The organism is Streptomyces zingiberis (genome assembly GCF_012034935.1).
In the GTDB taxonomy this organism is placed as follows: domain Bacteria; phylum Actinomycetota; class Actinomycetes; order Streptomycetales; family Streptomycetaceae; genus Streptomyces; species Streptomyces zingiberis.
In genome coordinates, this window is sequence record NZ_JAATEN010000013.1 from 1 (window position 1) to 114664 (window position 114664).

The 114664-nt window shown below is 74.1% G+C and carries 96 protein-coding genes, 2 pseudogenes and 1 riboswitch (1 of these 99 cut by a window edge); of the genes and pseudogenes, 27 read left to right on the forward strand and 71 right to left on the reverse strand.

Annotated features, from left to right (window positions below; translation table 11 throughout):
• Nucleotides 1-153 precede the first annotated feature (153 nt).
• The 3 genes from HCK00_RS17095 to thyX form a co-directional block, all read right to left on the reverse strand.
• Nucleotides 154-1839, reverse strand: a complete 1686-nt coding sequence (locus tag HCK00_RS17095) for a ribonuclease J (RefSeq protein WP_168102846.1) — start codon at nt 1837-1839, stop codon at nt 154-156.
• A gap of 191 nt (nt 1840-2030) precedes the next feature.
• On the reverse strand, nt 2031-2930 hold the full coding sequence (gene dapA / locus HCK00_RS17100) for a 4-hydroxy-tetrahydrodipicolinate synthase (protein WP_168102847.1): 900 nt from the start codon (nt 2928-2930) through the stop codon (nt 2031-2033).
• A 353-nt stretch (nt 2931-3283) separates the two neighbouring features.
• The gene (gene thyX, locus HCK00_RS17105) at nt 3284-4024 is read right to left on the reverse strand and encodes an FAD-dependent thymidylate synthase (protein WP_168102848.1); all 741 of its coding nucleotides are present in this window, start codon (nt 4022-4024) and stop codon (nt 3284-3286) included.
• Between the two features lie 260 nt (nt 4025-4284).
• Here thyX and HCK00_RS17110 point away from each other — a divergent pair, with 260 nt between their 5' ends.
• A complete protein-coding gene (locus HCK00_RS17110) occupies nt 4285-4527 on the forward strand; it encodes a hypothetical protein (RefSeq protein WP_168102849.1) in 243 nt (80 codons plus the stop codon).
• A gap of 98 nt (nt 4528-4625) precedes the next feature.
• Complete coding sequence (locus tag HCK00_RS17115) at nt 4626-5189, forward strand: SCO5741 family PH domain-containing membrane protein (RefSeq protein ID WP_168102850.1); 564 nt, start codon at nt 4626-4628, stop codon at nt 5187-5189.
• 120 nt (nt 5190-5309) lie between these two features.
• On the opposite strand, the gene HCK00_RS17120 is transcribed toward HCK00_RS17115, so the two are convergent.
• The 6 genes from HCK00_RS17120 to eccD form a co-directional block, all read right to left on the reverse strand.
• Nucleotides 5310-5762 (reverse strand): tetratricopeptide repeat protein, encoded by a 453-nt coding sequence (locus tag HCK00_RS17120; protein WP_168102851.1) that lies wholly within the window; start codon nt 5760-5762, stop codon nt 5310-5312.
• A 4-nt stretch (nt 5763-5766) separates the two neighbouring features.
• Entirely contained in the window at nt 5767-6522 is a 756-nt protein-coding gene (gene dapB / locus HCK00_RS17125; RefSeq protein ID WP_168102852.1) for a 4-hydroxy-tetrahydrodipicolinate reductase, read from the reverse strand.
• A 142-nt stretch (nt 6523-6664) separates the two neighbouring features.
• A complete protein-coding gene (locus HCK00_RS17130) occupies nt 6665-8050 on the reverse strand; it encodes a M16 family metallopeptidase (protein ID WP_168102965.1) in 1386 nt (461 codons plus the stop codon).
• Nucleotides 8051-8055: 5 nt separating this feature from the next.
• A complete protein-coding gene (locus HCK00_RS17135; protein WP_168102853.1) occupies nt 8056-10299 on the reverse strand; it encodes a polyribonucleotide nucleotidyltransferase in 2244 nt (747 codons plus the stop codon).
• A 371-nt stretch (nt 10300-10670) separates the two neighbouring features.
• Entirely contained in the window at nt 10671-10961 is a 291-nt protein-coding gene (rpsO, locus tag HCK00_RS17140; RefSeq protein ID WP_168102854.1) for a 30S ribosomal protein S15, read from the reverse strand.
• 170 nt (nt 10962-11131) lie between these two features.
• On the reverse strand, nt 11132-12631 hold the full coding sequence (gene eccD / locus HCK00_RS17145) for a type VII secretion integral membrane protein EccD (RefSeq protein ID WP_168102855.1): 1500 nt from the start codon (nt 12629-12631) through the stop codon (nt 11132-11134).
• Between the two features lie 254 nt (nt 12632-12885).
• On the opposite strand from eccD, the gene eccCa reads away from it, so the two are divergent.
• Nucleotides 12886-16860 carry a type VII secretion protein EccCa gene (gene eccCa / locus HCK00_RS17150; protein ID WP_168102856.1) on the forward strand — a complete coding sequence of 1325 codons (3975 nt, stop codon included), beginning with the start codon at nt 12886-12888 and terminating at the stop codon, nt 16858-16860.
• 721 nt (nt 16861-17581) lie between these two features.
• Here the strand turns inward: eccCa and HCK00_RS17155 are convergent.
• The 7 genes from HCK00_RS17155 to eccB all read right to left on the reverse strand — a co-directional run bounded on the left by HCK00_RS17155 (nt 17582) and on the right by eccB (nt 25275).
• Nucleotides 17582-17872, reverse strand: coding sequence for a WXG100 family type VII secretion target (locus HCK00_RS17155; protein WP_168102857.1), 291 nt, complete (start codon nt 17870-17872; stop codon nt 17582-17584).
• Between the two features lie 71 nt (nt 17873-17943).
• A complete protein-coding gene (locus tag HCK00_RS17160) occupies nt 17944-18306 on the reverse strand; it encodes a WXG100 family type VII secretion target (protein WP_168102858.1) in 363 nt (120 codons plus the stop codon).
• 102 nt (nt 18307-18408) lie between these two features.
• Nucleotides 18409-19677 (reverse strand): S8 family serine peptidase, encoded by a 1269-nt coding sequence (locus HCK00_RS17165; RefSeq protein WP_240965644.1) that lies wholly within the window; start codon nt 19675-19677, stop codon nt 18409-18411.
• A gap of 36 nt (nt 19678-19713) precedes the next feature.
• Nucleotides 19714-21624, reverse strand: coding sequence for a hypothetical protein (locus HCK00_RS17170; protein WP_168102860.1), 1911 nt, complete (start codon nt 21622-21624; stop codon nt 19714-19716).
• Between the two features lie 7 nt (nt 21625-21631).
• On the reverse strand, nt 21632-22051 hold the full coding sequence (locus HCK00_RS17175) for a DUF2563 family protein (protein ID WP_168102861.1): 420 nt from the start codon (nt 22049-22051) through the stop codon (nt 21632-21634).
• 389 nt (nt 22052-22440) lie between these two features.
• Nucleotides 22441-23718 (reverse strand): type VII secretion-associated serine protease mycosin, encoded by a 1278-nt coding sequence (gene mycP, locus HCK00_RS17180; protein ID WP_240965645.1) that lies wholly within the window; start codon nt 23716-23718, stop codon nt 22441-22443.
• A gap of 24 nt (nt 23719-23742) precedes the next feature.
• Entirely contained in the window at nt 23743-25275 is a 1533-nt protein-coding gene (gene eccB, locus HCK00_RS17185) for a type VII secretion protein EccB (protein ID WP_168102863.1), read from the reverse strand.
• Nucleotides 25276-25605: 330 nt separating this feature from the next.
• On the opposite strand from eccB, the gene eccE reads away from it, so the two are divergent.
• The 4 genes from eccE to HCK00_RS17205 all read left to right on the forward strand — a co-directional run bounded on the left by eccE (nt 25606) and on the right by HCK00_RS17205 (nt 31379).
• On the forward strand, nt 25606-26937 hold the full coding sequence (gene eccE, locus HCK00_RS17190) for a type VII secretion protein EccE (RefSeq protein WP_206320490.1): 1332 nt from the start codon (nt 25606-25608) through the stop codon (nt 26935-26937).
• A complete protein-coding gene (locus tag HCK00_RS17195) occupies nt 26934-27653 on the forward strand; it encodes a hypothetical protein (RefSeq protein ID WP_168102864.1) in 720 nt (239 codons plus the stop codon). The genes eccE and HCK00_RS17195 overlap by 4 nt, the downstream gene beginning before the upstream one ends.
• A 163-nt stretch (nt 27654-27816) precedes the next feature.
• Complete coding sequence (locus tag HCK00_RS17200) at nt 27817-28050, forward strand: DUF397 domain-containing protein (RefSeq protein ID WP_168102865.1); 234 nt, start codon at nt 27817-27819, stop codon at nt 28048-28050.
• Nucleotides 28051-28736: 686 nt separating this feature from the next.
• A complete protein-coding gene (locus tag HCK00_RS17205) occupies nt 28737-31379 on the forward strand; it encodes an SCO5717 family growth-regulating ATPase (protein ID WP_168102866.1) in 2643 nt (880 codons plus the stop codon).
• 249 nt (nt 31380-31628) lie between these two features.
• On the opposite strand, the gene HCK00_RS17210 is transcribed toward HCK00_RS17205, so the two are convergent.
• The 8 genes from HCK00_RS17210 to rimP all read right to left on the reverse strand — a co-directional run bounded on the left by HCK00_RS17210 (nt 31629) and on the right by rimP (nt 40626).
• Nucleotides 31629-32588 (reverse strand): bifunctional riboflavin kinase/FAD synthetase, encoded by a 960-nt coding sequence (locus HCK00_RS17210; RefSeq protein ID WP_168102867.1) that lies wholly within the window; start codon nt 32586-32588, stop codon nt 31629-31631.
• Between the two features lie 482 nt (nt 32589-33070).
• Nucleotides 33071-34066, reverse strand: coding sequence for a tRNA pseudouridine(55) synthase TruB (gene truB, locus HCK00_RS17215; protein WP_168102868.1), 996 nt, complete (start codon nt 34064-34066; stop codon nt 33071-33073).
• Nucleotides 34063-34569: a 30S ribosome-binding factor RbfA gene (rbfA, locus tag HCK00_RS17220; RefSeq protein WP_168102869.1), complete on the reverse strand. Its 507-nt coding sequence runs from the start codon at nt 34567-34569 to the stop codon at nt 34063-34065. Before rbfA ends, truB begins: the two co-directional genes overlap by 4 nt.
• A 98-nt stretch (nt 34570-34667) precedes the next feature.
• Nucleotides 34668-34970 carry a DUF503 domain-containing protein gene (locus HCK00_RS17225; RefSeq protein WP_168102870.1) on the reverse strand — a complete coding sequence of 101 codons (303 nt, stop codon included), beginning with the start codon at nt 34968-34970 and terminating at the stop codon, nt 34668-34670.
• A gap of 149 nt (nt 34971-35119) precedes the next feature.
• Complete coding sequence (gene infB / locus HCK00_RS17230; RefSeq protein ID WP_168102871.1) at nt 35120-38182, reverse strand: translation initiation factor IF-2; 3063 nt, start codon at nt 38180-38182, stop codon at nt 35120-35122.
• A gap of 145 nt (nt 38183-38327) precedes the next feature.
• On the reverse strand, nt 38328-38654 hold the full coding sequence (locus tag HCK00_RS17235; RefSeq protein ID WP_240965646.1) for a YlxR family protein: 327 nt from the start codon (nt 38652-38654) through the stop codon (nt 38328-38330).
• A gap of 380 nt (nt 38655-39034) precedes the next feature.
• Nucleotides 39035-40096, reverse strand: a complete 1062-nt coding sequence (gene nusA, locus HCK00_RS17240; RefSeq protein WP_168102873.1) for a transcription termination factor NusA — start codon at nt 40094-40096, stop codon at nt 39035-39037.
• 2 nt (nt 40097-40098) lie between these two features.
• Nucleotides 40099-40626 carry a ribosome maturation factor RimP gene (rimP, locus tag HCK00_RS17245; RefSeq protein WP_168102874.1) on the reverse strand — a complete coding sequence of 176 codons (528 nt, stop codon included), beginning with the start codon at nt 40624-40626 and terminating at the stop codon, nt 40099-40101.
• Between the two features lie 271 nt (nt 40627-40897).
• On the opposite strand from rimP, the gene HCK00_RS17250 reads away from it, so the two are divergent.
• From HCK00_RS17250 to HCK00_RS17260, 3 genes are all read left to right on the forward strand, one after another.
• The gene (locus HCK00_RS17250) at nt 40898-41518 is read left to right on the forward strand and encodes a hypothetical protein (RefSeq protein ID WP_168102875.1); all 621 of its coding nucleotides are present in this window, start codon (nt 40898-40900) and stop codon (nt 41516-41518) included.
• A gap of 133 nt (nt 41519-41651) precedes the next feature.
• Nucleotides 41652-42173, forward strand: a complete 522-nt coding sequence (locus tag HCK00_RS17255) for a ferritin-like domain-containing protein (protein ID WP_168102876.1) — start codon at nt 41652-41654, stop codon at nt 42171-42173.
• 65 nt (nt 42174-42238) lie between these two features.
• On the forward strand, nt 42239-43264 hold the full coding sequence (locus HCK00_RS17260; protein ID WP_168102877.1) for an aminoglycoside phosphotransferase family protein: 1026 nt from the start codon (nt 42239-42241) through the stop codon (nt 43262-43264).
• A 125-nt stretch (nt 43265-43389) separates the two neighbouring features.
• On the opposite strand, the gene HCK00_RS17265 is transcribed toward HCK00_RS17260, so the two are convergent.
• The 6 genes from HCK00_RS17265 to dxr all read right to left on the reverse strand — a co-directional run bounded on the left by HCK00_RS17265 (nt 43390) and on the right by dxr (nt 50918).
• Entirely contained in the window at nt 43390-45084 is a 1695-nt protein-coding gene (locus HCK00_RS17265) for a proline--tRNA ligase (RefSeq protein WP_168102878.1), read from the reverse strand.
• Nucleotides 45085-45190: 106 nt separating this feature from the next.
• Nucleotides 45191-45739 (reverse strand): GNAT family N-acetyltransferase, encoded by a 549-nt coding sequence (locus HCK00_RS17270; RefSeq protein ID WP_168102879.1) that lies wholly within the window; start codon nt 45737-45739, stop codon nt 45191-45193.
• A 14-nt stretch (nt 45740-45753) separates the two neighbouring features.
• Entirely contained in the window at nt 45754-46599 is an 846-nt protein-coding gene (locus HCK00_RS17275; RefSeq protein ID WP_168102880.1) for a GNAT family N-acetyltransferase, read from the reverse strand.
• Between the two features lie 418 nt (nt 46600-47017).
• Nucleotides 47018-48175: a flavodoxin-dependent (E)-4-hydroxy-3-methylbut-2-enyl-diphosphate synthase gene (ispG, locus tag HCK00_RS17280; protein ID WP_168102881.1), complete on the reverse strand. Its 1158-nt coding sequence runs from the start codon at nt 48173-48175 to the stop codon at nt 47018-47020.
• 200 nt (nt 48176-48375) lie between these two features.
• Nucleotides 48376-49677, reverse strand: a complete 1302-nt coding sequence (locus tag HCK00_RS17285; protein WP_168102882.1) for a M50 family metallopeptidase — start codon at nt 49675-49677, stop codon at nt 48376-48378.
• Nucleotides 49674-50918, reverse strand: coding sequence for a 1-deoxy-D-xylulose-5-phosphate reductoisomerase (gene dxr, locus HCK00_RS17290; RefSeq protein WP_168102883.1), 1245 nt, complete (start codon nt 50916-50918; stop codon nt 49674-49676). Before dxr ends, HCK00_RS17285 begins: the two co-directional genes overlap by 4 nt.
• Before the next feature lie 450 nt (nt 50919-51368).
• Between dxr and HCK00_RS17295 the strand changes: the two genes are divergently transcribed.
• From HCK00_RS17295 to HCK00_RS17315, 5 genes are all read left to right on the forward strand, one after another.
• Nucleotides 51369-53828 carry a sensor histidine kinase gene (locus HCK00_RS17295; protein WP_168102884.1) on the forward strand — a complete coding sequence of 820 codons (2460 nt, stop codon included), beginning with the start codon at nt 51369-51371 and terminating at the stop codon, nt 53826-53828.
• Nucleotides 53825-54256, forward strand: coding sequence for a roadblock/LC7 domain-containing protein (locus HCK00_RS17300; RefSeq protein WP_168102885.1), 432 nt, complete (start codon nt 53825-53827; stop codon nt 54254-54256). Before HCK00_RS17295 ends, HCK00_RS17300 begins: the two co-directional genes overlap by 4 nt.
• A complete protein-coding gene (locus HCK00_RS17305) occupies nt 54253-54639 on the forward strand; it encodes a DUF742 domain-containing protein (RefSeq protein WP_168102886.1) in 387 nt (128 codons plus the stop codon). The genes HCK00_RS17300 and HCK00_RS17305 overlap by 4 nt, the downstream gene beginning before the upstream one ends.
• Nucleotides 54620-55240: a GTP-binding protein gene (locus HCK00_RS17310; RefSeq protein WP_168102887.1), complete on the forward strand. Its 621-nt coding sequence runs from the start codon at nt 54620-54622 to the stop codon at nt 55238-55240. Before HCK00_RS17305 ends, HCK00_RS17310 begins: the two co-directional genes overlap by 20 nt.
• An 821-nt stretch (nt 55241-56061) precedes the next feature.
• A complete protein-coding gene (locus HCK00_RS17315; protein WP_168102888.1) occupies nt 56062-57075 on the forward strand; it encodes a LacI family DNA-binding transcriptional regulator in 1014 nt (337 codons plus the stop codon).
• Nucleotides 57076-57204: 129 nt separating this feature from the next.
• Here the strand turns inward: HCK00_RS17315 and HCK00_RS17320 are convergent, their stop codons facing one another.
• From HCK00_RS17320 to HCK00_RS17335, 4 genes are all read right to left on the reverse strand, one after another.
• Nucleotides 57205-57903, reverse strand: coding sequence for a glycoside hydrolase family 12 protein (locus tag HCK00_RS17320; protein ID WP_168102889.1), 699 nt, complete (start codon nt 57901-57903; stop codon nt 57205-57207).
• Between the two features lie 227 nt (nt 57904-58130).
• Nucleotides 58131-59108, reverse strand: a complete 978-nt coding sequence (locus tag HCK00_RS17325) for a carbohydrate ABC transporter permease (protein ID WP_168102890.1) — start codon at nt 59106-59108, stop codon at nt 58131-58133.
• Entirely contained in the window at nt 59105-60124 is a 1020-nt protein-coding gene (locus HCK00_RS17330) for an ABC transporter permease (RefSeq protein WP_311765363.1), read from the reverse strand. Before HCK00_RS17330 ends, HCK00_RS17325 begins: the two co-directional genes overlap by 4 nt.
• Nucleotides 60121-61815, reverse strand: coding sequence for an extracellular solute-binding protein (locus HCK00_RS17335; RefSeq protein WP_168102891.1), 1695 nt, complete (start codon nt 61813-61815; stop codon nt 60121-60123). The genes HCK00_RS17330 and HCK00_RS17335 overlap by 4 nt, the downstream gene beginning before the upstream one ends.
• 632 nt (nt 61816-62447) lie before the next feature.
• Between HCK00_RS17335 and HCK00_RS17340 the strand changes: the two genes are divergently transcribed.
• Nucleotides 62448-65504: a glycoside hydrolase family 3 C-terminal domain-containing protein gene (locus tag HCK00_RS17340; protein WP_311765364.1), complete on the forward strand. Its 3057-nt coding sequence runs from the start codon at nt 62448-62450 to the stop codon at nt 65502-65504.
• Nucleotides 65505-65797: 293 nt separating this feature from the next.
• Here the strand turns inward: HCK00_RS17340 and HCK00_RS17345 are convergent, their stop codons facing one another.
• The 3 genes from HCK00_RS17345 to HCK00_RS17355 form a co-directional block, all read right to left on the reverse strand.
• The gene (locus tag HCK00_RS17345; RefSeq protein ID WP_168102892.1) at nt 65798-67243 is read right to left on the reverse strand and encodes an aldehyde dehydrogenase family protein; all 1446 of its coding nucleotides are present in this window, start codon (nt 67241-67243) and stop codon (nt 65798-65800) included.
• A gap of 446 nt (nt 67244-67689) precedes the next feature.
• A complete protein-coding gene (locus tag HCK00_RS17350) occupies nt 67690-69342 on the reverse strand; it encodes a PucR family transcriptional regulator (protein ID WP_168102893.1) in 1653 nt (550 codons plus the stop codon).
• Between the two features lie 247 nt (nt 69343-69589).
• The gene (locus HCK00_RS17355; protein WP_168102894.1) at nt 69590-71854 is read right to left on the reverse strand and encodes an ATP-binding protein; all 2265 of its coding nucleotides are present in this window, start codon (nt 71852-71854) and stop codon (nt 69590-69592) included.
• Between the two features lie 363 nt (nt 71855-72217).
• Between HCK00_RS17355 and gabT the strand changes: the two genes are divergently transcribed.
• The 3 genes and pseudogenes from gabT to HCK00_RS28740 form a co-directional block, all read left to right on the forward strand.
• On the forward strand, nt 72218-73567 hold the full coding sequence (gene gabT, locus HCK00_RS17360) for a 4-aminobutyrate--2-oxoglutarate transaminase (protein WP_168102895.1): 1350 nt from the start codon (nt 72218-72220) through the stop codon (nt 73565-73567).
• Between the two features lie 254 nt (nt 73568-73821).
• Nucleotides 73822-74145, forward strand: a pseudogene (locus HCK00_RS28840) (hypothetical protein); the annotation flags it as partial.
• Between the two features lie 291 nt (nt 74146-74436).
• Nucleotides 74437-75045: pseudogene (locus tag HCK00_RS28740) on the forward strand (phosphatase PAP2 family protein); the annotation flags it as partial.
• Between the two features lie 13 nt (nt 75046-75058).
• Here HCK00_RS28740 and HCK00_RS17370 read toward each other — a convergent pair.
• The gene (locus HCK00_RS17370) at nt 75059-75598 is read right to left on the reverse strand and encodes a hypothetical protein (RefSeq protein ID WP_240965649.1); all 540 of its coding nucleotides are present in this window, start codon (nt 75596-75598) and stop codon (nt 75059-75061) included.
• Between the two features lie 383 nt (nt 75599-75981).
• Here HCK00_RS17370 and HCK00_RS17375 point away from each other — a divergent pair, with 383 nt between their 5' ends.
• Nucleotides 75982-77007, forward strand: a complete 1026-nt coding sequence (locus HCK00_RS17375) for an adenosine deaminase (RefSeq protein ID WP_168102896.1) — start codon at nt 75982-75984, stop codon at nt 77005-77007.
• A 121-nt stretch (nt 77008-77128) separates the two neighbouring features.
• Here the strand turns inward: HCK00_RS17375 and HCK00_RS17380 are convergent, their stop codons facing one another.
• Nucleotides 77129-77719, reverse strand: coding sequence for a Uma2 family endonuclease (locus HCK00_RS17380; protein ID WP_168102897.1), 591 nt, complete (start codon nt 77717-77719; stop codon nt 77129-77131).
• A 106-nt stretch (nt 77720-77825) separates the two neighbouring features.
• Nucleotides 77826-78212 carry an ArsR/SmtB family transcription factor gene (locus tag HCK00_RS17385; RefSeq protein WP_168102898.1) on the reverse strand — a complete coding sequence of 129 codons (387 nt, stop codon included), beginning with the start codon at nt 78210-78212 and terminating at the stop codon, nt 77826-77828.
• 96 nt (nt 78213-78308) lie between these two features.
• Here HCK00_RS17385 and HCK00_RS17390 point away from each other — a divergent pair, with 96 nt between their 5' ends.
• The 3 genes from HCK00_RS17390 (at nt 78309) to HCK00_RS17400 (ending at nt 82087) form a co-directional block, all read left to right on the forward strand.
• Complete coding sequence (locus tag HCK00_RS17390; protein WP_168102899.1) at nt 78309-80291, forward strand: heavy metal translocating P-type ATPase; 1983 nt, start codon at nt 78309-78311, stop codon at nt 80289-80291.
• Between the two features lie 225 nt (nt 80292-80516).
• Complete coding sequence (locus HCK00_RS17395; protein ID WP_168102900.1) at nt 80517-81251, forward strand: MerR family transcriptional regulator; 735 nt, start codon at nt 80517-80519, stop codon at nt 81249-81251.
• Nucleotides 81248-82087, forward strand: coding sequence for a hypothetical protein (locus tag HCK00_RS17400; RefSeq protein WP_168102901.1), 840 nt, complete (start codon nt 81248-81250; stop codon nt 82085-82087). The genes HCK00_RS17395 and HCK00_RS17400 overlap by 4 nt, the downstream gene beginning before the upstream one ends.
• 32 nt (nt 82088-82119) lie before the next feature.
• Here the strand turns inward: HCK00_RS17400 and HCK00_RS17405 are convergent, their stop codons facing one another.
• Nucleotides 82120-82332, reverse strand: a complete 213-nt coding sequence (locus HCK00_RS17405) for a DUF397 domain-containing protein (protein WP_168102902.1) — start codon at nt 82330-82332, stop codon at nt 82120-82122.
• An 18-nt stretch (nt 82333-82350) separates the two neighbouring features.
• On the reverse strand, nt 82351-83202 hold the full coding sequence (locus HCK00_RS17410) for a helix-turn-helix domain-containing protein (RefSeq protein WP_168102903.1): 852 nt from the start codon (nt 83200-83202) through the stop codon (nt 82351-82353).
• 194 nt (nt 83203-83396) lie between these two features.
• On the opposite strand from HCK00_RS17410, the gene HCK00_RS17415 reads away from it, so the two are divergent.
• Nucleotides 83397-83801, forward strand: coding sequence for an ATP-binding protein (locus HCK00_RS17415; protein WP_168102904.1), 405 nt, complete (start codon nt 83397-83399; stop codon nt 83799-83801).
• Here the strand turns inward: HCK00_RS17415 and HCK00_RS17420 are convergent.
• From HCK00_RS17420 to HCK00_RS17430, 3 genes are all read right to left on the reverse strand, one after another.
• Complete coding sequence (locus tag HCK00_RS17420) at nt 83782-84546, reverse strand: SAM-dependent methyltransferase (protein ID WP_168102905.1); 765 nt, start codon at nt 84544-84546, stop codon at nt 83782-83784. The genes HCK00_RS17415 and HCK00_RS17420 overlap by 20 nt on opposite strands.
• Nucleotides 84547-84633: 87 nt before the next feature.
• Nucleotides 84634-85248 (reverse strand): Uma2 family endonuclease, encoded by a 615-nt coding sequence (locus HCK00_RS17425; protein WP_168102906.1) that lies wholly within the window; start codon nt 85246-85248, stop codon nt 84634-84636.
• Nucleotides 85249-85423: 175 nt separating this feature from the next.
• A complete protein-coding gene (locus HCK00_RS17430) occupies nt 85424-86863 on the reverse strand; it encodes a gamma-aminobutyraldehyde dehydrogenase (protein ID WP_168102907.1) in 1440 nt (479 codons plus the stop codon).
• 581 nt (nt 86864-87444) lie between these two features.
• On the opposite strand from HCK00_RS17430, the gene HCK00_RS17435 reads away from it, so the two are divergent.
• The gene (locus tag HCK00_RS17435; RefSeq protein WP_168102908.1) at nt 87445-88353 is read left to right on the forward strand and encodes an ABC transporter ATP-binding protein; all 909 of its coding nucleotides are present in this window, start codon (nt 87445-87447) and stop codon (nt 88351-88353) included.
• Nucleotides 88335-89537 (forward strand): hypothetical protein, encoded by a 1203-nt coding sequence (locus HCK00_RS17440; RefSeq protein ID WP_168102909.1) that lies wholly within the window; start codon nt 88335-88337, stop codon nt 89535-89537. Before HCK00_RS17435 ends, HCK00_RS17440 begins: the two co-directional genes overlap by 19 nt.
• A 78-nt stretch (nt 89538-89615) precedes the next feature.
• Here HCK00_RS17440 and HCK00_RS17445 read toward each other — a convergent pair whose 3' ends face one another.
• The 9 genes from HCK00_RS17445 to rpsB form a co-directional block, all read right to left on the reverse strand.
• Nucleotides 89616-90779: an ABC transporter ATP-binding protein gene (locus HCK00_RS17445; RefSeq protein WP_168102910.1), complete on the reverse strand. Its 1164-nt coding sequence runs from the start codon at nt 90777-90779 to the stop codon at nt 89616-89618.
• Between the two features lies 1 nt (nt 90780).
• Nucleotides 90781-92394, reverse strand: coding sequence for an ABC transporter permease (locus tag HCK00_RS17450; RefSeq protein ID WP_168102911.1), 1614 nt, complete (start codon nt 92392-92394; stop codon nt 90781-90783).
• A 164-nt stretch (nt 92395-92558) separates the two neighbouring features.
• On the reverse strand, nt 92559-93656 hold the full coding sequence (locus HCK00_RS17455) for a thiamine ABC transporter substrate-binding protein (RefSeq protein WP_168102912.1): 1098 nt from the start codon (nt 93654-93656) through the stop codon (nt 92559-92561).
• 39 nt (nt 93657-93695) lie between these two features.
• Nucleotides 93696-93800: riboswitch (TPP riboswitch) on the reverse strand.
• A gap of 18 nt (nt 93801-93818) precedes the next feature.
• Nucleotides 93819-94925, reverse strand: a complete 1107-nt coding sequence (rlmN, locus tag HCK00_RS17460) for a dual-specificity RNA methyltransferase RlmN (protein ID WP_168102913.1) — start codon at nt 94923-94925, stop codon at nt 93819-93821.
• A 140-nt stretch (nt 94926-95065) separates the two neighbouring features.
• Nucleotides 95066-96205 carry a phosphatidate cytidylyltransferase gene (locus HCK00_RS17465; RefSeq protein ID WP_168102914.1) on the reverse strand — a complete coding sequence of 380 codons (1140 nt, stop codon included), beginning with the start codon at nt 96203-96205 and terminating at the stop codon, nt 95066-95068.
• Entirely contained in the window at nt 96205-96762 is a 558-nt protein-coding gene (gene frr / locus HCK00_RS17470) for a ribosome recycling factor (RefSeq protein ID WP_168102915.1), read from the reverse strand. Before frr ends, HCK00_RS17465 begins: the two co-directional genes overlap by 1 nt.
• 110 nt (nt 96763-96872) lie before the next feature.
• Nucleotides 96873-97640 (reverse strand): UMP kinase, encoded by a 768-nt coding sequence (gene pyrH, locus HCK00_RS17475; RefSeq protein ID WP_206320492.1) that lies wholly within the window; start codon nt 97638-97640, stop codon nt 96873-96875.
• Between the two features lie 165 nt (nt 97641-97805).
• Nucleotides 97806-98642, reverse strand: coding sequence for a translation elongation factor Ts (gene tsf / locus HCK00_RS17480; RefSeq protein WP_168102917.1), 837 nt, complete (start codon nt 98640-98642; stop codon nt 97806-97808).
• 91 nt (nt 98643-98733) lie between these two features.
• Complete coding sequence (gene rpsB / locus HCK00_RS17485; protein ID WP_168102918.1) at nt 98734-99663, reverse strand: 30S ribosomal protein S2; 930 nt, start codon at nt 99661-99663, stop codon at nt 98734-98736.
• A 1348-nt stretch (nt 99664-101011) separates the two neighbouring features.
• On the opposite strand from rpsB, the gene HCK00_RS28745 reads away from it, so the two are divergent.
• Nucleotides 101012-101347: a hypothetical protein gene (locus tag HCK00_RS28745; protein ID WP_375781973.1), complete on the forward strand. Its 336-nt coding sequence runs from the start codon at nt 101012-101014 to the stop codon at nt 101345-101347.
• Nucleotides 101348-101488: 141 nt separating this feature from the next.
• On the opposite strand, the gene HCK00_RS17495 is transcribed toward HCK00_RS28745, so the two are convergent.
• The 17 genes from HCK00_RS17495 to HCK00_RS17575 form a co-directional block, all read right to left on the reverse strand.
• Entirely contained in the window at nt 101489-102031 is a 543-nt protein-coding gene (locus tag HCK00_RS17495) for a TetR/AcrR family transcriptional regulator (RefSeq protein ID WP_168102970.1), read from the reverse strand.
• A 131-nt stretch (nt 102032-102162) separates the two neighbouring features.
• Nucleotides 102163-102999: an RNA polymerase sigma factor WhiG gene (whiG, locus tag HCK00_RS17500; RefSeq protein WP_168102920.1), complete on the reverse strand. Its 837-nt coding sequence runs from the start codon at nt 102997-102999 to the stop codon at nt 102163-102165.
• A 272-nt stretch (nt 103000-103271) separates the two neighbouring features.
• On the reverse strand, nt 103272-104429 hold the full coding sequence (gene dprA, locus HCK00_RS17505) for a DNA-processing protein DprA (protein ID WP_311765365.1): 1158 nt from the start codon (nt 104427-104429) through the stop codon (nt 103272-103274).
• On the reverse strand, nt 104426-106045 hold the full coding sequence (locus HCK00_RS17510) for a YifB family Mg chelatase-like AAA ATPase (RefSeq protein WP_168102921.1): 1620 nt from the start codon (nt 106043-106045) through the stop codon (nt 104426-104428). The genes dprA and HCK00_RS17510 overlap by 4 nt, the downstream gene beginning before the upstream one ends.
• Complete coding sequence (locus HCK00_RS17515) at nt 106045-106413, reverse strand: YraN family protein (RefSeq protein WP_168102922.1); 369 nt, start codon at nt 106411-106413, stop codon at nt 106045-106047. Before HCK00_RS17515 ends, HCK00_RS17510 begins: the two co-directional genes overlap by 1 nt.
• Before the next feature lie 297 nt (nt 106414-106710).
• Nucleotides 106711-107034: a DUF2469 domain-containing protein gene (locus HCK00_RS17520; RefSeq protein ID WP_168102923.1), complete on the reverse strand. Its 324-nt coding sequence runs from the start codon at nt 107032-107034 to the stop codon at nt 106711-106713.
• 39 nt (nt 107035-107073) lie between these two features.
• Nucleotides 107074-107586, reverse strand: coding sequence for an NUDIX hydrolase (locus HCK00_RS17525; protein WP_311765366.1), 513 nt, complete (start codon nt 107584-107586; stop codon nt 107074-107076).
• On the reverse strand, nt 107579-108358 hold the full coding sequence (gene lepB, locus HCK00_RS17530; RefSeq protein WP_168102924.1) for a signal peptidase I: 780 nt from the start codon (nt 108356-108358) through the stop codon (nt 107579-107581). Before lepB (HCK00_RS17530) ends, HCK00_RS17525 begins: the two co-directional genes overlap by 8 nt.
• Nucleotides 108359-108418: 60 nt before the next feature.
• Complete coding sequence (lepB, locus tag HCK00_RS17535; protein ID WP_168102973.1) at nt 108419-109360, reverse strand: signal peptidase I; 942 nt, start codon at nt 109358-109360, stop codon at nt 108419-108421.
• On the reverse strand, nt 109261-110334 hold the full coding sequence (gene lepB, locus HCK00_RS27730; RefSeq protein WP_311765369.1) for a signal peptidase I: 1074 nt from the start codon (nt 110332-110334) through the stop codon (nt 109261-109263). Before lepB (HCK00_RS27730) ends, lepB (HCK00_RS17535) begins: the two co-directional genes overlap by 100 nt.
• A 34-nt stretch (nt 110335-110368) precedes the next feature.
• The gene (gene lepB, locus HCK00_RS17545; protein ID WP_168102925.1) at nt 110369-111205 is read right to left on the reverse strand and encodes a signal peptidase I; all 837 of its coding nucleotides are present in this window, start codon (nt 111203-111205) and stop codon (nt 110369-110371) included.
• Between the two features lie 46 nt (nt 111206-111251).
• The gene (gene rplS, locus HCK00_RS17550; protein ID WP_168102974.1) at nt 111252-111596 is read right to left on the reverse strand and encodes a 50S ribosomal protein L19; all 345 of its coding nucleotides are present in this window, start codon (nt 111594-111596) and stop codon (nt 111252-111254) included.
• Nucleotides 111597-111737: 141 nt separating this feature from the next.
• Entirely contained in the window at nt 111738-112553 is an 816-nt protein-coding gene (trmD, locus tag HCK00_RS17555; protein ID WP_168102926.1) for a tRNA (guanosine(37)-N1)-methyltransferase TrmD, read from the reverse strand.
• Nucleotides 112550-113161 (reverse strand): ribosome maturation factor RimM, encoded by a 612-nt coding sequence (gene rimM, locus HCK00_RS17560; protein ID WP_168102927.1) that lies wholly within the window; start codon nt 113159-113161, stop codon nt 112550-112552. The genes trmD and rimM overlap by 4 nt, the downstream gene beginning before the upstream one ends.
• 363 nt (nt 113162-113524) lie before the next feature.
• Nucleotides 113525-113764, reverse strand: coding sequence for an RNA-binding protein (locus tag HCK00_RS17565; protein WP_168102975.1), 240 nt, complete (start codon nt 113762-113764; stop codon nt 113525-113527).
• Between the two features lie 2 nt (nt 113765-113766).
• The gene (gene rpsP, locus HCK00_RS17570) at nt 113767-114210 is read right to left on the reverse strand and encodes a 30S ribosomal protein S16 (RefSeq protein ID WP_168102928.1); all 444 of its coding nucleotides are present in this window, start codon (nt 114208-114210) and stop codon (nt 113767-113769) included.
• Nucleotides 114211-114478: 268 nt separating this feature from the next.
• Nucleotides 114479-114664: the 3' portion of a hypothetical protein gene (locus tag HCK00_RS17575; RefSeq protein WP_168102929.1), read on the reverse strand. 432 nt of this gene lie beyond the right edge of the window; only the last 186 of its 618 coding nucleotides appear in the window; its start codon lies beyond the right edge, outside the window; it ends in the stop codon at nt 114479-114481.

Sequence of the window (114664 nt, forward strand, 5' to 3'; positions counted from 1 at the left end):
CACTCTGTGCGGGATTTCCCACCCAAAGGAGACGTTCACGGGACGCGCACGGCATCCTGGTGTCCTCGTTCAGGGGGAGATGCCAACGTACTGGACGGCCGTGCCCCGAGGCAAATCGAGCGGGGCACGGCCGTCACGCGAGCCGACGAGGCGTCAGACGTCCACGACGACAGGCAGGATCATCGGCCGCCGGCGGTAGTTGTCCGAGACCCACTTGCCCACCGCTCGCCGGATGAGCTGCTGGAGCTGGTGTGTCTCGGCGATGCCGTCGGACGCCGAGCGGGCGAGCGCCTCTTCGATCTTCGGTACCACCCCGGACAGCGCCGAGTCCTCGATGCCCGAGCCCCGGGCCTGGAGGTGCGGACCGCCCACGATCTTCCCCGTGGTGCTGTCCACCACCACGAAGACCGAGATGATGCCCTCCTCGCCGAGGATGCGGCGGTCCTTGAGGGCCGGCTCCTTGACGTCACCGACCGAGAGCCCGTCGACGTAGACGTAACCGGCCTGGACCTTGCCGGCGATCTTGGCGGCTCCGTCGATCAGGTCGACCACGACGCCGTCCTCGGCGATGACGATGCGGTCCTGGGGGACGCCGGTCAGCGCGCCCAGCTCCGCGTTGGCCCGCAGATGGCGCCACTCGCCGTGCACCGGCATCAGGTTGCGCGGCTTGCAGATGTTGTAGAAGTACAGCAGTTCACCGGCCGAGGCGTGACCGGAGACATGGACCTTGGCGTTGCCCTTGTGGACGACGTTGGCACCCCAGCGGGTGAGCCCGTTGATCACCCGGTAGACGGCGTTCTCGTTCCCCGGGATCAGCGAGGAGGCGAGGATGACCGTGTCGCCCTGGACGATCCGGATCTGATGGTCACGGTTGGCCATCCGGGACAGCGCGGCCATCGGCTCGCCCTGCGAACCGGTGCAGACGAGCACCACCTCGTGGTCCGGCAGGTCGTCGAGGGTCTTGACGTCCACGACGAGGCCGGGGGGCACGCGCAGATAACCGAGGTCCCGGGCGATGCCCATGTTGCGGACCATGGAGCGGCCGACGAAGGCGACACGGCGCCCGTACTCGTGGGCGGCGTCGAGGATCTGCTGGATGCGGTGGACGTGGCTGGCGAAGCTGGCCACGATGATCCGCTTCCCCGCGCTCCCGAACACCTGGCGGAGCACACCGGAGATGTCCCGCTCCGGCGGGACGAACCCTGGGACCTCGGAGTTGGTCGAGTCGGAGAGGAGCAGGTCGATGCCCTCCTCGCCGAGGCGCGCGAACGCGGGGAGGTCGGTCAGGCGCCGGTCGAGCGGGAGCTGGTCCATCTTGAAGTCGCCGGTGTGGACGACCAGGCCGGCCGGGGTGCGGATCGCGACGGCGAGAGCGTCCGGGATGGAGTGGTTGACCGCGACGAACTCGCATTCGAAGGGGCCGACCCGCTCGCGGTGCCCCTCCGCCACCTCCAGGGTGTAGGGCCGGATGCGGTGCTCCTGCAGCTTCGCCTCGATGAGGGCGAGCGTCAGCTTGGAGCCGATCACCGGGATGTCCGGCTTCTCGCGGAGCAGATAGGGGACGCCACCGATGTGGTCCTCGTGGCCGTGCGTGAGCACGATGCCGTCGATGTCGTCGAGGCGGTCCCGGATGGAACTGAAGTCGGGAAGGATCAGGTCGATTCCGGGCTGCTCCTCCTCGGGGAAGAGCACTCCGCAGTCGACGATGAGCAGGCGTCCGCCGTACTCGAAGACGGTCATGTTGCGGCCGATCTCACCGAGGCCGCCGAGCGGGGTGACACGCAGGCCGCCCTTGGGGAGCTTCGGCGGCGGGCCGAGCTCGGGGTGCGGATGACTCAAAGGACTCTCCTCACCACGCGCGATCGTCTGCCTCGTCGTGCCCCGCCGCTCGACTGCAGCGGCGGGGCACGACGGGACGGACGGGGCGCGCGTGACAGTTGGTGCACGTGCGTGATGTGTTGGTCAGCACGTTCGTTTGCTGTTGTGCCGTTGTGGAGTTGTGGAGGTACGGAACGAGCCCCGGGGGCTCGTCAGAGCTGTACCCCGCCGGCCGCCAGATCGCGCTGGAGCTGCTCGGTCTCCTCCACGGAGAGCTCGACCAGCGGCAGGCGCAGCGGTCCGCCGGGCAGCCCGAGCCGGCTCAGGACGGCCTTGGTCGTGATGACGCCCTGGGTCCGGAACATGCCGGTGAAGACGGGGAGCAGCTTCTGGTGGATCTCGGTCGCCTTCTGCACGTCTCCCGAGAGGTGCGCCTCCAGCAGGGCGCGCAGCTCCGGGGTGACGACGTGGCCGACGACGGAGACGAAGCCCACCGCGCCCACGGACAGCAGCGGCAGGTTGAGCATGTCGTCCCCGGAGTACCAGGCCAGGCCGGAGCGGGCGAGCGCCCAGCTGGCGCGGCCGAGGTCGCCCTTGGCGTCCTTGTTGGCGACGATCCGCGGATGCTCGGCCAGCCGGACGATCGTCTCCGTGTTGATCGGCACACCGCTGCGGCCGGGGATGTCGTAGAGCATCACCGGGAGGTCCGTCGCCTCGGTGATCGCCAGGAAGTGCCGGTACAGCCCTTCCTGCGGCGGCTTGCTGTAGTAGGGCGTCACGGCGAGCAGGCCGTGCGCCCCGGCGCGCTCCGCGGCCCGCGCGAGCTCGACGCTGTGGCGGGTGTCGTTGGTGCTGGCTCCGGCGACGACATGGGCCCGGTCGCCCACGGCCTCGACCACGGCGCGCACGAGATCGGCTTTCTCGGCGTCCCCGGTGGTCGGGGACTCACCGGTGGTGCCGTTGACGACGATGCCGTCGTTGCCGGCGTCCACGAGGTGGGCGGCGAGCCGCTGCGCGCCGTCGAGGTCGAGCGCGCCGTCCGCGGTGAACGGGGTGACCATGGCGGTCAGGACCCGCCCGAACGGGGTCTGAGGTGTGGAGGTCGGAGCCATGGGTCCCACGCTACTCGTAGCGGACCGGCGAGCGCTCCCTCGGGGAGCCGGGAAGTGGAACCCGGCACTGCCTGCTCGGGGGTTCAGGCAGTGCCGGGCCCGCTCTCTCACCCTAGAGGAAGCCCCCAAAACGCCGCAATGCGGGCGCATCGCACGGCGTATCGAGAGGTACCGGCGCCCGTCGGGCCCACCTCACCGGCCCGGGCGGGCGGTACGGCGCGGGCCCGCGGCGAGGGCACGGGCGCAGGAGCGGAATCACGGCGGCGCCCGGCCGGGAGCGCCGCGGTGTGCCGGTGCCGCACCCGGGCCGGGGCCCGCGGCCCGCGCCACCCGCCGCGTGGGGCAGCACCCGCCTACGGGGCGACCCGGCCGTTCGCGTTGAAGGCGGCGTGGGTGAGCGGCATCAGCCGGGCCCACTCCGCCTCCATCCGCTCGGCCACCATCTCGATCTCCCGCTGCGGGAACGAGGGCACGGTGGCCTGTTCGTGCCGGGTGCGCAAGCCGAGGAAGTGCATCAGTGAGCGGGCGTTGCAGGTGGCGTACATCGACGAGAAGAGGCCGACGGGGAGCGCCGCGCGGGCGACCTCGCGGGCGACACCGGCGGCGAGCAGCTCCTGGTAGGCCTCGTAGGACTGGCGGTAGCTCTCCTCCAGCACCCGGCCGGTCAGCGCGCGCTGCTCCGCGGAGCCCTCGGTGAACCGGTACTGCCCCGGACGTCCTTCCTGGACGAGTTTGCGGTCGTCGCCGGGGACGTAGAAGACCGGCCGCAGCTCGCGGTAGCGGCCGGACTCCTCGTTGTAGGACCAGCCAACCCGGTGCCGGTGGAACTCACGGAAGACGAAGATCGGGGCGGTGACGAGGAACGTCATGGAGTTGTGCTCGAACGGGCTGCCGTGCCGGTCGCGCATCAGGAAGTTGATCAGACCGCGGGAGCGCTCCGGGTCCTTCGTGAGCTCTTCCAGGGACTGCTCGCCGGCCGTCGAGACCCGGGCGGCCCACAGCACGTCGGAGTCGGCGGCGGCGGCCCTCACCAGCTCGACGGTCACATCGCTGCGGTAGCTCGGCTTGGTGCTCTCGTCCGGTGTATCGGTCACGGTCGGTCCTTCCTGGGGTTCCGGGCGCCGCCCAGCTTACGGCCCGGGCCCGGCCGCCCCTTGCCGCCATGAGGAACCGCCCCGAGCTGCTCCGAGCTGCTCCGGACGGCTCCGGACGGCGGCATGGCCGGCGGGGCCGCCGGGAAGCCGAGGGGAACGGGAACACCGCCGTCAACGTGGTCGTTTCACCCGGTGGCGGAGGAATCCGCAGAGAACGTGACCGTCCTACCCGCGCTTCGGCGCCCGAGGAGTACACCCTCATGTCCCGCCGGCGAGACTCCGTGCCCTTTGCCTTCATCGCCGAGGCTGAACGTTTCCGCAGCAATGTGACACCACCGCCCCGTTCCGGGCGCTCCCCCGCCGAGCTGGCCCGGGGCGCGCTGCTCTCCCTGCTGGCCGTGGGCGGCCTGGCGGGTGCGCTGCTGCTCGGGGTGCCCGCGCTGGACGCCGGGAACCAGGGCACCACCGGGACCTCCGTGACCGAGGTCGCGGGAGGCCGCTGAGGGCCGCCGGGCGCCGGACGAGGTGGAAGCGGAAGGATCGGGTCGATAATCTCACCGGGCAGAGGTTGTTCGAGCGTGCACACGAGTGAGGACCAGTCGTGCCCCTGACCTTCCTGACGGCCGACCGCGCTTTCGACGAGTCCGTGGACGCCGACGACATCGACCTGCGGCGCCACGACGAGAACCGCTGGCGCCGCCCCTACCGCGTCGGCCCCTGGCGCGTGGGGATCGCCGCGGTGCTGCTGCTGCTCGCCTCGTATCTGCTCTTCGCGGCGGTGCTGGTGGGCCTGGCCGGCGCCGTGGCCGGGACGGTGACGGCGGCGGTCACCGCGGCGGCCGTCATCGCGCTGGCCCTGCGGTCGCTGCGCATGGGGGCCTGGGTCAGCGCGCACGGGCTCCGGCACGTCTCGCTGCTCACCACACGCACGCTGCCCTGGCACCGGCTGACCCTGGTGCGGACCGTGCAGCAGCCGGTGCGCTGGCTCGGGTTGCCGCGGACCGTGCAGGGGCAGGCGCTGGTGGTCTCCTCCGACGCCGGGAAGCAGCTGGGCCCGCTGCTCACCGACCACAACGCCGACTTCCTGGGCCGGCCGGGCTCGTTCAACCGGGCGGCGGACGCCGTCGAGGGATGGGCCGCCCGGCACGGCGCCGAACACGGGTAGCACGGCGGGGCGGGCGGCGCGACCCGGAGGGTGCCTGCGCCGACCGCAGCGAGGCCACCCGGGACACCGGGGACACCGGGGACACTGTCGGCGCAGGCCGGAGCCGGGCGGCCGAGCGGGTCAGCCGCAGACCGGGCGGCCGTGCCGCAGGGCGATGGCCCGCTGCATCGCGCGGCGGGCGCGGGGGGTGTCCCGGGCGTCGCGGTAGGCGACGGCCAGCCGGAACCAGACCCGCCAGTCGTCCGGCGCCGCCTCGGCCTCGGTCTTCCGCCGGGCGAAGGCGGCATCGGCCGCCGCACGGTCGATCCGCCCGCTCGCGGTGCGCTCCAGGTCGTCCACCGGCAGGCCGCCCTCGGCGGCCAGCTCCGCCGCCAGCCGGTCGGCGTCCCGGGCGAACCGGGTGGTCTGCCAGAGGAACCAGGCACCGATCACCGGCATCACCAGCACGGAGAGCCCGAGAGCGACGGTGACGGCGGTGCCCTGCCCGATCAGGGCCAGGCCCCGGCCGCCGGCCAGCACGAAGTAGACGCAGAGGACCGCGGCCAGCACCCCGTAGGTGATCTTGTCACGCATGCCGTCACCCCAGGTCGAGGAAGTTCTCCAGGCCGACGGTGAGGCCCGGGGCGGAAGCCACGCGCCGCACGCCGAGCAGGACGCCGGGCATGAAAGAACTGTGGTGCAGGGAGTCGTGGCGGATGGTGAGCGTCTCCCCCACGTCCCCGAACAGCACCTCCTGGTGGGCCAGCAGTCCGCGCAACCGGACGGAGTGCACCGGCACCCCGTCCACGTCGGCGCCGCGGGCCCCGTCGAGTGCCGTGCTCGTGGCGTCCGGCTGCGGGCCGAGGCCGGCGTCCCCGCGGGCCCCGGCGATCAGCTGCGCGGTGCGGGTGGCCGTGCCGGAGGGCGCGTCGGCCTTCGCCGGGTGGTGCAACTCGACCACCTCGGCGGACTCGAAGAACCGGGCGGCCTTGCGGGCGAACTCCATGGTCAGCACGGCGCCGATGGAGAAGTTCGGCGCGATGAGCACCCCGGTGCCCGGGGAGCGTGCGAGCAGGCCGCGCACCGTCTCCAGGCGCTCGGGGGTCCAGCCGGTGGTGCCCACGACGGCGTGGATGCCCTCACCGATGAGGTGGGTGAGGTTGCCCAGCACCGCGTCGGGGTGGGTGAGGTCGACCGCCACGTCGGCCCGGGCGCCGGTCAGGGCCGCCAGGTCGTCGTCGCGGTCGAGCGCGGCGACGAGGTCCAGGTCCTCGGCGGCCTCCACCGCGCGGACCGCCTCGGAGCCGATGCGTCCCTGGGCGCCCAGGACCGCCACTCGGAGCTTGCTGCTCATGCCGGTTCGTTCCTCACTTCACTTCGTCGTGGTTCGTTCGGGCCGCGGGGCCGGCGGGCCGGTCCGTGGACGCGCGCGCCGCCGGCGGGGCGGGGAGCCGGGTCCCCCACCGCCCGGCCGGGACCCGGCCGGGCGGCGGCGGTCAGGCCACCACCTCGTGCAGCCGCTCCGCCTGCCGGTCGCCGAGCGGGCCGATGACGGAGAGGGAGGGCCGCTGTCCCAGCAGATCACGGGCCACCGCGCGGACCTCGTCCGGGGTGACCGCCGCGATCCGGGCCAGCAGGTCGTCCACCGAGAGCTGGTCGCCCCAGACCAGTTCCCCCTTGCCGATGCGGTGCATCAGCGCCCCGGTGTCCTCCAGGCCGAGGACGGTGGAACCGGAGAGCTGGCCCTTGGCGCGGCGGATCTCCTCGTCGGTGAGCCCGTGCCGGGCGGTCTGCTCCAGCTCGCCCCGGCAGAGCTTGAGGACCTCGTGCACCCGGTCGGCGCGGCAGCCGGCGTAGACGCCGAAGAGCCCGCAGTCGGCGTGGCCCGCGGCGAACGAGTAGACGGAGTAGGCGAGGCCGCGCTTCTCCCGGACCTCCTGGAAGAGACGGGAACTCATCCCCCCGCCCAGGGCGGAGTTCAGGACGCCCAGGGCCCAGCGCCGGTCGTCACCGCGGCGCAGCCCGGGCATGCCGAGCACCACGTGCGCCTGCTCGGTGCTCCGGCGCACCACGTCCACCCGTCCGGCGGTGTGGACGGGATGGCTGCCGGAGCGGGGGCCGACCGGTTCGGCGTCCGCGCGCGACAGCGCGCCGGCGCGGTCGAAGGCGGCGTGCACCAGCGAGGTGAGCTGGTCGTGATCGACGTTGCCGGCGGCGGTGACGACGAGGTGCGTCGGGTCGTAGTGCTCGCGGTAGAAGCGGGCGATCCGGTCCCGGGTGAGGCCCTCGACGGTCTCCACGGTGCCCAGGACGGGGCGGCCGAGCGGGGAGTCGCCGAACATCGTGCGGGCGAAGAGGTCGTGGACGCAGTCGTCCGGGTCGTCCTCCGTCATGGCGATCTCTTCGAGGATCACCCCGCGTTCGGCCTCGACCTCGTCCGCGTCGATGACCGAGCCGGTGAGCATGTCGCACAGGACGTCCACGGCCAGCGGGACGTCCCGGTCGAGCACCCGCGCGTAGTAGCAGGTGTACTCCTTGGCGGTGAAGGCGTTCATCTCGCCGCCGACCGCGTCGAGGGCGGCGGAGATGTCCAGGGCGCTGCGCCGCTCCGTGCCCTTGAAGAGCAGATGCTCCAGGTAGTGGGTGGCGCCGTTCAGCGACGGGGTCTCGTCCCGGGAACCCACGCGCGCCCAGATGCCGAAGGTCACCGAGCGGACGGTCGGCAGGGTCTCGGTCACGACCCGCAGGCCGCCGGGGAGAGTGGTGCGACGGACCGTTCCGGTGCCGTTCCCGCCCGCGAGGAGCGTTTCGGTACGGCCGACGGCCCGCCCCTCCGAGGAGGTGCGGGCCGTCGGGCGGAAGGGTCCGCCCGCAGGGGGCAGCGGTGTCACTTGGCGGCTTCGTCCTTCGTCTGCGGCTTGGCCTCGGCCTTGGCGGAGTCCTCGGCCTGCTCGCCCTCGATGACGGGGATCAGGGAGAGCTTGCCGCGCTGGTCGATCTCGGCGATCTCGACCTGCACCTTGGCGCCGACCGCGAGGACGTCCTCGACGTTCTCCACGCGCTTGCCGCCGGCGAGCTTGCGGATCTGCGAGATGTGCAGCAGACCGTCCTTGCCGGGCATCAGTGAGACGAAGGCGCCGAAGGTGGTGGTCTTCACCACCGTGCCGAGGTAGCGCTCGCCGACCTCGGGCATCGTCGGGTTGGCGATGCCGTTGATGGTGGCGCGGGCGGCCTCGGCGGCCGGGCCGTCGGCGGCACCGATGTAGATCGTGCCGTCGTCCTCGATGGTGATGTCGGCGCCGGTGTCCTCCTGGATCTGGTTGATCATCTTGCCCTTGGGGCCGATGACCTCACCGATCTTGTCCACCGGGATCTTGACGGTGATGATCCGCGGCGCGTTGGGGGACATCTCGTCCGGGACGTCGATGGCCTCGTTCATCACGTCCAGGATGTGCAGGCGGGCGTCGCGGGCCTGCTTGAGGGCCGCGGCCAGCACGGACGCCGGGATGCCGTCCAGCTTGGTGTCGAGCTGGAGGGCGGTGATGAACTGCCGGGTGCCGGCGACCTTGAAGTCCATGTCGCCGTAGGCGTCCTCGGCACCGAGGATGTCGGTGAGGGTGACGTAGTGCGTCTCCCCCTCGATCTCCTGGGAGATCAGGCCCATCGCGATGCCCGCGACCGGCGCCTTCAGCGGCACGCCGGCGTTCAGCAGCGACATCGTCGAGGCGCAGACCGAGCCCATGGAGGTGGAGCCGTTGGAGCCGAGCGCCTCGGAGACCTGGCGGATCGCGTAGGGGAACTCCTCGCGGGTCGGCAGGACCGGCAGGATCGCCCGCTCCGCGAGCGCGCCGTGGCCGATCTCCCGGCGCTTCGGGGAACCGACACGGCCGGTCTCGCCCACGGAGAACGGCGGGAAGTTGTAGTTGTGCATGTAGCGCTTGCGCGTCTCGGGCGCCAGCGTGTCCAGCATCTGCTCCATGCGGAGCATGTTGAGCGTGGTGACACCGAGGATCTGGGTCTCACCGCGCTCGAACAGCGCCGAACCGTGGACCCGCGGGATGGCCTCGACCTCGGCGGCCAGGGTGCGGATGTCCGTGACACCGCGGCCGTCGATGCGGACCTTGTCCTTGATGACGCGCTCGCGGACCAGGCTCTTGGTCAGCGCGCGGTAGGCCCCGGAGATCTCCTTCTCGCGCCCCTCGAACTGCGGCAGCAGCTTCTCGGCGGCCAGCGACTTGACCCGGTCCAGCTCGGCCTCGCGGTCCTGCTTGCCGGGGATGGTCAGCGCCTGGGACAGCTCGTCGCGGACGGCCTGGGTGAGCGCCTCCAGGACGTCGTCCTGGAACTCGAGGTAGACGGGGAACTCGCCGACCGGCTTGGCGGCCTTGGCGGCGAGGTCGGCCTGGGCCCGGCAGAGCGCCTTGATGAAGGGCTTCGCGGCCTCCAGACCGGCGGCGACGACCTCCTCGGTGGGTGCCTCGGCGCCGTCCTTGACGAGCTGGATCGTCTGGGTGGTGGCCTCCGCCTCGACCATCATGATCGCGACGTCGCCGTCCTCCAGGACGCGGCCGGCGACGACCATGTCGAAGACGGCGCGCTCCAGCTCGGTGTGGGTGGGGAAGGCCACCCACTGGCCGTCGATCAGGGCGACGCGGGTGCCGCCGATCGGGCCGGAGAAGGGCAGCCCGGCGAGCTGCGTCGAGCAGGAGGCGGCGTTGATCGCGACCACGTCGTAGAGGTGGTCGGGGTTGAGCGCCATGATCGTCTCAACGATCTGGATCTCGTTCCGCAGGCCCTTCTTGAAGGACGGGCGCAGCGGGCGGTCGATCAGGCGGCAGGTGAGGATCGCGTCCTCGGAGGGCCGGCCCTCCCGCCGGAAGAAGGAACCGGGGATACGCCCGGCCGCGTACATGCGCTCCTCGACATCCACCGTCAGGGGGAAGAAGTCGAGCTGGTCCTTGGGGTTCTTCGAGGCGGTGGTGGCCGACAGCACCATGGTGTCGTCGTCCAGGTAGGCCACGGCCGAGCCGGCGGCCTGGCGGGCCAGCCGGCCCGTCTCGAAGCGGATGGTGCGGGTACCGAAGGAACCGTTGTCGATCACGGCTTCGGCGTAGTGGGTCTCGTTCTCCACCAGGGAATTCTCCTCGTCTGCGTCCCGGCCCGGAGGGGGGACGGTGGCGGAGCGCCGCTCGTCTCCGCTCACCCCGCGTGGCCGGGCCGGTCTTCGATCGAAGCCTCCGGAGACGGTCTGCCTCCGGGGGCCACTACCGAGGACCGGCGCCTGTGGCTGCGGCGCGGCGGGCGCGGTGGGCGCTCCCCCTCGTACGGTCTTCTCTTGTCTGCTTGTTCTCTTGTCCCGACCAGACTACAAAGCTTCGGCATCCGTCACACAACGGAGCTGTCCGGCCGGGGTCCGGCACCGCGCGGGCGCACAGGCGCACGCTCGGCGCGCAACGGCGAAGGGAGCGGCCCCCGGGTGGGAACCGCCCCCTTCCGCACGACTTACTTCGCGCCCCCCGCCGCGCCGCGGCGGATGCCGAGGCGCTCCACGAGGGCACGGAAGCGCTCGATGTCCTTCTTCGCCAGGTACTGCAGCAGGCGGCGGCGCTGGCCGACCAGGAGCAGCAGACCCCGGCGGGAGTGGTGGTCGTGCTTGTGGGTCTTCAGGTGCTCGGTGAGGTCCTGGATGCGGCGGGTCAGCATCGCGACCTGGACCTCGGGGGAGCCGGTGTCACCCTCCTTGGTGGCGAACTCGGCCATGATCTGCTTCTTCGTGGCGGCGTCGAGCGACACGCGTACTCCTCTGAGATGTTCGATGCGCCCACGAGTGCCCCTGGTCCTGGTCTCAGGGGTACTTCCGTGACTCGGAGGCGTGGATCGATGAGCGCTGCGCCCAGAGCTCATCGATCACAGGCTCCGGGGTCGCGTACACAAACGTCCGCCGGACAGCGTACCAGCACCGGTCAGGAGGTCAGCGCCCGGATCGAGTGGTAGACGTCGAAGACCGCCAGGCACAGCGGGATCAGCGTCAGCAGCACGAAGGTCTCCGCGATCTCCAGGAACCGCCCCCAGAAGGGGGTGACGCCCTTGCGCGGGACGATCAGGCCGAGGGCGACGACCAGCGCGGCGGCCACGGCGGTCGCGGCGGTGAGCCAGACGGTGCGCAGGTCGAGCCCCGAGCTGTCGCCCCGCAGCGCCTCCGCCACCAGGTCGGACGGCGGGTTGAGGCAGAGCCCGAGCCCGAGCAGGAGGAGCGCGCCGAGCCCTGCCGCGAGGGAGAGGCCGACCTGGCTGGTGTAGCGGAAGAGACGGGCGCGCATCAGCAGCGCGATCCCGGTGGCGAGGGCGAGCAGCTGCGCCCACAGGCCGTCGGAGAAGCCGAGCACGGCCGAGGCGCCGACGGCCACCAGGGCGCTGCCGCCGACCAGGCCGACCAGCAGCTCGTGGCCGCGGCGGGCCTGGGCGGCGATGCGGTCGGCGTCGACCGGGCCGTGGGGCTCGGGGTCGTCACCGGTGGCGCCGAACGAGGTGCGGGGCGGCTCGAAACCGATGGGGAGGCGTGCCAGCCGGGTGGAGAGGCCGGGCAGGAAGGCCAGGGCCCCGACGGCGAGCGGGGAGCAGACGGCGGCGGTCTCGGCGGGCGTCATACCGGTGAGGATGGCGGCGAACGTCACCACCGCGCCGGTGGCCGAGGCGGCGAGGAACGCCACGAAGGGGCTGTCCCCGCCGGGGGCGACGAGCGTCAGGACGACCGCGACGAGGAGGACGGCAGCGCAGGCCACCAGGAACTGCAGCCGGCCGATCCCCTGGCCGGCGGCCGGCGCCAGCAGTCCGGAGCCGGCGACCGCGGCGTTCGCCATGGCCCCGATCCCCAGCGCGACGGCCGAGCCGCGGTCGTCGTAGACGCGGGCCCGCACACCCGCGAACGCGAGCAGGAGGACGGCGGCCACGGCGGCGAGGATGCCGGTCAGGCCGTGCGTGTCGTGGCGCGGGGCCGCGGACCAGAGCACGAAGGCGAGCAGGACGAGGAGCACCGAGCCGCCGGCGAGTCCGGCGCCGCGCAGCAGGTCGTCCGTCCACAGCCGGCGGTCGCGGACGACGGCGGAGGCGACGGCGTCCGACACGTCGTCGAAGACCGCCGGGGGCAGCGACTCCGCGAACGGGCGGAGCGACAGCAGCTCGCCGTCGAGGATGCGCTGCGCGGCCAGCGAACCGGTGCCGTCGAGCACCGTGCCGTCACGGCGGACCAGGTGGTAGCCGACCGGGGCGCCGGGCGGCGGGCTCTGTCCGGACAGACGCAGGATCTCCGGGCACAGGTCGGCGACCGGGACGTCGTCGGGCAGGGCCACGTCGACGCGGCCGTCGGGGGCGACGACCGTGACCCGGCAGAAGCCGGTTCCGCCTCCGGGCGGGGCCGCGGGGGCCGGCTGGCCGGCTCCGGTGGCCGTGGCTGGCGCCGTCATACTCACCTGCTGCATCCCCTCGTCAAGCTCATGACCGCGGGCGCCCGGCCGCGGGCCGCGGCCACGCCCCCCGCGGGACGGCTCGTCATCCGGCCGTTCCCCCGCGGCGGTTCGCACCCCGCGTGAGCGCGCCGCGCCACCCTACCGCCCCACCCTGACGGTGCGCGCCAGTAGGATCGCCACCCGCGGACGGGCCCGGCCGCCACGAAGACGCCGGTCTCCACCCGTCCGCCCGCTACGGGGATGGGTGAGTCGTGAGCCAGATTGTCGTCAAGCGCCCCCCTCGGGTCCTGCCACCCGAGGTGCCCGACGAGCACGTCCAGCTCCAGCCCGCGCCCGAGTTGCCCCGGGGGCAGCAGGAGGGCGCGCTGATGCAGTTGCTGCCGATGCTGGGCATGGGCGGTTCGGTCGTCTTCTTCTTCATGACGCCGAACCCGATCATGCGGATCATGGGCATGGTGATGATCGCCTCGACGCTGGCCATGGCCATCGCGATGCTGGTCCGCTACCGGCGCGGCACCCAGGGTCAACTGGCCGATCTCCGGCGCGACTACCTGAAGTACCTGCACCAGACCCGGCGCACCGTGCTGCGGACGGCGCGTCTCCAGCGGGACGCGCAGTTCTACCTCCACCCGGCCCCCGAGCAGTTGTGGGCCCTGGTGGCCGAGGGCAGCCGGGTCTGGGAACGGCGCGTCGCCGACGGCGACTTCGGGCAGGTGCGGGTCGGGCTCGGCAGCCAGCAGCTGGCCACCCCGCTGGTCGCGCCGGAGACGGCGCCGGTGGACGAGCTGGAACCGCTCACCGCGGGGGCGATGCGGGGGTTCCTGGCCACCCACTCCACGCTGGACGGCCTGCCGATCGCGCTCTCCCTGCGGGCCTTCTACCGGCTCACGGTCGGGGGCGACGAGGAGTCGATGCGCTCCGCGGCCCGGGCGATGATCGCCTCCCTCGCCGCCCTCCACTCCCCCGAGGACCTCGTCGTCGCCGTCGCCACGGGGCGGGAGCAGGCCGCGGAGTGGGAGTGGGCGAAGTGGCTGCCGCACGTCCAGCTGCCGGGCCCGGGTGACGGGGCGGGCAGCCGCCGGCTGATCACCCGTGACACCCAGGACCTGCAGGATCTGCTCGCCCCCCACCTGGAGGGCCGCCCCCGTTTCCAGGGCGGCGGGCAGCCGGTGCTGGACCGCCCCCATGTGGTCGTCGTCCTCGACGGCCGCTCGGTCCTCCCCGGGTCGGCGCTGGCGGCGGCCGAGGGAATGCAGGGCGTGACGCTCGTCGAGCTGGTGCCCGGCGAGCAGGGCGGGGTCCGCGGCGACCTGTCGGTCACCGTCCGGCCCGGCTCCCTGCGGCTGGAGTCGGCGCACGGGATGGTCTACGAGGGCGGCCCCGACCGGCTGAGCCGGGAGGCCGCCGAGGCGCTGGCCCGCCAGCTCGCGCCGCTGCGCGTGGCCACCGGCGGGGACGACGAGGAACCGCTCCTGGCCAACCTGGAGTTCACCGACCTGCTCAACCTGGGTGACGCCTCGTCCGTCGACGTCAGCCGCACCTGGCGGCCCCGGTCGCAGTCCGAGCGGCTGCGGGTGCCGATCGGCCTCGGCGAGGACGGCACCCCGGTGATGCTCGACCTCAAGGAGGCCGCGCAGGAGGGCATGGGACCGCACGGGCTGTGCGTGGGCGCCACCGGCTCCGGCAAGTCGGAGCTGCTGCGGACCCTCGTGCTCGGCCTGGCCGTCACGCACTCCTCGGAGACGCTCAACTTCGTCCTCGCGGACTTCAAGGGCGGCGCCACCTTCGCGGGCATGTCGCAGATGCCGCACGTGGCCGCCGTGATCACCAACCTGGCGGACGACCTCACGCTGGTCGACCGCATGGGCGACTCCATCCGCGGCGAGCTCAACCGCCGCCAGGAGATGCTGCGGGACGCCGGCAACTACGCCAACATCCACGACTACGAGAAGGCCCGGGCCGCGGGCGCGCCGTTGCAGCCCATACCGTCCCTGGTCCTGGTCATCGACGAGTTCAGCGAACTCCTCACCGCCAAGCCGGACTTCATCGAGATGTTCGTGCAGATCGGCCGGATCGGCCGCTCCCTCGGCGTGCATCTGCTGCTCGCCTCGCAGCGGCTGGAGGAGGGGAGGCTGCGCGGCCTGGAGACGTACCTGTCCTACCGGGTCGGCCTGCGCACCTTCTCCGCCGCGGAGTCCCGGGCCGCGCTCGGCGTTCCCGACGCCTACCACCTGCCGAACGTGCCCGGCTCGGGGTATCTGAAGTACGGCACGGACGAGATGGTCCGGTTCAAGGCGGCCTACGTCTCCGGGGTGTACCGCGCGCCGTCCCAGCGGAGCACCCTCGCGTCCGGCCCGCGTCCGGTGGACCGCCGGCCGGCGCTGTTCACCGCCGCGCCCGTCCCCGTCCGGTATGTCGAACCCGCCGAGCGGGCGCAGGTCCCGGAGCAGCGGAGCGCGGAGGACGACGCCCTGGCCGACACCGTGCTGGACGTGATCGTCCGCCGGCTGGAAGGGCGCGGCGCCGAGGCGCACCAGGTGTGGCTGCCGCCGCTGGACAACCCGCCGGCGCTGGACGAACTGCTGCCGGGCCTGGCGCCGGTGCCCGGCCGGGGCCTGACGCAGCCCGGGTTCGAGGGCGGGCGGCTCGTGGTGCCGGTGGGCGTCGTCGACAAGCCGTTCGAACAGCGGCGGGACACCCTCTTCCGGGACTTCTCCGGGGCGCAGGGCCACATGCAGATCGTGGGCGGACCGCAGTCGGGCAAGTCGACCCTGCTCCGCGCCCTCATCTCCGGCTTCGCGCTCACCCACACCCCGCAGGAGGTGCAGTTCTACGGGCTGGACTTCGGCGGTGGCGGTCTGTCCTCGGTGGCCAAACTGCCCCACGTGGGAGGTGTGGCCTCGCGACTGGACCCGGAGCGGGTCCGGCGGACGGTGGCGGAGGTGTACGGCATCCTCGCCCGGCGCGAGGAGTACTTCCGCAGCGCGGGCATCGACTCCGTGGCCACGTTCCGCCGCATGCGCGCCCGCGGCCAGATCTCGGTGACGGACCAGCCGTGGGGGGACGTCTTCCTCGTCATCGACGGCTGGGGCAACTTCCGCAGCGACTACGAGGGCCTGGAACACGCGGTGGTGGACATCGCCGCGCGCGGCCTGGGATACGGCATCCACGTCGTGATCACGGCCTCACGGTCGATGGAGGTCCGCGCCAACCTCAAGGACCATCTGATGAACCGGCTCGAACTGCGCCTTGGTGACACGATGGACTCCGAGCTGGACCGCAAGGCCGCCGCCAACGTCCCCACCGGGGTGCCGGGCCGGGGCCTCACCCCGGAGAAGCTGCACTTCATGGCCGCGGTGCCGCGGATCGACGGCATCAGCTCCGACAGCGATCTCTCCGAGGCCACGGCCGCGATGGCGCAGGAGATCGGCCGCCACTGGACCGCCCCCGGCGCGCCCGGGGTGCGGCTCCTGCCGCGCGAGCTGCCGGCCGGGCAGCTCCCCCCGGGTTCGGCACAGCCGCGGCGCGGCGTGGCGATCGGCATCGACGAGAACAACCTGGAACCGGTCTTCGTCGACTTCGACCGCGATCCGTTCCTCCTGGTGTTCGGCGAGAGCGAGTCCGGCAAGTCCAACTTGCTGCGCCTGCTGATCAAGCAGCTCACCGAGCGGTACGACGGGAACTCCTGCAAGATCCTCGTCGTGGACAACCGGCGCGCCCTGCTGGACGTCACCCCCGCCACACACCTGGCGGAGTACGTCCCGATGTCCAACGCCATGGACCACCACGTGGACGCTCTCGTCGACCTGATGAACCGGCGCACGCCCTCCGCGGACGTCACGGCCCGGCAGCTGCGCGACCGGAGCTGGTGGAGCGGCCCCTCGGTCCACGTCGTCGTGGACGACTACGACCTGGTCTCGACCTCCGTCGGCAACCCGCTGGCGAAACTCACCGAACTCCTGCCCTTCGCCCGTGACGTGGGCGTCCGTTTCATCATCGCCCGCAGCTCGGCCGGCGCGAGCCGGGCCGCCTACGAGTCGTTCATGCAGCGGATGATGGAACTCGGCGCGCAGGGCGTGCTGCTCTCCGGTGACCCGCAGGAGGGTGACGTGCTGGGCGGCGTCCGGATGCGCCCGATGCCACCCGGGCGGGGCATCTTCGTCTCCCGCCAGCGCGGCAACCCGCTGGTGCAGACGGGTCTCGTGAGCGAGGAAACGGACCGCTGATGCGGTCTCGCGTGACCCGGCCCCGCGGTCACGCGGCCGCTTCGTCGTCCCCACCCTGAGGGACGGGGACGACGACCGGGCCGCGGCCCCCACCACCGGGTCCGGCGCCGAGAGCGCCGGCGGGGGCCGGAGTACGGGCCAGGGCGAGGACGGCGCCGACGGCGGCGGATGCCCGGAGGCAGGTACGCGGAGCGATACGAGATCCGTGCCCCGGGCCGCACGGCGCGGGCGGTCCGCCTTCCTGGCCCGTCCCTCTTCCCCCAACCGACTCAGGCGGCTCGGCTGGTCGGCCGGATCTGGTCCACCAGAGGGCCGACGCACGTTCACGCCTGGGCACGAGTGGGTTCACGCGACGGCTTCAGCGCAGCGGGGACGAATGTCGACAGGATGGGACCAGATCTGCAAACAGACATCTAGCAGAAGGCGGGCTGCGACCTGCCGTCCGAACTCCCGGGTGAGTAACGGGGTCAGCGGCTGGACCGGAAGCTCTGACGTCGACCCCGTCACCTTTTCCCGCAGTCTTGCGTGAGGGCCGCCGGGCATCCTGGCCGGCCACCGGGACGAGGGGCTACGAGAGGAACGGCTGCGGACGCGAGAGGGCGCGACTCACATGGGGCCGAACTCCGCTCCGCGGCAAGGACGGAAGGACGAGGACGGGGTGGGCGCCTCCCGTGCGCGTCCACCCCGTCACCGTTGGGTTCTGCTGGTGTGCCGCCCGCGCTCAGAAGTGGCCGGCGGCCTTCTTGTCGCCGGCCTGGTAAGCCGGTCCCGCCTGACGGACGGCCTTGGCGATGCCGTTGAGCGCGTCGAAGATCGCCCGCGTCTCACGGTCCCACTTGGCGTGCGCACCGTCGGCGGCTGTCTTGGCCTCACCTTCGAAGGTCGAGGAGACGCTCCGGATCTTCGCCTGGATGGCCTCCAGCGACTGGTCCAGCCGCTTGACCTGCTTCTCGATCGTGCCGGCCGCTTCCTCCAGCGAAGCGTAGGTGACGACCATGGTGCCGTCGTTCATGTTCCCCACGGATCCTCCAAGTTCTGTTTACTGCCTGGGCGTTGAGGTGGTGCGCGGGTGTGGCGCGGTGTTCAGTAGCCGGCGATGTTCGAGGTCTCGGCCCGGGTCGCGGCGGCGTCACCGGAGAAGCCGGGAGTGACGTCGACACCGCGGAGAGCCGCCTCGACCTCCAGGTCGGTGTTGCCCGCGGTGGTCCGGGTGACCTGGATGGCCTCCTGGAAGTTGAGCAGCAGCTTCGCGATGCGGACCATGCCCTGGTTGATCTCGGTCTGCTTGGCGTCGAACGCGCCGGCGCCGATGCCCTTCCAGCGGCCCTCCAGGCTGTCGATGACGCCCTGGAGGGTGTTGAGCTGGCCCTTGACGTCCTCGAACCTCCGGGTGATCTCGTCCTGGAAGTCCTTGAGACCCTGGTCCCCTACCTTCTGGACTGACATGTGTCCCTCTCCCTTGTGCTGTTCCTGGCTCGGCGTCCGCCCTCACGGGCGGGCGCCAGTCGGTGTGCCGCATCCCGGTACGGGAGCAAGGCGTCAACGTCGTCAGGCGGTGCGCCTGCGGCGGAGGATGAAGAAACCCGCGCCTCCCAGGGCGGCCACGGCGGCCGCCCCGGCGATGAGCAGTCCGGTTGAGCCCCCGTCATTCCCCGTCTTGTCGGAGCCTGCCACGGCGGTGTCATCATCGGACCCGTCCTGACCGGGTTGTGACGAAGCTGGTTCGGAAGATTCCGAGGTACTGGAGTCGGAGCCGCCCTTGTCGGAGGAGCCGGAGGTGTCGGAGGCGTTCCCGCCACCCGTCTTCTCGTTGGTGAGCGGGTCGATGTCGGGGGCGCCGGGCTTGCCGATACCGCGGTTGATGTGGGCGCCGGGACGGACGATGCCGTGCCCGAGATAGTTGCTGGGGCCCTCCGGCCAGTCCTCACCCCGTCCCGCTGATTCGATCATGACGCGGAGGACCTGGTTGGCCGTCCAGTCAGGGTTGGCGGACCAGATCAGCGCGGCGGAGGCAGAGGCGATGGCGGTGGCGGAGCTCGTACCACCATTCGAATCGCAATAGCTCTTGAAAGTCGCGTCGCACCACAGCGGGATCTCATTGGCTGGGGCAGCGAGGTCAATGACCTCGCCATGCTGAGAATAATCAGCGACTTTGCCGTCAGGCCCCGTAGCTGCTACACCCACTACCTCGGGGTACGCCGCCGGATACGACTTCCCATTACCCTCTTTAGCGTTATTCCCGGCGGCGGCCAGAAGAAGTTTCCCTTGACTGCGGGCATATTTGATCGCCTCTTCCTCCTGGGCTCCGAAATATTCCGAACCAATGGACATGCTGATGATCTGCGCGTCACTATCGCCAGCCGCCTTGATGGCATTAGGGATACTCCCGCGATTGATCGCACCCTTGGGAAGCCCAACCTGGATACGGAAAGGTATAATCTTCGCTCCTGGCGCCAGACCCTGGATACCTCCCCCCTTACCGGTACCAGCGATCAACTCCGCCATGTTGGTGCCATGGCCGTCATAGTCGCTCGTCTCGTCTCCGGACCGATCTGTCAAGTCCTTACCTTTAAGTACCTGCCCCTTCAAGGAAGGTGTGGCGGCGTTGACCCCCGAGTCGATGACGGCAACCTTGATGCCTTCACCCGTCGCTTTCTTCCAGATTTCTTCGGCGTGCATGGCATCCAGGTACCACTGCTTCGAGCGAACATCTTGAGCCGCAGCCGTGGGAGCCGCGCCTAGAGCCGTGGCTCCCAGCGTGCTCAACACCGCCACCGCACAGAAGCTACGCCGGAGCGTTTCCTGCACCCTGGTCATTCCTGCCGTCATCCTGGCTTCCGAACCTTCCCGTACCTACTCGATCACTGGTGGCACAGCTCCGCGCCGCCGTGGCATCCACTGCTGTTCTTCCGTCAGGTAGGGCCGGCGAGAAGACGCTGGGCCATCGTCGTCAGTCTCATCCGACCGGCGGTTGGTGCCACGGCGGTTGCCCGTGGCGTCCGCAGCACCGGATGAAGGCTTCGCCCTCCCGGGACGGCGATCGGCCGAGGTGGCATGAGGGGCGCCGACCACACCCTGCTGGGCAGGGGTGCCCCGTCCGGCCGGGCGATCGGGGGCGTTCGCCGGCGCCGCGCCGACGACTCCTGGTCGAGTGGGTGCTGGGCCGGGAATGCGGCCGCGGGACGCTTCCTGGCCGCCGATGACCGTGCCCCGAGGAATCCGCGAAGGGGATTGCTGGCCCGCCGGGCGCTGCGGTGTGCCGCCGACGATGCCCGGTGAGCCTCCGGACCGGCCCGGGGAAGGTGAGGTGCCGCCTCCTGCCTGGCCTGACGGAGAAAAAGTTCCCGGCACCGACCTTCTCGGCGACACGGCTGGGCCGCCGGCGGAACCTGGTCGGCCCGTCGCGCCCGGGCCGCTTCCAGGCGCGCCGGGTCTGCCCGCCACGGGTGAACGACCGGCAGCCGTGGTCCCTGCTTGCGCAGATCCGGGCATGCCAGGCCGCCCGACCTGCCCTTGGGCGCCTCCCGGTCGGCCAACAGCGTTCACGGGTCTGCCCGCTGAGGGGGTGCCACTGCCGCCTCCCACTCGTCCGGCGTTACTCGCGGACGGGCCGCTGACAGGTCGCGGCCCTCCACTTACCCCCTGAGCGCCCGACGCGCGAGGTGCCCCTACGGGCCCGTTCGTCCGTGGCGCGCCTCCGCCGCCGGTGGCGCGGGGCGGGCCGGGGTTTCCTGTGGCGCGTGCGACCGGCCCGCGTGTGAGCGGGCCAGGGCCCGCCGGCAACGGCGGGACCGGACCGTGGCCGCCTTGGCCAGGCCCGGTGTTCACCGGTGGAGTCGTCCCGGGGCTCGCCGCCTGGGGCGCGGCAGGAGCGGCGACGCTGTCGATCTCCGTCGAGACGCTCGGGGCGACAGAACGTCCACCACGCGGCTCACTTGACCGCTCGCCAGGCGACCCGATCTCCGCTTCCCGGGAAGCCGTGACGCTACCTGGGCCGCCCACTCCTTCAGAAGAAGAACGCGCAGTATGCGACGGGCCCCCATCATAGATCCCGGTGGGTTTCGGGACGTCCGCCTTCAGGGTGCCCGGCAGGGTCGGTGGTTCCTGGGAGGCCAGGGTCGACTCGGAGACCGAGTAGAAGGACGACAGGCGGTTCATCTGGTTGATGGCCTCCTGGCGGTCGCGTTCGACCTGGAGGGCCTTCTGGTAATCCGCGTTGTCCTCGGTGCGCTCAAAGACCGTGAAGTCCTCGGGCTTCTTGCGGATCAGGCGGCCGTCCCGGGGCGGACGGGCGCTGCGGACCGAGGCCAGGCCGTTGCTCGCCACCTCCATCTGCGCGCCGACCGAATTGGCGAACGTGCCCAGGCCCCAGGCGTAGTTGACGAGTTCCCGGCCGAAACGGCGGAACTCGTTCGCCGCCTCGCTGTCCCATTCCGTCGCCGTGACGTAGTCCTCGAGTTCCTTCGCCGCCGCGTTGATCGCCGTGGTGGCCTTTTTCATGGCCTCGCCGGCGTGCTCCAGATCTGCCGGGTTGGCGGTCTCCAGCAGGTCCAGCATCGCGTTGAGCTGGGCGTTCTCGAAACTGGTGGTGCCGAAGAAACCACGGCTCCGGCTGCCTCCGAACATGCCGGTGAGGCTGTTCGCCATCTGTTCGGCCACGTCCGTGGCGGCGAACCTGGCCTGGATCTCCTGGGAGTCCTCCTGCTGCTGCTGTTCCTGAGTGGTCAGATCGGGAGCATCGGGCGTCGGCTTCTCGTCGCTCATCGGAACGTCACCCCAGGTCCTTCGTGCCGCTCGTGCCGTCGTGGCGGGTCTCGTCCCGCTCGCGCTGCTCGGTCTCCCGGCGCTGCTCGGCCAGGCGGGTCTGGATGGCGTGGAAGCGGCGGCGGGTTTCCTCGTCCACGTTGTCGTAGCCGACGTCCGCCGCGTGCACGCCGATGCGGAGCAACTCGATCTGGTCGCCGAGGGACTTGGAGAGCGCGACGAGTTCCCTGTGGACGCGGTTGTACTGCTGGAAGAAGCCGTCCGCCTCGGCGAACGGCATGCCGCCGCCGCTGAAGGAGGCGCGGGTGACGCGCTCCAGCCCCACCTTGGCATTGCCGGCGTCGCCGCTCTCCAGCTCCTTGAGCAGGTCGTCGATCCGCCTGCGGAAGTTCACCAGCGCGTCCGCGCCGCGATTGAGGTCAGCCATGACCTCTCCCGCCGACCGCGCCCACGACACTCTCGACCACGATGCGCTCTCCTCCCCGTGTGCTGCGGCACGCCACCTGGCCTCCGGGCATCCCCTGCCGGAGGTGACGAGCCGTTCGCTGATTGCGCCGGAGCCACTGTAGTCACTGGGTCGGACAGCCCCAAGTGCGTTCCGCGTCCGCGGGCTACCTGAGGGTGACGCCGCCGCCCCGATCCACGGTTCCGGATTTACGTGTCCATCGCAACTTTAGCGGCGGAGACCTTCCGGGGGCCCGGCCGGGCCGCCCCGATCTCCCTGCCTCCGGCGCCGCCACGCCCCGGCTCCACGGCCGGGGCGGGGCGGCGCCGGAGGATGCCCCGCCACGCGCCGTCGTCCTCCTGCCGCCCGCGCTACCCGCGGCGACGGCGGCGCCAGTCGCGCAGCGCCACGGAGCCTCCGGTGAGGGCGGCGACGAGGACACCGCCGCCGATGAGGGCATAGGTCGCCAGGCGCGCGTCCCGTTCCTGGGGGGTCTCGCCGAGGTGGAGTTCGGCGGGTGTGGGGGCCTCGGCGCGCCGTACGCCCTCACGGGCCACCGGCTCCTTGATCGGCGCGTCGTCCTCCGTGAGAGCGCGCACCGGGTCGACGACGCCCCAGCCGACCAGCCGGTCGCGGCCGGCGACCGAGCGCTCGGCCGTCTGCTGGAGCTGGGCGACGATCTCCTCCTGCCCCCAGTCCTGGTGCTTGGCCTTGACCAGCGCGGCGACGCCCGCGACATACGGCGCGGAGAAGCTGGTGCCGTTGTCGGCGCAGTGGCCCCCGCCCGGCACGGTGGAGACCATGTCCACGCCCGGGGCGGCGATCCCGACGAAGTCGCCGGACTGGGAGAAGGCCGCGCGTTCGTTGTTCCGGTCGGAGGAGGCGACGGCCAGCACCCCGGGGAAGGACGCGGGGTACGTCTTCTTGACGTTGCCGCCGAGCCCGTCGTTGCCCGCGGAGGCGACGACCACGACGTCCGCGGCGAGCGCGGCGTCCACGGCCTGCTTCAGGACGGGCTCGGGCCGGGCCGCGCCGGCGGTGTCCTGGGAGATGTTGATGACGTCGGCGCCCTCGGCGACGGCGTGCCGGATGGCCCGCGCGAGCGTCGCGGCGTTGCCGTTGGCGTCGGCGTCGTTCTGCTGGATGGGGATGATCTCCGCCTCGGGCGCCAGCCCGACCACTCCGGTGTCCCTGGCGGGGCGTGCGGCGATGATGCCGGCGACCTTCGTGCCGTGCCCGACCGTGTCGGTGGTGCCGTCCTCCTTGCCTCGTTCGAGCTTGTTGCCGTTCTCGTCCTTCAGCCCTTTGGGCAGCAGGTTGACGCCGCTCTTCCGGTCGACGGCAGGGCGCAGCTGGGGATGGCGGGCGTCGACGCCGGTGTCGATGACGGCGACCCGGACGCCCTTGCCCGTGGACTGCTTCCACACCTCGTCCAGCAGGACGCGCTGCAACGCCCAGGGGCGGCCCTCGTAGGTCTTGCCGGGGAAGGTGCACTGGTCCGGGGTGTCCGCGGCGGCGGGCGCGGGCGCGAGCGGCACGGCGAACGCGGCGGCGGTGGCGGCGAACGCGGCGGCCGCGGCGCATACGCGGGGGGCGCGGCGGGTGCGGGCGGTGCGGGGCACGGCGGTCTCCGTCCTTGCGGGCCTCATCAGCCTCATCGGTCCCATCGGCCGTCAGGACCCCTGCGGCTGACGGGCGGCCGCCGTGGACAGCCGGGGGCCGGTGGGCAGGAACGTCGACCAGGCCGCCGGGATCGGCAGCGGCCGCACCTTCGCGTATCCGAGCCGGGTCTGGGCCTGCTGCGCCTCCTGCATCCGCGCCTCCCGCTCCTCCGCGGATCCGGAGGAGCCGATGCCGGAGTCGTCGGTGGCGCTGTCGCCGTTGGACTGCATCGCGTAGCGCAGGCCCGTGTCGGTGACGAGGAAGAGGAAGCCGGTGCCGGTGTCGGAGCCCTGGAACTGCCGGTACAGCTGGCCCGACCCGGGGGTGACGTACGCGCTGCTCGCGCCGGTGGGGAGCGGGGCGGGGAAGGCGGGTCCGGCCCAGGTGCCGAGGGTGGTGGACCCGTCGTCGGGGTCGACGTCACGGAGGACGTTGCAGACGGTGTTGCGGCTGCCCTCGCCGGTCCCCGTCTCGTTGACGGCGGAAGGCTCGAACTCGGGCCACTTCTTGTCCCGCGCGAACGGCTTCCCCGGCCGGAACGCGGCCGCGCTGACCGCCTCGGCCTCGATGGCCTGGCCGAGGCCGACCAGTTCCCTGCTGTTGAGGAGCAGCTTCGCGGTGAAGTCGGTGACGGGCGCGACGCGGCCGGGCAGGACGACGTAGTGCTGCTCGCGGGTGCCGTCGGTGGCCTTGAGCACCCGGCCCACCTGATTGGCCTTCTCGCTCAGCTCGCCGGGGACCCCGGCGGCGGCGCCGGGGGTCGCCCCGATGGTGGGGAAGTCGATGAGGTCGCCCCGGTGCAGAGTGGCCAGCCAGTCCGCGGAGACCCGCTGCGGCCGGCGCTCCTGGCCGACGAGCGTGCGCAGCAGCAGCTCGTCGCCGGCCACCGGATAGGCCGTGCCGGAGGCGTCGACGACGTGGCGCTCCCCGTCGGGCGCCTCCACGTACAGCAGGTCGCCGCCGCGCAGCCGGCCAGCCCCCTCGGTGCGGTGCCGTTCGCGCTCGGCCAGGACGAAGGCGGCCTTCTGGATGGACCGGCCGCCCTCGCCGGGGCGTTCGCAGACGGCCCAGCGCTTCGCGGTGCCCGCGTCCGCGGCCTCCGGCAGCCGGTCGGGGGCGTAGGGGATGCCGAGGGTGGCGCCGTGCGGGATCTTCCCGCTGTCGAGGACGGACTCGTCGACGTTGATGACCTTGTCCCTGTTCGGGTCGAGCAGCAGCTTGGCCGAGGACATGTTGAGCACCGGGTGCAGCTGCGCCTGCTTGCTCCTGCCGGTGCGCAGGACGACGTAACGGGTCGTGGACTTGGAGGCGATGATGACGTTCTGGTACGGCTGTTCCCACCCCTGGGGCGCCACGGGCTTGAACATCCCCCAGGCGCCGAAGATCGCGAGGATCACCACCCCGATGATCATTCCGGGGAGCACCGAGCGCAGCGGCCGGGGCGCGCCCTCCTCCGAGCCCGTCGGGTTGGGCTGCAGGAACTGCGCAACGAGCCTTCGCTTGGCGAAGGTGTAGGCGTTGAGTTCGTCGCGTCGTGATGCCATCTGTCCGTCGTTCCCTCTCCCCGTGCTCCCCGTGCTCCCCGCGTGAGCCGCGGTCCGGGAGCCCGCCGGCACACCGTGGCCGCCGCGGTCCCCCCGCACCCCGCCGGCCGCCTCCCGTCGGCGGCCCACCGGACGGGCAGGTTCCCACACCGCCCGGAGGGGTCCGGCGCGGCGCCCCCCTACTATGCCTGCCGACGGCGCTGTCGTACCGCTCCGGTAGGGTGACCGCCCGATGTGAACGCCCGCGCGGCGGACGGGTTACCGGGCGGGTTACCGGGCGGGATGCGGGCGGTTTGCGCAGGGGTTGCGGACAAGGGGGACGACGCGGCGATGGCTACGGCGACGCGTGCGCGTGACGGGCGGGCCGGCGGCGGGGCGGAACCGCCCGGGTGGCGGCCCGGGCCCGGGGCGTCCCCCACGCCCGGTTCCCCGGGGGGCGTGCCCTCCGCGACCCCGCGCCCGGCGGGGCGGGTCAGCCGGCTGGGGCCCTTCGAGCTGCGGCAGTTGGTACTGCTGGAAGCGGCGCTCGCCGTGGTCGTGGTGGGGATCGCCCTCGGCGGTGTCTGGCCCGCCGTGGCCGGTCCGGTCGCCCTGCTGCTGGTGGTCCCGGCGCTGGTCCGCCGCCGCGGCCAGGCCCTGCCGGACTGGCTGACGTCCGCCCGGTCGCTGCGGTCCCGCCGGCGGCGCACCCGGCCGGCGCCGCCGGACGCCGATCCGGCGCTGGCCCCGCTGGCGGAGGGCCTTCCGGGGTTCGGCCCCTTCCCGTACGTCGACCGGGACCACCGCACCGTCGGCATGGCCGGGGACGGCACCTTCCTCGGGGCCGTCGTCCGGGTCGAGGCCGGCGGTTCCGCGCTGCGGCCCGCTGCCGGTTCCCGCGCCCTGCCGTTGCCGCTGCTGGCGAGCGCGCTGGAGGTGGACGACATCGTGCTGGAGTCGGTGCAGGTGGTGCAGCAGATACGCCCGGCGCCGGCCCCGCATCTGCCCCCGCGGTCGGTGGCCCGGCTGTCCTACGCTCCGCTCCAGGAGCGGACGGGCGCCGCCGCCCTCGCGATGACCTGGGTGGCCGTGAAGCTCGATCCGGAGCTGTGCCGGGAGGCGGTGGCGGCGCGCGGCGGCGGGGCGGAGGGCGTCCAGCGCTGCCTGGTACGGGTGGCGGACCATCTCGCCAGCAGGCTGACCGGGGCCGGGTTCCGGGCCACCGTGCTGGACCAGGAGGAGCTCAACTCGGCGGTGGCGACGGCGGCGTGCGCCGGCCCGCGGCTGTCGGCACGGGCGGGGCGGCCGGACAGCGCTCCGGAACTCCGCACCGCCGAGACGGCCCGCGTCTGGCGCTGTGACGACCGCTGGCACACGAGTTACGCCGTCGGCCGCTGGCCCGGTCTGGGGCCCGCCGCGACCCCCCTTTCCCGGTTGGTGTCCCAGCTCACCGCGGTACCGGCGCTGGCGACGACCGTCGGGCTGACCCTGCGGCGCGGGCCGGGCCGCTCGGTCGCGCTGGGCGGGCACGTACGGGTCACCGGCGGCTCGGACACCGAACTGGTGAGCGCGCGCCGGGCCCTGGAACAGGCCGCGCGGTCGGCGGGCGCCGGTCTCGTCCGGCTGGACCGGGAACAGTTCCCCGGCCTGCTGGCCACGCTGCCCCTGGGAGGTGCGCGGTGAACGCGCGGAGCGGACGGTTCCGGGCTCCCCGGGGCCTGATCGGGCCCCGGCACGGCGGGCACACCGTGACCGCCGAGGAGCTGGGTGCGCTCTCCCTGGCCGTCGGTGGCGACGGCGTGATGATCGGCGACGATGTGGAGGGGCAGCCGCACCTGCTGGGCCTGCACCGTTCGACGCCGTACGACGTCCTGCTGATCGGCGGGTTGTGGACGGCGCAGGTGCTCGCGCTGCGCGCGGCCGGCACGGGTGCCCGGGTGGCCGTGGAGACAGGGCGCCCGCAGGAGTGGACGCGCCTGGCGCACGCGGCGGGCGCGGGCCTGGAGTGCATCACGCTGCACGAGGTGGGCCGGGTCCCCCCCATGGGCGCCACGGTGGGCAGCCCCGTGGTCGTGGTCCGGGACTGCGGCATGCGGCCACCGCGCGGGCGGGTGGTCTCCTCCGCCTGGCAGTCGGTGGTGACGCTGCTGCCCTATCTGAGCCCGGTGGGGCCGCGGTTGCTGCGGGACGCCACGCTGGTGGGCGTGCAGCGGGTCTCCCCGGAGGAGGCGCGTCAGATCGGCCGGATCCTCGGGCTGGAGCCGCCGGAGATGGAGGCGCTGCCCACCCTGGCGGACGGCGTCACCCTCTGGTGCTCGGGCCGGGAACGCACCTGGGTGCTGACCTCCGGCACGGACGCGGAGCTGGGACTCCTGGGCGTGGCGCGCCGCATGGAGTGACGGCCCCGGCTCGCCGCGTGGAGGGAACGCGTCCGGCCGCTCACCCCGCGGAGGTGCCCGGTCTAGGATGCCGGTGACGTTCCGTCCAACCTCCGGATACGCACCGTCCCTTGGGTGCCGTTGCGCATCCGGGGCCGGCACATACCGAAAGGAAGCGTGACTGATGGGGAGCGCGCAGGAGAAGGAAGAGCTGTACGCCCTCGACATCTCCGGGGTCGAGTGGCAGGGCGCGCCGGGCACCAGCCCCGACCAGGAGCGGGTCGAGATCGCCTATCTGCCCGGCGGCGCCGTGGCGATGCGGTCCTCCCTGGACCCGGACACGGTGCTGCGGTACACCGAGGCCGAGTGGCGGGCGTTCGTCCTCGGCGCGCGGGACGGCGAGTTCGATCTGCCCTGATCCGCCGCTCCCGGCCGCGGGACCGGACCCGGCCCTCTCCGCCCGGAGCCGCGGATCAACACGGATTCTCCACATCTCTCACCGTGTTCCCTCCGGGAGCCGGCCGGACCTCCGGGGTCCGTCCGGCGCTCGGGGCGTTCGCCGCGGCACCCGGCGAAGGCCGGCGCCACTTCGTTCCGGCGGGGCCGCTGCTGCCGGGCGGCGGTCCGCCCGGCAGCACCGGGCAGCCGGGGGCCGGCCCGCGGCGCCGCCGGGGCGGGTGGTGGCCGGACGGAAGCCGGGGCGCCGGCGCCCGTCGGCGGCGGGTTCACGCCACCGTGGGCGACCCTCCGCCGGGGTGGTGGACCTCCGGCGCCGTCGCTGCTCCGGCTGCTGCCGATTCCGCTCCTTCCACCCGTACTTGAGCGATCGTTTCCCTTTTGACGGCGTGATCGGCCGAGTCGTCCTTGACTTCACCCGGCGTTCTGGGCATCAAGTGACGTACAGGACACATGACGGTCCCGGCACGACCGGCGGACGGGCCTGCCGGACGGTCTCCCCCGGTGATTAGGCTGGACCGGAGGACGCCGGCTCGGAGCGCGGACGCCGGCGTCCCGCCACACCGGACACGGACCGGTCCGGCCGCGCCGGTGAACGGGCCGTCCCGTTACGGCCCATGAGGGTGCAACACCACACCAGGAGGCATTGTGAGCAGCGATCGGGACGAGATCCGCGCGGGCGGAACCACACCCGGCGAGGACCCGTCCGACGCGGAGCACGATCAGACGGGCGAGTTCACCATCGACTACACCCCGCCGGCCTGGTACACGCAGAATTCCCCCGGATCCTCCGGCGGGGCGGCCGGCCCCCCGCCCGCCCCGCCGGCCGGGGAACAGAGCGGTGCGCCGGCGCCCGGCCCGGCCGGGCCCGCGCCGTCCGTTCCTCCGCCGGGACCGGCCCCGGGCGTTCCGCAGGGCCCCCCGCCGCCGCACGCCTCGGTACCGCAGCAGGGCCCGTACCCGCCGCACGCGGTTCCCCCGCTGCCCCCGGCGCCGCCCGCCGCACCGCCGCCCCCTGCCGCCGCTCCGGCGGCGGACGGGCCGCAGGAGCCCGCGGCCGAGGCCGGGGGCGCGCCCGGTCCCGGCGCACACCCCGGGAACGCGGCCCCCGCCGGGCCGTCACCGGCCGAACCCGGTGAGGACGTGGAGCGGCCCGAGGCGACCATGCGTTTCTCCGCCGCCGCGCTGCGCCGCGAGATCGCCGAACGGAGCGCCGCCGAGTCTCCCGCGCCGGACGGCGCGCAGGACGCCCCGCAGGACACACCGCAGGCCGGCGCGGTGGAGCCGACCGCCGGCCCGGACGAGCCGGCCGCCCCGGCGACGGACCCGGCCGCCGAACCGGCCGCGGACACCGGCCCGGGCGGCACCGCCGCCTCCCCGGACCCCGCCGGCGCCGGGAGCGCGTCCGCGGCCGGCGGGCAGGAGACCGGGGAGGCCCGGTCCCCCGAGGGCACGGCACCGCCCGCCGGTCCCCTCGTCCCGCCCCAGAGCCCGGCCCCGCAGGACGCACCGCCCGCCACGCCGCCGGCCCCGGGCGTTCCGCAGGGCGCCCTGCCGCCGCTGCCGCCCTCGTTCCAGGCCGCGGACGCGCCTCCGGGCCCGCCGCCCGCCGCGGCCGGCTACGGCTATCCGCAGCAGCCTCCCGGCGCCCCGGCGCCACTGCCCCCGCAGCCCGGCGCGCCGTGGCCGCAGCCCGGCCCGGCCGCGGCGCCCTCCCCCGGGCAGCCGCAGCCGGGCCCGCTGCCGCCGCACGGGGCGCCCGCCACGGGCCCGGCGCCCGAGCCCGGGTACGGATACCCGCAGTCCGGATATCCGCCGGCCCCGCCCCCACCACCGGAGAGCGCCCCGCAACAGCCCGCCCCCGCCTGGCCGGGACAGCCGTACCCCCCGCATGACCCGGGCGCGCACCCCGCGGCGCACGGCGGTCCCGTGCCGCCGGCCGCCCCGGCGGAGCAGCAGGGCCCCGGCCCGCAGGGCGCGCCGCCCGCGCCGCAGGGACCGGCGGACCCCCGGACCGGAGGCTGGCCGGAGATCAGCCCGGAGGAGCGCCGTCAGGCGGCCGCCGGAGCGCCGCTCGGTTACACGGCCGCGGTGGAGCTCTCCTCGGACCGGCTGCTGCGCAACACCAAGCCGAAGCCCAAGAGCAAGGCGCCGAACTCCGGTTCGCGTTTCCGCATCGGCGGCAAGAAGGAGGAGGCGGAGCGCCAGCGCAAGCTGGACCTGATCCGGACGCCGGTGCTCTCCTGCTACCGCATCGCGGTGATCAGTCTCAAGGGCGGCGTCGGCAAGACGACGACCACCACCGCGCTCGGATCGACGCTCGCCACGGAGCGCCAGGACAAGATCCTGGCCATCGACGCCAACCCGGACGCGGGCACCCTCGGCCGCCGCGTCCGCCGGGAGACCGGGGCGACCATCCGGGACCTGGTGCAGGCGATCCCGCATCTCAACAGCTACATGGACATCCGCCGGTTCACCTCGCAGGCGCCCTCCGGTCTGGAGATCATCGCCAACGACGTGGATCCGGCCGTCTCGACGACCTTCAACGACGAGGACTACCGGCGCGCCATCGACGTGCTGGGGCGCCAGTACCCGGTGATCCTCACCGACTCGGGCACCGGCCTGCTCTACAGCGCGATGCGCGGCGTGCTCGACCTCGCCGACCAGCTCATCATCATCTCCACCCCGTCCGTCGACGGCGCGAGCAGCGCGAGCACCACCCTGGACTGGCTGGCCGCGCACGGCTACGGGGACCTGGTGCAGCGGAGCCTCACCGTGATCTCCGGGGTCCGCGAGACCGGCAAGATGATCAAGGTCGACGACATCGTGGCGCACTTCCGCACCCGCTGCCGCGGGGTCGTGGTGGTGCCCTTCGACGAGCATCTCGCGGCCGGGGCCGAGGTGGACCTCGACATGATGCGGCCCCGTACCCGGGAGGCGTACTTCAATCTCGCCGCGCTGGTCGCCGAGGACTTCGTCCGCGCCCAGCAGGAGCAGGGCCTGTGGACCCCGAACGGCGGTCCGCCGCCGCAGACGGCGCCCCCGCTCCCCGGCCAATACCCGCCGCAGCACCCCGGGGCCGGCGGCGCCGCACCGCATCCGGGGCAGCAGCCGCCGTATCCCCCGCCGGGCGGAGCGCAGCCGCCCGGCCCGCAGCCCCCGCCGCCTCCGGGCCCGCAGCAGCCGCCCGGCGGTTACGGCTGGCCGCAGCAGCCGCCCGGTGGCTACGGCTGGCCGCCCCAGCAGGCCGCCTACCCGGGCCGGCCACCGGGGCAGCCACCCCAGCACTGAGCCGCCCCGCGGTGGACGCGCCGGGCCCGGGCCGTACGTACCGGCCCGGGCCCGGCGCGTCCCAGGGCCACGGGTGAGCCGCGAGGACCGGGGGACGGCGGGCGGGGGCGGGGCGGCGGCACGGGTCCGGCGGCAACGGCCGCGCCGGACGGAGCCGTGCCCCGCGCCGGGGGCCGGACTCCGCCTGCCCGGAGAGCCGGACGGCCCGGCAGGGCGGACGGCCCGCACGGCCGGCGGAAGGGCCGCGCCTCAGACCGGTCCGGCCGCGTCCTCCGCGAGCAGGACGCGGCAGCGCCGGACATCCTCCGCGATGGCTTCCTTCAGGGCCTCGACGCTCTCGTACCGCCGCTGCTCGCGGAGGCGCGTGCGGAACTCCACCGCCACGTGCAGGCCGTAGAGGTCCAGTCCCACCCGGTCGACGGCGTAGGCCTCGACGGTCCGCTCCACACCGTCGAACTGCGGGTTGGTCCCGACGGAGATCGCCGCGGGCATCCGCTCCCCCGCGGCGTCCAGCCAGCCGGCGTAGACGCCGTCGGCCGGGACGGCCGTGTGCGGCAGCGTCTCCACGTTCGCGGTGGGGGTGCCCAGTTCGCGGCCGCGCTGGGCGCCCCGTACGACGATGCCCTCGACGCGGTGCGGGCGCCCCAGGATCTCCGCGGCTCCGTCCACGTCCCCCTCGGCGATCAGGCGCCGGGTCAGGGTGGAGGAGAACGGCTCACCGCCGCCGGCCTCCCCGCGTACGTGCAGGTCGACCACCTCGACGCCGAAGTCGTAGGCGCGGCCCAGGTCGGCGAGGACGGCGACGTTCCCGGCCGCCTTGTGGCCGAAGCGGAAGTTGGGGCCTTCCACGACCTCCGTGGCGTGCAACCGGTCGACCAGCACCTTGACGACGAAGTCGGCCGGCGAGAGCTGGGAGAACTCCTCGGTGAAGGAGAGGACGAGGACGGCGTCCACGCCCAGTCCGGCCATCAGTTCGGCCCGCCGGTGGTGGGGGGCGAGCAGCGGCGGGTGGCTCCCCGGGCGGACGACCTCGCTGGGATGCGGGTCGAAGGTGACGACGACGGCCGGGACGCCGAGTTCACGGGCGCGCGTCACCGTGCGGCCGATGATGAGCTGGTGTCCCCGGTGCACGCCGTCGTAGGAGCCGATGGTGACGACGCTGCGCCCCCAGTCCTCGGGGATCTCCTCCAGACCACGCCAGCGCTGCACTGTGACCGCTCCTCGCCCGAATGTGTGAACTCGTGTGCGGTACCCCTCGGTATCCGCAGGTCCAAGACTGCCATGCCGGAGGGAACGGACCGTCATCGGCACCGGTGCGCGCGGTGGACCGGCCCGCCACCTCCCGGCCCACGCCCCCGCGCCCCGCGCGCCCCGGCGTCCCTCTGTGCGCCTCCCCGGGGGCGGTGAGCCGAGGGCCGCGACGGGACAGGGATCAGCGGGAGTCACCAGGAGGGGAGCCGTGGGCCGGGTGGCCGCGCGTGCGGCGCGCGCACCCGCCCCACGGCACCGGCCGCGGAGCCGGACGGGCGCGCCGACGCTCCGGCGCCCGGGCCCCCGGCGCGCCCCGCGCCCGCGCCCCGCTGAGAACGACCGGGACGGGGGATTGCGCCGCGGACGGCGCCCACCCTTCAGGCCGCCGCCGGTCCCCCCTCCCCCGCCAGGGTCGCCCGTCGCCCGTCACCCGTCGCCCGTCAGGCGAAGACGGCCAGGCTCCTCGCCCTGCCGTCCGCCCCCTCCACCAGGGCCAGGAAGCGCCCGTCGGGCGCGAAGACCGCCGTAGGCCGGTCCGTGGGGAGGGCGGGGGCGTCCAGCCGGACGCCGTTCGACAGCAGGCGGGCCTGCTTCTCGTCCACGTCCCAGCGCGGGAACGCCGCCGCGGCGGCGTCCGCCAGCGGCAGCACGGGGAGACCGTTCGTCTCCTCCCCCGCGGCGTCCACCGCCTCCTGAAGTTCCTCCAGGGTGTGCGCGCCGTCCAGGCCGTAGGGGCCGACGCGGGTGCGCCGCAGCGCCGTGAGATGGCCCCCCGTGCCCAGCGCAGCGCCCAGGTCACGGGCGAGGGCGCGGATGTACGTACCGGAGGAGCAGACCACCGTCACGGACACGTCCAGCACCCCCGTGCCGTCCCCGGCGGTGGCCTCGCGGACGCCGTGCACCGCGAAGACCGGCACGCTGACGGGGCGCGCCGCCAGCTCGAACTCCTCGCCGGAACGGGCCCGTTGGTAGGACCGCTTGCCGTCGACCTTGACGGCGCTGACCTTCGACGGCACCTGCAGGATGTCCCCGGTCAGTTCCGCGACGGCCGACGCGATCGCCGCCCGGCCCGCGCCGCCCGGTTCCGCCGCGCCGGCCAGGCCCGCGGTGCCGGGAGAGACGGTGACCTCGCCCTCCGCGTCGTCCGTCACGGTGGACTGCCCGAGCCGGACGGTGGCGGTGTACTCCTTGTCGGTCAGCGCGAGATGGCCGAGGAGCCGGGTGGCCCGGCCGACGCCGGCGAGGAGCACCCCGGTGGCCATCGGGTCGAGGGTGCCGGCGTGCCCCACCCGGCGCGTGCGGGCCATGCCGCGCAGCCGCGCGACGACGTCGTGCGAGGTGTGCCCGGCCGGCTTGTCGACGACGACGAGGCCGTCGGGCGCCGCCACCCGGGGGGCGCGCCGCCCGGCCCGCCCCCGCTGCTGCTGATCCGTCATGCCCGCGGTGCGCCTTCGCCGCCGCCGGAGCCGTCGCCGGCCCCGCCGTCCCGGGCCTCGTCGTCCCCGGACCCGTCCTCCTCCTCGCCGGGCCTGCGGTACGGGTCGGCCCCGCCCGCGTAGTCGGCGCCGGTGGCGGACTCGCGCACCTGCTCGTCCTGCGCGCGCGCCTTGGCGAGCAGGTCGTCGATGGTGCGGGCGCTGTCGGGCAGCGCGTCCGGGACGAAGGTGAGGCTCGGGGTGAAGCGCACCCCGGTCTGCCGCCCGACCTCGGAGCGGAGCACGCCCTTGGCGCTCTCCAGGGCGGCGGCGGAGGCCGCGCGCTCCTCGTCGTCCCCGTAGACCGTGTAGAAGACCGTGGCCTCCCGCAGGTCGCCGGTGACCCGGGCGTCCGTGATCGTGACGAATCCCAGCCGCGGATCCTTGATCCGCCGGTCCAGGGTCTCCGCGACCACGACCTGGATGCGATCGGCCAGCTTGCGGGCCCGCGCGTTGTCGGCCATCGGTCCGTCTCCTCCGTGTTCCTGAGGGTCTTCCTGAGGATGTTGCTGAAGCTTTCCGCGGCGTTTCCGGCGCCGCACCGGTGTGCCCGGACGACGGCTCAGTCGTCCCAGTCGTCGCCGCCGTGGAACCGCCGCCGCACGGACAGCAGCTCCACCTCCGGCCGGGCCGCGACCATGCGCTCGCACCGGTCGAGCACGTCCGTGAGATGCCCCGTGTCCCCGGAGACCGCCGCCAAACCGATCCGGGCGCGGCGGTACAGATCCTGGTCGCCGGTCTCCGCGGCGCTCACGGCGTGGACACGGCGCAGCTCGGCGATGATCGGGCGGACGACGGAGCGCTTCTCCTTGAGCGACCGTACGTCGCCGAGAAGCAGATCGAAGGACAGCGTCCCTACATACATGGGGAACAGGTCACGCCACCTGTGGGGCCTCGGGATGGGCTCGCCGCCCCGGCCGCCGTGACGGCAGGGGCGGTGAGCACCGTACTCGCAGCGGCCGGGGCCGGCCAACGGGGTTTCCCCCGCCGGCCGGCCCCGGTCCCGCCGTGGGATCAGCCGCGCGGCTTCTCCCGCATCTCGTACGTGGCGATGACGTCGTCGACCTTGATGTCGTTGTAGCTGCCGAGGTTGATACCGCCCTCGAAGCCTTCCCGGATCTCGGTGACGTCGTCCTTGAAGCGGCGCAGGCCCGCGATGTTGAGGTTCTCCGCGATGACCTTGCCGTCCCGGATGAGCCGCGCCTTGGTGTTGCGGCGCACCTCGCCGGAGCGGATGAGGACACCCGCGATGTTGCCCAGCTTGGACGAGCGGAAGACCTCGCGGATCTCCGCCGTGCCGAGCTCGACCTCCTCGTACTCGGGCTTGAGCATGCCCTTCAGGGCCGCCTCGATCTCCTCGATGACCTGGTAGATCACCGAGTAGTAGCGGACGTCCACGCCCTCGCGCTCGGCCATCTGCGTGGCACGCCCCTCGGCGCGCACGTTGAAGCCGATGACGATGGCGTCGGAGCCGGTCGCCAGGTCGATGTCGGTCTCGGTGACCGCACCCACGCCGCGGTGCAGGACGCGCAGGTCGACCTCTTCGCCGACGTCGAGCTGGAGCAGGGAGGACTCGAGGGCCTCCACCGAACCGGACGCGTCGCCCTTGATGATGAGGTTGAGCTGCTGCACCTCGCCGGCCTTGAGCACCTTGTCCAGGTCCTCCAGGGAGACCCGGCGGGTGCGCTTGGCGAACGCCGCGTTCCGCTCGCGGGCGGCACGCTTCTCGGCGATCTGGCGCGCCGTGCGGTCCTCGTCGACGACGAGGAAGTTGTCGCCGGCGCCCGGGACGTTGGTGAGACCCAGGACCAGGACGGGGGTCGACGGACCCGCCTCGTCGATCGTCTTGCCGGTGTCGTCGTGCATCGCCCGGACACGGCCGTAGGCGTCGCCGACGACCATCGTGTCGCCGACCCGCAGCGTGCCGCGCTGGACGAGCACGGTGGCCACGGCGCCCCGCCCGCGGTCGAGGTGCGCCTCGATCGCGATGCCCTGCGCGGACTGCTCCGCGTTGGCCCGCAGGTCGAGCGCCGCGTCCGCGGTGAGGACGACGGCCTCCAGCAGGTCGTCGATGTGCAGGCCCTGCTTGGCGGAGATGTCGACGAACATCGTGTCGCCGCCGTACTCCTCGGCCACCAGCCCGTACTCGGTGAGCTGGCCGCGCACCTTGGACGGGTCCGCGCCCTCGACGTCGATCTTGTTGACCGCGACCACGATCGGCACCTCGGCCGCCTTGGCGTGGTTCAGCGCCTCGACCGTCTGGGGCATGACGCCGTCGTTCGCCGCCACCACGAGGATCGCGATGTCGGTGGACTTGGCACCACGGGCCCGCATGGCGGTGAACGCCTCGTGACCGGGGGTGTCGATGAAGGTGATCTTGCGCTCTTCACCGTTGACTTCCGTCGACGCCTGGTAGGCGCCGATATGCTGGGTGATGCCGCCGGCCTCGCCCGCGATGACGTTCGTCTTGCGGATCGCGTCGAGCAGGCGGGTCTTGCCGTGGTCGACGTGACCCATGACGGTCACCACCGGCGGACGCGCGACGAGCATGTCCTCGCCGCCCTCGTTCTCGCCGAACTCGATGTCGAAGGACTCCAGGAGCTCCCGGTCCTCCTCCTCCGGGCTGACGATCTCGACGGCGTAGTTCATCTCGTCACCGAGGAGGTGCAGCGTCTCGTCGGAGACGGACTGCGTCGCGGTGACCATCTCGCCGAGGTTGAGCATCACGGCGACGAGCGACGCCGGGTTGGCGTTGATCTTCTCCGCGAAGTCGGTGAGAGACGCGCCCCGCGACAGCCGGACGGTCTGCCCGTTGCCGCGCGGCAGCATCACACCGCCGACCGACGGGGCCTGCATGGCCTCGTACTCCTGGCGCCGCTGCCGCTTCGACTTGCGGCCACGCCGCGCGGGCCCGCCGGGACGGCCGAACGCGCCCTGCGTGCCACCGCGGCCACCCGGGCCACCGGGACGCCCGCCGAAGCCGGGACGGCCGCCGAAGCCGCCGCCACCGCCCGGACGGCCGCCACCGCCGCCGAAGCCGCCGCCACCACCCGGACGGCCGCCGCCACCGCCGCCGGGACGGCCGGCGAAGCCGCCACCGCCACCGGGACGGGCGCCGCCACCGGGACGGCCACCGCCGCCGGGACCGCCGGGACCGCGTCCGCCCGGACCCGGGCGGGGCCCGGCAGCCGGACGCTGCGGCATCATGCCGGGGTTCGGACGGGCGCCGCCACCGGGACGGGGACCGGCCGGGCCGCCCTGGCCGCCCTGCGGACGGGGCATGCTGCCCGGCGAGGGCCGGGGACCGCCCGGCGCCTGCGGACGCGGACCGCCGCCGGCGCCCTGCGGGCGGGGACCGCCACCGGGGCCGCCCTGGCCGCCGGGACGGGGACCGCCGCCGGGACGCGGGGCGGGACGGGACATGCCCGTGCTGCCGCCCGAGGTGAAGGGGTTGTTACCCGGGCGCGGACCACGGGCGCCACCACCGGGACGGCCGCCCTGGCCGCCGGGGCGGGGCGCACCCGGACGCGCTCCCTGGCCGCCCTGGTCACGTCCCTGGCCGGGAGCGGCCGGGCGGGCCGGACGCGGGCCGGGGGTGGCGCCGGGCTTGGGGCCGGGCGCCGACGGGGCGGCCGGGGCCGCCGGAGGCGCCGTGAACTCGGGGGCCGCCGGAGCGGCCGGACCGGGCTTCGGCGCGGCGGGGGGCTTGGGCCCCGGCGTGGGACGCGGTCCCGGAGCGGGCGCGGCGGCCGGCTTGGGGCCGGGGGCCGGGGGCCGCGGGCCGGGGGTGGGCGCGCCCTTGGGGCCCGGCTGCGGGGCAGCCGGACGGGCCGTGCCGCGGGGCGTGGGCGCGGACGGCTTGGACGGCGCCGCCTTGCGGGGCGCCGAGGGCTTCCCGGCGGGCCGGCCGGAGCCGTTGCCCTGCTGGAAAGCGTCGGTCAGTTTGCGTACGACGGGCGCCTCGATCGTCGAGGACGCCGAACGGACGAATTCACCAAGTTCTTGGAGCTTGGCCATGACGACCTTGCTCTCGACTCCGAACTCCTTGGCGAGCTCGTATACCCGGACCTTTGCCACTTCGCTCCATTCTGGGTCCGGGTTCCGCCGGACCGTCGCTACTTCATGGGCGTACTCATCGCGTACTCATCGAGTGCTCATCGCAATCTCGACCTACTTCCGACTCGCGAGGTACCTGACCGCACGGTTGACCCGTGCCGTTCTCTTACCGTTGTGCCTGTTCTCCCCGGCTCGCCCGCGGCGGCGCCTCCCCGGCCGGCCGGCCGAGGAACGCACGCACCGCGTCGGTGCCGAGCGGCCCCCGCTCCCGGAAGGCCCGGGGGAGGGCCCGGCGGCGGACCGCCAGGTCGAGACAGGCGGGGGCGGGGTGCAGATACGCGCCCCGACCGGGCAGCGTACCGCGTGGATCGGGGACGCACTCACCCTCGATCACCGCGATGCGCAGCAGATCGCCTTTGGCCGCACGCGTACGGCACCCCACGCAGGTGCGCTCGGGGAACGCCTGGGCATGCGTCCGGCCAGACGCCTTCAAGTCTACCTCCACGCACCGACGCGGCCCTTGGGGGGTAACGCCCGTGCAGTAGTGAGCCATTCCGTTGACATCCCCGCCCGTACCCCGACGGTGCCGCGTCCGTGCCCGGCCCGGACCCGGTCCGCCGCGCGGACGCCGGACGCGGGGCCGGACGGTACGGCTGTGCCCGCCCGGTCCTCCCGGGCCTGCCCGGACCGCCCGCGGCGATGCCCGGGCGGCCGCGGCCCCGCGGCGGCAACCGCCGTCACGACCGTGCCGATCTCCACCCCGCCGTCCGTACCACGGTGCCGTGCCGGGCGCCGGGCCGCGAGCCGGGCGGGCCCGCCGGGCGCGCGATCCGCCCGCCGGGCCCCGTGGCGGTGCCCCTCCGGACGGGCCGGTCAGGACTCCCGGGAGTCCTGCGGCTCGGTGTCCGGGCGGATGTCGATGCGCCAGCCGGTGAGCCGGGCGGCCAGCCGGGCGTTCTGGCCCTCCTTGCCGATGGCCAGTGAGAGCTGGTAGTCGGGGACGGTCACCCGGGCCGAGCGCGCCGCGGCGTCGACGACCTCGACCTTGCTGACCCGCGCGGGCGAGAGCGCGTGCCCCACCAGCTCCGCCGGGTCGTCCGACCAGTCGACGATGTCGATCTTCTCGCCCTGCAGTTCGGCCATGACCGCGCGCACCCGCCCGCCCATCGGGCCGATACAGGCCCCCTTGGCGTTGAGACCGGACCGGACGGACCGCACGGCGATCTTGGTGCGGTGGCCGGCCTCGCGGGCGATGGCGGCGATCTCCACCGAACCGTCCGCGATCTCCGGCACCTCCATGGCGAAGAGCTTCTTCACCAGGTTGGGGTGGGTCCGCGAGAGCGTCACGGAGGGTCCGCGCACGCCCTTGGCGACCCGGACGACGTAGCTGCGCAGCCGGGCCCCGTGCGAGTAGTCCTCGCCCGGCACCTGCTCCTGCGCCGGCAGGATGGCCTCCAGCCGGCCGATGTCGACCAGGACGTTCTTCGGGTCCTTGCCCTGCTGGACCACGCCGGCGACGACATCGCCCTCGCGTCCGGCGTACTCGCCGAAGGTCACCTCCTCCTCGGCGTCCCGGAGGCGCTGGAGGATGACCTGCTTGGCGGTGGTGGCGGCGATCCGGCCGAATCCCGAGGGGGTGTCGTCGAACTCCCGGGGGCCGGCGGCCCCGCCGCCGCTCGCACCGGTCCCACCGGTCGCGGCGCTCTCACCGGTCGCGGCGCTCTCACCGGTCGCGCCGTACTCGTCCGGGTCCTCCGTCGCCCAGACCGTCACATGCCCGGTCTCCCGGTCGAGTTGGACGCGCGCGCGGCGCCGGCTCCCCTCGGTGCGGTGGTAGGCGATGAGGAGGGCCGACTCGATCGCCTCGACCAGCAGGTCGAAGGAGATCTCCTTCTCCCGCACCAGCCCCCGCAGAGCGCTCATGTCGATGTCCACGGCTACGCCTCTTCCTGGCCTTCGTCCCCGGCGGCCGCGGTGGTGCGCCCGTCGTCCCTGCGATTGAACTCGATCTCCACCCGCGCCTTGGCGATCTCCGCGAAGGCGACCCGGCGCGAGGTGGGCCGGCGGCCCTTGACCCCGGGCACCTCCAGGTCGATGCCGTCCTCGTCCACGGAGACGATGCGCGCGGTGAGTTCGCCGCCGTCGGTGAGCCGGGCCTTGATCAGCCGGCCGGTGGCACGGCGGTAGTGGCGCGGCTGCGTCAGCGGGCGGTCGGCGCCCGGCGAGGTGACCTCCAGCCGGTAGGGCGTCTCCCCCATGGCGTCGGTCTCGTCCAGCCGCTCGGAGACCGCCCGGCTCAGATCCGCACAGGTGTCCAGGAGTACCCCGGAGTCGGAGTCCACGACGATCCGGAGGACCCGCATCCGCCCGACCGGGCTCACCTCGATCTCCTCCAGATCCAGGTCTCGCGCGGCGGCCAGTGGTTCGAGCAGACCGCGCAGCCGCTCGCTCTGGGTGGTGCTCATCCGGGTGACTCCTCGGCCGCGTGTGCTGTTGTCTCGGGATCGCGTGTCAGGTGAAAGGGTATCCGGTCGCGGAGCGTGCCGTGTCCGCCTCCCGGGGGCCGCTCGCCCGGCGGGCCCGCCCGGTCGGCGATTCGGGCGCCGAACGCGGGTACGCTCGGGACGGCCGATCACGGGTGCGGCGAACCGCCCCGTGCCGCCCGGCTCCCCCTCCCTCCCCGTCCCTGTCCGCCGCGGCCCACCGCGGCCGACCAGCGCGTCCCAGGATGTGACCGTGCCGCCCACCACGCCGCCGCGGGCCCCCGCCGGACCCCGCCGCAGGAGTCTGCTCGCCGGGGTGCCCGCCCTGTTCGCGGCGGCGCCCGCCGCCGCCCTGGCGACGGCCTGCTCGGACGGTGACGCCGCCGCGGAGGCCGCCCGCGCCCGGGCGGACCGGAGGTTGCGCGCGCGCTCCGCCCGGGACTCCCGCGCCCTGCTGGAGCGGTACGACGCCACCCTCGCCGCCCACCCCGGCCTGGCCGGCCTGCTGACCCCGCTCCGCGCCGAGACGGACCGGCACGTCCGGGCCTTCACCGAACGCGGCGAGGGCGGCGAGGGCGGCGCGTCCGGGGACACGGGCCGGGACGGGGAGCCGCGCGGGACCCGCGAGCCCCCGGGGTCGCCGGACGGACCACGGCCGGAGCCTTCGGCGGGCGGTCCCTCCGGCTCCCCCGGCACGGCCGGGGTGCCCGCCGAGCGGGACGCCGCGCTGGCGGCACTGGCCCGCGCGGAGCGCCGGGCCGCCGACGCCCGGACCCGTGCCCTCGTCACCGCGGATCCCGAACTCGCCCGCCTGCTGGCCTCGGTGGCCGCCGCCGGCGCCGCGCACGCCTATCTGCTGACGGAGGCGGCGTGAGGCCCCGGCCGCGACCCGTCCACCGGCCGCCGCGGGCGCCGGCCCTCGGCCGGCGGCCGCTCCCCGCCCCGTCCGCCCGCCCCCGGACCGGGGATCCCGGTCCCCGGGGGCGCCTCACGGAAGGCAGACCCCTGTGACCACCTCCGCGCGGCCCGCGCCGCACGCGGCCCCCGCGGCAGCCCCCGCGCCGGCGGACGTCCTCGACGCCACCCAGCGGGCCCTCCGCGCCGAGCACGCCGCCGTCTACGGCTACGGCGTCGTCGGCGGCAGGATCGGCGAGGACCGCCGCAAGGAGGCGCGCGAAGGGCATGACGCCCATCGCGCGCGCCGTGACGCGCTGCACCGCCGCGTGCGCGACCTGGGCGGCGAACCCGAGCCGTCGGCCGCCGCCTACGCCCTGCCGTTCCCGGTGCCCGACGCGGACGCCGCGGCGCGGCTCGCCGCCGAACTGGAGGACCGGGTGGCCGGCGTCTACGCCGATCTCGTCCGGGCCGCCACCGGCGACACCCGCCGGGAGGCCGCCGGGGCGCTGCGCGAGGCGGCGGTCCGGGCGGTGCGCTGGCGCGGCGGCAGCGTAGCCTTCCCTGGTCTCGCGGAACGCCCGGCGCCCGCCGGATCCCCCGGCCCGGCCACCGGCGGCGCGAGCGAACTCTGACGGGCCGCCGCGCTCCCCGCGGCACGGCCCGGGGGACGACAGCGACGGAAGGGGACGGACCGGGCATGACAGCACGGGCCGAGGGCGGCACTCCGCCCGAACCGCCGCGGCGTCTGGTACGGGCGCAGGAGGCGGACGAGACGGGCCGGGAGTGGCTGACGGCGCTGCCGGGCCTCACCGGGCAGGCCCTGCGCCGCTGGGGACTGACGCCGGAACGGGTGCCGATGCCCGGCGGCCGGAGGAGTTTGCTGGTGCTGGTGCGCCGCCCCGCCGGTGACGGCGGCGGCGGGAACACCCGTGACAACGGCGGCGCCGACGGCAGTGAGGGCGACGGCCACGGCGACACCGGGGCGGACGGAAACGGCGACCGGGCGGCCCTGAAGCTGGTGGCCCCCGGCGCGGACGCGGCGGCGCAGCGGGCCGCCCTGGAACGGTGGGACGGCTGGGGCGCCGTGCGGCTGCTGGCCGCCGAGACCGCTCCCGGCGCGGCGGGCGCGCTGCTGCTGGAGCGGCTGCACGGCGAGGTGTCGCTCCGGTCGCTGCCGGAGGACCGGGCGCTGCTGGAGGCGGCCGGCACCCTGCGGCGGCTGTGGACCGATCCGGGGGAGGGCCATCCGTTCCCCTCGGTGACGGAGCGCACGGCGGGCCCGGCGGCCCGGCTGCGCGCGGCGGCCGGTGATCCCGCGGCGGCCGACGTCCGGCCGCTGGTCTCCCAGGCACTGGCGGTGCGCGCGGAGCTGACGGCCGCGGAGCCCGAACAGGTGCTGCTGCACGGCCGGTTCCGGGAGGACAAGGTGGTCTCCGGGGACCGCGCCCCCTGGCTGGCCGTCGGCCCGGACCCGCTGGTCGGCGAGCGCGCGTACGACCTGGCACAGCCGGCCAGGACCCGGCTGGAGGACCTGGTCGCGACGGCGGGCGGGGCGGCCGTCACCCGCCGCCGCCTCGGCCGGCTGGCGGACTCCGTGGAGGTCGACCCGGAGCGGCTGCGCGGCTGGACCCTCTTCCGCGCGGTGGCGGACGGCGTCCCGGCCCTGCTCCGCGGGGACGCGCGCCGGGCGGAACCCCTGCTGGAGTTCGCGAGCTGGCTCTGACGGCGGGACGCGCACGGCCGGCGGAGACGGCACGGCCCGCACGGCCGGTACGGCTGGTACGTCCGGCGGAGACGGCGCGGCAGGCCGGGGGCGGGTGGCGGCCCGCCACCCGGTCCCGGCCCAGGTCAGCGGCTGAGCCGCGCCAGGGCCTCGTCCACCGTGAGTTCCTCCCGCTCGCCGGTGCGGCGGTCCTTGAGCTCGACCACGCCCTCGCCGGACCGCCGCCCCGCCACCAGGATGGTGGGCACGCCGATCAGCTCGGCGTCGGTGAACTTCACCCCCGGGGAGACGCCCGCGCGGTCGTCGACGAGCACCCGCACCCCCGCGGCGTGCAGCTTCCCGGCGACCTCCAGGGCGAGTTCGGTCTGCGCCGCCTTGCCCGCCGCGACGACGTGCACATCGGCCGGCGCGATCTCCGCGGGCCAGCACAGGCCCTTTCCGTCGGCGGTCTGCTCGGCGAGCGCGGCCACGGCCCGGGAGACCCCGATGCCGTAGGAGCCCATGGTGACCCGGACCGGCTTGCCCTCGCGGCCGAGCACGTCGAGTTCGAAGGCGTCGGCGTACTTCCGGCCGAGCTGGAAGATGTGGCCGATCTCGATGGCGCGGTCGATCCGCAGTCCGGTGCCGCACTTCGGGCAGGGGTCACCGGGCTCGACGACGACCACGTCGAGGTACTGGTCCACCGTGAAGTCGCGGCCGACGACCACGTTGCGGGCGTGCTTGCCCTCCTTGTTGGCCCCGGTGATCCAGGCGGTGTTCTCCGCCACCCGCGGGTCGGCGAGATAGCGGAAGGCCGTGCCGGCCAGGGTCTGCGGGCCCACGTAGCCGCGGACCAGCTCGGGGCGGTCCACGAAGTCCTCGGCCGTCACCAGCTCCACCACGGCCGGGGAGAGGTGCTCGGCCAGCTTGCCGAGGTCCACCTCGCGGTCCCCGGGCACGCCGACGGCCGTGATCTCGCCGTCCACCTTGACCAGCAGGTTCTTCAGAGTGGCGGAGGCGGGCACCCCCAGGTGCGCGGCGAGCGTCTCGATGGTCGGGGTGTCCGGGGTGTCCAGCTCCTCGACCGGGGCGTGGTCGGCGGCCGGCGCCGGGGCCACGACGGTGGTGACCGCCTCCGTGTTGGCCGCGTAGTCGCAGGCCGGGCAGTCGACGAAGGTGTCCTCACCGGCGGCGGCGGGAGCCAGGAACTCCTCGGAGGCGGAGCCGCCCATGGCGCCCGAGACGGCGGAGACGATGCGGTAGTCCAGGCCGAGCCGCTCGAAGATCCGGGTGTAGGCCTCGCGGTGCAGCCGGTAGGCCTCGGCCAGCCCCTCGTCGTCGGTGTCGAAGGAGTAGGAGTCCTTCATCAGGAACTCCCGGCCGCGGAGCACGCCGGAGCGGGGGCGGGCCTCGTCCCGGTACTTGGTCTGGATCTGGTAGAGCACCACCGGCAGGTCCTTGTAGGACGTGCACTGGTCCTTGACCGTGAGGGTGAAGATCTCCTCATGGGTGGGGCCGAGCAGGTAGTCGGCGCCCTTGCGGTCCTTCAGCCGGAACAGCAGCTCGCCGTACTCCTCCCAGCGTCCGCTGGTCTCGTACGGCTCCTTGGGCAGCAGCGCGGGGAGCAGGACCTCCTGCGCCCCGATCGCGTCCATCTCCTCGCGCACCACGCGCGAGACGTTCTCCAGGACCTTCTTGCCCAGCGGCAGCCAGGTCCAGATTCCGGCGGACGCACGGCGGACGTACCCGGCGCGGACCAGCAGCTTGTGGCTGGTCGTCTCGGCATCGGCCGGGTCGTCGCGCAGCGTCTTGAGCATCATCCGGGACATGCGCTGGACCATGGGGGCTCTCTCCTGCGTGAAATACGGTGATGCCCAGGAGGCTACCGAAAGACGGCGGGTGCCGATGACGCCGGGACCGGGCGGACCGGGCGGACCGGGCCCGCGGTCACCCCGGCCGCCGGGCCCCCCGCAGCGGCAGCGGGGCGCCCATCACGGCGTAGGGGCTCGCGGCGCTGGGGAAGTACACCGGCCGGGCCAGGTCGCGGTAGCCCAGGGAGCGGTAGAGGGCGCGGGCCGGGCTGTCGGTGTCGATCGCCGACAGCAGGCTGCGCGGCTCGGCGGCGGCGTCGGTGAGCTCGGTGATGAGCCGGCGCCCGATGCCCCGCTTCTGGTGGCTGGGGAGGACGTGCAGCTCGGTGACGACGAAGGCGTCGTCCAGCCAGGCGTCGCGGCCCTCGCGCCGCAGATACGGCTCGACGACCGTGGACCACCAGTGGGAGCGGTCGCCGGGCATCCCGTAGGTGAACCCGACCAGGCGGCCGTCCGGGGTGACCGCCCCGAGCGCGGTGGCCCCCGGGGAGGCCATGTGGCGCAGCACGATGTGGTGCCGCACCCCCACCTCCTCGTCGGAGAGACCGAAGGCCAGGGCCTGCACGGCGAGCGCGTCGTCCACCCGCGCCACCAGGTCGAGCGGGCCGACCGCGACATCATCCATGGCCGGGAGACTACTCAAAACAGCACGCTCATGAAGGCACCGGTCTCCTGGAAGCCGACGCGCCGGTACGCCGCGCGGGCGGCGGTGTTGAAGTCGTTGACGTAGAGGCTGGCGACGGGGGCGATCCCGGCCAGGGCGTACCGCAGCACGGCGGCCATGCCGGTCTCGGAGAGGCCGCGGCCGCGGAACTCGGGGGCGACCCAGACGCCCTGGATCTGACAGGCCCGCTCGGTGGCGGCGCCGACCTCGGCCTTGAAGACCACCCGGCCGCCCTCGATCCGCGCGAACGAGCGGCCCGTGGACACCAGTTCGGCTATACGGGCCTGGTAGAGCAGCCCGCCGTCGCCCGCGAGCGGCGAGACGCCGACCTCCTCGGTGAACATCGCCACACAGGCCGGCATCAGGATGTCGATCTCGTCCTTGCGCACCCGCCGCACCAGCGGGTCGGGCGCGACATCCGCCGGTACCGCGGAGGTCACCATCAGCGGCTGGTGGGGGCGGACCTCGCGGGCGGGGCCCCAGACCGGTTCGAGCAGGGACCACAGCAGCGCCGTGGCGTCGGCCGGGCCCACGATCGAGGAGCAGCGGCGGCCGGTCCGGCGGGCGCGCTCGGCGAAGGCGCGGACGGCCTCCGGCCCGGCGCACACGGGGACGAGATTGGCGCCGGCGTAACAGAGGGAATCCAGGCGGCCCTCGGCGAACCAGCCCCACATCTCCCCGCCGAGCCGCCACGGGTCGAGGCCGGCGGCCCGCACCCGGGCGGCGACGAAGGCGTTCGTCACCGGGTCGCGATCGAGCACCGCGAGAGCGGCGTCCAGATCGCCGGGGCCGAGAGCCCTGGTGGTCGTCTGCGTCAACACGTGTCGGGGCCTCACCGTCTGCTGCTGCGTCCTTCCGGGGCGACCCCGTGCGGCGGGCGGAGCGCCGTCCGGGGAACGGGCGCCCCGGTCCCCCGCCCCGGGGCGGGTCCGGCCCCAGCCGCACTGTACCGCTCCGTGGGCCCGCCACCGCCGCGCCGGGCGCGCGGGGGGGGCGCGACGGGGTCCGCGGGTGCCGGACCGCCGCCGGGAGAGGAGCGGGTCCGCCGCTCACCGGTCGGTGGGGTCATGTGCGGCGGCGCCGTCGGGCCCGCGGGGTTCGTCCCGGGGCCTCATCTGCCGTCTGGGCCGGGCGGCGCGGTCCGAAACCCCGTCGCCCCCGATCCGCCGGGCGGGCGGACCGGGGGCGGCGGGGCGAAACAGACGATTCCGGACGGTACCGGCGGGCGGCGGCCGGTGGTCAGCCCGCGGCGGTGACGACCGGTTCGCCGGAGGCCACGCCGTCCTTCTCCATCTGCTCGGCGATCTTCATCGCCTCGTCGATCAGCGTCTCGACGATCTTCGATTCGGGGACGGTCTTGATGACCTCCCCCTTGACGAAGATCTGTCCCTTGCCGTTGCCGGAGGCCACGCCCAGATCCGCCTCACGGGCCTCGCCGGGGCCGTTGACCACGCAGCCCATCACGGCGACCCGGAGCGGCACCTCCATGCCCTCCAGGCCCGCGGTGACCTCCTCCGCCAGCTTGTAGACGTCCACCTGGGCCCGCCCGCAGGAGGGGCAGGAGACGATCTCCAGCCCCCGCTGCCGCAGGCCGAGGGATTCCAGGATCTGGTTGCCGACCTTGATCTCCTCCACGGGCGGGGCGGAGAGGGAGACCCGGATGGTGTCGCCGATGCCCTCGGCGAGCAGCGCGCCGAAGGCGACGGAGGACTTGATGGTGCCCTGGAAGGCGGGGCCGGCCTCGGTGACGCCCAGGTGCAGCGGGTAGTCGCAGCGGGCGGCGAGCTGCCGGTAGGCGTTGATCATGACGACCGGGTCGTTGTGCTTCACGGAGATCTTGATGTCCCGGAAGCCGTGCTCCTCGAAGAGTGAGCACTCCCACAGCGCCGACTCCACCAGCGCCTCGGGGGTGGCCTTGCCGTACTTGGCGAGCAGCCGCTTGTCGAGGGAGCCCGCGTTGACGCCGATGCGGATGGGGACGCCCGCGTCCGAGGCGGCCTTGGCGATCTCCTTGACCTTGTCGTCGAACTGGCGGATGTTGCCCGGGTTGACCCGGACGGCCGCGCAGCCGGCGTCGATCGCGGCGAAGACGTACTTCGGCTGGAAGTGGATGTCGGCGATCACGGGGATGCCGGACTTCCGCGCGATGACCGGCAGCGCCTCGGCGTCGTCCGGGGAGGGGCAGGCGACCCGGACGATCTGGCAGCCGGCGGCCGTGAGCTCGGCGATCTGCTGCAGGGTGGCGCCGATGTCCGCGGTGACGGTCGTGGTCATCGACTGGACGGAGACGGGGGCGTCACCGCCGACCGCGACCGACCCCACCTGGATCTGTCGGCTCTTCCGGCGCTCCGCCAGCTTGATCGGGACGGACGGCATTCCCAGCGAAATCGCAGTCATCTGCGTGCAACCCCAACGTCGGTCTCGCGGCCCGGGGACAGGGCGGGCCCGGCTCCGAGATTACGGCACCCACGGGGGTGCCGCCGCCGCGGTCCGTTCGCACGCCGTGCGCGCCGGGGGCGGCCGGTGGCCCGGTGGCACGGCCCGTCGCGCCCCGCGCCGGGCCGCGCCACCAGGTGTTTCGTCTGTTGTTCAGGTCATCAGGAGATCCGTACGGGGTTGACGAGATCAGCCATGAGGACCAGCAGGGTGAAGCAGATGAAGATGCCGGCCACCACATAGGCGACGGGCATCAGCTTGGCCACGTCGAACGGCCCGGGGTCGGGGCGGCGGAACAGCCGGGCCGCGTGGCGCCGGACGGACTCCCACAGCGCGCCGGCGATGTGGCCGCCGTCCAGCGGCAGCAGCGGCAGCATGTTGAAGAGGAACAGCGACAGGTTGAACCCCGCGACCAGGAAGAGCATGGTCGCCACCTGCTGCTGCGGCGGGATGTCCAGGTTGAACACCTCGCCTCCCACCCGGGCGGCGCCGACCACGCCCATCGGGGAGTCCGGTTCGCGCTCGGCGTCCCCGAAGGTGGCGTCCCACAGGGCGGGGATCTTCGACGGCAGGGCGATCAGGGCCTGCACACCGGAGCTGATCATGTCACCCATGCGGTCGACCGACTGGCCGAAGCTCTGCTGGACCACCCCGGTGGCCGGGCTGAAGCCGAGGAAGCCCGCGGTGACGTACTCACCCTGCACCACCCGGCCCTGGTCGTCGTACTTGACCAGGCGGTTCTCCACCAGGTTCGCCCGCAGGGCCACCGTCTCCCCGCCGCGCTCGACGGTCAGGCCGGCCGGGCCCGTGGTGTCGCGGATGCGGTCCTGGAGGACGGCCCAGTCCGCGATGGGCTCGCCGTCGAAGGCCGTGATGCGGTCGCCCGGCTGGAGTCCGGCCGCCTTGGCGGGAGAGGCCGGGTCACCGGCGCGGCAGCTGTCACGGTTCTCGTTCTGCGAGATCACGCAGTCCGAGACGGTGGAGACGGTGGTGGTCTGGGTGTTGATGCCGAAGCCCATCAGCACGCCCATGAAGACCACGACGGCCAGCACCAGGTTCATGAACGGGCCGGCGAACATCACGATCACCCGCTGCCACGGTTTGCGGGTGTAGAACAGCCGCTTCTCGTCCCCGGGGCGCAGCTCCTCGAAGGCCGCCTCGCGGGCGTCCTCGATCATGGAGCGGAAGGGCGAGGTGGAACGGGCCCGCACGGCGCCGTCGTCCCCCGGCGGGAACATCCCGATCATGCGGATGTAGCCGCCGAACGGGATCGCCTTGATGCCGTACTCCGTCTCCCCCTTGCGCCGGGAGAAGAGGGTGGGGCCGAAACCGACCATGTACTGCGGCACCCGCACGCCGAACATCTTGGCGGTCGACAGGTGCCCCAGCTCGTGCCACGCGATCGAGAAGAGCAGGCCGAGCACGAAGACGACTATGCCGAGCACCGTCATGAGGAGCGTCATGCGCGGACCTCCGATACCGCCGCCATCTCCCGGGCGCGGGCGCGCGCCCACTCCTCCGCCGCCAGGACGTCCGCCACGGTGAGGGAGGTGTCCCGGCCGGTGGCGCCGTGCTCGGCCACCACCTCCGCGACGGTGTCCACGATGCCGTTGAACGGGAGGCGGCCGGCGCGGAACGCCTCCACGCACTCCTCGTTGGCGGCGTTGAACACGGCGGGCGCGGTACCGCCCAGCTCGCCCACGCGCCGGGCCAGCCCCACGGAGGGGAAGGCCTCCTGGTCCAGGGGGAAGAACTCCCAGGAGGAGGCCGTGGTCCAGTCGCACGCGGGCGCGGCGTCCGGCACCCGGTCCGGCCAGCCCAGCCCCAGCGCGATCGGCGTCCGCATGTCCGGAGGGCTCGCCTGGAGCAGCGTCGAGCCGTCGATGAATTCCACCATGGAGTGGACATACGACTGCGGGTGGACGACGACCTCAATCCGGTCGAACGGAACGTCGAAGAGGAGGTGCGCCTCGATCACCTCCAGGCCCTTGTTGACCAGGGTCGCGGAGTTGATGGTGACGACCGGGCCCATGTCCCAGGTGGGGTGGTCCAGCGCCTCGCCGGGGGTGACGGCGGCCAGCTCGGCCCGGGTCCGGCCGCGGAACGGGCCGCCGGAGGCGGTGACCACCAGCTTGCGCACCTCCGCGCGGCTGCCGCCCGCGAGGGCCTGGAAGAGCGCCGAGTGCTCGGAGTCCACCGGCACGATCTGCCCGGGCTTGGCGACCGCCCGGACCAGCGGGCCGCCGGCGATCAGCGACTCCTTGTTGGCCAGGGCGAGGACCCGCCCGGACTCGAGGGCGGCCAGGGTCGGGGCCAGTCCGATGGAGCCGGTGATGCCGTTGAGGACGGTGTGGCATTCGCGGGCGGCGAGTTCGGCGGCCGCGTCCGGGCCGGCCAGGATCTCCGGCAGCGGCTCCGCGCCGTACTCGGCGGACAGGGCCTCCCGCAGCGCCGGCACGGTGTCCTCCCGGGCCACGGCGACCGTGCCGGCGCGGACCTTGCGGGCCTGCTCGGCGAGGAGACCGACCCGGCCGCCGGCCGCCGACAGGCCCATGACCCGGAACCGTCCCGGGTTGCGGAGCACCACGTCGATGGCCTGGGTGCCGATCGAACCGGTGGAGCCGAGAATCACGATGTCCCGCGGACCACCGGTGGCGGCGGCCGCCGGGAAGACCAGATGCGGGTGGGCGAGAGAGTCCGTCATCCCCCCATTGTCACCGGACGGGGCGGCCCCGCCGCACAACGGCCGGCCCCGCGTGCCCGGCTCCTTGTCCGTCCCCTTTTGTCCGTCCCCTTGTCCGGGCACTTCCCGGTCCCTGTCCGGTCACCGCCAGGTCCCTCACCCGGCCACCGCCCGGTGTGTGGCCGGTCACGGGCCGCCCCGCGAAACCGTCCCGCCGGCATGGAACAGCGGCTCACCTGCGCTGCTTCCCGCCACCGTGACCGGTGGCACCGCCGGGGTCCCGCGGGGCGACGCAGTGGATCTTTATCCATCTGGTGCCTGCACCCGTGTTCCTTACGGCAGTGGTCACAACTAGCATCGGCCCCACCACTCGCCGCCTCCACCTGCGGCGATATTTCATGTGACTTCAGCTGGGGTGAAATGGCACTGCGCGCACGTACGCCTGAGAGACCGGGGCGGAGGGCGGGCCGTGTGCCCCAGCCGGGTTCGCTCCGGATGATTCTGCTGGTGCTGGCCGTCATCCCCAGCCTGGCACTGGCCGCCCTGTGGGGCGTCAGCACCGCTCAGCTCGTCACCGACTGGCGGTTGCAGGACCGCCACGCGGCGCTCGCCGAGCGCGGGATCGCGCTGGCCGCGGACCTGAACACCGCCTTCCAGGACGAGCGGCGGCTCACCAGCGCGGTGCTGACCGACGGCTCCGCCTCCCTGACCGCCCTGCGCGAGCAGCGCAACCGCACCGACGCGGCGGTACGCGCCTTCCGCGCGGGCACGGCCGACGACACCTCCGGATTCCACACCGAACTCCGCGAGGCGCTCCACACCACCCGGACGGAGCTGCGGCAGCTCGGTGACATCCGGGACGCCGTGGACGACCGGACCGCCACCGCCGTCGTGGGCTTCGACTCCTACACCGAGGCGATCGACCGCAACCTCCGGCTGGTGGAGGCGCTCGGCAACGTGGACGGCGGCGACGTGAGCGTCCAGGCCCGGCCGCTGACCGACCTGATGTGGGTCGACGAGATGATCTCCCGGGAGGACGCGGTCCTGGCCCACGCCTGGGGGTCGGACCACATCGACAACGCCGAGCGGTCCCGCGTCGCGGAGTGGATCGGGGTGCAGCAGTACCTCATCGCCGACCGGATCGAGGCGCATCTGCCATCGGCGGACATCGAGCGCTTCCAGCGCCTCACGGTGCAGGACTCCTGGCGTACCAAGATCGTGATGGAGCAGACGCTGCTCCAGGGCCCGGTCGCCGACATCTCCACGCTGCCCCGCGACGCCGCCCAGTGGCGGCTGGCCATGGACGGGCTGAAGCCCGAGCTGCGCGGGCTGATCGACTCCCGGGCGGCGGACTTCAACACCGCCGCCGCCGACTCCACCCGGTCGCTGCTGCTGCGGATGCTCGCGGCGAGCTTCATCGGGCTCGGCGCGGTCGCCGTCGTCGTGGCGCTCAGCCTGTGGCTCACCGGCGCCCTGCGCAAGCGGATCCTCGCGCTGCGCGACGAGGCGGCCCGGCTGGAGACGGAGCTGCCCGAGGTCGTGGCGCGGCTGCAACGCGGCGAGGACGTGGACGTGGACTCCGAGGTGCGCGAGGTACCGCACGGCAACGACGAACTGGGGCAGCTGGGGCAGGCGCTCAACCTCGCGCGCCGCAGCGCCGTCGAGACCGCCGTACGGGAGACCGAGCAGCACCGCGGCTTCGAACGGCTGCTCCAGCGCATCGCCCGCCGTACCCAGCTCCTCATCGGCCTCCAGCTGAAGAAGCTGGACGAGATGGAGCGGCGCCACGAGCAGCCGGACGTGCTGGAGGGCCTCTTCGACCTCGACCACCTCGCCGCCCGGCTCCGCCGCTACGAGGAGAACCTGGTGATCCTCGGCGGCGGCCAGCCGCAGCGCCGCTGGCGCAAGCCGGTGCCGCTGCTGGACGTGATGCGGTCCGCGCTGGGCGAGGTGCAGGACTACCGGCGCATCCAGATCGAGGTGCCGGGCTCGCCCTGGGTGTCCGGGCGCGCGGTCGGGCCGGTGACGCACATCGTGGCCGAGCTGATGGAGAACGCCACTGCCTTCTCCAAGCCGCCCAACCCCGTCGAGGCGCGGGCCGGCGTGGTCGGCAACGGGCTCGTGGTGGAGATCGAGGACCGCGGCCTGGGCATGGACCGGGACGAGTACGAGCGGCTCAACCGGATGATGGCCGACCCACCGCGGGTGGACATGCTCTCCCGCGCCGAGGACGCCCGGCTCGGCCTCTACGTCGTCGCCCGGCTCGCCACCGGGCTCGGCCTGACCGTGGAGTTCCGGCCCTCCGTCTTCGGTGGCACCCGGGTGATCGTGATGATCCCCGCCGAGCTGGTCGCGGACGGGCCCGGGCCCCAGGAGGCGGAGGCCCCGGCGCGGGCCGCCGCCCCGGAGCCGGCGGAGCGGATCGCCGGGCCCGCCGGGACGGCGGGACCGGGCGGGCCGGGCGAGCCGTCCGCCGGGGAGGCGCGGTCGGAACTGCCGCGCCGCTCCCCCGGCCGGGCCGCGGCGTCCGTCCCGGGCGCGGCCACACCCGCCGGTGAGGACGGCGCCCGGGTGAACGGCGCCGCCCCGCCCCGGAACGGAACGGCCGCCACGACCGTCACCGTGGAGGAGGACGGGACGGCGGGGGAGGGCGCCGGCGGCGCGGCCACCCCCCTCCCCCGGCGGGTCCGGCAGGCCAGCCTCACCCCCGAACTGCGCCGGGAGCCCCGCCCGGCGTCCGGGGAGCGGGATGTCTCCGGCCCGGAACGGGCGCCCGAACCCGCCCGCTCCGGCGCGGCCGTGGGCGCCTTCCAGCGCCAGTCCCGCACCACCCGCACCCCTGACACCGACAGGCCGGCCCACCAGGGCACTCCCCCGGCCGAAGCAAGCACGCCGGGCACCGGCGGACGAACGAGGGAAGACCGAGAATGAACCAGCGCACCACCGCGACGGACCGGGATCTGGACTGGCTGCTCGACGGCCTCGTCGAACAGGTGGCGGGCACCTTGCACGCCGTCATCCTGTCCGACGACGGCATGGTCGTCAGCCAGTCCGGGACCATCGAGCGCACCGACGCGGAGCGGCTGGCCGCGGTGGCCACGGGCCAGCAGAGCCTCGCCCGCGGCATCGACGAACTGTTCGACGGCGGCACGGTACGCCAGATCATCGTGGAACTGGCGGACCTGTGGCTGTTCGTCATATCCGCCGGCAAGGGGACGCATCTGGCGGTGGTCGCCTCCCAGGAGGTCGACGCCGAGGTGATGTCCGTGGCGATGTACACCCTCGTCCAGCAGGTCGGGAAGAAGCTCGGCACGGAACCGCGCGCCGATTCCTCCGGTGACGGAGGGAGAGCTGGTTGAGCCATTGGACCGAGGGACTGGAACCGGGCGACGAGGACCGCTCCCTCGTCCGGCCGTACGCGATCACCCGCGGACGCACCGCCCCGGAGCGGGACGATCTCCGGCTGATCACCATGGTCGTCACCGTGGACGAGCACGGTGAGAAGACCGCGGCGCGCGGCCTGGAACCCGAGCACCGCGCGATTCTGGAGCAGTGCCGGGAGCCGTCGGCGATCGCGGAGATCGCGGCGACCCTGAATCTTCCGGTCTCGGTGACCAAGATCCTTGTCGGGGACCTGATCACGCAGGGCAGGGTGGCCGTACGGCCGCCGCCCACGGCGCGGCAGGCCGGACTGAACACGACTCTTCTGCAGGCGGTGAGGGATGGGCTGGAGAAACTCTGACCAGGACGCGCGTCCGGAGCGCGGCCGGTCGGCCCCCGCGGCCGTGAAGTTCCTCGTCGCCGGTGGATTCGGCGTCGGGAAGACGACTCTGGTCGGCGCGGTCAGCGAGGTGGCGCCCGTCCGGACCGAGGAGTACCTGACACAGGCCAGCGCCGGCGTGGACGTGATCGAAGGGCTGGCGGAGAAGAGCACCACCACGGTGGCGCTGGACTTCGGCCGGATCTCCATCAGCGCCGAGCTGGTGGTGTACCTGTTCGGCACACCGGGCCAGGAACGTTTCTGGTTCATGTGGAACGACCTGGTGAACGGGGCGCTGGGGGCGATCGTCCTGGTCGACACCCGGCGGCTGGAGGTGAGCTTCGCCTCCATCGACTTCTTCGAGAACCGGGGCGTGCCGTTCGTGGTGGGCGTCAACTGCTTCCACGGGGAGTGCGACCGGACCGCGGAGGAGGTGCGGGAGGCCCTGGACCTCGACCCGGACGTGCCCCTGTTGCTCGGTGACGTACGGCGGCCGGAGGTGGGGCGGGGCCTGATGCTCGCCCTGGTCGACCGGCTGATGGCACAGGCACCGCCGGACGACACCCCGGTGGGCGTGGGCTGACGCGCGGTTCCGGCGGCGGGACGGCGGAACTCCGGGTCCCCGGGGGCCCCGCCGGACCGTCCGCCGGGCGCGTGCCCCGGCGGGCCCCCACCCGGGGTGCCCGCCGGCCCCGCCGGACCGGATGTCCCTGCCGGACCGGACGTCCCTGCATGCCGGGGCCGCCGGGGCATCCGCCGGGTGCGGTGGGCGCACCCGGTGTGCCCCGGGGGCACCGGGCACACGACGACCCGGCATCCACGGCCCCTCCGGGCGGTCCCCGCCGTCACCCCGCCCCGGAGTCGCGGCGCCCGAGCCGGGCCTCCGGGGCGGGGGTTCACCCCGCACCCGCGCCCGTCACTCCGCGCCGGCGGGGTGAGCGGAGCGCGGCATCACCGCGGAGGAGCGGGAACCGCCCCGGATGCGGGCCCGTCTCCGCCTCGGGATCGCCACCGGCGGCCGTCCGACACCTCCGGAGCCCGGCGGGCGGGGCCCCGGCCGCGCCCTCCCCTCCCGGCCCCCGGGCACAGTGGACGCGCGGGGCGGGAGGCCCGGAAGGGAGTCTCCGGGGGCAACCTCCGCACCCGAGCACCTGTTCGCGAGGACAGAGACATCCGCCCTTCGGAAGGCGCGCCATTGAAGCGCTTCGACAGCACCACGGCAACCCCTCTGGACAGGTCGGGGAGGCGGGTCTACTGTCGTCACACGGTCCCGGGAGAGGGCGTGCAGGCCCCCGTCGAAGCGCTTCACCACCACCCGGGCCCGCCGTCCGGGCGCCCGTTCGCCGGGCCGCCAGGCCACCGGGCCGGCCCGCGTACGCCCCTCCTGCCGCTGGGAGACTCTGCATGGTCACTCTCGCCGAGGTCGCCCGGCACGCCGGCGTCTCCGCCAGCACCGTGAGTTACGTCATCAGCGGCAAGCGCTCCATCTCCGCCACCACCCGGGACCGCGTCGAACGCAGTATCCAGGAACTGGGCTACCACCCCAACGCGGGTGCGCGGGCGCTCGCCAGCAGCCGGTCGAACATCATCGCCCTGATGATGCCGCTGCGCACCGACATGTACGTCCCGGTGATGATGGAGATCGCCATCGCCATCGCCACCACCGCCCGCGGCCACGGTTACGACGTTCTGCTGCTGACCGGCGAGGAGGACCCCGCCGCGGTGCGCCGGGTGGCCGGCAGCGGTCTCGCCGACGCCATGATCCTGATGGACGTCGAACTCCTCGACGCGCGGCTCCCTCTGCTGCGCGAGACCGGCCGGCCGGCCGTGCTGATCGGGCTCCCCGCCGACACCACCGGCCTCACCTGCGTCGACCTCGACTTCGCCGCGACGGGCGCGCTCTGCGCCGAGCACCTGGCGGAGCTGGGCCACCGGGAGATCGCCGTCATCGGCGAGGCCGCGGCCGTGTACGAGCGCCACACCGGCTTCGCCGAGCGGACCATGGACGGGTTGCGCCGCCGCGCCCGGGAGCTGGGGCTGCGCCTGCTGCACCGCCCCTGCGAGGGCAGCTACGCCTCGATCGCCGGCACCCTCGCCCGCGTCTTCGACGAACGCCCCGGTACCACCGGCCTCGTGGTGCAGAACGAGAACGCGGTCGACCCGCTGCTCAGCCTCCTGCGCCAGCAGGGCCGGGCGGTGCCGGAGGATGTCTCGGTGGTGGCGGTCTGCCCGGAGCAGGTCGCCGTTCAGGCGTCCGTACCGCTCACCTCCGTCGCCATCCCGGCACAGGAGATGGGGCGGCGCGCGGTGGACCTCGTGGTGGAGAGGCTGGCGGGCCGCGGCTTGCCGCACGTCACCCTGCTCCCGCCCGAACTCGCCGTGCGCGCCAGCTCCGGCCCGGCCCCGGCCGGCGGCTGAGCGGAGCGGTTCCGCCCGTCCCCCGCCCGCCCCCGCCCGTACCGGCGGGAGGCGGGCCGGGCACCGGAGGAGCGCTCCCGGTACCCGGCCCGCCGGCCCCGCCGGGCGGGGAACGGCCCGCGGCCGGCCTCAGCCGCCCGACACGGAGAAGCTGTTGGTGCGGAAGTTCAGGCCGCCGGCCGAGGAGGTGATCTCGTAGCCGAACTGGACGTCACCGATGACCTCGTCACCGATCCATCCCTTGGTGTTCTTCAGCCAGTCGAGGATCGGCTTGATGTTGATCGTGCCGGAGGTGGAGTTCCCGGTGCGGAGGAACGAGTAGACGTTGTTGTGGCCGTTGCTGCCCCGGTGGACGTTCCAGGTGTGGCCGCCGAGGGAGACGGTGTCCTGGCGGGCGCCGATGGGACCGACGGGACCGGTCTGGTTGACCCAGAGCATGATCTCGTGGTTGTACGCGGAGTCCCAGATGTCGTAGCTGGTGTTGTACGCGCCGGAGTTCGGGACGGTGACGTTGTAGGAGCTGGTCAGCGAGGAGATCTGGCTGATCCGCTTGTTCACCACCTTCTTGGCGTTGGGGTAGGACTTCACCCCGCCGGTGTTGGGGTGGTTCGCGGTGACCCCCCAGTCGCTGGAGGAGTTCGCCCAGATGGTCTGCGAGCCCGCCCCCGAGCCCCAGATGTTGTTGTAGAGCGTGTAGCCGCCGGTGGACCAGGTGCCCCACTGGTCGGAGGTCTGCCAGACGGCGGCGTGGGCGGGGGCGGAGGCGAAGACGGTGAGCCCCGCCACGGCGGCGAGGGCGGTCAGGACGGATCTGCGGGTGTGGCGCACGGTGTTCTCCCGTCAGGAGGTGGGGGGACTGGTGCGGTACGGGTCGTGCGGTGGGTGCGGGTGGTGCTCCCCGGTGCGCGGCACGGCGGCGCCGTGGCGGCCCAGGGGGATCTCCGCGGTGTCCTCGCGGCCGGCGGCCGGATCAGGCCCCCGCGGCGGACGGCGGAACGGGGCCGGCGGCGCCGGCTCCGCGACCCGGCCCCGGCGAGGGGGGATCCGGGGCCGGGTCAGCCCTTGACGGCACCGATGAGCATGCCCTTGGTGAAGTGCTTCTGGACGAACGGGTAGACGAGCACGACGGGGACCAGCGCCAGCACCATCACCGCCATCTGCACGGCCAGCGAGGGCACCTGCTGGGTGGCGATCATCTGTGCCATGCCCTGCGGGGCCTGCTCCTTGATGACGAGCTGCCGCAGGATCATCTGGAGCGGCCACTTCGAGGCGTCGTTGAGGTAGATCATCGCGTTGAACCACTGGCTCCAGTAGCCGACGGCGTAGAAGAGGGAGATCACCGCGATGACCGCCTTGGAGAGCGGCATCACGATCCGGAGCAGGATCCGCCACTCCCCGGCGCCGTCGATCCGGGCGCTGTCGATGAGCTCCGGCGCGGTGTTCATGAAGAACGCGCGCAGCACCAGGATGTTGAAGACCGACACGACGCTCGGCAGGATCATCGACCAGTAACTGTCCTGCAAGCCGATACCGGTGACCAGCAAATACGTGGGGATGAGCCCGGCGCTGAAGAACATCGTCACGAGCAGGGTCAGCAGGATGGGCCGGTGCAGCAGCGATCCCGGCCGGGAGAGCCCGTAGGCGCACAGCACGGAGACGGCCATGCTGAGCGCCGTGCCGACCAGGGTGACCAGCAGGGAGACGATCACGGCCCGGGTGACGGTGCCGCCGCCGAGCAGTTCCTGGTAGGCGCGGAAGGTGATGGTCCGGGGGACGACCACCAGGCCGCCGGCCTCGGTGATGGTCCGCTGGTCGGAGAGGCTGGTGACGACCACCACCCACAGCGGCCCGAGGACCGCCAGGCAGATGACGCCGAGGGTGACGCCCTTGAGCCCCTGCCCCACCGGACCCGGCTCCTCCTCCCAGACGGGACGCCCGGGACGGCTCGTCCGGCGCGGCCCGGGGCGTCCGGGGGCCGGCGGTTCCGGCAGCGCGGTGACCCCGGGCAGCGGGGCGCTCGGCGCGGCGCTCATCTGCGGTACACCCCCTGTTCGCCCAGGAGATGGGCGACCTTGTTGGCAAGAAGGACGAGGACGAGGCTGAAGACGCCCTTGATCAGACCGCCCGCGGCGGCGACGCCGTAGTCGCCGTTGGCGATGCCCACCCACCACACGTAGGTGTCGAACACCTCCGAGGCGCCCGGTCCGACGGCGTCCCGTTGCAGCAGGATCTGCTCGAATCCGACGGTGAGGGAGTCCCCGACGCGCAGCACCAGCAGCAGGGCGATGACCGGCCGCAGCGCGGGCAAGGTGACGTGCCACATCCGCCGCAGCCGCCCGGCGCCGTCGGCCGCGGCGGCCTCGTACAGCTCCGGGTTGACGGCGGCGAGCGCGGCGAGGAAGACGATGACGCCCCAGCCGGCGTCCTTCCAGACGAGCTGGGCGGTGACGAGGAACTTGAAGACCGCCGGGTCGGTCATCAGGTCGAAGCCCTCGTGGCCGCGTTCCCGCAGGAACTGGGAGAGCAGCCCCGCGCCGCCCAGCATCTGCTGGAACACGGTGACGACCAGCACCCACGAGAAGAAGTGCGGCAGGTACAGCACGCTCTGCACCGCGCCCCGCACGCGGTCGCTGAGCAGGCTGTTGAGCAGCAGCGCCAGCGCGATGGGGATGGGGAAGAAGAGTGTGAGCTGGAGGAAGGTGATGGCGAGGGTGTTGGCTGCGGCGTCCCAGAAGCGGCTGTCGGAGAAGAGCAGCGAGAAGTTCTCCGCCCCGGTCCACGGGCTGGCCCACAGCCCCGCGAGGAACGGGTCGTAGTCCTTGAAGGCGACCGTGGTCCAGATCAGCGGCACGTAGACGAACAGCCCCAGCAGGCCGACCGCGGGCACCGTCATCAGCAGCAGCGAGCGGTCGCGGCGGAGCCGGTGGCCCAGGCCGGAGCCGGCCGGACCGCCCGGGCGGGCGCCCGCGGCGGGCCCCGGCGCGCTCCCGGCTCCGCCGCCGGCGGCCGGGGGCGCCTCCTGGGCACGGGGCCGTACGGTGCTGCTCACACCCCGCTGCCGTTCTTCTCCAGCAGCTCCGCGTACCAGTCGCGCAGCTTGTCCCCGCCGCCCCTGCGCCAGTCCTCGACCGCCCGCTGCGCGTCGCGCATCGGCTTCCGGCCGCGCACCACGTCCTTGTTGAGGTCCTCGAACGGGGTGTAGAGCGAGGCGTAGCGGTTGGGCTCCTGGATCTGCATCCCGTGGAAGAGCGGCTTGCGCATGTGGCGGCCCATGCGCTGCATCCAGCCGCAGTAGTCCTTCACCATCCGCGGGTGGTCGGGGTAGGCGACGGACGCCTGGGGGGAGACGACGAAGCGGTAGGTGTCCAGGACCTCCTTCACCCCCTTCTCGGTCTTCACCGGTACCCCGTCCTCGATCGTGTGGTGCTCCCCCTCGATGCCGTACTCGATGAGCCGCTGCTCACGGGTGCCGTAGGGCGCGGCGATGAAGTCGGCGAGGGCCAGGCACTCCTCGATCTGCTCCTTCGACAGGTTCTTGTTGAGGAAGGACCAGATGTTCGCGGGGGCGCCCTGGTAGAGGACGGGGTCGCCGCCGTCCGCGCCGAAGAAGTCCATCGCCTGGATGCGGAACCCCGGGTTGGCGGTGGCCTGTTCGAAGGTGAGGCCGTACCACTTGCCGTCGCCGTCGTTCATCATCAGCGACTGCCCGGAGGTGAAGCGGACGGTCATGTCGTTGGCCTTGCCGGCCACGGCGTCCGGGTGGACGACCTTCGCCGCGTAGAGCTTGCGGGTCCACTCCAGGGCTTCGAGGTAGGCGTCCGTCTCGACCTTGTGGACGAGCTTGCCGTTCTCCTCGGTCCAGTAGTACGGCTTCTCGGGCGGGCAGCCGAAGATGATCTGTGCGCTCCACCACATGTCCTCGCAGGCCCACACCCGGCTCTTCGGGCGGGTGATCTCCTTGGCGAGGGCGAGGAACTCGGCGGGGCTGCGCGGGACCTCGTACCCCTCCTTCTCGAAGAGGTCCTGCCGGTAGAAGGGGATGACGCCGCCGAGGGGACGGGCCGGCATCGGCAGGCCGCGGAGCCTGCCGCCGAAGACGGACATCCGCCAGGCGTCGGTGGGGATCGCGGCGAGGTTGGGGTACTTCTTCACCCGGTCACCGGAGAGGTACGGACCGAGGTCGGCGAACTTGGCGCTGATCGCGCCGTGCACCCGGCCCTGCATCTCCCACTGGGGGACGCAGACGATGTCGGCGATGTCGTCGGAGGCGAGGACGGCGCTGAGCTTCTCGCCGTAGTAGTTGCCGTCCTGGGTCTGCCAGCGGACGGTGGCCCCCAGCTCCTTGTTGACGGCCCGGTAGTAGAGGGCGTCCTTCGGCGGCGGGGTGCCCCAGAGCGGGGTGAACGCGGTGTAGGTGCCGCCGCCACCGGGGGCGGAGCGGACGGAGCGGGTCAGGTCCTCCGGGGCGGGCGCCCGGGTGAAGCCGGGGCTGGAACCGTTGCGGCCGGGGATGTCGGGGTCGCTCACGCGGGACGCCACATAGGTGGGCAGCAGCTTCTTGAGGTCCTTGCCGCCGGTGGTGCCGTCCCGGCCGGAACTCTCCCCGGCCGAGCAGCCGGAGAGCAGGGGGACGCCACCGGCCGCGGCAGCGGCGGCGGCCGCTCCGGCGAGTACGGCCCGTCTGCTGGGACGGCCGCGGCCCGGTGCGGCCCGGTGGTCCGGGGCCTGGAACTTCGGCATGCGTCAGCCCTTCGTGGCGTCACCGTCACGCCGGCGCCCAAGAGTCCGGGCGGCCGGCGCGGGCCGGGCCGGGGAGCGGCGGGAGCGGCGGGAGCGGCAGGAAACGGCGGAAAACAGCGGAGAACGGCAGGTGAAGACAGGGAACGTCAAGCAACGGGGTCATGCGGGAGAACGCGAGAAGCACGCAGAGAACAGAACATGCGGACGAGCGGCGGTCGAAGCGCTTCGATGGCGCAGAGGTTAGGTGCGGGGGTGGGGCCGCGCAAGAGCCGTCACAAGAAACCGCTTGCGGACGGGTGTTGTCACGCTTCCGGACACCGGAGACGCGCTTCGGCGCTGCGGGACGTCTTGACATGTCCGTCCGGGAGCCGCAGCATCGAAGCGCTTCGAAGGCGGACCCGCGCCCCTCCGGCCCGCTCCCTGCCCGTGTCCGCCCGGCGTCCACCCCGGGCGCTCCGGGCGACCGGTTCGCCGTACCACGCTGTTGCTCCCGCCCAGCCCCGCTGCGTCTCCCCCACCCACCACCTGCGCCTCTCCCACCCACCACCCTGCGTCTCCCCCACCCACCACCCTGCGTCTCCCCCACCGCCCCGCGAGTCTCCGGGGCGCCCGGCCGCGAGGAGTCCCCGTCCGTGTCCACCGCACCGCCCTCCCCCGCCGGCGCCCCGCCCTCGGCCGCGCGGCGCGTGGACGACCTGCTGGCCCGGCTCACGCTCGACGAGCGGATCGCGATGCTCCACCAGTTCGCGCCCCCCGTCGAACGGCTGGGGCTGGCGGCGTTCCGCACCGGGCAGGAGGCGCTGCACGGGGTGGCCTGGATGGGCCCGGCGACCGTCTTCCCGCAGGCGGTGGGGCTCGGCGCGACCTGGAACCCGGAACTGCTGCGCCGGGTCGGCGAGGCGGTCTCCACCGAGGTGCGGGCGATGCGCGCCCGGGACCCGCGGGTGGGACTCAACGTCTGGGCCCCCGTGGTCAATCCGCTGCGCGATCCGCGCTGGGGCCGCAACGAGGAGGGCTACGCCGAGGACCCCTCGCTGACCGCCGCGCTCGCCACCGCCTACACCCGCGGGCTCCGCGGTGACCACCCCGAGGTGTGGCGCACCGCGCCCGTGCTCAAGCACTGGCTGGCCCACAACAACGAGACCCTGCGCGACACCAGCTCCGCCTCCGTGCCCCCGCGGGTGCTGCACGAGTACGATCTGCCGGCCTTCCGCGGCCCGGTGCGCGGGGGCGCCGTCGCGGGGGTGATGCCCGCGTACAACCTGGTCAACGGGGTGCCGAACCATCTCTCCCCGTATCTGGCGGAGGAGCTGCGCCGCTGGACGGAGCGGGAGCTGGTGGTCTGCTCGGACGCGGCGGCCCCCTCGAACCTCGCCGGTTCCCAGGGGTACTGCGCCGACCACGAGGAGGCGCTGGCCGCCGCCCTCCGCGCGGGCGTGGACAGCTTCACCGACCACGACCAGGACGCCGGCCCCACGATCGCCCGGCTCCGCGGCGCGCTGCGGCGCGGGCTGATCGACGAGGGCCACATCGGCACCGCCGTGCGCCGGCTGCTGCTGATGCGCGCGGCGCTGGGCGAGTTCGACCCGGAGTCCGACCCGTACGCGGGCACCGGACCGGAGTCCTTCGACACCCCCGCGCACCGGGCGCTCGCCCTGGAGGCCGCCGAGCAGGCGGTGGTGCTGCTGAAGAACGACGGTCTGCTGCCGCTGCGCGACTCCGGCGGTGCGGCGGAGGCCGGGGGAACGGACGGGTCCGGGACCGGGTCCGGGACGGCCGGTGAGCCCGGGGAGCACGGCGGCGCTCCCACGGTCACCGTACTCGGCCCGCTCGCCGACGTCTGCAAACGGGACTGGTACAGCGGGGACTTCCTGCGCAGCGTCACCCCGCGGGAGGGGCTCGCCGAGCGGCTGGGCGCCCACCGGGTGCGCCACGAGAGCGGCGACGACCGGGTCCTGCTCCACTGCGCGGCGGGCGGCGTGCTGCGCGTACCGGCGGGCGCCCCGGACCGCACCCCGGCGGACGAGGGGTCGTTCAACCCCGCGCACACCGCGGCCCGGACCGATCTGCCGCCGGTCACCGCGGACGCGGAGGGCACGGTGCTGGCGCTCACCGACTGGGGCGGCGGCGTCCTCACCCTGCGCGCACCGGACGGGCGGTACCTGAGCGTGGCCGGTGACGGCTACGTCCGGGCGTCCGCCGAGCGGCCCGGTGGCTGGGTGGTGCGGGAGACCTTCGCCCTGGAACCGCGGGACGGCGGGCGGCTGCTCCTGCGCCACCTCGCCACCGGCCACCCCTGCGTGCTCACCCCGGACGGACTGCGCGCCGCCCCCGCGGCGCCGGAGCCGGACCCCCCGGCGGCCCATCCCGCGGAGCGGGGACTGTTCACCCTGGAGGTCGTCGAGCGCGGCGAGGACGCCGTGGCCCGGGCGGCCGCGGCGGCGGGCACCGCGGTGGTGGTCCTGGGGAACGACCCGCACATCAACGGGCGGGAGACCGAGGACCGCACCACCCTCCGGCTCCCCGACGCCCAGCGCCGGCTGTGGCGGGCCGCGCGCGCCGCCAATCCGCGCACCGTCCTGGCCCTGACCAGCAGTTATCCGTACGCCGTCCCGGACGCCGACGCCGAGCTGGCCGCCGTGGTGTGGACCGCGCACGGCGGCCAGGCCGCGGGCACCGCCCTCGCCCGGGTCCTGTTCGGGGACGTCTCGCCGGCCGGGCGGCTGCCGCAGACCTGGTACGCCTCGGACGACGACCTGCCCGGCCTGTTCGACTACGACATCATCGGGGCCCGCGCGACCTATCTCTACTCCGGCGCCGCACCGCTCTACCCCTTCGGCCACGGCCTGTCCTACAGCCGCTTCGCCTACACGGATCTGGCCGTGGTCCGGGACGGTGACGACCTCACCGTCACCCTGTCCGTCACCAACACCGGGGAGACGGCGGCGGACGAGGTGGTCCAGCTCTACGCCCGCGCCGAGGAGCCCCGGGTGCCGCGTCCGGACCGCCAGTGGGTCGCCTCCGAACGCCGCCGGCTGGCGCCCGGGGAGCGCGGCCGGTTCCGCTTCACCGTCCCGGTGGCGGCGCTGGGCCACCACGACGTGGCGCACGGCCGCTGGACCACCGACCCCGGCCGCTACACCCTGCTGGCCGGTGCCTCCTCCGCGGATGTCCGGCTCACCGCCCGGGTCATCGTGGACGGGCCGCCGCCCGCCCCGCGCCCGGTGGTGCGGCGGGGACTGGCGGCCGACGCGTACGACAGCGCGTCGAACGTCCGGCTGGTGGACCGGGCCCCGGGGCGGGACGGCGCGGTCACCCCGGCGGACGGCGCCGCACCGGCCCGGCTGGCCTTCCGCGCCTGCGACTTCGGGCCCGGGGACGGGCCCGGCGGCGGCCCCGGCGGGGAGCCGGCCACGGCCCTGCTCACGGTGGCCCGCACCGGACCGGGCGCCGCCCGGATCGAGCTGGCCCTCGCCGGTCCGGCCCCGCTGGGCGCCGTGGACATCCCGCGGACCGGTGAGGAAGGGGACCGCCACCCCTACCGGACCGTCGAGGTCCCCCTGGAGCGGACCCCGCGCGGGGTCCGCGACCTGCTCGTCACCGTGCGCGGGGCGGCCCGCCTCGCGCGGATCGACTTCCGACTCCGGGACGCACCGAGGGAGCCGTCCCGGGCGGCCGCACCACGCTGACCCGGCACCTCCGACGTCTCCCGGGCGGGTGAGACGCCGGAGGACCGGGCCGGCACCGCGGTCGCGCAAGGACGGCCGGGACGCGTCGTGTGGGCTGCGCGTCCCGGCCGTTCGGCATGGTGCCCGGGCTCCGCCGGTACGGGCCGGGCGGCGGTGCGGGAGAGCGCGCGGGCCCCGGGCGCCCGCGCGGCGGACCCCGCGGGCGGCGCCCCCTGGACACCCCGGCGGGCCGGGCCGCGTGGGCCCGGCCCCCGGATCAGCCCGGCCCCCGGCTCATGGGCCCGGGACCCGGATCAGAGGTCCAGCCCCGTGAGGACCATCACCCGCTCGTAGGTGTAGTCGTCCATGGCGAAGCGGACGCCCTCACGGCCGGTGCCGGACTCCTTGGTGCCGCCGTAGGGCATCTGGTCGGCGCGGTAGGAGGGCACGTCCCCGATGATCACGCCGCCGACCTCCAGCGCCCGGTGGGCCCGGAACGCCGCCCGCACGTCGTGGGTGAACACGCCCGCCTGGAGCCCGTACCGGGAGTCGTTGGCCGCCGCGAAGGCCGCCTCCTCGCCCTCGGCCCGGCTGAGCGTGAGCACCGGCCCGAAGACCTCCTCGCAGGCGAGCTGGACGCCGGAGGGGACGTCGGCCAGCACCGTCGGCGCGTACGTGGCGCCGTCCCGCTCACCGCCGGCGAGCAGCGTGGCACCGGCGTCCACCGCCTCCCGCACCCAGGACTCCACCCGCCGCGCGGCGTCCTCGCTGACCAGCGGGCCGACGTCGGTGGCCGGGTCGGACGGGTCGCCCGTCACCAGCTCCTTGACGGCCGCCACGACGCGGGGCACCAGCCGCTCGTACACCGAGGCGTCGGCGATGACCCGCTGCACGGAGATGCAGGACTGGCCGCCCTGGTAGTTGGAGAAGGTGGCGATCCGGCTCGCGGCGTGGTCCAGGTCCGCGTCGGAGGACCAGTCGGCGAGGACGATCGCCGCACCGTTGCCACCGAGTTCGAGGGTGGTGTGCTTCCGCGGCACGGACTCCAGGATCGACCAGCCCACCGGCCCGGAACCGGTGAAGGAGATCACCGGCAGCCGCTCGTCCCGCACCAGCTCCGGCATCCGGTCGTTGGGCACCGGCAGCACGCTCCAGGAACCGGCGGGCAGCTCCGTCTCGGCCAGCAGCTCGCCGAGGATCAGCGCGGAGAGCGGGGTGGCCGGGGCCGGCTTGAGCACCACCGGCGTGCCCACCGCGATGGCCGGGGCCACCTTGTGCGCGCACAGGTTGAGCGGGAAGTTGAACGGCGCGATGCCCAGCACGGGTCCGCGCGGGAAGCGCCGGGTCAGGGCGAGCCGCCCGGCGCCGCCGGGGTCGGTGTCCAGCCGCTGGGCGTCCCCGCCGTTGAAACGGCGCGCCTCCTCGGTGGCGAAGCGGAAGACGGAGACGGCCCGGCCGACCTCGCCGCGCGCCCACTTGAGCGGCTTGCCGTTCTCCGCGGAGATCAACTCGGCGATCTCCTCGGACCGTTCGGCCAGCCGCCGCGCGACGTGGTCCAGGGCCGCGGCCCGGACGTGCGCCGGGGTGGCCGCGAACTCGGCCCGGACGGCGTGCGCGGCGGCGACGGCCTCCTCGACCTGTCCGTCGGTGGGGACGCTCACCGTGCCGACGAGCCGGCCGTCCCAGGGGGAGGTGACGTCGAAGGTGTCGTCGCCGGCCGCCTGCCGGCCGGCCAGCCAGAACGCATGGGTGTGGGTCACAGCGGATCCCGGCCTTTCCGAGGTGGTGGGGAGACGGTGCGCACGGCGCCGCCGCGGCGCTCCGCGGGCGGGGTGCCGCACCCCACGGTAGGGGCGGGCGGCCCGCGGGTCGCTTGTCCGCGGTGGAGTGGTCGGGGCCCCGCTCCTGACGCTTCGGCGCGCGGCCCGCCCCGGACGGGAGCGCCGGCCCGGGCGGAACGCCGGGTGAGCCGGTGAGCCGGGTGACGCGGACCCGTGGGCGAACGGTGCGTGCGAAGGGTGGCGGCACACGGGAGCGGACGGGGCCTGCGGCTCGCGCGCCGGCCCGGCCGGGCGGGCTTGGTGGGCCCGGTGGGCCCGGCCGCCGGGCCGTCCGGCACCACCGGTGTGCGCGGCCGGGGGCCGCGCCGGCCGGTCCGCGCCGGATCGCCTTCCCGCCGTACCGCCGCGCCGGTCGGCCCGCCGCGTCAGTCGGCGCCCGTGGCCTTCAGGGCGAGCCAGAGTTCCATCCTGGCGTCGGGGTCGTCGAGCGAGCGGCCGAGGATCTCCTCCACACGCCGCATCCGGTAGCGCAGGGTGTGGCGGTGGACGCCGAGGTCGGCGGCGGCCGCGTCCCACTGGCCGTGGTGGGAGAGCCAGGCGCGGAGCGAGGCGACGAGATCGCCGCGGCCCGTGGCGTCGTGCTCCCGGAGCGGGCGGAGGATGCCCTCGGCGAACGCCCGGACCGCGTCGTCCCCGAGGAGCGGCAGCACGGAGCCGGCCGCCACCTCCTCGTGCTCCACCAGCACCCGGCCCCGCCGGCGCGCCACCGACAGCGCCTGCTCCGCCTGGCGGTAGGCCGAGACGGCGGCGATCGGCCCCGTCGGGGCGGAGAGGCCGACGGCGAGTTCGGCGCCGGACCCCGCCCCCCGGCCCCGGGAGCCGCCCCGGCGGCGCCCGGCCGTCCCCTCGCGGCGCCCCTCGATCTCCGCGGCGAGCCGTTCGCAGGCGGCGACGGCCGAGCCGCCGTCCGGGGCGAGGACCACCAGCCGTTCACCGTCGGGCACCGCGAGCACGTTCTCACCGCCCCGGGCGGCCGCCGTCTCCAGGACGTCGGCGAGGCCGGCGAGGGGGTCCGGCGCCCCGCCGGCGCCGGGTTCGCCACCGGGCGGCGGCGTGGTTCCCGTGGGCTCCGCCACCAGGACCCGGAAGGGCGCGTCCAGCAGGTCGCCGTAGAGGCTGCCGGCCACGGTACGGGCGTGGTCCGGCTCCCCCGCGAGGAGCATCCGCATCACGGCCGCGCCGAGCCGCTGCTCCGCCCCCGCCAGGGCCCGGGAGCGTTCCGCGGTCAGGGTGAGGAGGGCCACCGCCGAGTTGACGGCGTACCGCTCGGCCGTGCCCAGCGGGGCGGCGGTGCCGACGGCGAGCACGCCGTGCGCGCGCCGGCCGCTGCCCAGGGACTGAAGTTCGACCCGGTCCGTCTCGTCGTCCGGACTGCCGGTGCCGCCGGTGACGGCGCTTGCCGGGGCGGGGCGCCCGACCAGCCGCTCCACCTCGGCGGTGAGCCGCGCCGCGCGGCGGGCGGCCCACTCCGGGGCGGCGGCCGTCACGGCGCCGGACCGGTCGTAGAGCGCGGCCCAGCCGCCGGTGTACGCGGCGAGCCGGGCCAGCAGCGCCCCGGGCCCGTCCGCGGCGAGCGCCGCGCGGGTCAGTTCCCGCTGCGCCTCGAAACCCGCGGTGACGGCCCGGTACTGCTCGGCGGCGATGGACGCGGAGACGGCCTTGCTGATCGCGATGAACGGGGTGCGCCGGGGGACCGCCAGCACCGGCATGTCCTCCGCCCCGGCGGCCTCCAGCAGCGCCTCCGGCACATCCGGGTGGTGCACGCCGACGGCGAAGGCCAGCCCGACGACCCGGGCCGCGGCCAGCCGGCGGACGTACTCGCGCATCGCGGCCGGGTCCTCCGCGTCCAGATTCAGCGCGGTGATCATCAGCAGCTCGCCGCCGTCCAGGTACGGCGCGGGATCGGCCAGTTCACTGGCGTGCGCCCAGCGGACCGGGGTCTCCAGCCGGTGCTCCCCCGCGCGGACGGTGAGCTTCAGCGCGGGGTGCGCCACCAGGGAGGCGAGCGTCGGGGGCATGGCTCCTTCACGGGGTGTGCGGAGATCGGGCACGGTACCGGAGAGCCGGGGTGCCGGGAGATCCCCGGCCGGACGGCGGACGGCCCGGTCGAGTAGGCCGTCCCGTAGGAACGCCCTGAGTCGATTCTGCCTCAATGGAGCAGTTCCGCGCTCCCCGCGGACCCGGCCGTTCCCGGCCCGGCGGGGGCGCCCGAGGCGCTCGCCGCGCCCCGCCGCGGAGTCCGGCCCACGGCGGCCGCCCGCGCGCTCAGTCCCGCAGGTTCACCAGCAGCGGGGGCATGTGCTCGCCCCGGGCGGTGGTCAGCGAGACCACCGCGTGCTCCGGCGGCAGGGCGTGCGCCAGTTCGGACGCCGACCAGCGTTCCCGCTCCACCTGGCGGACCGTCACCGACTCGCTCGTCACGGCCCGCCCGGTGACCAGTTTGCGGATGAAGTGCGCGATCCGGGTGAGCGGTTCGTCGGTGATGATCTGGCGGTTGGTGACGTCGCGCATCTCCACCCACTCCTTGCCCCACACCTCCGCGAACCGCGCCCCGTCCCAGGTGGTGACCCCGGCGAACGCCATCCGGCAGCCGACCGCGCCGAGCAGTGCGCCGCGCAGCGCCTCCGGCACGTCGTCGAGGGTGCGCAGGGTCAGCACGGCGCCCGCGTTGGCCGAGCGCAGCCGCTGGATGCCGCGGAGCGCCTCGGCGGAGACGGTGTCGGAGGCGTCGTGCAGGACGAGGCAGGCGAAGAGCGAGCGGTCGGCCCGGCTCACGGCGCACTCGGTGAACTGCGCGAGCACCAGCCGGGCGAGGATCCGGGACGCCTCGGCGTGGCCCCGCTCCGGCAGGTCGATGCGGACCCGCAGCGGATGGTCCAGCGCGCGCAGCGAGAACGGCCGGCTGTCCGCGCCGGTGGCGAAGAAGCCCGCGAAGGCGGGGCGGTCGAGCAGCGCCAGCCGGTCGGCGAGGAGGGCGCAGGCGTCGTCCGAGCGGCCCGACTGCCGCTCCCGGGCGTCCAGCTCCCGGGCGTGGGCGAGCTGCCCGGCATCCCGCAGGGCGGCGCGGAGCCCGTCCAGCGCGGCGGCCGAGCCGTCCAGCAGCTCGCGCAGCTCCGGCACGGCGGGGAAGCGGCCGTGGGCGGCCCGGAACGGGCCGAGGAGCTGGGCCAGCGCGGTGGCGGCGCGGCGGGCCGGGCCGCCGGGGTGGGTGGCGGCCAGGTCGCCGACGAGGGCCTCGGCGAGCACCCCGGCCGCCTCGTCGGGGTCGGTGGTGCCGCCGTAGAGGTCGAGGTCGTGCGGGGAGTCCGGGCGGCCGATGCGCACGACGACGTCGAAGAAGGCGTCGGGGGCGAGTCCGGCGCCGGCCGCGCCCACCGCCACCACGGCGGTGCGCCCGGCGAGCGCCTGGAGGCAGAGCGACTCCACGAGGGGGCGGACCAGGCGCCCGGTCTTGCCCGCCCCGGGCGGGCCCACCGCCAGCACGGAGGTGGCGAGCAGCTCGGGCGCCAGGGCGAAGCCGGCGCCGCGGTGCGGGTAGGGGTTGCGCCGGTCGTCGGCCGCGGTGCCGAGCCGGACCTGGCCGGTGGCGAGGTCGTGGCGGGCGGTGCGGACCGGCAGGTCCCGGTCGCCGGAGGGGTGGACGCAGGCGGCGGCGCCGTGCCGGAGCACGGTGTCGGTGAAGGAGGCCAGCCGCTCGGGCCGGGTGCGCACCGACTGCCAGGCCCGGGTGATGCGGGCATGGTCCACGTCCGTCATCCGCCCGGCGCGGGCCTCGGCGGCCAGCCGCTCGGCGGCGTGCGGCGCCCCGCCCTCGCGCAGCCCGGGCCAGTGCGCGGGGTCGGCCTCCGGCGGGGGCGGCGGGGCGTCCCGCCCGTCCCCGTCGTCCCACAGCTTCCGCAGCAGCGGGGCCACCCAGCGGCGGTGGAGCTCGGGCCAGCGGCCGAGCCTGCCGAAGATCACGACGAGGGCGGTGGCGAAGAGGCCGTAGTAGAGGTAGGCGGCGATGACGAAGGCCAGGTTGTCACCGCCCGCCGAGCGCCAGGAGTCGGGGGTGAACAGCAGCAGCGGCCAGAGCCAGTAGTCCCCGAGGTAGCCGTTCCAGCAGAGCGACCACACCAGCCAGCCGCAGAGGAGGGAGATCACCGCGCCGCTCAGCACGGAGCGGGCGGGCAGGCGTTCGGGCTCCTCCGGTGGGCGGGGCCGGTGGCCCTGGCGCCAGATCCCCGGCGGGGCCTCCGGCCGGGGCGCCCGCAGCCAGTCGAGGAACGGCGAGCGCTCCCCGTCCGCACCGGGCGGGGGGTACGGAGGGTGGTCCACCGCTCGCGGGCCGGGCACGGGCGCGGGGGGCGCGGCCGGCGGCGCCGGGGGACCGGACGGGGCCGCGGGCGGCCACCCGGGCGGCGCGGCCGGTGGCGCGGCGGGCGGCGCGGCGGGCGGCGCGGCCGGGACGGGCGGCGGCACGGCCGGCGGCGGTGCCGCGCCCGGCCGCCCGGTGGACCGCCGGCCGTCGTGTGCGCCTTCGGTGTCCATGTGCGTGTTCGCCCCCTGCCCCGCCAACCGGCCTGCTGTCGCTCTCCGTTCAATCTAGTGCCCCGAGGGCCGCCAGGTCCCCGCCGCGCCCGGCGCCCACGGTTTCACCGGCCCTTCCCGCGTCCCGTCCTTCCGGTTCCTCCGGGCCCCCTCCACCCCTCACAGCCCCGGGAAGACTCCGCCGCGGACAACGGGACACGCCCGCCGCTACCGATCGGAGCATGCCCCCCGTCCGCGCCCGCCCCTAGCCTGCACAGTGCGGGGCCCGTTCCGGGCATTCCGCCGGGCCGCCCGCTCCCCCGACGGACGGCCCCCACGGACGGCACCCCCGGGCAGCGTCCCCACGGACCAGAGGAGATCACCATGACCGCAACCGCCGGAGGCCCCTCGCTCCCGCAGGAGCGCCGCGTCGTCACCGACATCCCCGGCCCCAGGTCCCGCGAGCTGCAGGCCCGCCGGACCGCCGCCGTGGCCGGCGGCGTCGGCTCGGTGCTGCCCGTCTTCACCACCCGCGCCGGTGGCGGCGTCGTCGAGGACGTGGACGGCAACCGGCTGATCGACTTCGGCTCCGGCATCGCGGTCACCTCGGTCGGCAACAGCGCCGAGGCCGTGGTGCGCCGGGCCTCCGCCCAGCTCGCCGAGTTCACCCACTCCTGCTTCATGGTGACCCCCTACGAGGGTTACGTGGAGGTGTGCGAGCGGCTGGCGGAGCTGACGCCGGGGGACCACGCCAAGAAGTCCGCGCTGTTCAACTCCGGCGCCGAGGCGGTGGAGAACGCGGTGAAGATCGCCCGCGCGTACACCCGGCGCCAGGCGGTCGTCGTCTTCGACCACGGCTACCACGGCCGCACCAACCTCACGATGGCCCTCACCGCCAAGAACATGCCGTACAAGCACTCCTTCGGGCCGTTCGCGCCCGAGGTCTACCGCGCTCCGGTGGCCTACCCCTACCGCTGGCCGACCGGGCCCGAGCGGTGTGGCGAGGAGGCGGCGGCCCAGGCCATCGACATGATCGAGAAGCAGGTGGGGGCGGAGAACACCGCCGCCATCCTGATCGAGCCGCTGCTCGGCGAGGGTGGTTTCATCGAGCCCGCGAAGGGCTTCCTGCCGCGGATCGCGGAGTACGCCCGGGAGAACGGCATCGTCTTCGTGGCGGACGAGATCCAGTCCGGCTTCTGCCGCACCGGCCAGTGGTTCGCCTGCGAGGACGAGGGGATCGTCCCGGACCTGATCACCACCGCCAAGGGCATCGCGGGCGGGCTGCCGCTCTCCGCCGTCACCGGCCGCGCGGAGATCATGGACGCGGCGCACAGCGGCGGCCTCGGCGGCACCTACGGCGGCAACCCGGTGGCCTGCGCGGCGGCCCTGGGCGCCATCGAGACGATGCACGAGCTGGACCTCAACGCCCGGGCGCGGCGCATCGAGGAGATCATGAAGCCGCGGCTGCGGGCGCTGGCGGAGAAGTACGAGGCCATCGGCGACGTCCGGGGCCGCGGTGCGATGCTCGCCGTGGAGATCGTGCGCCCCGGCACCACCGAGCCCGCGCCGGACATCACCGCCGCGGTGGCCAAGGCCTGTCACGCCGAGGGTCTGCTGGTGCTGACCACCGGCACCTACGGCAACGTGATCCGCTTCCTGCCGCCGCTGGTCATCGGTGAGGACCTGCTGGAGGAAGGGCTCTCCGTCCTCGAAGGCGCGTTCGCCGGTCTGTGACCCCTCCCGGCCGGTCCGGCCGGGGGCGCCCGCTGCCGGACCGCGCGCCCCCGGCCACCGGCCGCCCCGTGTTACCCACGGCTACAGCCAACCCCCGTGAAGAATGTGTGCGGAGCCCATGATGGTGGGGTGATCCGGGTTTCCGGGCCGTCGCCGGTGACGTACGGTCATCAGCAGTTGAGAGAAACACCCGTCCACGGGAGACCGCGGACGGTGCCGCGCCGGGGCGTCCCCAGCTCCGGAGCGGTGGCGCCCTGGCGCACACGACCGGGGCCACCGGCCCTGGGATTCTCCATCGGTCGGACGGCCGCCCGCCCCACACCCCCCGGGGCGCGCGGCACACCGGTCGTTGCGGCCGCCCCGGAACCCTCCCCCCTGTTCCGGGGCGGCCGCCACTTCTTCCCGGAAGGCCTGCCGGAGGGGTCCGGATGCTCCCGCCGTTCCCGCCCCTCCGCGGCCGCCGGCTCCTCCCGGCCCGCCGCCGCCCCCTTCCCGGCGCTCCCCGCCTCCCCGCCCGCCTCCCCGCCCTGCTCGCCGTGGCGTCCCTGCTGCTCTTCGCGGCGGTCACTTGGCAGGTGACGGCCGAAGGCCCCCTGCGCGCCGCGGACGAACGGCTGGGCGGACGGTTCGCCCGTCCGGGCGCGGACGGCGCCTGGGACACCCTCGCCGAGATCGCCGCCGACCTGGGCCATGTGCCGGTCGCCGCCGGGGCGCTGGCGCTCGCCGCCGTGGTGTCGGTCCTGCGCGGGCCGGCGCTCCGCCGCCCCGGCACGACGTCTCCGTCCGCCGGTGCCTCGCACGGGTGCCCGGCGGACCGGCCCGCCCCCGCCGGGCGCGCCCCGTGGCGGGGGGCTCGGCGGCACGACCTGATGCGGCGGCCGGAGGGACGGCGGGAACCGGCCGGGCCGCCGGAGCCGTACGGGCGGTCGTCACCGTCACGAGCCGGCGGTTCCGGGCCGTGCCCGCGGTCCCGCGCACCGGGCTCCCGGCCGCCCCGCCCCCCGTCACAGACGCAGTCGCCCTCGCACGTGCCGTCGCCGTCGCCCTCGCCCTCGCCCTCGCAGCAGGGGTCGAGGCCCCAGCGGACCGTGCCGGTGCTGCGGAAGCGGTCCCCGCGCGCGCCCGCCGGCCGGACGCAGCCCGGCCCCCGGTGGCTGCCCCCGCTGGCCGCCGCGGCGGCGCTGGCGGCCGTACCGCTGCTCGTCGTCCCGCTGAAGGCGTGGACGGAGCGTCCCGGCCCGGACGGGCTGCCCCTGGACGCCGGCGGGGGTTTCTACCCCTCCGGGCACACGGCCACCGCCGTCGTCGCCTACGGCGCCGCGGCCCTCCTGCTCCGGCCGCGGCTGCGGCGGGAGCTCCTCCGGCGGGCGGTGGCGGCGGCCGTCGTCCTGCTCAACCTGGCGGTCGGCGCGGGCCTGGTCGTGCGCGGCTACCACTGGCCGCTGGACGTGGCCGGGGCATGGCTGCTCTGCGGTCCGCTGCTGTGGGCGCTCAGCGGTCCCCTGGGCGCGCGCGGGAGTCCGCGGGACCGGGGGGACCGGGAGGATCACCCGAACCGCCGGGGCCGCGCGGGCCCGCGGAAGCCGCGGCCTCGTGCAGGGCCAGCTCCAGCAGCACCGGGTCGTTGAGCGTGCCGTCCGCCTCCGGCCGGACGACCCAGCGCACCCCGCCCGTGGCCACCCCCGGGTACGGCACGACGATCCAGGTGCCGCGCCCCGCCGCCCGCACCCCCGTACCGACCCAGCGCTCCGCCGTGCCGGGCGGGACGAAGAAACCGGTGCGGTCGTCCCCGAAGTCCGCCAGGACGGGGCCCGTCCGGCCGAGCCGCGTCAGGACCTCCAGCGCCGGGAACCCGAGCCACCCCGGGACGATCAGCACGTCCCAGCGGCTGCCGGCGGGCAGCAGGGCCACCCCGAGGGGATTGCGCTCCCAGGCGGCGACGCACGCCGCCGGATCGGGCGCCGCCGCCGCCAGCCAGCCGGCCGCCGCGCCCGCACCGTCCGCCTCCGTGCCCGTGCCCGTGCCGTGCATTCCGAACGCCTCCCCGGTCCCCCGTGTGTCGGCTGACATCTGAGGAGGGGCCACGGGCCGCCAATCGTCACACCGGCCGCCGCGCCTCCACCCGCGGAGCGGCGGAAGGTCCGGAAGCGCCGGCGGGGCGCGGCGATGGCCGGCCCGGCGGACGGCACGGTTACGCGCGCCGCACGGCAGGGGCGGGCGCCACACGGCAGGGACGGGCGCCACACGGCAGAGACGGCAGGGCGACAGGGCGGCAGGGCGGCAGGACAGCGGCCCGGGGCGGCACACGGCGGCCGGAGGACCGGCCGCCGTGGCCGGTTGCCTACGATGAGGCTGCTCCCGCCGGGCCCGACGCCCGCGCGGAGCCCCCGTACGGCCGCGCCCAGGAGGACCCGATGCCCGTTCCGCAGCCCTTCATCGACGGTCTGCCCAAGGCCGAGCTCCACGTCCACCACGTGGGCTCGGCCTCGCCGCGCATCGTCTCCGCCCTCGCCGCCCGCCACCCCGACTCCCCCGTGCCCACCGACCCCGAGGCGCTCGCCGACTACTTCGTCTTCCGGGACTTCGCCCACTTCATCGAGGTCTACCTCTCCGTCGTGGACCTCATCCGCGACCCGCAGGACGTCCGGCTGCTCACCTACGAGGTCGCGCGGGACATGGCCCGGCAGAACATCCGCTACGCCGAGCTGACCGTCACCCCGTACAGCTCGACCCGCCGTGGCATCCCCGACGCGGCCTTCGTGGAGGCCATAGAGGACGCACGCAAGGCCGCCGAGGCGGAGCTGGGTACCGTCCTGCGCTGGTGCTTCGACATCCCCGGGGAGGCGGGCCTGGAGTCGGCCGAGGAGACGACGCGCATCGCCATCGAGCAGCAGTGCGAGGGGCTGGTCTCGTTCGGGCTGGGCGGCCCCGAGATCGGCGTCTCCCGGCCGCAGTTCAAGCCCTTCTTCGACCGGGCCATCGCCGCCGGACTGCACAGCGTCCCGCACGCCGGTGAGACCACCGGCCCGCAGACGATCTGGGACGCCCTGACCCACCTCCGCGCGGAGCGCATCGGCCACGGCACCAGCGCCGTGCGCGACCCCCGGCTGCTGGAACACCTGGCGGAGCACCGCATCCCCCTGGAGGTCTGCCCCACCTCCAACATCGCCACCCGCGCGGTGCCCCACCTCGACGAGCACCCGCTGAAGGAGATGGTCGCCGCCGGGGTGCCGGTCACCATCAACAGCGACGACCCGCCGATGTTCGGCACCGACCTCAACACCGAGTACGGCATCGCCGCCCGCCTGCTGGACCTGGACGAGACGGGCGTCGCCGCCCTGGCGAAGAACGCCGTCGAGGCGTCGTTCCTGGACGCGGCGGGCAAGGCCCGGCTGACGGCGGAGATCGACGCGTACACGGCGGAGTGGCTGGGGCGGTGACCCTCACGGGCGGGTGAGCGGGGCGGCGGCCGTCACGACCCCCCGAGCGGGGTGACCGCGCTTCGGCCACAGCCCCCGCCGGCACCCCGCGCCGGGCCGGCGGGGAGGGAGCCCGGGCCGCTCACTCCCGGGGGAACCGGTCCGTCTCCAGCGTCCAGTCCGTCCCGAGCGGGGAGAGGTCGAGCTTCTCACCGAAATCCACGGTGAGTTCGCTCTCGTACTCCTCCCCCTCGGGACGGCCGAAGGCGTGGCACTTGCCCGTGTACGGGTCGGCGATGAGATGGACGGGGACGCCGGCGCGGGCGTGGACACGCTTCTTCCTGACGTAGTCGTTCTCCCGCGTGGCCCGGGAGACGATCTCGGCGACGAACTCGATGTCCCCGTGGTCCCACCGCCGGTTTCCGTCCTGCCGGGCCTCGTCCGCGAGCTTGACGACATCAGGCGCGAACCCGTTGAGGCCACCCGGGAAGTCGAACCGCACACCGGACTTCACCTTGACGTCCAAGCCGAACCGGTCCTCCAGCGTGCGCACGATCCTCCGGATGATTTCCCAGTGCGCGTCCCGCTGCGGCGACATCTGGATGGCCCCCTCGACAATCTCCACCCGGTAACCCTCGGGGACGGGCATCTGCTCCAGCAGCTCGAACATCTCGTCGAGACTGAGCTCGTCGCTGTCGGCCATCTCGATCCTGTCGGTCAGTTCGATGGTCACGTGCCGGCTCCTCCCCGGCGCGCCTCCCGCGGGCGCGGCCGGGAAATACAACGATACGCAGAGCCGGCCGGTCACGCCCGCGCCCGTGGCCGGTCCCCCGCCGGCCTCACTCCGCGGGGGCCGCCTCCCGGCTTCCCGGCGGAGTGTCACGCACCCCCAGGCGCAGGTGTTCCACGTGGTGGAGGGCCTGGTCGAGGAGTTGGGCGACGTGGTCGTCGTGGAGGGCGTAGACGATCGAGCGCCCGTGGCGTTCGCCGGTGACCAGGCCGAGGTTGCGCAGCAGCCGCAGCTGGTGGGAGCAGGCCGAGGTCTCCATGCCGACGGCACCGGCGAGATCCCCGACCGCACAGGGCCCTTCCTGGAGGCGCGCCAGGATGTGCAGCCGCGACGGGGTGGCGAGGGCCTGGAGGGTCGCGGCGACATCGGCGGCGCCGAGCGCCTCAAGACGTTCACGGGTGGTGGCGCTGCTGGTCGTGACACGTCCGTGGCCCATGCGCCCCATCATAGGAGGAGCCACATTTGAATACCTGTTCATTCGTTCCTGTAACGTGGGTGCGCCACCCTGCCCCACCCGAAGGGTCCCTCCGCCATGTCCTCCGTCCTCACCCAGCGGCCCGCCGGTCCCGCCGCGCCGGCCACCGGGCCGCGCCCGGCACCGCCGCGCCGTACCCGCCTCCTCGCGCTCCCGGAGTCCCGCTGGGCGCTCGCCGCGCTGGTGCTGTTCCTCCTGGCCCTGCCCCCGTACCTGCTCGGGGCGCCGGCCTGGCTGTGGGGGACCCTCTTCGCGGCCACGTACGCCACCGGTGGCTGGGAGCCGGGGTGGGAAGGGCTGAAGGCCCTGCGGGACAAGACGCTCGACGTGGACCTGCTGATGGTGGTGGCGGCGCTCGGCGCCGCGTCGATCGGGCAGGTCCTGGACGGCGCGTTGCTGATCGTCATCTTCGCGACCTCCGGCGCCCTGGAGGCGGTCGCCACCGCGCGGACCGCGGACTCCGTGCGCGGTCTGCTCGACCTCGCGCCCCCGGCCGCCACCCGGCTCCTCGCCGACGGCACCGAGGAGACCGTGGACGCCGCCCGGCTGGCGCCCGGGGACGTCGTCCTGGTCCGTCCCGGGGAGCGGGTCGGCGCCGACGGGCGGGTCACCCACGGCGCGAGCGAGATCGACCAGGCCACCGTCACCGGCGAACCGCTGCCGGTCGCCAAGCAGGTGGGGGACGAGGTGTTCGCCGGAACCGTCAACGGCACCGGCACCCTGCGCGTCCGCGTCGAACGCGACCCGTCGGACTCCGTGATCGCCCGGATCGTGCGGATGGTCGAGGAGGCCTCCGAGACCAAGGCACCCACCCAGTTGTTCATCGAGAAGATCGAGCAGCGGTACTCGATCGGCATGGTCGTCGCCACCCTCGCCGTCTTCGGCGTCCCGCTCGCCTTCGGCGACACCCTCCAGGCGGCCCTGTTGCGGGCCATGACGTTCATGATCGTCGCCTCGCCGTGCGCGGTGGTGCTCTCCACCATGCCGCCGCTGCTGTCCGCCATCGCCAACGCGGGCCGCCACGGCGTCCTCGCCAAGTCCGCCGTCGTCATGGAACGCCTCGGCCACGTCGACACCGTCGCGCTCGACAAGACCGGCACCCTCACCGAAGGCACCCCGCGCGTCACCGATCTGCGCCCCCTCCGCGGCAGCGGGCTGGACGGAGCCGCGCTGCTGGCGCTGGCCGCCTCGGCCGAGCACCCCAGCGAACACCCCCTCGCCCGGGCCGTGGTCGCCGCCGCCCGCGAACGGGGGCTGCCGCTGCCGGAGGCCGGGGAGTTCTCCTCCGCCCCCGGCCAGGGCGTCACGGCCACCGTCGGCGGGCACACCGTCCAGGTCGGGGCGCCGTCCCGCCTGCTGCCCGATGCCGCGGACGCGCCGCACCGGGCCGTGGTCGCCGAACTGGAGGAAGCGGGACGGACCGCCGTGGCCGTGCTGCGTGACGGGGCGGCGGTGGGCGTGCTGGGGATCGCCGACCGGCTGCGGCCGGACGCGGTGGCGACCGTCGCCGCGCTCACGGCGCTGACCGGCCGCGCGCCGGTGCTGCTCACCGGCGACAACGAGCGCGCCGCGCGGCGCCTGGCCGCCGAGGCGGGCATCACCGAGGTCCGCGCCGGACTGCTGCCCGAGGACAAGGTGGCCGCCGTCCGGGCGTGGGAGGCCGAGGGACGCCGGGTGCTGATGGTCGGCGACGGCGTCAACGACGCGCCCGCGCTCGCCGCCGCGTACTCCGGGATCGCGATGGGCCGGGCCGGCTCGGACCTCGCCCTGGAGACCGCCGACGCCGTCGTCGTCCGGGACGAACTCGCGGCCGTCCCCGCCGCCGTGCGGCTGTCGCGCGCCGCGCGCCGTCTGGTCCTGCAGAACCTGGCCGTCGCCGGCACGTTCATCGCCGTCCTGGTCGCGTGGGACCTGATCGGCACCCTTCCGCTGCCCCTCGGCGTCGCCGGGCACGAGGGCTCCACCGTCATCGTCGGCCTCAACGGCCTCCGCCTGCTCCGCGAGGCCGCCTGGCCCCGGACGGACGGGGACCACGCCTGAGGAAGCACGCCCGGCGCGGCCCCTGACGTCACGCGGACGTCCCGGCCCCTGCCGGAGCCGCCCGCTCCCGGCCCTTCCCCCGGGAGCGGGCGGCTCCGCACGGGGACCCCCGGGCCGGGGCGCAGCCACCGGCGGCTCCGACCACGCGGGACCGCCCCCGGGCAGCCGCCGGCCCCGCGCCACCGAGATTGACCTTGACGCAACGGCAAGGTGTCTCATGACGGCATGCGCATAGGAGAGATCGCGGCGCTCGTCGGCCTCACCACCCGGGCGATCCGCCACTACCACCACGTCGGGCTGCTCCCGGAACCGGAGCGGCGGCCCAACGGCTACCGGGCGTACGGCGTGCGGGACGCCGTCCTGCTCGCCCGGGTGCGCCGCCTCACCGAACTCGGCCTCAGCCTCGACGAGGTGCGCGACACCCTCCGTGACGACACCGGACGCGAACTCGCCGAGGTGCTGGCGGAACTCGACGCCGACCTGGCCCGCCAGGAAGCCGCCATCCGGGAGCGCCGCCGCCGGCTCGGCGCCCTGCTGGCCGACCCGCCGGGCCCGGCCGGGCCCGTCTCACCGGGCCTTGCCGCCCTGCTGGCCCAGGCCCCGGGGACGGACTCCCCGAGCGCGGCCAAGGACCGCGAGTACCTCCCTCTGATGGACGGCACGAGCGCCGCTCACCAGAGACTCTTCGCGCTGCTCGGGAAGGCGGTCGCCGACCCCGCGGCGGCCGGGCTCTACGAGCGCTTCGACGCGCTCGCCGACGCCCCGGTCCACGATCCGCGCGTCGCGTCCCTGGCGGCCGACCTGATGGCCGCCGTCCCCGACGAGCTGTTCGCCGCGATCCCGGAGGGCGAGGCGGTCGTGCCCGGATTCAAGGAGGCGCTGCTCGCCGAGTACACCCCCGCGCAGGCGGAAGTGGTGAGCAGGCTGATGCAGGCGTTCATGGAGAGGAGCCGGGGATGAGCGGCGGACCGAGGGGCGTACGGGCGGCACGGATCGTGGCGACCGTCCTGCTGGCGGGGGAACTGGCCCTGGCCGTCTGCCTGCTGGCCGGGGTCCGGCTGCCCGGGTGGGCACTGGTGGCCGTCGAGGCGGTCGTGCTCGCGGCGCTGCTGCTGGAGGCCTGGGTGCTGCGATCGCTGTACGTCGCCGCGCGCGCCCGGGGCGCCGGCCGCCGGGCCGCCTGGCGGGCCGCCGTGCGGCAGGCGGTGCCGGTGACGGCCCGGCGCCTGCTCCTGCACGAGCTGCGCGGCCTGGCCGCCCTGGGGCGGTGGGCCCGGCGCTCCACCCACGGGGTGCGCCCCGGGGACCTGGCCGCCGGGTACACCGGACCGCAGACCGCGATGGTGTACGGGCTGCTCTTCGTACTGGTCGTCGAGACGGTGGCACTGGCCCTCGTCATCCCCTGGCCCGTGCTCCACCGGGTGGTTCTGATACTCGACCTGTACGGGGTCGTCTTCGTCCTGGCCCTGCACGCCGCCTGCGTCACCCGGCCGCACGTCGTGCACGCGGACGGCTCGTTGCGGATCCGGTACGGCGTTCTCTTCGACCTCGCCGTACCGGCGGACGCGATCGCCTCGGTACGGGTCGACCGGCGCTATCCCGACGGCCCTCTGATCACCCTCTCCGGGGACGGGGTCCTCGACCTCGCCGTGGGCAGCCAGACCTCCGTGACCCTGGAGCTGAACCGTCCACTCCGCTTCACCCGCCCGCTCGGCGCCGTGGAGGAGGCCCGCACCATACGCTTCCACGCCGACGACCCGCGCGCAGTGGTCGGCGCCCTCCGGCAGACGGCGTGACCGGTGTACGGCGGGCGCACGGCCGGCGTTCCTCAGAACCGGAAGGCCCCTCCCCCGGCCGCCCGTATGAACTCCGCCCAGGCGCCAGCGCCGAGGGCGCAGACTCCGATGCCGAGGTTCTTGGAATCGCGTACGGCCACCCGCCGACCACCCGGCCCAGGCCGCCACTCCAGGCAGTTACTGCCTTCCGAGCCGGAGTGGCTGGACTTCCGCCACACGGCCGTGAACTGGTCGTTCCCATGCATGACGCCACCTCGGAAGCTTCACTGGTCCCGCGCCAGCCGCAGGATCAGGTCCATGGACTGCCGCGACGATAGGGCGGTGGCCCGGAGGTGGTCAAAGGTCATGCGGTAGCGGCGAACCTGCTCCGCTTCTTCCAGGTAGAGCCTGCTGTCCTGGTGATCGAGCGCGACGACCTCCAGGCCTGCGGGCGGCCCGTGGGAGACGACGGTGAAGGGCCCGTCGATCCCTGGGTGCGCCCCAATACCGAAGGGGAGAACCTGAACGCAGACCCTGGGAGGATTGTTGATCTCCGCGAGGTGGCGCAGTTGAGCCGCCATCGTCTTCCGTCCACCCACCTGCCGGTGCAGAGCCGCCTCGTCCAGGACGGCGATGAACTGCGGCCCGCCTTCTTCCGCCAGAATGCGCTGCCGAGCCATGCGCACGGCCACAAATGGTTCGGCCGCGTCTCCGGTGAGTCCGCACCCCTCCATGAGCGCGCGTGCATAACCTTCCGTCTGTAGCAGGCCAGGCACCAGGATGGTCTCGAAGTCGAGTATCACGGTGGCTTCGGCCTCCATGGCGATGCGCTCGATGTCCGGCCGGCGCAGAACCCCGCTGTACTGCTGCCACCAGCCCTTGCGCCGACTCGATCGCGCCAGGCTGAGGAGCGCCTCCCGCTGGTTCGAGTCCTCGACCCCGTAGAGGTCGAGCATGGTTTCCAGGTCGATCTTCCGTGGGGCTGAGAGCCCCTTCTCAATGCGTCCGATCTTGGTGTTCCAACAGCCAAGGCGCTCCGCCACGACCTCCCGGCTGACACCGGCTTCCTCCCGCAGCTGTTTCAGCCGAGCACCCAAATGCTGCTTCCGGACTGTCGGTTGCTGTGATGGCGGCATGTTCTCCCCTCGAGTGGCGGTGACTCAGTGTGCCGCATCCGACTGTTCACGTGACAACTGCATCCCCTATGCGGGCATTTGCCTCACCCGAAGGTAGCAACTGCCACTTCAGCGCCTTGCATTTTGTCAGTGACGGACAGCATCTTTCTGACAGCGCACCGCTACCGGCGGTGCTCCGGCGAGGGGAGTTCGTCATGTCTCCGGTGCTGTGCACGGATGCCCGTACCTACGTCGCCCACGAACTCGGCGTGCGGCAGGCGAGACAGCGTGCCGATCGACTACTCGCCGATCACGGCTGGGTTGAGGACGCCCGGGCCGACGCCGTGCTGGTGGTCGCCGAGTTGGCGGCCAACGCGCTGTGCCACGCACCCGGTACGGACTTCCGGGTCACGCTCGCGCTGCACCAGGACAGGGTGCGGGTGGAGGTCGCCGACGGGAACGCCCGGGACCGGCCACGGCCCCGGCGGGCGTCCGACGAGGCGTGCGACGGCCGGGGCCTGCTGCTGGTGGAGTCGCTGTCCGTGGAGTGGGGCCGGGTGGTGGACGGATCGGGCAGCGGAAAGACGGTCTGGGCGCTGGTCAGGCGGGGACCAGGGTGAGGTAGGCCATGCCGAGCAGGCCGCGGTAGCCGGCGAGCCAGGAGGTGCGCTGGCGGTCCAGCCGCTCGCGGGTCTCCGCGGCCGACGGGTGGCCGGGGTGGGCCGCGAGCCAGACCTCCCGGTCGGCGCGGTAGCCGGACTCGAACTCCTCCCACTCGTCCTCGTTCGCCGTCTCGATCCACTCGGGCCGGAAACCGGCGTCGAGAGCGGCGTCGACCAGGCCGGGGAGGTCGTGGTGGTCGGCGGCGGTGGCGCCGGGCCACAGGGCGGCCAGTTCGCCCTCGGACGGTGTGCGCTGCCAGAAGCCCTCACCGAAGAGCACCCGTCCGCCGGGGGAGACGAGGCGGCGCAGCGCACGGAGGGCGACGGCCGCCGCGTCGCCCGTCGCACCCTCCTCCAGCAGGGCGTGGCCGGAGCCGACACACAGCACGAGGCCGGCGGGCCCGCGCGCCGTCCCGGCCGCGGACTCCTCGGCGAACTCCACCCGGCCGTCGAGCCCGCGCCGCAGTGCGTTCTCCCGTCCCCGGGCGAGATCGCCGGCGTTCACGTCGAGCCCGGTACCGGTGGCCGCGGGCGCGGCGGCGAGGACCCGGAGCAGCAACTCGCCCCAGCCGCAGCCGATGTCGAGGACGGTAGCGGGTTCGTGCCTGGTCAGCCGTTCGACCAGCCGGCCGGCGCGCGCCTCGGAGAGCGGGCCGTGGAAGGTGAGACGGGTGAGGCGGGGCGGGAGAGCACTGTCGTTCATGGGCCGGAACCTATGCGCGGAGACCGCTACCCGGACAGCGATTATCGGGGGCGCCGCCCACTCCACCGGCCTCCCCCGTCCGGCGGTTCAGCCGCGTGGGAAGTCGCCGGTCTCCAGGACCACGTCGATGCCGGCTTCCTTGAGGTCGATGCGCTCGCCGAAAGCGAAGGTCTGAGCGGTCCAGAAGGTGCCGTCCTTCGGCCGGGTGTGGAGGTGGCACTCACCGGTGTACGGATCAGCGATCAGATAGGCGGCGACTTCGGCAACGGCGTACGCCTTCTTCTTCGGCCCGTAGTCGTTCCGGTCCGTGCCCCGGGAGATGACTTCCGACACGTACTCGACGTCCTGGTGCTCCCAGAGTCCCTTGTCGTTCTTCTCCGCGCCCTGCCGGAGAACGACCAGATCAGGGCAGAAACCATTGAGGCCCCCCGGGAAATCGATCCGCACACCCGACTTGATCTGCTTCCTGGCGTAGCGGACCCGCAGCTGGTCATAGACAGCCGCGATCAGATCCCAGTGGGAATCCCGCTGCGGTGACACGACGATAGCCCCCTCGACGATCTCGGCCTTGTAGCCCTCGGGGATCTGCATCCGCTCCATCGCCTGGAACAGTTCATCCAGCCCGGACACCGGCGCGTGTCGTCCGGACGTGGAGGCGTCGCAGTCGGCCATGTCGGTCCTGTCCACCAGTTCGACGGCCATGGTGCCGCTCCTCCCCGCCGCGCCTGTGCGCGGCCGGGAAATACAACGATATGCACGGGCCCCGGTCACGCGGGGAGGCGGCGCGGCCGGAGGACCGCCGCCCCGCCCCGCGCGCGGCGGTGGCGGGGCGGAGAGCGGCGGGGCTCCCCCGGGCGCCCGCCGCCCCGCGGGTGGCTCAGCCCTCCAGGGACGTCATCACGTGCTTGACGCGCGTGTAGTCCTCGAAGCCGTAGGCGGAGAGGTCCTTGCCGTAGCCGGACTTCTTGAACCCGCCGTGCGGCATCTCCGCGACCAGCGGGATGTGGGTGTTGATCCACACGCAGCCGAAGTCCAGCGCGCGGGACATCCGCATGGCGCGCCCGTGGTCCTTGGTCCACACCGAGGAGGCGAGGGCGTACTCGACGCCGTTGGCGTACTCCAGCGCCTGGGCCTCGCCGGTGAAGGACTGCACGGTGATCACGGGGCCGAAGACCTCGTTCTGGATGATCTCGTCGTCCTGCTTCAGCCCGGAGACCACGGTCGGGGCGTAGAAGTACCCCTTGTCGCCGACGCGGTGGCCGCCCGCCTCGACCTTGGCGTGGCCGGGCAGGCGCTCGACGAAGCCGGAGACCTTGGCGAGGTGGTCGGCGTTGTTCAGCGCCCCGTAGAGCACGTCCTCGTCGTCCGGCTGCCCCGTCTTCGTCTCGGCCGCGGCCTTGGCCAGGGCGGTGACGAACTCGTCGTGCACCGACTCGTGGACGAGGACGCGGGTGGCGGCGGTGCAGTCCTGGCCGGCGTTGAAGAACCCGGCCTCGGTGATGCCCTCCACCGCCTTGGCGAGGTCGGCGTCCTCGAAGACGACGACCGGCGCCTTGCCGCCGAGCTCCAGGTGGACGCGCTTGACGTCCCTGGCGGCGCTCGCGGCCACCTCGGTGCCGGCCCGCACCGAGCCGGTGATGGAGGCCATCGCCGGGACCTTGTGCTCGACCATCAGGCGGCCGGTGTCCCGGTCCCCGCAGACGACGTTGAAGACGCCCTGGGGCACGACCGAGCCGATGATCTCCGCCAGCAGCACGGTGGAGGCCGGGGTGGTGTCCGAGGGCTTGAGGACGACGGTGTTGCCCGCGGCCAGCGCCGGGGCGAACTTCCACACCGCCATCATCATCGGGTAGTTCCACGGCGCGACCTGCGCACACACCCCGACCGGCTCCCTGCGCACGTAGGAGGTCAGGCCCTCCATGTACTCGCCGCCGGAGAGGCCCTCCAGCATCCGGGCCGCGCCCGCGAAGAAGCGGACCTGGTCCAGCATCATCGGGATCTCCTCGGAGCGGGTCAGCCCGATCGGCTTGCCGGTGTCCCGGCTCTCGACCGCGATCAGCTCCTCGGCGCGCTCCTCCATCGCGTCCGCGATCTTCAGCAGCGCCTTCTGCCGCTCCCCCGGCACCAGGTCCCGCCAGGCGGGGAACGCGGCCTCGGCGGCGGCCATCGCCGCGTCCACGTCGGCGGCGCCGGACAGCGGGGCGGTGGCGTACGCCTCGCCGGTGGCCGGGTCGATCACCTCGGAGGTCCGGCCGTCGGCGGCATCCCGGAACTCCCCGTCGATGTAGTTGCGCAGACGACGCAGTTCGGTGGTCACGTGTGCCACCCCTCCCTGTCGGTGTCCAATGGGTGAGACACCCCACCCTAAACGGTGAGGTGGCCGGCGCAGCAGGGGACGGCACGGTCCGGCCGGGGCGCGCGGTGCCGCACACCGGCGCGAGCGGACCTCCCGCTTCCGGCGTGCCCGTGGAGCCGGTGGAGGCACCGCGCCCGGCCCGCCACCGGTGGAAGCCGGCCCGGCCCGTGGCCCGCCGTCCCCCTGCCCCGGGCCGGAACTCCGCCCGCGGCGCCCGGGGCCCTGCCGGGGGCCGGAGCGGGAGGGCGCCCGGAACCGGGCCCGGGGATCCAGCCCGGAGAACCACCCGGAGCCAGGACGGGGCGGCCCGCCCGGGCCCGCGCGGGCCGCCCGGCCGGGATGGAGCCGAGTGCCGGGCGCCGCGCGGGCCGGGCCGGGCCGGGCCGGGCCGGGCCATCCGATCGGACGAAAATCAGCGCGCGTCCGTCCCCCGGTGCGGTGGGGCGCCGACCGGTTCCCTACCGTCTCTGGCACCTACTGGTCCCAGGTTCCGGCCGCCGCGCCCGGCGGCCGGACCGCTCACACAAGCCGAGGTGCTCACCATGGTCGCCCCGCCGGACAGCACGGATGACGCGGATGACGCGGAAGACACGCACGCGGATGAGCCGGGTGGCACCGGCAACCCGACGGCGACGGACACCGACGTACTGCGGGCCGAGGCCCTGCACTACGCGGCCGACGGCGTCCCCGTGCTCGCCGATGTGTCCCTCACCCTCCGCGAGGGCGAGATCCTCGCCGTGACCGGACCGCCGGGCAGCGGCAAGACGGCGCTGCTGCGGTGCCTGGCCGGGCAGGTGGTGCCGGACAGCGGGAAGGTGTGGTTCCGCGGCTCCCCGGTGCACCCGCTGGGCGCGGCGGCCCGCGAGCGGCTGCGCCGGGACCACTTCGGCTGGGTGGGGACACAGCCCCAACTGGTCCCCGAACTCACCGCCTGGGAGAACACCGCGCTGCCGTTGCTGCTGCGCGGCGTCCGCCCGCGCGCGGCCCGGGCGGCGGCCACCGACTGGCTGGCCCGGCTCGACGTGGGACACCGTGCCCGCAGCCGGCCGGCGGCGCTGAACCGGACGGAGCGGCAGCGCGTCGCCGTGGCCCGCGCGCTGGCCGCGCGGCCGGCGGTGCTCTTCGCCGACGACCCGGTGGCCGGGCTGCACAGCGCCGACCGGGCGCTGGTGCTGCGCACCCTGCTCTCGGCGGCCCGGTCGCACGCCGTTCCGGTGGTGCTGGCCTCCCACGCCCCGGAGACCGCCACCCTGGCGGACCGGGCCCTGGGCCTTGTCGACGGGCGGGCGACGGGCGCCCCGGCGGTGACCTGCGGCCCGGCCCGCCCGGCCGGCTCCGGCCGGGCGGGCCGGGCCGACGGAGCCGACGGAGCCGACGGGGCCGGCAGGTCCGGCGGGCCCGGCGGCTCGGACGACTCGGAGGGGAAGACGACGTGCTCGCTCTCCGTCTAACCCGCGGTGCCGGTGGAGCCGTCCAGCTCCGCAGGCTGGCGGTGGCGGTGGCCTCCGGTGGTGTCGGGTTCCTGCTGCTGGCCACGCTGGGCCACGCCGCCGCGTTCCCGGCGCGGGCGGGTGACGCCTCACTGCGGCTGCTGTGGTGTGCGCTGCCGCTGGCGGCGGCCGTCCAGCTCGCGGTCGCCACCGCGCGCACGGACCTGGCGCCGGAACAGCGGCGGCGGCTCGCCGCGGCCGGATACGGGCCGGTGCGGCTGGCGCTGCTCGGGGCCTCCTCGGCGGCCGTCTCCTGCGCACTGGGCGGTGTGGCGGCCGGGGTGCTCTTCCTTGGGCTCCGCGGGGACCTCGGGACGCCCGCGCTGCCGGGTACGGAGCAGTGGCTGGGGGCCGGCGCCGGGGTGCCGCTCGCCGCGGTGTTCACCCTGCTCACCGTGGTCCCGACAGTGGCGGCCGGTGCCACGGCCGTCGCGCTGCGCCCCCGCGGCGAGACGGCGACCGGCGGTGACGGGACCGGCGCTCCCGGCCCGGCCGCCCGGGAGGGACGCGGGCCGGGTGCCTTCCTCGCGCTGCCCTGGGGGGTCGCCCTGATCACGGCGGGCCTCGCCCTCGGCTCGTACAGCGCGCCCTCCGCCGCTCCGGCCGGACCTGCTGCCGGGGTCCCGCTCGGCGAGCGGCTGGGCGGTGTCCCGGCGGGCGTCGCCGGTGGCTGGGCCCTGGTCGCGGCCGGTCTGGTGATCGCGCTGCCGGGGGTGACGCAGCTCAGCGGGTGGCTGCTGGCCGCCGGGCGCCCGGGCGCGCTGCGGCTGCTGGCGGGACGGTTCCTCCAGACCGAGGCGGCGCGGGTGGGCCGGCCCGTGGGGGTGGCGTGCGCGGTGTTCGCCGCACTGCTCGTCGCCGGCCGGCTGAGCGGCGGCTCCTGGCTCTCGGAGCTGCCGGCCTCGGGACCGCTGCTGCCGGCCGGGATGGGGCTGGTCGCCGGATGCACCGCGCTGACCGTGGTGATCTCGGCGGCCGAGTCCCGCGCCGAGCGCGCGGACACCACCGACGCGCTGCTCCACGTCGGTGCCCCGGCGGTGCTGCTGCGCCGTGCGGTCGCCCTCCGCGTCGCCGTGGTGGCCGCCGTCGCGATCCCCCTGAGCTGGTCCGCGGCCACCCTGGCCACGCTGCCGCTCACGCCCTGAGACCGGGAAGCGCGGGCCGGGCTCCACCCGGGCGGAGCCCGGCACCGGCCCGGCGGGCGGCGCGGCGGCGCGGGCTCGTCACGGCCCGCCCAGCACCACCGTCTCGCCCTCGTCCGCCGCGGCGAACGCCACACCCACCGCCGCCCCGGGCTCCGGGGCGGCGCTCAGCGGGCAGGCGGCCTCCAGCGGTGGGCCGCTCTCCGGCCGGAGCAGCAGCGTCACGCCGTCCCCGCCGGACGGGCCGCCGCCGCGGAAGGTCCGGGCCTCGACGGTGCAGCGCAGGCCGCCGGCCACGGGAACCAGCCGTACCCCGGCGGGGCGGACCAGCAGCCGGCGCTCGCCGTCCGCCGCGTCCGGGGGCACCGGTATCCGGCCCCAGGCGGTCTCCGCCGCGCCGCCGCGCACCGTCGCCGTCACCACGTTGCGGAAGCCGAGGAAGCGGGCGACGAACTCGGAGGCCGGGCGGCGCCACACCTCCAGCGGCTCGCCGCTCTGGGCGACCCGGCCCTCGCGCATCACCACCACCCGGTCGGCGAGGGCGAAGGCCTCCCCCTGGTCGTGGGTGACGGCGAGGACGGTGGTCCCCAGCCGGCCGAAGAGGGCGCGGAGTTCGACGGTGAGACGTTCCCGCAGCGTCCGGTCGAGCTGGCCGAGCGGTTCGTCGAGCATCAGCAGCCGGGGCTCGGGGGCGAGGGCGCGCGCCAGGGCGACCCGCTGCTGCTCGCCCCCGGAGAGCGAGGACACCGGGCGCCGCCCGGCGCCCGGCAGCCCGACGAGGTCGAGCAGCGCGTCCACCCGGCGGGCGGTCTCGGCGCGGGGCAGGCCGCGCATCCGCAGCCCGAAACCGACGTTGCCGGCGACGTTCCGCTGCGGGAAGAGCTGGTGGTCCTGGAACATCAGCCCGACGCCGCGCCGGTGGGCCGCCACCCCGTCCTGGTCCCGCCCGTCGAGGAGGACCCGGCCCGCGTCGGGCCGCTGGAGCCCGGCGACCACCCGCAGCAGGGTGGACTTGCCGCTGCCGCTGGGGCCGAGGAGGCACACCGTGCGGTGCGCGTCGGCCCGCAGGTCCACGGCGTCCAGCGCCGGGCGGCCGGCGAAGCGGACCGTCACCCCCTCCAGGCGGAGCAGGCCCCCGCCACCGGGGTCCGGCGCCACCGCGCCGGGCGCCGGGCCGCTCCCCGGCGTGCCGGTCGTGCCCGGCCCGCCGGCGGTGCCGGTGGTGTCCGTGGTGTCCGTCGGCATGTCAGAACCCCCCGGGTCCGTCGCGGTCGGTGCGGGCGCGCTCCAGCAGCAGCAGGGACGCCGCGCACACCAGCATGAGAACGGTGCTGAGCGCCATCGCCTGCCCGTACGGCAGTTCGCCGGCGCGGCCGAGCAGGCGCGCCACGGCCACCGGCAGGGTGAGGGTGTCGGCGCGCGCGATGAAGACCGTGGCGCCGAACTCCCCCAGCGAGACGGCGAAGGCGAAACCGGCCGCGACCCCCAGCGCCCGCGTCACCAGCGGCAGGTCCACCTCGCGCCAGGCGCGCAGCGGCGAGGCGCCCAGCACGGCCGCCGCCTCCCGCAGCCGGGGGTCCACCGCCCGCAGCACGGGCAGCAGGGTACGGACGACGAACGGCACCCCCACCAGGGCCTGCGCCAGCGGCACGAGGATCCAGGAGGACCGCAGATCCAGCGGCGGCTCGTCCAGCGCGATGAGGAAGCCGAAGCCGACGGTGACGGCCGAGGTGCCCAGCGGCAGCATCAGCAGCGCGTCGAACCCGCGGACGAGGCGCCCCGCGCGGCGGGTCAGCGCCGCCGCCGCGAGACCGCCGACCACCAGCGCGATCACCGTGGCGACGGCCGCGAACGCCAGCGAGTTGCCGACGGCCGCCAGCGGCGCGACGGTGAACGTCCCGCCCTCCCGGGACCCCAGCGCCCGGTAGTAGTGCAGGCCGTAGCCGTCCGGCCCGCGCAGCGAGCGCTCCACCAGCACGGCGAGCGGCAGCAGGAGCAGCAGCCCGGCCACCGCGCCCGTGAGCCCCAGCAGTGTCCACTCGCCGGGGCCGCGCGGACGGCGCGCCGCGCGTGCCGGACCGGTGAGCCGCAGGGCGCTCTCCCGGCGCCGCACGGTCCGCGCGTGCAGCAGGAGCAGCAGGGCCACGGCGGCGAACTGGAGCAGGGTCAGCACCGCCGCCGCGGGCAGGTCGAGCAGTTGCGCGGTCTGCCGGTAGATCTCCACCTCCAGGGTGGTGAGGCCGGGGCCGCCGAGGATCTGGACGACGCCGAAGGAGGTGAAGGTGAAGAGGAAGACCATCAGGGCCGCGGCGGCGACGGCGGGCGCCAGCGCGGGCAGCGTCACACGGCGCCAGGCCGCGAACCGCCCGGCGCCCAGTACCCGCGCGGCCTCCTCCTGGCGCGGGTCGAGCTGCGCCCACAACCCGCCGACGGTGCGCACCACCACGGCGTAGTTGAAGAACACATGGGCGAGCAGGATGGCCCACACCGAGCTGTCCAGCCGGACGCCCCACAGCTGGTCGAGCAGCCCGCCCCGGCCCAGCAGCGCGAGGAACGCCGACCCGGCCACGACCGTGGGCAGCACGAACGGCACGACGACCAGGGCGCGCAGCACCCGCTTCCCGGGGAAGTCGAGCCGGGCGAAGACATAGGCGCCGGGCAGCGCCACCAGCAGGGTCAGCGCGGTGGAGGCCGCCGCCTGCCGGCCGGTGAACCACAGGACGTCCCGCACCACCGGGTCGGTCAGCACGGCGGCCGCCCGGGCCGTCTGCCAGTGCCCGTCCTCGCGCAGCCCGCGGGCGACGATCGCGGCCACGGGATACGCGAAGAACAGCGCGAAGAAGCCCGCGGGGACGGCCATCAGCGCCAGGCGCGCGCCGGTTCCCGAGCCCCGTCCGGGCCACCGCCGCCCGGGCCACCGCCCACCCCGCCCCTCGCGCGGCGGCGGAGGCGGCGCCGGGGCGGGGAGCGGGGCGGACGGGCCCGGAAGCGGGGCGAGGGGCACCGCGGCCGGCCGGCCGCCACTCACTCCCGGACGAGCCGGGACCATGCCTTGACCCACTCCTCGCGGTTGCCGGCGATCCGCTCCGGCGCCACCGACGCCGGGTCGCCGGCCGTCTCGCCGTAGCGGGTGAAGACCTCCGGCAGCTTCGCGTCCTGCCGGGCGGGGTGGACGAACATCTGCAGCGGCACGTCCTCCTGGAAGGTCCGCGAGAGCAGGAAGTCGAGCAGTTCCCTGCCGCCCTCCGCGTTCGGCGCGCCCTTCAGCAGGCCGGCGAACTCGGTCTGCCGGAAGCAGGTGTCCGTCACCACGCCGGTGGGGGCCCGCTCGGGCAGCGGCTTCCGGCCGAGCACCTCGGCGGGCGGGCTGGAGGCGTAGGAGACGACCAGCGGGCGGTCACCCTCGCCCTGGCCGCCGCCGGAGCCGGAGAAGCGCTCGTTGTACGCCTGCTCCCAGCCGTCCACCACCTCGACACCGTTGGCCTTGAGCTTCTTCCAGTAGTCCTGCCAGCCGTCGTCGCCGTACGCGGCGACGGTGGCGAGGAGGAAGCCCAGCCCGGGTGAGGAGGTGGCGGCGTTCTCGGTGACGAGCAGGTCCCGGTAGGCGGGGTCGGCCAGGTCCTCGAAGCTCTCCGGCGGCGCGAGGTCCTTCTTCTCGAACCAGCCGCGGTCGTAGTTGACACAGACGTCGCCGTAGTCGACGGGGGTCACCCGGTGCTTCCCGCGGTCCAGCTGGAGTTCCGCGGGGACCTGCGCCAGCCCCTCGGCCTCGTACGGCGTGAACAGGCCGTGGTCGAGGGCGCGGGAGAGCAGGGTGTTGTCGACGCCGAAGAGGACATCGCCCTGCGGGTTGCCCTGGGACAGCACCGCCTGGTTGACGGTGGTCCCGGCGTCACCGCCGCGCAGGATCTCCACCTTCCGGCCGGTGCGCTCGGTGAACTCCTCCAGCACCGCGTCGGAGACGGCGAAGGAGTCATGGGTGACGAGGGTGACGGTCTTCCCGCCGTTCTTCCCCCCGGAGCCGCCCTCGCCGCCGGAACCGCCGCACGCGGCGAGCGAGGTGACGCCCAGCGCGGCGGCGAGCAGCCCGGCGGCGGCTCTTCTGCGGCTGTGCGGATTCATCAGGTGCCTCCCCTGGAAACGGGCAGGGCACGACAGCATGTCGAGTGGTGACCGAACTCCCTACGCCGGTGTGAACCGGATCAGGTTCGAGGGTCTGCGGCCGGTGCCGCACTCTCAGCGCTGTGCGCTCCCCTGTCGGAAAAGACGTACCTCCCGACGATATCAGCGCTCCGTCGCGGCGAGCTGGCCGCAGGCCCCGTCGATCTCCTGGCCCCGGGTGTCGCGGACGGTGACCGGGACGCCGTGGGCCTCCAGGGCGGCGACGAACGCCCGCTCGTCCTCCGGCCGGGAGGCCGTCCACTTCGAGCCGGGGGTGGGGTTGAGCGGGATGAGGTTGACGTGCACCCGGTGGCCCTTGAGCAGCCGGCCGAGCAGATCACCGCGCCACGCCTGGTCGTTGATGTCGCGGATCAGCGCGTACTCGATCGAGATACGGCGCCGGGACCGCTCGGCGTACTCCCAGGCGGCGTCGAGGACCTCGCGCACCTTCCAGCGGGTGTTGACCGGGACGAGGGTGTCCCGCAGCTCGTCGTCCGGCGCGTGCAGTGACACCGCGAGACGGCACGCGAAGCCCTCCTCGGCGAAGCGGAGCATCGCCGGGACGAGGCCGACCGTGGAGACGGTGATCCCGCGCTGTGACAGGCCCAGCCCGTCCGGCTCGGGATCGGTGAGCCGCCGGATGGCGCCGACGACCCGGTTGTAGTTGGCGAGCGGCTCGCCCATGCCCATGAAGACGATGTTGGACAGCCGGGCCGGGCCGCCGGGGATCTCACCGTCCCGCAGGGCCCGCATCCCGTCCACGATCTGGTGGACGATCTCCGCCGTGGACAGGTTGCGGTCCAGGCCGGCCTGCCCGGTGGCGCAGAACGGGCAGTTCATCCCACAGCCGGCCTGTGAGGAGACGCACATCGTGACCCGATCCGGATAGCGCATCAGGACCGACTCGACGAGCGTGCCGTCGAAGAGGCGCCACAGCGTCTTGCGGGTGGTGTCCCCGTCACAGCTGATGTGGCGCACCACACTCATCAGCTCCGGCAGCAGCTCGGCCGCCAGCTTCTCCCGGGCCGCGGCGGGGATGTCCGTCCACCCGGCGGGGTCGTCGGTGTAGCGGGCGAAGTAGTGGCGCGCGACCTGGCCGGCCCGGAAGGGCTTCTCCCCGATCGCGGCCACCGCGGCGCGGCGCTCGGCGGGGGTGAGGTCGGCGAGGTGCCGCGGCGGCTTCTTGGCACCGCGCGGCACGGCGAAGGTCAGTTCTCCGGGCTTAGGCATGATGCGTCCAGTGTCGCAGACACGCGGCGGTGCCCCGCCCGGCTCCCGGCCCGCCTGCCCGGCCGCCTCCCGCCCCGGACCGCGTCCGCCCCCGCCGGTTCCCCGGCGGGGGCGGAGACCGGATCACGCCGGCAGGGGCCTCAGCCGGCGCCGACGAAGACCACCAGCAGCAGCCACACCACCGGCGCGGTGGGCAGCAGCGAGTCGAGGCGGTCCATGATGCCGCCGTGGCCCGGGAGCAGGGTGCCCATGTCCTTGATGCCGAGGTCCCGCTTGATCATGGACTCACCGAGGTCGCCGAGGGTGGCGCTGCCCGCCACCGCCAGCCCCAGCAGCAGCCCCTGCCACCAGGTGCCCCCGGTGATGAGGAACTCGGTGCAGAGCGCGCCGGCGGCCATGGCGAAGGCCACCGCGCCGAGCAGGCCCTCGCGGGTCTTGCCGGGGCTGATCCGGGGCGCCAGCTTGTGGGTGCCGAAGCGCCAGCCGACGGCGTAGGCACCGGTGTCGCTGATCACGGTGAGCAGCAGGAAGGTCAGCACCCGCTGGGGGCCGTCGTCCGCGGCGAGCATGAGCGCCACGAACGTCGCGAGGAACGGCACGTAGAACGCGGCGAACAGACCGGCCGTGACGTCCCGCAGGTAGTTCTCCGGCGAGTCCGTCATCCGCCAGGCCAGCACCGCCAGCCCGGTGAGCGCCAGCACCACCCAGGCGCCCTCGGCGCCGCGCAGGTACCCGGCGGTGACCATCCCGACGCCACCGACCGCGAGTGGCACCAGCGGCACCCGGACGCCCTTGCGTTCGCGCAGCCGCGAGGTCAGCTCCCAGAGCCCGACCACCACCGCCGCCCCGACCACGGCGACGAAGATGTCCTTGACCAGGAACAGCGCCGCGAGGATGACCACGCCGAGGCCGAGCCCGACACCGATCGCCGCGCGCAGGTCGCGCCCGGCCCGCTTCCGGTGCGGAGTCGCGGGCGAGGGGTGGGCGCCGTCCGGGTGTGGCGGCGCACCGGCCGGTCCGGGACCACCGGGGTCACCGGTGGTGCCGTCCGGGGCCGGGCGTGCCGCGTGGGCCGGGGGACCGCTCGGGCGAGCGGCCCCCCGGTCGCGGCCGTGGTCCTCCTGGTCGCCGCCGGCGTGGGGCACGATGGGCATGGGCCGAGTCTGCGCCGCGTCGTCCGCCCCGTGCGCGGGACCCGCCGGTTGGGGGGCCACTCGCCCCTGGGCGGGCGGTCCCCCGTGGCCGACGCGGGGCGGGGCGCCCCAGGATGAGTCGTTCATCAGACCTCGAGCAGCTCGGCTTCCTTGTGCTTGAGCAGCTCGTCCACCTGCGCCACGTACTTCGCGGTGGTGTCGTCGAGCTCCTTCTCGGCGCGGCGGCCCTCGTCCTCGCCGACCTCGCCGTCCTTGACGAACTTGTCGAGGGTCTCCTTGGCCTTGCGCCGTACGCTGCGGATCGAGATCTTCGCGTCCTCGGCCTTGCTCTTGGCGACCTTCGTGAACTCCTTGCGGCGCTCCTGCGTCAGCTCGGGGAACACCACGCGGATGATGCTGCCGTCGTTGCTCGGGTTGACGCCGAGGTCCGAATCACGGATCGCCTGTTCGATGTTGCGCAGCGCGCTCTTGTCGAACGGGGTCACCACGGCCATCCGCGGCTCGGGAACCGAGAACGAGGCCAGCTGGTTGATCGGCGTCAGCGCCCCGTAGTAGTCCGCCACGATCTTGTTGAACATCGCCGGGTGCGCACGGCCGGTGCGGATCGCGGCGAAGTCCTCCTTGGCGACCACGACGGCCTTCTCCATCTTTTCCTCGGCTTCGAGGAGGGTCTCTTCGATCACCACTTGCTCCTGGTGTTATCCGTAAGCAGAGCCTCGCCCCTGCGCGCGTCTTCTCCTGCACGGTGTCCGACCGGCAGGCGGTTGTCCATCCCCGTACCGGGCCCCACCGGTCAGCCCCGGGTCGCTTGATCGCTCACGAGCGTGCCGATCTTCTCACCCTTCACCGCGCGCGCGATATTGCCCTCCGCGAGAAGCTCGAAGACGAGGATCGGCAACTTGTTGTCCATGCAGAGCGAGATGGCGGTGGCGTCGGCGACCTTGAGACCGCGGGTGATGACCTCGCTGTACTCCAGGGCGTCGAACTTCACCGCCGCGGGGTTCTTCCGCGGGTCGGAGTCGTAGACGCCGTCGACCCCGTTCTTCCCCATCAGCAGGGCCTGGGCCTGGATCTCCAGGGCGCGCTGGGCGGCGGTGGTGTCGGTGGAGAAGTACGGCATCCCCATGCCGGCGCCGAAGATGACGACCCGTCCCTTCTCCAGGTGGCGGACCGCCCGCAGCGGAATGTACGGCTCCGCGACCTGCCCCATCGTGATGGCGGTCTGGACGCGGGAGTCTATCCCCTCGTTCTCCAGGAAGTCCTGGAGCGCCAGGCAGTTCATGACCGTGCCCAGCATGCCCATGTAGTCGGAGCGGGCCCGGTCCATGCCGCGCTGCTGCAGCTCGGCGCCACGGAAGAAGTTGCCGCCGCCGATGACGACGGCGATCTCGGCGCCGTCCCGGACCACGGCGGCGATCTCCCGGGCCATCTTGTGCACGACGTCCGGGTCCACCCCGAGTCCGCCGCCGCCGGCGAACGCCTCGCCGGACAGCTTCAGCAGAAACCGGCCCCTGTGTGCGCCGTGGCCGCTGCCACCGGCTTTGCCGGCGTCCTGATTCATGGAGATCTCCTCGTGCACAGACGAAGAAGGCCACTGCCGTACGGGGTCTGCTGATCCCTCTCCGGCAATGGCCTCCTCGTCACCTCTGCGGCCGCCCGGCACACGGTCGGCCGACTGCTCCCGACCTTAGCGGCGCCGGGCGCTTTCCGCTGTCGCCGACCGGGGTCAGGCTCCGACGCGGATACGGGCGAAGCGCTTCAGCGTGACGCCGGCCTCGTCCAGCACCTTCTGGACGGTCTTCTTGCTGTCCTTCGCGAACGCCTGGTCGAGGAGGGTGTTCTCCTTGAAGAAGCCGTTCACCCGGCCCTCGATGATCTTGGGCAGGGCCTGCTCGGGCTTGCCCTCCTCACGGGCGGTGGCCTCGGCGACGCGGCGCTCGTTCTCCACCGTCTCGGCCGGGACGTCCTCGCGGGTGAGGTACTTCGGGCCGAACGCGGCGATGTGCTGCGCGACGTCCTTGGCGACCTCGGCGTTCTCCTGGTCGAGCTCGACCAGGACACCGACCTGCGGCGGGAGGTCCGGGCTGGTGCGGTGCATGTACGTCGCGACGTAACCGCCCTGGAACTGGGCGAAACGGTCCAGGACGATCTTCTCGCCGAGGGTGGCGTTCGCCTCGTCCACATACGCCTGGACGGTCTTGCCGGCCTCGATCTCGGAGGCCAGCAGCGCGCCGATGTCCGCCGGGGAGGTCTTGGCGACGTGCGCGGCGAGGGCGTCGGCGACGGCGAGGAACTTGTCACCCTTGGCGACGAAGTCCGTCTCGCACTTGAGCTCCAGCAGCACGCCGGACGTGCGGTCCTCGGCGATCAGGGAGACGACGGCGCCGTTCTCGGCGCTGCGGCCCTCACGCTTGGCGACACCCTTCTGCCCCTTGACGCGCAGGATCTCGACGGCCTTGTCGACGTTGCCCTCGGCCTCGTCCAGCGCCTTCTTGCAGTCCATCATGCCGGCGCCGGTGAGCTCGCGGAGCTTCTTGACGTCGGCGGCGGTGAAGTTCGCCATGGTCTGTCAGTCTCTTCTCGGAAAGTCGGTCGGATCTACGGGTGGACGGCGGGGGCCGGAGCCCCCGCCGTCGGCAGCCGTGACGGGAGCGTCAGGCCTTCTCGGCGGCCGCCTCGGCCGCGGGCTCGGCAGCAGCCTCGGCGGCGGGCTCGGCGGACGCCTCGGCCGGCGCCTCGGCCGCGGGCTCGGCGGACGCCTCGGCCGGCTGCTCGGCAGGGGCGGCCTGCTGCTCGTCGGCCTTCTTCTCGGCGCCTTCGAGGAGGTCACGCTCCCACTCGGGCAGCGGCTCGGCGGCCTTCTCGCCCGGCTTCTGGTCGCCGGTGGCGGCGCCGGAGCGGGCGATGAGGCCCTCGGCGACGGCGTCGGCGATCACGCGGGTGAGCAGGGTGACGGAGCGGATCGCGTCGTCGTTGCCCGGGATCTTGTAGTCGACCTCGTCCGGGTCGCAGTTGGTGTCGAGGATCGCCACCACCGGGATGTTGAGCTTGCGCGCCTCACCCACGGCGATGTGCTCCTTCTTGGTGTCCACGATCCAGACGGCGCTGGGCACCTTCTGCATCTCGCGGATACCGCCCAGGGTCTTCTCGAGCTTCGCCTTCTCGCGGGAGAGGACCAGCAGCTCCTTCTTGGTCAGGCCGGAGGCGGCCACGTCCTCGAAGTCGATCTGCTCCAGCTCCTTGAGGCGCTGCAGACGCTTGTAGACGGTCGAGAAGTTGGTGAGCATGCCGCCCAGCCAGCGCTGGTTGACGTAGGGCATGCCGACGCGGGCCGCCTGCTCGGCGATGGCCTCCTGCGCCTGCTTCTTGGTACCGACGAACATGATGGAGCCGCCGTGCGCGACGGTCTCCTTGACGAACTCGTAGGCGCGGTCGATGTACGACAGCGACTGGAGCAGGTCGATGATGTAGATGCCGTTGCGCTCGGTGAAGATGAAGCGCTTCATCTTCGGGTTCCAGCGGCGGGTCTGGTGCCCGAAGTGGACGCCGCTCTCCAGCAGCTCCCGCATCGTGACGACGGCCATGGCCGTACTCCTTGAACACTCGGTTTCCACTGCGGCCGGTCGGCCGCCGTGCCTGACACCCCTGCGCGCCGTGCCGCGGAGAGCGAGGCTTTCCGAGGACCGAGGGACGCGGCCACCGCGCTGCCTGAGAGGCCTGGCGCGAGGATGGCGGGGCGTGCGAAGTCGATCCGGTGACCCGGATCGCCACCAGAAGTGTAAGGGACGGCCACACCGCCGGACGACACGGACGGCGGGCACCGCAGGCCACCGGCGGCGGGGAGCGCGCGGGCCGTCGGGGGTGGGCGGCGGCGGTCGCGCGACGGGGGCGCGGAGGCCTCCCGGAGGTACGCGGAGACGGGCGTCCCCGGGAGTACGCGGAGACGGGGCGCCCCGGGAGGTGCGCGGAGACGGATGCCGGGAGGTGCGCGGGGGCCGGCACGGGCCGGGGTGAAGGTGTCCGGCGGTACGGATGGTGATCGTGGGTGCCCGGGGCGCCCCCGCCGAGTCCCCACGGAGCACCGGAGCACCGACGCACCGCGAGCGGCCGGGAAGCCGGCATGACCTATGTGACCTCGCCGTTCCGCGGGTTGTCCACAGCGACGGTCCAAGATCCCCGCGCCGGCCGGAAATGCGGGACCGTCACGCCATGCGATCGAAGCGCGAGCACGACGGGAACGACGACGGACGGCGGCCGGGCCGCGGGCGGGGAAGACCACCGGCCCGTGGCTGGACCGCGCCCTACAGTTCCGTGCCGTACCGGTCCGTTCAGCACCGGACCGCCGCGCGCGCACCCATGACGCGCCCACCCATGACGCGGGGGCCCGGATCCGCGGTCGCCGCTTCCGGCGCGCCCCGAATCCCGGGAACCCATCCCGGCGGATCCGGGCCCCTCGGCGCAGCACGCCGGGGAGCCGGCACGCCCGGTCCCCGGCAGCCGGGGACCGGCCCGCGGTGGGCCCGTCGGCGCGGGACCACGGCGTTCAGATCACCCTCGCGCGGACGCGCGCCCCGCTGCGGGCCTCCGGCGGCGATCGGCGCCCTGTTCGCGGTGTGGCTGCTGCTCTCCTCCCTGCCGGGGGTCACCCCGCCCGGCGCGGAGACTCCGCTCTCCGGCTCCCCCGCCGGACGGGCGGGCGCCCCGGCGGACCCGGGGCCGGAGCCGGACCATGATTCCGGCGGGGCGGGGCCGGCCGGCTCCCGCTCCGAGCCGGATCTCTCCGACGGGGAGCGGGCCTGGCCTGTCGACGGGGCCGGCGGCGGGCGGGTGCCCGGCGGCCGCCCGGAAGTGCCGCGAGGCTGGGAGCCCCCGCCCTCCCGGTACGCGGCGGGGCACCGGGGCGTGGATCTGGCGGCGCGCGAGGGAGGGCCCGTGCGGGCGGCGGCTCCGGGGCGGGTGTCCTTCGCGGGGGTGGTGGCGGGCCGTCCGGTGGTGTCCGTGGAGCTGGACGGCACCGGAGAGCCACCCCTGCGCACCACCTACCAGCCGGTCGTCGCGCTGGTGGAAAAGGGGGAGAAGGTGGACGCGGGAGAGGTGGTCGGGGTGCTGGCCCGCGGTCCGTACCACTGCGCGGTGAGCTGTCTCCACTGGGGCCTGCTCCGCGGGGACGACTATCTGAACCCGCTGTCGCTGCTCCCGGCCTGGATACTGCGCGGGCCTCCGTCACGGCTGCTGCCCGTCATCGGCGTCCCGGAGCCGCCCGGCTGATCCGGGCACCGGCTCTGCCGGGCGAACCGGCCCGGTCGCCCCGGCCGTGGTCCCGGCTCAACGGCGGACCCCGCCTCCCGCTCGGGACACCACGGGACCGGCAGGGGCCGCGACCGGGGACCACCGTCCGGAGAAGCCGGCTCAGCCGCCGCGCACGCCGTGAAGAACCATGGCCACGGCCGCCTCGATGATCTCCTCCGAGTCCTCCGCCGCGCCGAGTTCCAGGCGGCGGACGGCCGAGTCCACCACCCCCTGCAGCAGCATCGCCGCCAGCCGCGGCCGGTGGTGGCCGAGGTCCTCCAGGGTCTCGACGACCAGCGTGACAAGACCGCCGTGCGCGGCGCGGATCTTCTCGCGTGCTCCGGCATCGAGCTCACCGGCGGAGATCGCCACCACCGCCCGGTGGCGGCGGTCCCCGGCCAGATCCAGCTGGCGCCGCACATAGGCCTCGACCCGCGCCTCGGGGGTGGCGGCTCGTGCCATGGCCGCCTCCACCTCCGCGGCCCAGACGGGGAAGTCGACAGCGCAGAGTTCCTCGACGACGGCCGCGCGGGAACGGAAGTACTCGTAGACGGAGGAGCGCGCCAGCCCGGTGCGCTCGGCGAGGGCGGGGAAGGTCAGGGCCTTGCTGCCGCCCTCGGACAGCAGGGATCGGGCGGCGTCGAGCAGGGCGCCGCGCTGCATGGTCCGGTGTTCGGCCACGGAGGCCGCTCGAATCCTGGGCACCCGCCCACTCTACGGACGGGCCCCGCCCCGGGCGACCACCTGGCGGAAAGCTGTCCCGCGGGCCGGCTCGGCGCCCTTTCGGCGTCCCTTCAGCGCCCCACGTCGGCGAGTTTCGCCCGGAGCTGGAGCACGGACTTGGTGTGGATCTGGCTCACCCGGCTCTCCGTGACACCGAGCACCTGGCCGATCTCGGCCAGGGTCAGACCCTCGTAGTAGTAAAGGGTGACGACCGTCTTCTCCCGCTCCGGGAGGGTGTTGATGGCCCGGGCCAGAAGACGGCGGAGTTCGCGGTCCTCGGCGACCTCCTCCGGGTCGTCCGCCGCGGTGTCCTCCAGTTTGTCCAGCAGGCTCAGCCGGTCGCCGCCCTCACCACCGGCGTGCAGCAACTCCTCCAGGGCCACGACGTTCGTCAGGGAGAGCTGGCTGAACACCTGGTGGAGTTCCTCCAGGCCGATTCCCATCTCCCCGGCGACCTCCGCCTCGGTGGGCGTCCGCCTCAGGCCGGCCTCCAGCGTGGCGTAGGCACGCTCCACGGCCCGGGCCTTCTGACGCACGGAACGCGGGATCCAGTCCAGCGCGCGCAGTTCGTCGATCATGGCGCCCCGGATACGGGTGATCGCATAGGTCTCGAACTTGATGGACCGCGCGGGGTCGAACTTCTCGATGGCGTCGATCAGCCCGAAGACGCCGGAGGAGACGAAGTCGGCCTGGTCGACATTGGGCGGGAGCCCCACGCTGACCCGGCCCGCCACGTATTTCACCAGGGGTGAGTAGTGCAGGATCAGCTGCTCCCGCAGCCTGCTGTCCGCCGTCTCCTTGTAGGCCCGCCAGAGTTCGTCCAGGGATGAGGGGGCGGCGGGGCGCACGCCGCCGCGGGCGGCAGGTGGCACCGCCGCGCGGTCGGACCCGGAGGTGTGCTGGGGCATACGTCGCCTTGAGCCGTTCTGCCGTCAGGGTGAATCGGGGTGAGCCAGGGTGAAGCGGTCGGCCGGAGCCGGAACTTCCGTAAGCGTAGCGTGACTGCCCTGTCGCAGTGTGCGAAGAGATGCAGGTATCTCATGCGCAGATACGTTCCGCTGACCGCCCCTCGGGGTTACGCCGTTCGAGTGGCGCAGGAGAGGCGCGGGAGTGGAAGGAGCGCGCACGCGGGTCCGTCCGCCCCCGCCAGGCCCGCACCAGGTCACCCGATCGCAGCAGGTCAGCGGCCACCTCCCCCGGTCGCGACCGGCGCCCCCGCGGGGGCGGGCAGCCGCCACCGATCACCCTGACGCTGCACGAATCCCAGCGATTGCAATTCGTACAGACGTGCCGTCGCTTCCGTGGTGTCGGTGCCCGCCTCCCGGGCGATCTCCCGCGTGTCCGCCTCGCTCCGGGCGGGCAGCGCCTCCAGGACCCGCGCGGTGAGCGGGGCGAGCAGATCACGCGCGAGGACCGGGCCCTGCCGCTCGGGCGCCAGCTCTCCCATGCCGCCGACCAGCTCGATCACCTCGGCGGCGTCCGTGACCAGGGTTCCCTCGCCCCGCAGCAGTTCGTGCACCCCGGCGGACAACCCGGAGGTCACCGGTCCGGGAACGCCCGCCGAGAGCCGGCCGAGCCGCTGGGCGGCGCGGGCGGTGACCAGCGACCCACTGCGGTACTCCGCCTCCACCACCACCGTGCCGCGGGTGAGCGCGGCGATGACGCGGTTACGCAGCAGGAAGCGGCTGCGGGTGGGATGCGCCCCCGGCGGCAGCTCCGCCACCAGCACCCCTTGGTCGGCGATACGCCGCAGCAACTCCGCGTGACCACGCGGGTAGGTCCGGTCCACCCCGCAGGCCAGTACGGCGGCGGTGGCGCCACCCGCCGCGAGCGCGCCGCGATGGGCCGCGCCGTCGATGCCGTAGGCCGCGCCGGAGACCACCACCCAGCCGCGCTCCGCGAGGCCGGCGGCGAGGGACGCCGCCATATGGGCGCCGTAGTCCGTGCAGGCCCTGGCCCCCACGACGGCGACCGAGCGGAGGGCCCACAGACGGAGTGAGGGCCGCCCGCGCACCCAGAGGCCGAGGGGACGGGCGTCACCGAGGTCGTCGAGCTGCCGCGGCCACTCCTCCTCGCCGGGGCAGACGAAACGGCCTCCCTCGGCCGCGGCCGCGGCGAGGTCCGCCACCGGATCGGCCACGGCCGCCCGGGCCCGGTACCCGGCCATCCGCTCCTCCGTCACCGGGGACGGAGGCCGGTCCCGCCCCTGGAAGAGCTCCAGCAGAGCCACCGGGCCGAGCTCGCGGAGCCATCGCCCGGCCCGCTCGTCCCCCGGCTCCACGATCCGGGTGAGTGCCGCACGGGCGAGCCGCTGCCGATCGGCCTCCGCGCCCCTCACGCCGGGCCCCCCGCGGGCACGGCGCCACGGCTGATCCCGGTGCGGAGCTGAAGGGCCATGGCCACGTCGGGGGCCGCCGGCCGGTCCCGGCCCGCCAGGTCGGCGGCCGTCCAGGCCACCCGGAGCACCCGGTCCAGGCCGCGGGCCGTGAGCAGTCCCCGCTCCATGTCCCGCTCGGCCTCCCACAGGGCGTCCGGAGCGGGCCGCCAGCGTGTGCGCAGCTCATGTCCGGGGATCTCGCTGTTGAGCCGCCACGGGCTGCCGTCCAGCCGGGCAGCCGCCCGCTCCCGGGCGGCGAGCACCCGCGCGGCCACCACGGCGGTGGGCTCACCGCTGCGGACCTCCTCCAGCAGCGCGCGCCTGCCCACCGGCTCCACGGTGACCCGCAGGTCGACCCGGTCCATCAGCGGACCGGAGAGCCGGGACTGGTAACGGCGCACCACGGCGGGCGGGCACTCGCAGCCCGCCCCGGACAGCGCGTGCCGGCCGCACGGGCACGGGTTCGCCGCCAGGACCAGCAGGAAGCGGGCCGGCAGGTGGACCACGCCGGCGCTGCGGGCCACCACCACATGACCGGACTCCAGCGGCTGCCGCAGGGCGTCCAGCACCCGCGCGCCGAACTCCGCCGCCTCGTCGAGGAAGAGCACACCACGGTGGGCGAGCGAGGCGGCACCCGGTCTCGGGAGGCCGTTGCCCCCGCCGACGATCGAGGGCATGGTCGCCGAGTGGTGCGGGGCGCAGAACGGCGGGGTGTCGATCAGCGGCTTACCGGGCGGCAGCACCCCCGCGACCGAGTGGACCGCCGTGACCTCCAGGGACTCCCGCCGGCTGAGCGGTGGCAGCAGCCCTGGCAGCCGCTCGGCGAGAAGCGTTTTGCCGGCGCCCGGGGGTCCCTTCAGATAAAGGTGATGGCCACCGGCCGCGGCCACCTCCAGGGCCGTTCTCGCCTCCCGCTGGCCGGCCACATCGGCCAGGTCGGGCAGCGGCGCTCCGCCCCCGGCACGGGCCGCGAGTCCGGCGGCCGTCCCGGAACCGGGCAGCGCCAGCCCGGCCAGCGCCGGGTCCGGCCGTCCCTCCTCGCGGGGCTCCTCCTCGGGGACGGGCTCGTCCGCCAGCACCGCGATCAGCTGGCGCAGGCTCCGCACCCCCAGGACGGCGATCCCGGGGACGAGGGCGGCCTCGGCGGCCGTCTGCTCCGGCACGACGACCTGTTCGTGCCCGGCCTCGGCAGCGGCCAGCACTGCGGGGAGGACGCCACGCACCGGCCGGACCCGCCCGTCGAGCCCGAGCTCACCGATCATGACCAGGTCGGCGATCTGCGCGGGGTCCACCCGCCCGGCCGCGCCGAGCACCGCACCGGCCACGGCCAGGTCGAAACCGCTGCCGCTCTTGGGCACGGATGCCGGGCTGAGCCCGACCGTCAGTTTCCGCTGCGGCCACTCGGCCCCCGAGTTGACCACCGCGGCCCGGACCCGGTCCCGGCTCTCGACCAGACTCTTGTCCGGCAACCCGACCAGGGTGAAGGCCGCCAGCCCCGGTTCGAGGTCGGCCTGTACTTCGACCACCACCCCCTCGACCCCGGTCAGGGCTACGGAACAGGTACGGGCGAACCCCATCACGCCACCCCCCGCGCGTGCTCCACCATCGGCGCGCCGCGGGCCGGGACCACGATGCCCACCAGATCGATGCGCACCCCGCCGGGCGGGGTGCGGTGCGCCGGCCAGCGCTCCTGCAGCCACCGCGCCGCCAGCCGCCGCAGCCGGGCCGCCTTCCGCACGGGGACCCCGGCCATGGGGTGCTCCGGACCGCCCGCCCGTCGCGTCTTGACCTCGCAGATCACCAGGGCGTCGCCGTCCCGGGCGACGATGTCGATCTCGCCGTCCCGGCACCGCCAGTTCCGTTCCAGGACCGTCATCCCGGCCTCGCCCAGCCGCCGGACGGCCAGGTCCTCTCCATAGCGGCCGAGCGCACAGCGCGCGTTCATCTCCACCACCTCCGCAGGTGACTGTGGCGGAGGCGGCGGAGAAAAGTGGATCTTGATGCGGATCTGTGGATTACCGGCCGGTTGTGGACAACGCGCTCACTCGTCCAGGTGAACGAAGGGGGAGGCTCCACCCCGGGCCCCTCGTCGCGCCGGTCCGTCAACGGCCGCCCGGAACGAGCACCGGCGGGCCCCCACGCCTACGGGCGGACATCGCCGGGTCACCCACGCGGTGGCTCACCGCCCGCCTCGGGGCCGGCGCCTCCGGGCCCCGGCCCACCCCCGGGCGGCGTCAGACCCTCACCGGTCGAAACCGGACTCCCCGGGAAGTTCGAGGTCGCTCTTGTTGAGCTCCTCGATGTTGACGTCCTTGAAGGTCAGCACCCGCACCTGCTTGACGAAGCGGGCGGGCCGGTACATGTCCCACACCCAGGCGTCGGCCATGGAGATCTCGAAGAACACCTCGCCCTGGACGGAGTGGACCTGCATCTCGTAGGCGTTGGTGAGATAGAAGCGCCGCTCCGTCTCGATCACGTACTTGAACAGGCCGACGACGTCGCGGTACTCCCGGTAGAGCTTCAGCTCCATCTCGGTCTCGTACTTCTCGAGGTCTTCGGCGCTCATGACATGGTCCCCTTCAGCCGGGCGTCCCCCTATTGTGCGTCAGGCCCGCTCGGGTTCGAGATCGACGGGGGCACTCGGAGGACCCTCCCGCTCCAGCGTGGCCAGCAGTTCCGCGAGCCTGGTGGGGTACACCGTCTCACGCAGGGTGGACAGTTCCCGGGACGTCCACCACCTCAGGCCGCGGATGGAGCGCCGTTCCAGCGCCGTGCGGCCCGTACCGTCGGTCGCGGTCCGCTCCGTCCTGGCCAGGAAGTACCACTCGTCCTGGTTCCAGCGGCGGCCGTCGAAGGGGAAGGAGCACCGACGCCGCCAGAGCACGGGCCCCAGCTCCACCTCGGCGATCCCCGTCTCCTCGATCAGCTCCCGCCGGGCGGCCTCCGCCCGGCTCTCACCCGGTTCGACGCCGCCGCCCGGTGTGAACCACCAGGTCCGCCCGGGGTCGGCGGGCTCGTGGCCGTGGAGCAGCAGAATCCGTCCCCGGGGATCGAGGAGCACCACGCGTGCCACGGCGCGCCACACCTCACCGCCGGGGGCGCGGCGCGGCTCACGCACGGGCGGCTTCCGCCCGTCGCCGCGCCAGCTGGCCGGCCAGGGGGCCGTACGCCGCCCCGGCCAGGACGAGCCCGGCCCCGCCCCCGACCGCGAGGGCCAGCGGGAACAGCGGCCCGGGTGCGGAGACCCCACCGGGGAGCGCGGCGAAGGCGGCGGGGCGGGCCAGCCGGCCCGCGGAGCCCGCCGGCCAGACCACGGCGTCCACCCGGGAGCTGATCGCGCTCACCGGCACAGAGCCCTGACCACCGTCGGTCAGGTGCTCCCGCGAGTCCAGCGAGCTGCCGCGCGCGTCGCCCAGCAGGAAGACGCCGTTCTCCGGCACGGCGGCGGTGAACTCGGTCGGCGAGGCCGGCGGCGCCGGGGAGTCCGCGGCACCCCGTACGCTCCCGCTCCCGCTCCCGCGCAGATACGGTTCCTCGATCGGCTCACCGTTCACCGTCAGCCGCCCCTGCCGGTCGCAGCAGGCGACCGTGTCCCCGCCGGTCCCGACCACCCGCTTGACCATGGGGAGGTCGCCCCAGGCGGGGTCGGTGAAGACCACCACGTCCCCCCGGCGGACCTCGCCGCCGTCGACGCGTTGCGCCAGCACCCGGTCACCGGCCGCCACGGTGGGTTCCATGGAGTCCGTCGGGACGGCGTAGGGCCGGTAGAGCAGCGCCGCCCAGGCGAATCCGCCGAGGAAGAGCACACATCCGAGCGCCACGGCGATCCCGGAGACGGCCCTGCCCGGCGTCCCCCCTGCCCGCACGGCCGTCCTTTCCGCAGTACTCATCCCCGCTCCCCGCCTCGGTGTGATCCGGGACGGCACACTACCGGCCGGTTCCGGCCGGGGTCAGCCGTCCCGCCGCGGCTCTCCCGCCGCCCGGGCCACGGATTCCGCCGAACCCGCGCCACCCGCGCCGCTCACCCCGCCGGCCGCGAGCAGCCGCCGGCGGCGCAGGAGCACCAGCGGGACGGCGGCGGCGAAACCGATCGCCGCCGGGGCCGCGCCGGCCGCGGCGTTCAGACCGGGCTGGTCGAAGGTGTCCGCGATCGGCAGGGTCGACCAGCGGCCGACCGGCCAGGCCACCACCACCGCGCGCCCGACGACCTCGTCCACGGGGACGGTGCCGTTGCCGGGCAGGTCCTGGTGGTAGCGGGAGTCGAGGGAGTTCTGCCGGTGGTCGCCCATGACCCAGATACGGTCCCGGGGCACCTTGATCGGGCCGAACTCCTTGTCACCGCAAGGGGTGTTGCCGGGGTAGAGGTACGGCTCGTCCAGCGTCTTGCCGTTGACCTTGACCGGGCCCTCCCCCTTGCACTCCACGGTGTCCCCACCCACCGCGATCACCCGCTTGATCAGGTCCTTGTCCTCCGCGGACGGCATCAGCCCGATGGTGCTCAGCACCGTGCGCACCCCGGTGGCCACGGGACCGGAGTCGGCCTCGGGCACCTCGCCGAGCCAGCGCCCGGGGTCGTGGAAGACGACGACCTCGCCGCGCTTCGGCTCGGAGCCGAACCACGGGGTCAGCTTGTCGACCAGGACCCGGTCCCCGCGCTGCAGCGTGTTCTGCATGGAGTCGGAGGGGATCGAGAACGCCTGCAACAGGAAGCTCTTGATGAGGAGGGCGAGCAGCAGCGCGATCCCGATGAGGATCGGCAGCTCCTTCCAGAAGGAACGCTGCTTCTTCTCGCTCACTGCGCCTTCCTCACCACCGTCCTCCTCCACCGCGCCCTCCGCCCGCTGCGGTCGCCTCTCGGGTTCGTCCTGGTCGGCCCGGGCGCCGACGGCCACATCCCCCACAGTCCACTCCTCACTCCGCACTGCCGCTCGGCCCGCACGCGGCGCAGGCCCACCACTCCCATAACGAGCGGGAGTTCCGCAGGGATCGGGAGATGGATCATCGCATCTGATTCCCCGACCCGCTCGGGGCCGGGCCCCCCAGTATGGTGCCCCGGTCCGCCGCCGCGCGGAACCACGGCTGCCGCGGGTGTCGCCGTGCCGGCGCGGTCGGGCACGGAGGCGTAGGTCTCGGTCTCCTCCAGCTTGCTCCAGTGGCCCAACGGCCAGGCGATCACCATGGCCCGGCCCACCACCAGGTCTTCCGGAACCGTGCCGCCCGCGGTCTCGTCCAGGTGGAAACGGGAGTCCGCGGAGTTGGAGCGGTGGTCACCCATGACGAAAAGCCGCCCCGGCGGCACCTTCACATCGAACCGCTGTTCGGAGGGGGAGTTGCCCGGGTGGAGGTACGGCTCGATGATCGCCGTGCCGTTGACGGTGACCCGGCCGTCCCCGTCGCAGCAGCGGACCGTGTCACCGCCGACCGCCACCACGCGCTTGATCAGGTCCTGCTCGTCGTCCGAGGGGAGCAGCCCGATGAAGGAGAGCAGCTCCTTGCCCTGCTTGATCACCACCGGGTCCTCGTCCGAGGGGAGCTGCTCCCCCTCCAGCCAGCCGCCGGGATCCTGGAAGACCACCACGTCCCCCCGTTGCGGTTTCGAGCCGAACCACGGGGTCAGCTTGTCGACCAGCACGCGGTCCCCGATCTGGATGGTCTGTTCCATCGAGCCGGAGGGGATCACGAACGCCTGGAGGAGGAAGGTCTTCAGACCCAGCGCGATCAGCACCGCGACGGTGAGGAGGATCGGCACCTCGCGGATCGCGGAGCGGCGCCGGCGTCGCTTGATGCGCTGGGCGAGCCGGCGCCGCTCGGCCCGTCCGCCCGTCAGGCGCGCGCCGGTGGGGCGGGTGCCCGTCGGCAGCCGCATGTCCCGGTCCGGTCCCCCCCGGGGCTTTCCGCGGTTACCCATGGCTCCCGCCTTCCCCGGTGAGCGCCGGATGTGGCCGGCGCGCGGGGTCCGCGGGCGCGGTGACGGTCGTCCAGTGGCGCGCCGGCCAGCCGATCCAATCGGCCCTGCCGATCACCCGTTCGACGGGTACGGTGCCGCCGCCGGGCGAACCGAGGTGGTCGCGGGAGTCCCGGGAGTCGCCGCGGTGGTCACCCATGACCCAGAGTCTGCCCTCCGGGACGGCGATGTCGAAGGGCACCTGGGACGGGCTCTCGCCCGGCGGCAGGTAGACCTCGTCGAGGGCCACGCCGTTCACCTTGATCCTCCCCCGCTCGTCACAGCAGGTGACCCGGTCGCCTCCGGTCCCCACCACGCGCTTCACGTAGTCGGTCTCCTCCGGCTCCACGAGTCCCACGGCGGCCGCCGCCTCACGCAGCGGCCCGGTCAGGACGCCACCGGACCGCCCGCCGTGGACGAAGGATCCGGTGCCGTCGAACACCACTACGTCTCCGCGGCGTGGTTCGTTGCCGAAACGATAGGCGAGCTTGTTCACGAGCACCCGGTCGCCGACGCGGAGGGTGGGCTCCATCGAGCCACTGGGGACGAGGAAGGGCTGCACCACCCAGGCGCTGAGCATGAGAACGACGGCCACCGCGACGGCCGTGACCGCACCGGCCCACCGCCACGGGGCCCGCGCGGCGGCCCGCCGGAGACGGAGCACGGCACCGGGCACGGCACGGCGCGCGCCGCGCCACCCCGGGCCGGAACGCGCCGAGCGCGACCGCCGCTCCCGCCCCTCGTCGGGGGCGGGAGAGCGATCGCGCTCGGAAAGCTGTTCGTCGGTGTCCATCGGCCCAGAGCCTAACCGGCCGGGCCGAGCGGAATCCGGCCGAAGGTCAGCGCTTCTCCTTGATCTTCGCGGCCTTGCCGCGGAGCTCGCGGAGGTAGTAGAGCTTGGCGCGGCGGACGTCACCGCGGGTCACGACCTCGATCTTCTCGACGATCGGGGTGTGCACCGGGAAGGTGCGCTCGACGCCGACGCTGAAGCTGACCTTGCGGACCGTGAAGGTCTCGCGCACGCCCGCGCCCTGGCGGCGGATGACCACGCCCTTGAACTGCTGCACACGGGAGCGGCTGCCCTCGATGACACGGACGTGGACGTTCACCGTGTCACCGGGACGGAACGCCGGGACGTCGCTGCGCAGCGAAGCGGAGTCGACACTGTCGAGAAGGTGCATGATCGTCTGCTTTCCTCGCCGATGCCACAGGTCATCGACGGTAGATGAGGGAATGTCTCGGGGGTGCCGCCGGCGGGCGGCGGTGCGGCGGGCGGGCGTCGTTCCCCCTGTGGCAGGGGCGCGCGCCGGACGCACAACAGCTGCTCATTCTTCCACGGCGGCGGGCACCTGCCCAAATCGGCCGTCCCCGGTCACGTCCCAGCCCAGTTCGGCGAGGACCCGGAGGTCATGGGCGTCGAACTCCGCCGGGTCGCGGCCGGCGATCAGATCGGGCCGGTGGCGCGCCGTCCGGCGCAGCGCCTGGTCGCGCCGCCAGCGGGCGATCCGCCCGTGGTGCCCGCTGAGCAGCACCTCGGGGATGCCGTGGCCGCGCCACTCGGGCGGCTTGGTGTAGACGGGCCCTTCCAGCAGCCCGGCCATGCCTCCCGGGGCGAAGGAGTCGTCGCGGTGGGACTCGGCGTTGCCGAGCACCCCGGGCAGGAGCCGGGCCACGGCCTCCGTCATCACCAGGACGGGGGCCTCACCACCGGCCAGCACGTAGTCGCCGATGGAGACCTCCAGCACCTCGTGGTCCCGGGCGTACTCCTCGACGACGCGCCGGTCGATGCCTTCGTACCGGGCGGGGGTGAAGACCAGCCAGGGACGCGCGGCGAGGTGGATCGCCAGCTCCTGGGTGAAGGGCCGGCCGCTGGGGGTGGGGACGATCACGACCGGCCGCTCCCCCGGGGAGCCGGAGTCGATCACCGTGTCGAGCGCCTCCCCCCACGGCTCGGGCTTCATCACCATGCCGGGGCCGCCTCCGTAGGGGGTGTCGTCGACGGTGTGGTGCCGGTCGTGGGTCCACTCCCGCAGATCGTGGACGCGGACGTCGAGCACCCCGCGGGACCGGGCCTTGCCCACCAGGGAGACGTTCAGCGGCTCCAGGTACTCGGGGAAGATGGTGATGACGTCGAGCCTCACGCGCGGTCCCCGCCCGTTCCGCCACCGTCCGCGGCTCCGCCGCCGGTCCCCTCGCCGTCGCGGGTGCCACGGGCCGTGGTACCGGCGGTCTCGGCGCGGGACTCGTCCAGCAGGCCGGGCGGAGGGTCGACACGGACACGCCGCGCCCGCAGGTCGATCTCGGGGACGATCTCCGAGACGAAGGGGATCAGCACCTCACCGCCCTCGGCACGCTCCACCACCAGCAGATCCTGGGAGGGCAGATGGGAGATGCCGGTGATGCGGCCGACCGCCTCGCCGCCGGCGGTGACCACGTCGAGGCCCACGAGCTGATGGTCGTAGAACTCGTCGGGGTCCTCCGGGGTCTCCTCCGGGTCGATCTCGGCGATCAGCAGGGTGTTGCGGAGCGCCTCGGCCGCGCCCCGGTCCCGTACCCCGGCGAACCGCAGCAGCAGCCGGCCGCTGTGCACCCGGCCGCTCTCCACCGTGAGCGGCCCGGTCGCGGCCGGGTCGGTGGTGAGGACGGCGCCGGGGGCGAGCCGCAGCTCGGGCTCGTCCGTCCGCACCTCCACGGCGACCTCGCCCTTGATGCCGTGGGCGCGGCCGATCCGCGCGACTACCAGCTCCACTGCGCTCTCCTGCGGCTTGTTACTGTTCCGGCTGCGTTACCGGGTTTCCCGGGTTTCCCGGGTTTCCCGGATTCTCAGGGTTTCCAGGCTTCCGGGCTTCCCGGTGCTGATCGGCAAGAGGGATCCGGGCGCGGTGTTCCGCAGCGTTGCGGCGTCCGGCAGCGGCACCTCTCGGCTTCCCGGGTCCTCCCCGCCGGGGCCTTCGGCGGCGCTCCGTGCGGCTCTCCCGGAGGTGGCCGGTCGGCGGGCCGCCGCTTCCCCGACGGGTGGCCGGAGCGGCGCCGGCGGACACCGCCCGGGGCGGACGACGGACGGGCCGGGGAGAGCCGTGGCCCTCCCCGGCCCGCGCCGGTGCCGTTGGTGTCAGCGAACCTGATCGACGTCGACGAGGTCGACGCGGATGCCGCGACCGCCGAGGGCGCCCACGACGGTCCGCAGGGCACGGGCGGTGCGGCCGTTACGGCCGATCACCTTGCCGAGGTCCTCCGGGTGCACCCGGACCTCCAGCACCTGCCCGCGGCGCAGGGTGCGCGAGGCGACCTGCACGTCCTCGGGGTTGTCGACGATCCCCTTCACGAGGTGCTCGAGGGCCTCCTCGAGCATCATCAGGCCTCGGTGGACTCGGCCGACGAGGCGTCCGCTCCGGCCTCGTCCGCCTTCTTGTCGGACTTCTTGGCCTTCGGGGTGATCGCCTCGCCCTTGGGCTCGTCACCGGCGTCCTTGGCGGCGGCCTCGAACAGGGCGCGCTTGTCCGCCTTGGGCTCGGGGACCTTCATCGGCTCGGGGGCCGGGAGGCCCTTGAACTTCTGCCAGTCACCGGTGACCTTGAGGATGGCCGCGACCGGCTCGGTCGGCTGCGCGCCGACACCCAGCCAGTACTGGACACGCTCGGAGTCGACCTCGATGCGCGACGGGTTCTGCACCGGGTGGTACAGGCCGATCTCCTCGATGGCCCGGCCGTCACGGCGGGTACGGGAGTCGGCGACGATGATGCGGTAGTGAGGCGACCGGATCTTGCCCAGGCGCTTCAGCTTGATCTTGACTGCCACGGGAGTGGTGTCTCCTGCTCTATGACGTGTTTGAGCAGCACGGCCTCCCACGTGGGGTTGCGGGTGCCGGGCGCTCGATGGACGCGTCAGCCGAGGGAGAGAGGGGTCCGGACCGGCTGCCGAGTACTCAACGGCCCATTCTGCCACACGCCCACGGGCCCACCGCACGCCCCCACGGATGCCTCCGCGGGCCCCCCGCGGGCGGCCCGGGCCCGCCCCTGGCCGGGGCGGGCGGATCCGCGGGGGTGGTACGGCGGCGTGCGGGAGGTCAGGCCGCGGCGGCGGTCTTCGCGGTGTCGGAGGAGCCGGCGGCCTCGGGGATTCTGAACGGCTTTCCGCAGCCGCCGCAGACGATCGGCGCCTGGGCCAGGACGGACGGGACGACCCGGACGTTCCGCCCGCAGTCGCAGACCGCCTTGACGCGGACGCCGCCGCCGGACGAGCCGTGCCGGGC

Excerpts from the sequence above, each read along its gene's own strand:
- dapA (WP_168102847.1), bottom strand. The coding sequence starts at position 2,930 with ATGGCTCCGACCTCCACACCTCAGACCCCGTTCGGGCGGGTCCTGACC.
- HCK00_RS17110 (WP_168102849.1), top strand. The coding sequence starts at position 4,285 with ATGTCCCGCCGGCGAGACTCCGTGCCCTTTGCCTTCATCGCCGAGGCT.
- HCK00_RS17120 (WP_168102851.1), bottom strand. The coding sequence starts at position 5,762 with ATGCGTGACAAGATCACCTACGGGGTGCTGGCCGCGGTCCTCTGCGTC.
- dapB (WP_168102852.1), bottom strand. The coding sequence starts at position 6,522 with ATGAGCAGCAAGCTCCGAGTGGCGGTCCTGGGCGCCCAGGGACGCATC.
- eccD (WP_168102855.1), bottom strand. The coding sequence starts at position 12,631 with ATGACGGCGCCAGCCACGGCCACCGGAGCCGGCCAGCCGGCCCCCGCG.
- HCK00_RS17155 (WP_168102857.1), bottom strand. The coding sequence starts at position 17,872 with ATGAACGACGGCACCATGGTCGTCACCTACGCTTCGCTGGAGGAAGCG.
- HCK00_RS17160 (WP_168102858.1), bottom strand. The coding sequence starts at position 18,306 with ATGTCAGTCCAGAAGGTAGGGGACCAGGGTCTCAAGGACTTCCAGGAC.
- HCK00_RS17165 (WP_240965644.1), bottom strand. The coding sequence starts at position 19,677 with ATGACCAGGGTGCAGGAAACGCTCCGGCGTAGCTTCTGTGCGGTGGCG.
- HCK00_RS17170 (WP_168102860.1), bottom strand. The coding sequence starts at position 21,624 with ATGAGCGACGAGAAGCCGACGCCCGATGCTCCCGATCTGACCACTCAG.
- HCK00_RS17175 (WP_168102861.1), bottom strand. The coding sequence starts at position 22,051 with ATGGCTGACCTCAATCGCGGCGCGGACGCGCTGGTGAACTTCCGCAGG.
- mycP (WP_240965645.1), bottom strand. The coding sequence starts at position 23,718 with ATGAGGCCCGCAAGGACGGAGACCGCCGTGCCCCGCACCGCCCGCACC.
- eccB (WP_168102863.1), bottom strand. The coding sequence starts at position 25,275 with ATGGCATCACGACGCGACGAACTCAACGCCTACACCTTCGCCAAGCGA.
- eccE (WP_206320490.1), top strand. The coding sequence starts at position 25,606 with ATGGCTACGGCGACGCGTGCGCGTGACGGGCGGGCCGGCGGCGGGGCG.
- HCK00_RS17200 (WP_168102865.1), top strand. The coding sequence starts at position 27,817 with ATGGGGAGCGCGCAGGAGAAGGAAGAGCTGTACGCCCTCGACATCTCC.
- truB (WP_168102868.1), bottom strand. The coding sequence starts at position 34,066 with ATGACGGATCAGCAGCAGCGGGGGCGGGCCGGGCGGCGCGCCCCCCGG.
- rbfA (WP_168102869.1), bottom strand. The coding sequence starts at position 34,569 with ATGGCCGACAACGCGCGGGCCCGCAAGCTGGCCGATCGCATCCAGGTC.
- HCK00_RS17225 (WP_168102870.1), bottom strand. The coding sequence starts at position 34,970 with ATGTATGTAGGGACGCTGTCCTTCGATCTGCTTCTCGGCGACGTACGG.
- rimP (WP_168102874.1), bottom strand. The coding sequence starts at position 40,626 with ATGAGCACCACCCAGAGCGAGCGGCTGCGCGGTCTGCTCGAACCACTG.
- HCK00_RS17260 (WP_168102877.1), top strand. The coding sequence starts at position 42,239 with ATGACAGCACGGGCCGAGGGCGGCACTCCGCCCGAACCGCCGCGGCGT.
- HCK00_RS17265 (WP_168102878.1), bottom strand. The coding sequence starts at position 45,084 with ATGGTCCAGCGCATGTCCCGGATGATGCTCAAGACGCTGCGCGACGAC.
- HCK00_RS17270 (WP_168102879.1), bottom strand. The coding sequence starts at position 45,739 with ATGGATGATGTCGCGGTCGGCCCGCTCGACCTGGTGGCGCGGGTGGAC.
- ispG (WP_168102881.1), bottom strand. The coding sequence starts at position 48,175 with ATGACTGCGATTTCGCTGGGAATGCCGTCCGTCCCGATCAAGCTGGCG.
- HCK00_RS17285 (WP_168102882.1), bottom strand. The coding sequence starts at position 49,677 with ATGACGCTCCTCATGACGGTGCTCGGCATAGTCGTCTTCGTGCTCGGC.
- dxr (WP_168102883.1), bottom strand. The coding sequence starts at position 50,918 with ATGACGGACTCTCTCGCCCACCCGCATCTGGTCTTCCCGGCGGCCGCC.
- HCK00_RS17300 (WP_168102885.1), top strand. The coding sequence starts at position 53,825 with ATGAACCAGCGCACCACCGCGACGGACCGGGATCTGGACTGGCTGCTC.
- HCK00_RS17310 (WP_168102887.1), top strand. The coding sequence starts at position 54,620 with ATGGGCTGGAGAAACTCTGACCAGGACGCGCGTCCGGAGCGCGGCCGG.
- HCK00_RS17315 (WP_168102888.1), top strand. The coding sequence starts at position 56,062 with ATGGTCACTCTCGCCGAGGTCGCCCGGCACGCCGGCGTCTCCGCCAGC.
- HCK00_RS17325 (WP_168102890.1), bottom strand. The coding sequence starts at position 59,108 with ATGAGCGCCGCGCCGAGCGCCCCGCTGCCCGGGGTCACCGCGCTGCCG.
- HCK00_RS17335 (WP_168102891.1), bottom strand. The coding sequence starts at position 61,815 with ATGCCGAAGTTCCAGGCCCCGGACCACCGGGCCGCACCGGGCCGCGGC.
- HCK00_RS17350 (WP_168102893.1), bottom strand. The coding sequence starts at position 69,342 with ATGCCCCCGACGCTCGCCTCCCTGGTGGCGCACCCCGCGCTGAAGCTC.
- HCK00_RS17355 (WP_168102894.1), bottom strand. The coding sequence starts at position 71,854 with ATGGACACCGAAGGCGCACACGACGGCCGGCGGTCCACCGGGCGGCCG.
- gabT (WP_168102895.1), top strand. The coding sequence starts at position 72,218 with ATGACCGCAACCGCCGGAGGCCCCTCGCTCCCGCAGGAGCGCCGCGTC.
- HCK00_RS17370 (WP_240965649.1), bottom strand. The coding sequence starts at position 75,598 with ATGCACGGCACGGGCACGGGCACGGAGGCGGACGGTGCGGGCGCGGCG.
- HCK00_RS17375 (WP_168102896.1), top strand. The coding sequence starts at position 75,982 with ATGCCCGTTCCGCAGCCCTTCATCGACGGTCTGCCCAAGGCCGAGCTC.
- HCK00_RS17385 (WP_168102898.1), bottom strand. The coding sequence starts at position 78,212 with ATGGGCCACGGACGTGTCACGACCAGCAGCGCCACCACCCGTGAACGT.
- HCK00_RS17390 (WP_168102899.1), top strand. The coding sequence starts at position 78,309 with ATGTCCTCCGTCCTCACCCAGCGGCCCGCCGGTCCCGCCGCGCCGGCC.
- HCK00_RS17395 (WP_168102900.1), top strand. The coding sequence starts at position 80,517 with ATGCGCATAGGAGAGATCGCGGCGCTCGTCGGCCTCACCACCCGGGCG.
- HCK00_RS17400 (WP_168102901.1), top strand. The coding sequence starts at position 81,248 with ATGAGCGGCGGACCGAGGGGCGTACGGGCGGCACGGATCGTGGCGACC.
- HCK00_RS17405 (WP_168102902.1), bottom strand. The coding sequence starts at position 82,332 with ATGCATGGGAACGACCAGTTCACGGCCGTGTGGCGGAAGTCCAGCCAC.
- HCK00_RS17410 (WP_168102903.1), bottom strand. The coding sequence starts at position 83,202 with ATGCCGCCATCACAGCAACCGACAGTCCGGAAGCAGCATTTGGGTGCT.
- HCK00_RS17415 (WP_168102904.1), top strand. The coding sequence starts at position 83,397 with ATGTCTCCGGTGCTGTGCACGGATGCCCGTACCTACGTCGCCCACGAA.
- HCK00_RS17420 (WP_168102905.1), bottom strand. The coding sequence starts at position 84,546 with ATGAACGACAGTGCTCTCCCGCCCCGCCTCACCCGTCTCACCTTCCAC.
- HCK00_RS17425 (WP_168102906.1), bottom strand. The coding sequence starts at position 85,248 with ATGGCCGTCGAACTGGTGGACAGGACCGACATGGCCGACTGCGACGCC.
- HCK00_RS17435 (WP_168102908.1), top strand. The coding sequence starts at position 87,445 with ATGGTCGCCCCGCCGGACAGCACGGATGACGCGGATGACGCGGAAGAC.
- HCK00_RS17445 (WP_168102910.1), bottom strand. The coding sequence starts at position 90,779 with ATGCCGACGGACACCACGGACACCACCGGCACCGCCGGCGGGCCGGGC.
- HCK00_RS17450 (WP_168102911.1), bottom strand. The coding sequence starts at position 92,394 with ATGGCCGTCCCCGCGGGCTTCTTCGCGCTGTTCTTCGCGTATCCCGTG.
- HCK00_RS17455 (WP_168102912.1), bottom strand. The coding sequence starts at position 93,656 with ATGAATCCGCACAGCCGCAGAAGAGCCGCCGCCGGGCTGCTCGCCGCC.
- rlmN (WP_168102913.1), bottom strand. The coding sequence starts at position 94,925 with ATGCCTAAGCCCGGAGAACTGACCTTCGCCGTGCCGCGCGGTGCCAAG.
- HCK00_RS17465 (WP_168102914.1), bottom strand. The coding sequence starts at position 96,205 with ATGAACGACTCATCCTGGGGCGCCCCGCCCCGCGTCGGCCACGGGGGA.
- pyrH (WP_206320492.1), bottom strand. The coding sequence starts at position 97,640 with ATGAATCAGGACGCCGGCAAAGCCGGTGGCAGCGGCCACGGCGCACAC.
- tsf (WP_168102917.1), bottom strand. The coding sequence starts at position 98,642 with ATGGCGAACTTCACCGCCGCCGACGTCAAGAAGCTCCGCGAGCTCACC.
- rpsB (WP_168102918.1), bottom strand. The coding sequence starts at position 99,663 with ATGGCCGTCGTCACGATGCGGGAGCTGCTGGAGAGCGGCGTCCACTTC.
- HCK00_RS17495 (WP_168102970.1), bottom strand. The coding sequence starts at position 102,031 with ATGCAGCGCGGCGCCCTGCTCGACGCCGCCCGATCCCTGCTGTCCGAG.
- whiG (WP_168102920.1), bottom strand. The coding sequence starts at position 102,999 with ATGCCCCAGCACACCTCCGGGTCCGACCGCGCGGCGGTGCCACCTGCC.
- HCK00_RS17510 (WP_168102921.1), bottom strand. The coding sequence starts at position 106,045 with ATGGGGTTCGCCCGTACCTGTTCCGTAGCCCTGACCGGGGTCGAGGGG.
- HCK00_RS17515 (WP_168102922.1), bottom strand. The coding sequence starts at position 106,413 with ATGAACGCGCGCTGTGCGCTCGGCCGCTATGGAGAGGACCTGGCCGTC.
- HCK00_RS17520 (WP_168102923.1), bottom strand. The coding sequence starts at position 107,034 with ATGAGCGCCGAAGACCTCGAGAAGTACGAGACCGAGATGGAGCTGAAG.
- lepB (WP_168102924.1), bottom strand. The coding sequence starts at position 108,358 with ATGAGTACTGCGGAAAGGACGGCCGTGCGGGCAGGGGGGACGCCGGGC.
- lepB (WP_311765369.1), bottom strand. The coding sequence starts at position 110,334 with ATGCGGCTGCCGACGGGCACCCGCCCCACCGGCGCGCGCCTGACGGGC.
- lepB (WP_168102925.1), bottom strand. The coding sequence starts at position 111,205 with ATGGACACCGACGAACAGCTTTCCGAGCGCGATCGCTCTCCCGCCCCC.
- HCK00_RS17565 (WP_168102975.1), bottom strand. The coding sequence starts at position 113,764 with ATGCTCGAGGAGGCCCTCGAGCACCTCGTGAAGGGGATCGTCGACAAC.